Genomic DNA, 115,343 nt, shown 5'->3' on the forward strand with positions numbered 1-115,343 from the left:
AGGGAAATGCTGGAGTCCGATCCGGACATAGAGGTTGTCGGCACAGCAAGAGACGGTCAGGACGGGGTTACTAAAGCCCGTGCCCTAAAGCCGGATGTCATTACAATGGATATAAACATGCCTGTAATGGATGGTCTGACTGCTCTGTGCATCGTGATAGAGGAGAATATCTGCCCTGTCATAATGCTTAGCTCACTCACGCAGGAGGGTGCGTCAACAACTTTTGAGGCAATGGAGCTTGGGGCTTTTGACTATGTGGCAAAACCCGGCGGAACTGTTTCCATCAATATTGATGAAGTCAGGGAAGACCTTATTACAAAAGTTAAAGCGGCTGTAAAGGCAGGTAATTCCAAACTACGCAGAAAAACAGCGAAACCTGTAAAAAAGAAGCTTGTTGTTGAGCAGGAAGAGGAAGAACCGCTTGAGCTGGATGAATATCCCGCTGTCTGCATAGGAATATCCACCGGCGGACCGAAAACCATTTTCGATGTCCTGCCGGAGCTTGAAAAAAACTTTCCCGCTGCGGTTTTCATGGTCCAGCATATGCCGCCGTCATTCACTGCCACATATGCCAGAAGACTTAATGAATACTGCCGCATTCATGTAAAAGAAGCGGAGGCCGGAGAGGAAGTGCGTCCGGGTGTGTGCTACCTTGGTAAAGGCGGTTTCCACATGACACTATACAAAAAACCCGGCGGTAAGATAATTATAAGACTCACAAAAAAACCGGAGCATCATTTTGTACCCAGTGTGGACGTTATGATGGATTCTGTACAGAGCTGCTTCGGGGATAAAACAATCGGAGTTCTCATGACAGGCATGGGGGATGACGGCGCCAACAGTATGGTAAAAATACGCAAAGGCGGAGGCTTTACCATAGCTGAATCCGAAGAAAGCTGCATAGTATTCGGCATGCCGAAGGAAGCTATCGCAAGGGGCGGGGCAGATGTTGTTCTCTCCAGTACAAAAATAGCCGGAGAACTCAGCAGGGTTGTTAAAAGGGGGTGGTGAAATGGATATAAGACCACTGAAATCAAAGCTTAAGATCGTTTTTCCCGAAGAGTGTGAAAACTTTATGGCGGAAGAAGCTTTGAGCGTGCTTAAAGAGACAAATCTTGCGGCAAAACCTGCTGCGGAAATAGATCTTTCAGCAGTGCGGACAATGGACACAACTTTTGTAAATATTCTTGTCTCTCTCCTTAATACATTGAAGGAGAAGGGAATAAAATATGAAATAACAGGGAAAAGCAGTGAAGTCTCAAGGGTCATGGGACTTTATGGGCTGGGTATCTGACAGGGGGAAAACTTGAAAAGGATACTGATAGTTGACGATGCCATAACCATGAGGCAGCTTGTCGCCGCTACGCTGAAGTCGGCGGGCTATGAAGTAGTAGACGCCCGTGACGGCAAGGATGCGCTGACTAAGCTTGAGAATGATAGATTTAATCTGATCATTTCCGACCTTAATATGCCCAATATGGACGGCATAACGCTTATTAAAGAAGTAAAAAATATGGCTAAACACAAGTTTACGCCAATTATCATGCTTACCACTGAATCTCAGGCGGAGAAGAAAGAGGAAGGCAGAAAAGCTGGTGCTAAAGCGTGGATTGTTAAGCCGTTTAAACCGGCTGATCTTCTGGCTGTAGTTAAAAAGATAGTACCCTGACAATTTGATGTGAGCGCACGGAGAAGCAGATGGATATTCAGAGCATAAAGGCATCACTCCTGAATGAAGACGAAACTGAAAGACTGTATGCTGTTGAGGATATAATAACTCTGCGTTCAGAGGAACTTATACCCGAACTTATATCTGCTCTTGTAAGAGAGGACAGCCGCATGGTTAAGGAACTGATGGTGGAAGGGCTTAAACTTCTTGATACAACACCGCATTTCTCTTCAATTGCGAAATTTTTTGAGTCATCCGACGCATTTATAAGAAACTGTGCTATTGAGATCTTCGGCTCAAAAGGTGAGGATGCAGTACCGTTTCTCACATCAATTATGGATCACTCCGATAAAGAAGTGCGCAAGCTTATTCTTGACAGCCTTGTTGCCACAGGATCAAAATACTGTATTCCTGCTCTGAGAGCTGCTTTGAAGGATAAGGCGCCGAATGTGCAGATAACTGCTGTTGAATATCTGGGCAAAATAAACGATGAGGAATCTCTGGGTGATATTCTGGAGATTTTTGAGACTTCAAACGAACCCATGCTCCGTATATCCTGTCTGGAAACTTTTACTCATTTCGCCAGACAGGAAGTGGTTGATACTGTTCTGGATATACTCGGCGGTGTGAACATGGACAGCTTTTATAAGCCGTCTGTCTTCCGCATGGTTGCTGAGTGCGGCACAAGGGAGCATCTGCCGTTTTTGCTGACTTTTCTTAATAATAAAAACACATTGTTTTTCAATGAGATATCAGGTTCAATCCTGAAAATAATGATAAGAGATGATGTTGACGTTCTTCCGTTTGAGTATGAAAAATATGTAATCAACGGAGTGAAGGATCAAAACCTTGATTCGGATAACCGTATCACCTTTATGGGAATAGCTTTCAGGCTGTGCCTGAAGGACAAAGAAGACATCTTTGAAGAGTTTGTCGGAGAGGAAGACATGAATGTAATGCTTGCCGCTCTTGATAAGCTTGCGGTACTGAACAGGGAGAGAGCCATTAAAATAATTGAACGCAGACTTAAGGTTGCTGAAGACGATGTAAAAGAAGAGCTTCTCAGCCTGAAGGCACTGATAGCGGAGCAGTAAATGTTTGTTGTTACCCTTGAGGACTACAAAGATCTTACTGCTTTTATCTATAAAAAGTCAGGGATAAATTTTGAAGATAAAAAGCGCTATTTTATAAATAAGAGACTGGAAAAGCGTCTTTTTGCCCTTGGCATAGAATCCGCCCGTGACTACATCCGTTTTCTGAAGTTTAAAGACAGGGAAGGGGAAGAGTTTCAGGAGCTTATGAACCTTCTCACTGTCAACGAGACATATTTTTTCCGCGAATTTGCAACTCTGGAAGTATTTGCAGAGTTCTGCCTTCAGGAAATAGCTGAGAAAAAAGAAAAAGAAAAAGACGACACGATCCGTATCTGGTCCGCAGGATGCTCCACCGGCGAGGAGCCTTATACCCTTGCCATCATTGTGCGTGAACTGCTGGATAAGCATGAGGACTGGAATGTGGAGATTGTTGCTACGGATATTGATCTCTCTGCTCTGGAAAAAGCAAAGAACGCCCGCTATGACGACAGAAGTGTGAAAGATGTGCCCGAAGAGTATTATGAAAAATATTTTAACTATATTGACGGCTCCCATGTTCCTGTGAAAGCCATAAGGGATATGGTGCGGTTTGAACATATAAACCTGAATGACAAAATGCAGATGAGAAGGCAGAGAGGCTTTGACTTTATATTCTGCCGTAATGTACTCATCTATTTCGATGAAATTTCCAGAAAGCAGGTTGTGGATCACTATTACATAGCCCTTAACAGGGGCGGCTACATCTTCCTCGGTCACAGCGAGTCTGTGGGACGCATTACAACCGCTTTCTCAATTAAAAGGTTCGGCAGAAATGTCGTTTATTACAAGGGGTAAGACAATGGCGTTTAAAGTTCTTATAGTAGATGACTCGGACATGGTGAGGCATTTTCACGCCAATATCCTCAAATCCGCCGGCTTTGACACCGAACAGGCGATAGACGGCATGGACGCCCTGGAAAAGTCTGTAAAAAATTCTTTTTCCCTTATTCTGTGTGATCTTAACATGCCCAGAATGGACGGTATAACGTTTATAAAAGAACTCAGAAAAACAGGGAAGGAAACACCTGTTATTATAATTACCACTCAGGAAGAGGCGGAAAACCGCAGAAAAGGCTATATGTCCGGTGCTAATCTGTACATAACCAAGCCTGTGAAACCTGAGGAACTGATAATAAACATAAAAATGCTTCTTGGTATTTCCTGACGGGGTGGGGTATGGCTGAAATAGATATGGAAAAGTTCCGCAGGTCTTTCCTTGACGAAGCGTCGGAACTTCTTGAGCAGGTTAATGAAGATGTTCTCAAAATTGAAGCTGTTGATGACCCTGAACTTGTCAACTCGGTTTTTCGCTCCATCCACACTATAAAAGGTAGTGCGGCTGGGTTTGGTTTTGACCATATATCCGCTTTTACGCACCACCTTGAAACACTGCTGGACAAGCTTCGTAATAAAGAACTCAGCGTAACCAGCGAACTTGTGGACAGCATACTCAAAGCCGCTGACGGTATCTACGAAATGGTTTGTGCAGCGAAGGAAGGCAGAGAATATGTTGTGGATGAAGAAGGAATCAGGCGTGAGCTTGAAGGCTATCACCTTTCTTCCGGCGAAGAAGATTCAGCCGAGAAACCTGATGTTATCTCAGATGAAACTGATGAAGTATCTGCTTATGTATCCTGCCCTGAAATACGCTCCAAGCTGAAAACAGCAGGGAGAAAAGGCGGAAAACCCTACAGAGCTGATTTCCACTTTACTTCAGAAATGCTTGAAAACGGCTATGATCCGCTCCCTGTTTTGTCCAACCTTAAAATGAGTTCGGCGGAATATTTCTGCATCGCATATAAGACTTCTGTTCCTTCTATAGACAGCCTGAATCCTTTTGAAATATATCTTCAGCCGGAAGTCTACGGTATAAGCGATCTTGAGCCGGCTGATCTTGCTGATTTCGGGTTCGAGCCCGGTGTTATTTCAGTTTGTTCAGCATCTTTGGATGAGCCTGAAGCAAGTAAAGAGGAACCTTCTGTTACTGCAGCCAATGAGCAAAGCGCCCCTGCATCCGCACCTGCGGATTATATAACAATGGAGGGGATAGATGCTGAACTTCTGGGTGAACTTACTGCGAGCATAGATGATTATTTTGAATCAATAGAATCAGTCACATTAAAGCTTGAAAAAGACGGAAGCGGCGGTGGACCGGGTATTGATGACCTTTTCCGTGTTTTCCACACCATCAAAGGTGACTGCGGTTACGTTGGTTTCCGTTTTCTTGAGGAGTTTGCTCATCTTGTTGAAAGTGTTCTGGATGATATAAGAAGCGGCCGAATCATGTTTGATAAGAAGGCTGCGGATATTATTCTTTCTGTTGTCAGCGATATCAGGGATATGCTTACAGGGCTTACAAGAAATGGAATGACCCCTGTTCCCGACTCTTACCGTGTGCTTAAAAAGCTTACTTCAAACCTTGAGAATATGAAAAGCTCAATGACTGTTGTCAATGAGGAAGTGAAGATATTTATCAAGCAGCTTGAACAGTTTATAGAAATAATGAATATGGCGTCCGAAGGCGGGGAGCTTGATGTCAGGCAGGTTCTGAGAGGAGCCGGCGGTCTGAAAAACGCCGCCAAGTTTATAGGTTTTGACGATCTCTTCGGCATAGCGGAAGAACTTGAAAAATGTATAAAAGGGTCAAAGCCTTTTGATGCTCATATGGAGCGTATTCTTAAGTATCTTGAAGATCTTAAGTCTCCGCCTAAAATGCTTGGAGAGCTTCTTGTTCGTGACGGTAAGATAACAGAAGATGATATTCAGGATGCATTAAGCAAGCAGAAAAAACTCGGTGATATCCTTGTTGAAGAGGGTAAACTCGGTAAGGATGAACTTGATAAAGCTCTGAAAAAACAGGAAGTTATGAAAGCTGTTTCCGGAACAGCGAAGGAAGGCGCACCCGCCTCCGCAAAACAGCAGGCTGCGGGTGTTGTTCAACAGGAAGTCGGCTCTCAGACAATGAAGGTGGATCAGGAGAAGATAGACAAGTTTACCAACACTATAGGTGAGCTTGTGGTAGCAAAAAATGCTAATGAATACCTCATTCAGAAGATAGCCCGTGCGTATGCGCTTCCTTCATCTCTCGTGAAGGAGCTTAAGGATAATGCAAATCTTATTGCACGCATTTCACAGGATCTGCAAAGAGATATACTCTCACTGCGTATGATCCCGATAAAACAGGTATTTCAGAAGTTTCCCAGAGTTGTCAGAGATATATCAAGGAAACAAAATAAACAGATCGACCTGCGTATAATCGGGGAAGATACAGAAATTGATAAAAAAGTTGCTGACCTTCTCAGTGATCCTCTAGTGCATCTGCTTCGCAACTCATGCGATCACGGCATAGAAACAGCAGAGGAAAGGCAGGCATCCGGCAAAACACCTGTCGGCACAGTTATCCTTAAAGCTTATCAGGAAGGCAGCTTCGTTTATATTGAAGTAATAGATGACGGTAAGGGGATAAACACCGTTAAAGTAAGGGAAAAAGCTGTCTCTAACAAGCTTGTGTCCGCCGATGCGGAGTTAAGCGAGAAGGAGATCATGCAGCTTATCCTTGAACCCGGCTTTTCAACAGCCGAAAAGGTTACCGACATATCCGGCAGAGGGGTCGGAATGGATGTGGTCAAAACCAGTGTCGTCAATCTCGGCGGCTTTGTAGACATACAATCAACCATGGGAGAAGGCTCAAGATTTGTTCTGAAAATACCTGTGACTATAGGTGTTTCCACTGCACTTCTGGTTAAGCTCAGTTCTGTTGTTTATGCAATACCCATTGAAAATGTTGCCGAAACAATCAAGCTGCCCAAGGAAAAAATCAAAGATCTGCATTATGGTCTTGCTGTGCATTACAGGGGGATGGTGCTGCCTCTCTACAGCATGAAAGGGCTTCTGGATGAAGAGCCCGGAGAGCTGCCGGATGAGGTCTGCATAGTAATCACCAATACCGATATGGGGAAAGTCGGGCTTATGGTGGACGAACTTATAAACCGCATTGATATCGCAATAAAACCTGTACCTGAATACTTCTCACACCTTTCTTATGTCGGCGGGATAACTATTCTTGGGGATGGTCAGGCGGTTTTGGTTCTTAATACGAACAAACTCATATAGTGCTACGGAGTGCCTGATGAAAATATTTATTGTTGACGACAATGGCCTGCACCTGAAAATGTGCAATTTCATACTGACAAAGCTTGAACATGAAGTTTTTATTTTCGACTCTTTGAAAAAATTGGATAATTTTTCTCACGAAAATAACATAATTCCTGATATATTATTTATAGACTTCAGGCTTGGACCCACTGAAACAGGTCTTGATGTTCTTGAAAATGTAAAAAATAAATACAAATGGAAATCAGCTAAGTGTATCGCCTTTACTGCGGATGTCTCGGAAGCTTCGCAGCTCAGGACAAGTGGGTTTGACAATGTTATTCTCAAACCTGTAACCGAAAATATGCTGAAGGAAGTTGTGGGAAAATACTCCAGATGATTCATCTCAATGAGCTTAAAAATGAGCTTACAGAATATTTTACTGAAATAGTCGATATCATAAACAGGCTGATGGAGCTGCGTGGCAGCAGCTTTGAGAGCATGCTTGAGATTAACACATATCTTGAAAAATCAGCAAAAAGCTTTACGGACGATACTGCTGTCCTCATTGCTAAAATATCTGAAGACTTGAACAAAAAAGTTGTGAGAATAGATATAAAAACAATGAAGGATGATATCACTGACGCTTCGGAAACTTTCCTTAAAATTACTGATGACCTTGAGCTTTTGTCTTATAATACAATCTGCACCACCATGTCGCTCGGCGCTAAGGGTGCTACAATTGCCCATATAAGCAAGGAAATTAAGAAAAACTCAGCAGTTGCCAAAAATCTTCTTGAAAATATATCATCAACATTTACCCTTATTTATGACGATTTTAAAGAAATTAATACAACTTTCAGCGAAAACAGCTCAAAAGTGGAGCTTATGGCAGGCGGTGCTGATGAGCAAAGCGCACCGCTTGAAGTCAGCTCTGATATATCAAGGCTCATTGAGTGCAGCCAGTTTCATGATATTATAATTCAGGAAATAGATGCAATCAGCCACGCTATGATAGAATGCACAGATGATGACAGCTTTTGCCTCGGTAAAAGTTATGGCGTCCATGAACTGGCAATCTCAAAGATGGATGAAGTAAAAACGAAAATAACTGAGATTTTTGAAGAAATAAAAGAGGTTATAAAAGAATTTCTTTACCACATAAATACTGATATTCAGAATATTGTCAGCCGTGCCAATCTTGTTAAGATGGAGTTTGAGCAGGCAAAGGAATACAGCGATTCCATTGAGAAGATAGTGGGCGGGCTGATCAGCATGATCAGGCAGACAGAAAAAGAACTCAAAAACGCAGGAAACGGAATAATCACTTTAAAGAAATTCGGCAAGTCATTCAGAAATCTTGTTGTTATTACCGCTGTGGAAGTTGCCAGAATTGGCGACACTTCTTTGGAAAGTGTTGTCGTTTCCATGAGTGAAACTGAACGTATTCTTATGACACTTGTTGATAAGCTCGCTGTCAGTCTTAAACTCTGGGGAGAACTGAAGGGTGATTTTGTTTCTGTTTTGAATGAGGCAGACACAAATATTAACCGCCTTCGTGAACTGCACTCTGAAGATCATATAAACGATCTAATGAAAAAATCCGGTGATCTTGACGGTGAACTTGAACATTTCAGAAACAATTTTTCGGGTGATGAGTTTATACAGCATCTTAATACCGGACTTTTTAAGATAAATGATTCCTTTGATGAGATCGACAGGCTTTTCAGAAAAAGTTTTGAAGCTCTCAAACGCAAGATTCCTCAGTCATTATACTCTGACCCCGATTTTGAAGCCGGGCGTTCATCTGCTTCCATTGTGGATGTCATGGCTAATGAAGAACAACACTCATCAATTGATTTCTTTTAGTAAGCTGTTCAGCCTCCACAGGTTTTGCAGTCGGGATTCCTTTTGAGTTCAATGTGTTTTGTTCTATAGTCGCTCATGTCCATATAAAACATTTTGCTGCCGAGAGTTTCGCCGAAGCCGGTGATTATTTTTACTGCTTCAATGGCTGACAGGCAGCCTATAGTGCCGGATACTGCACCAAGAACGCCGAAGCCGAACTCTTCCCAGTCGTTGACGTCTTTTTCAACCATACAGTCAAGGCAGGCAGTTTTATGGGGATTAACCGTGAACATGTAGGCGGTCATTCCATCCATAGCCGCTTCAATCATTGGAATATTCTCCTGAACGCATGCACGGTTAAGATTTTTTCTTTCATAAAATGTTGGTCTGGCAGATACCGCAACCTGACAGCCTTTGATCAATTCTGCTGTATTTTCAGGAAGCAGTCTGACGTTGTGCATTTCCAGTTCCATATCCGGGTTCAGTTTTTTAAAAGCGTCAACGGCTATTTCCACCCTTGGTTCGCCGATACGCCCGCAATCCATAAGTATCTGGCGGTTCATGTTGGTTTCGGTCAGGTTGCCGGAGTGGGCTATCACCAGCTTGCCGATTCCTGCCATTGCCAGGTATGCCGCAGTTGTTCCGCCCAGACCGCCTATGCCGCCTATGAAAACAGAGGAATTTTTCAGCTTAAGCTGTGCTTCTTCACCAAAATTATCCATTATCATCTGTCTTTTATATCTTCTGAAATAGCTTTCCATATATCCTCCGAAAAAATGATCTTATTACAATAAAGCATTTAGAGCAACCCCGCAGAAACAGCATAAAATTGTCCGTATTTATGTTCGGAATTTCTAATATGGGTATAATGTCCGAATAAGTGGGTAATTTATTGATAATCATGATTAATTTAATTCAGGATGAAAAATAATGATAAAATATAAAAAAAATATTAAAATTCCGATTGAACTATTATAGAAGTGATCTATCTTATCAATATAAAGAGACTTTCACGCGGGTAAAACCGCATATTTCCCCTGTAGGTTATATTATGGAATAGCAGGCCGCAAGGCCTGCTTTTTCATTTTAAAACTGCTGTTAGTCTCTTATTTTTTTAGCCCTGAATTTTGTCCCCACAGGGGTGTCAAGAAGTTCTATGCCTTTTGCTGACAACTCTTTGCGTATTTCATCGGCACGTTCAAAATTCTTTTCTTTTCTTGAGTCCTGCCTTTCTTCTATGAGTGCTTCAAGTTCGCTTACAGGGATTTCGAGATTAGCCTTAAACCATTCTTCCGGGGTTTTTACTATTACGCCAAGAACATCATTTACGGCGCTGAAAACTTTTTCCGCAGATTTCCGGAGGGCTTCGAGAGTGTCCTTATTAGGTTTATCTGCGAGTATTTTATTTATTTTGCGTACCACTTCAAATATTGCTGCAAGTGCGACCGGAGTGTTAAAGTCATCATCCATTGCACGTTCAAATTCAGCCACAAATTCAGATGCCACATTTTCCGCCTCATTTATGACACTGACACCTTTTTTCCCTGCGGTGAATCCGTACAGCTCATCAAGCATGGTGTATATTCTGTTCAGAGAGCTTTCAGCATCTTTGAGCTTTTCATCACTAAAATCCAGAGCGCTTCTGTAGTGTGTGGTGAGGAGGAAAAAACGGACTATCTCCGGATCAAATTTTTCTGTTACGTCTCTGATTGTAAAGAAGTTTCCGAGGGATTTAGACATCTTTTCTTCGTTTATGTTCACAAATCCGTTATGCATCCAGTATCTCGCGAACTCACATCCGCATGCTGCTTCCGACTGTGCAATCTCATTTTCGTGATGTGGGAAAACAAGGTCTTTACCGCCGCCGTGTATATCAAAGGGAAGTCCGAGAATTTTCTCACTCATCACGCTGCATTCAATGTGCCAGCCGGGTCTGCCCGGTCCCCATGGGCTTTCCCATGAGGGTTCGTTAGGCTTTGAGCTTTTCCATAGAACGAAGTCATATGGGTTTTCTTTACGTTCGTTTACCTCAACCCTTGCCCCCGCCATCATTTCATCAAGGTGGCGGTGCGAGAGCTTTCCGTATTCAGAAAAGCTTTCCACTCTGTAATAGACATCACCATCAGAAACATAGGCGTGACCTTTTGCTATAAGGTTCTCGCACATTGCGATCATCTCACTTATAAAGTCAGTTGCCCTGGGGGTCTGATCGGGTCTTTTGACATTGAGGGAGTCCATATCCGCATCATGGGCTTCCATATATTTTTTGGTGAGATCACGCCAGTCAACGGAGGATTCATTGCTTCTTTTGATGATTTTATCGTCAATATCGGTAAAATTTTTCACAAATGTAACGTCATAGCCTCTGTAAAGAAAATAGCGGCGGATAACGTCAAACACTACTGCGCTTCTGGCGTGTCCTATATGACAGAGGTCATAAACCGTAACCCCGCAAACATACATGCCGACTTTATTATCATTAAGAGGTTTAAAATCTTCCTTCTCTTTTTTTAATGTATTAAAAACTTTGATCATTTATCTGTCTCCTTGATAATCAGCGGTAAACACAGGCTTCCAACAGCTTTTTGGTGTATTCCTCCCTAGGACTGTGGATTACTTGTTCGGCTGTTCCTCTTTCCACGATTTTTCCTTTGTGCATCACAATCACCTCATCACACAGGAATGATACCACGGCAAGGTCGTGGGATATGAGGACAAGAGTTATATTATTTTCTTTTGAAAGTTTTTTCAACAGGTTAAGTATCTGCGCCTGAACAGAAACATCCAAAGAACTGACAGGCTCATCCGCAATTATAATTTCAGGATCAAGACTGAGCGCTCTGGCTATTGAAACCCTTTGTCTCTGACCGCCGGAGAATTCATGCGGGAATCTGTCCAGATGCTCTTTCTCGAGCCCCACCATCTCCATAAGAGTTTCACATTTCTCTCTTATTTCCGTTTTGGTAAGGGACGAATGTGCAGCTATTCCATCATACATGGCAGAGAAAACAGTGAGCTTAGGGTTCAGGCTGGTGTAAGGATCCTGAAAAATCATCTGAACATTTTTGCGGTATTCAGCGTACCCTTTGCCGAGGGCTTTTATATTTCTGCCCTTGTAAAGTGCTTCACCGGAGTCCGGCTGAATGATATCACAGATAATCTTTGCAACAGTGGTCTTCCCGCTGCCGGATTCGCCGACTATACCGAGGTTTTTTCCCTGTTCAAGAGTGATACTTATATCATCGGCAGCTTTAAAGCTTGTACCTGAGCCCGCAAAGAGTCCTTCAAAAGCTGTGTAGATTTTGGTTGCGTTTATAAGTTCCAGAAGTTTCATTATGATATATTACACAAACATTCGCCGCTGGAAAAGGCATTTTCCCCTTTGCGAAAAATCAGTATTCATTTATTATGCACACAGGCGGAGGTAATGAACAAATGGAAAAAATAAACATCATCGCAGAACTGGAAGATTTGTGCAAAGCATCAGACACTGTAAGCAGGGGAAGTTCCTTCAGACCCTTTAGATATTACAAGAATGTGCAGGGAAGGAATATTCCTGTATTTTTTGTGGGTGTACCGGGGCTTACTGTTGCGGTCGCCATGTCACTTCTGCTTATTATTACGGTTTATCTTATTACATTGCCGTTCAATGTCTTTGTGTGGACTGCCTATCTGTTTCTTGCCGCAATAGTTATACGTTTCGCCATGAAAGTGGACAAGGCAAAGCAGATCCGCTATATGGTTTCCTGCCTTTGCAGACAGTCTCTTATGATGCTTGAAAAAGCCAATGAAGAGCTTCACCAGAAGGAGAAACTCGCCGGACAGGCGAAATATCTCCTTGAGCGTGCCCATAAATGGGTTGACGAACCTTCAATCCACAAACAGATAGAGGAACTGAAGGATTATAAAAGTGTGGTTTTTGAATAAGTTTTTTTACAGCAGCTTACGTTTGTAATAGTTTGAATATATAGCGGCAGCCGGATTATGTGCCAGCACTCTGTCCTTCACAATAAAGGTTGTGCAGGGAGCCTTGGAGTATTTTGAAAATAAAATATCATGCCCCACGCATAAACCGACTATAAGGTTAATATCCGTGCCGATGCTGTTAAGCACCTCTGCCTGTCCCGCAGGATTACAGGTTGCCTCGTATCTTTCCTTTTTCAGGTGTGGAATGCCGTAATCATCCTTGTTTATTCCTCCGTTTTTGCAGCACACGGAGTGTACTTCAAATTCCTTAGACAGAATCTTTGTCAGGATATCCGCCTCAGCAGAGAGCCCCACACATGACGCTATGCCGATTTTTCTGTATTCCATCAGGCGGCAGAACTCCATTATCTCTTCCAGACGGGTGTATTTCATATAATGTTCAACCTCAATTCTTCCCGCAACAGTGAGGATTTTATTGTCTTCCTCCTGTTCGTAAATATTACGTGCCTTTGTGGCAGCATCACTGAAGTCGTACCCTTTTGCGCAATCTTTTCCCTGATAACACACATTTGATTTACAGTTTGAGCAGTTGTACATTTCATACTCCTTGAAAATAAGTGAGCAGACCCCCGTCAGGGAGTCTGCTCTTCAGATATATCACCTTACGTCAGATGAATGCAATGTCAGATGAACTCAATACATGACAGCGGCTACCAAAGTCCGATAACCTTCCACCATGCAAGACCGACTGTGAAAGTGATAAGAACATTAATGCTTACAACGACGAAATTCAGTTTATAGAACCTCGGGCGCTCATAATACCCCTGAGCAAAATAGATAGGTCCGGGTCCTCCGCCGTATTCTGTAAGACCCCACATAAGGTTACCGAAGATACCAAAGCATATGGCCACCATTACAGACGGCGCACCCGCTGTTATTGCTGTGGCGAGGAACATGGGGTACATGGCGGCAACGTGTCCGCTGGCGGTGGCGAAGAAATAGTGAATATAGATATAAATCAGACCCAGAGCTATAAATGTCCAAATCCATGACCAGCCTGAGAATATGTGTCCGAAGTAGTTTGTCATCCATGATATGAACCCGAGATCTGAAAGACCTGTTGCAAGGCTGATAATTGCTCCGAACCATATGACTGTATCCCACGCTGCATAGTCACGGAGAACAGATTTCCACTCCACAACTCTGAAAATAAACAGCAGTGCGACAACGCATAAACCGACGGTTGTTGCGCTGAGTTTGGTTATCAGGCTTGTTGCCCAGCCGAGCAGAGCCAGAAGGAATATGATTGTGAGGGCTATTTCCTTTTTGCTCATTGAACCCAGAGAAGCAAGGGACTGCCTGCCCATCTCTTTTCCTTCCGGTGTGCGTTTCATTTCCGGATTAACAAGCTTGTAAATAACATAAGGAGTAACGGCAAAACACAGAAGCATAGGCACAATGGCCGCTGCTGCCCAGCCAGCCCAGGTTATCTCTATACCAAGCGTCTTTTCCGCAAGGCTTGTGGCAAGGGGGTTAGCCGCCATACCTGTCATGAATATCGCACCGGTTACAGGGGTGATCTGAAAGCAGGAGAGGATAAGGAAGTCGCCTATTTTCTTGCCTGTCGGACCCGGCTTGGAATCCAGAGCATCATTTATAGACTTTGCGATCGGGAGAATAACTCCGCCGGAACGTGCAGTCACAGAAGGTGTGGCGGGTGCTATAAACAGATCCGCTATGCCGAGGGCATAGGCTATACCGAGACTGCTTCCGCCGAACATTGAGAGCATTTTATATGCTATGCGTCTTCCGAGACCGGTTTCCACGAATCCCAGAGAAAGCACATATGCGCTGAAAATAAGCCATACTGTTCCGCTGGCAAAACCGGAAAGGGCTTTAGCCTGCGACAGAGTGGTTGTTACAATTGCAACGCAAAGACCGATAAGCATTATTGCGCCGGAGGGGAGCGGCTGTGTGAGTATCGCTATGATAACGGCGATGAATATGGCAAACATGTGCCATGCCTGAGCCGTAAGCCCTTCCGGAGCGGGAATTAACCATAATACAGCAAGAACCGCAAGCGGAACTGCCGCTGATAATAAACTTTTCAATTTACCTGACATATTGACCTCCCGGTCCGATTGTCGTTAAATGAATTAAAAGCCTTGCTTTTTTGAGTAAGCAAGAGTGTGTTCGATCATCTCGGAAGTTACACCGAGATAGTTTGCCGGATTAGTAAGTCCCTCTATTTCCTCACGGTTAAGGTGAGCAGTAACTTCAGGGATATGAGAAAGTGCTTCCGCGAGACTTCCCCCTCTCTCATTCACTGTTCTGCACGCCGCATAGACAATATCGTGTGCCTGCTGCCTGCCCGTGTAAGGAGCCAAACCCATCATAACAGCCTCAGCCACTATCAGCCCGTTTGTTATACCAAGGTTTTTTCTCATTCTGTCTTCATCAACAATCAGCCCGCCAAGCATAAATTTTGCCTGTTTAAGCGCTCCGGCAGTGAGAACAAAACTTTCAGGAATTGCTATCCATTCCGTGTGCCACGGACCTGTTGCTCTTTCAAAGTCCTGAATCATGGAGTCGAGCATAAGCCCTGCGTGCTGTCTTACCCCTTTGGCGCAGGCAAGCATCAATTCGCTTGAAATAGGGTTGCGTTTCTGGGGCATTGTGCTGCTGGCGCCTCTTCCTGTGACGAATGGCTCAAAGACCTCACCGAATTCATTGGATGCCAAGATCATCACATCATAGGCAATTTTCCCCATAGTGCCTGTTACCAGACCAAGAAAATTCAGCGCTTCGGCAAAACCGTCCCTTGCCACATGCCATGTTGACTGCGGCACACCCAGACCTAGCTCATCCATAAGCGCTTTCTGAACTTCAAGTCCTTTATTATCAAGAGATGCAAGTGTTCCTGCTGCTCCTGCGAACTCTCCGGTCAGAACTCTTGGGCGTAGCTGTTTTATCCTTTCTGCATGTCTGTCAAACATTGCAAGCCAGATTGATGTTTTATGACCGAAGGTGATGGGAAGCGCATGCTGAAGGTGTGTGCGTCCCGCCATGATCGTGTCTTTATAACGTTCTGTAAGTGAAATTAGTATTTTGCGCAGCTCGTTGATGTCACGCTCAATTACTTCAAGCCCGTCACGAACCTGAAGAACAACTGCCGTATCCATTATATCCTGCGTTGTGGCTCCCCAGTGTATGTATCTCCCCGCTTCACCGCACTGCTTCACAAGCTGATGAACCAGAGGGAGGATAGGATAACCGACTATGTCTGTTTCCTGACGCAGAAAGTCAAAATCAAGCTTTTCAATGTCGGCAAGTTCTGTGATTTTCTTTGCCGCATCAGCAGGTATTACCCCGCATTTTGCCTCTGCTCTGGCAAGTGCCGTTTCCACCTCCACATAACGCCTGATCAGTGATAAGTCGGAGAAGATATCTCTCATTTCCGAGGTTCCGAATGCGTCTCTGTAAAGGATAGAATCCATTACTGTTGTTGATTGATGTTTGTTGTCCATCATCAGATCTGCTCCTGTCTGGACTGCGCATGTCCATACAATAAAATTTGTACGTACATAATATATTATATTATGGCTGGACATTATGTCAAGTTACTTGTTATCTTATTTCTCAGAAACAAATGATAAGGTGAAAACATAATGAAAGAAGCACTTTACGTGCAGACCGCACGCATTCTTGCAGAAAGAATTGCCTCCGGTCATTATCCGAAAGACTCTCTTCTTCCCACTGAAATGGAGCTATGTAAAGAGTTTCAGGTGAGCCGTCACACAATCAGGGCGGCAATAAGGGAGCTTCAGGAGCTGGGGCTTGTATCCAGAAAGAAAAAAGCAGGAACCAAAATAGAAGAAGCCCCCACGTCCTCTAAATACAGCTATTCGCTGGCGTCACAGGAGGAGCTTTCCGACTTCGGCACAAAGCATAAGCGTTCTGTTCAGAAAATAGAAACTATTGTGGTTGATCAGGCACTCAGTAAAGAGCTTGCCTGTTCTCCCGGCGTGCGCAAGCTCCGCATATCAAGCTTGAGGCTTGATGAAGGCGACACCCCGCCTGTGGGATGGACTGATGTTTACGTTGACCCTTCATACACCGATCTGCCTGCTATTATGGAGGAGTCTCCCGAAATGCTTGTCAGCTCTCTGCTGGAAACAAGGTACGGAAGAAGGATTACAGGCATAAAGCAGGACATATACGCAGTGACTGTACCGGAACATCTTATTGATGTCCTTCAGACAGATGCCTCAACTCCGGCGCTTAAGATTATCAGATATTATTATGATTCGGCTAACAAGGCTGCGGAAGTGTCGGTAACGATACACCCGGCGGGCAGATTTGTTTTTTCAACCAGACTTTCAAAGAAATAAACAGATAAAAAAAGAAGCGGGCCGTTAAGCCCGCTTCGTATTCATTAAAGTGCAGGTCCGCCTTTTGTGATTTCGGGGTCCATTCCTTCTTCAAACTTTTTAAAGTTTTCTGCAAACTTGGCTGCGAGGCTTTTAAGGGTCTCGTCGTATGCCTGTTTGCTTGACCATCCGAATGATGGGTCAAGAACTTCTTCCGGTACTCCGGGGATATGCTGTGGTATGCCGAATCCAAAAACAGAGTCTGTTTTGAAATCGGTTTTATTAAGCTCTCCGGTGAGGATAGCCTTGATAATCGCCCTTGTGTACTTAATGGAGAAGCGTTTGCCCACTCCGTAAGGTCCGCCGGTGAGACCTGTGTTAACAAGCCAGCACTGAACGTTTTTCTCTTTGACTTTGTCACCGAGAAGTTTTGCGTAAACGGAAGGATGCCATACCATAAAGGGAGCGCCGAAGCATGTTGAGAAAACTGCTTTGGGTTCTGTAACCCCTTTTTCAGTTCCTGCAACTCTTGCTGTGTAGCCTGATATAAAGTGGTACATAGCCTGAGGAATGCTGAGTTTTGAAACGGGAGGCAGAACTCCGAACGCATCGTATGTGAGGAAAATAACGTTTTTGGGGTGTCCGCCTTTACCTGATTCAACAATTTTAGGAAGCTGAGTCAGAGGGTATGACGCCCTTGTATTTTCCGTAAGGCTGTTATCGTCAAGGTCGATAGCTCTTGAAGTCATATCAACAGCAACGTTCTCAAGGATAGTGCCGAATTGTCTGGTGCATTCGTATATGTCGGGCTCTGCTTCTTTGGAAAGGTTGATAACCTTGGCGTAGCAGCCGCCTTCTATGTTGAAAACCCCGTCACTGTTCCAGCCGTGTTCATCGTCTCCGATGAGGTATCTTTCGGGATCAGTGGAAAGGGTGGTTTTTCCTGTTCCTGAAAGACCGAAAAATACGGCTGTGTCCCCGTCTTCGCCTATGTTGGCGGAGCAGTGCATGCTCATCACGCTCTGTTTGGGGAGGAGGTAGTTCATAACGGTGAAGATAGACTTTTTGATCTCTCCCGCATAGCTTGTACCGCCTATCATGACGATTTTTCTTTTAAAGTTAACTATTATGAAGGTTTCAGAGTTTGTTCCGTCCTCTTCGGGAACCGCATGGAAGCGGGGGCAGTTTACCACTGTGAAATCGGGAGCGAAGTTTTTAAGAACTTCCTGATCCCTTTCAGTGATGAACATGTTCCTTGCAAAAAGGCTGTGCCAAGCTGTTTCGGTGATGACACGCACTTTAAGTCTGGTGTTAGCGTCAGCTCCGGCGTAGCATTCCTGAACGAAAACTTCTTTCGTTTGAAGGTAGGAAGCCATTTTACTGAAGAGTTTGTCAAACTGTTCTTCTGTGAATTTTTTGTTGTCTTTTGACCAATATACATCATTGGTCGTAGTGGGCTCATCAACCACAAATTTGTCGTTAGGCGAGCGTCCGGTGTGGTGTCCGGTTCTGGCTACTACTGGTCCGAGATGAGAGAGGATAGCTTCCTTTCTCATGATAATCTGCTCATAAAGGGCGGGCGTAGGCAGATTCCAGTTTATGCGGGCCAGGTTCCTGAAACCGTACTCCTCAAGTCCGGTGTTTTCGGTCTTCATAAACCCCTCCAAGGTTGTTTTATAGCTTTTTGAAAAAGGCAAACGGATTCTAACGGATTACTTGTTTCTGATCTATAGGAAATCGTAATGATTTTGCATTTTTTTGGCATTTTTTTATGTGCAATTCTTAAGTAGCTGGAAATCAAAGGGTTTACTGCCTTATATCCTGTGTAATTAAGGTGTTGATAATGTTAATCCTCTATTATATACTCATCGACTACGTAAGAAGGCGCATGCGTACCTATGTGCTTTCGCTTCACTCCTGAGATACATGATGGATATACACTTTTTTGATACAGCGGATGAAAAACACATCCGGAAAGAGAAAGAAAAAGCCCGTGAGCTGCGGCGCAAACAATGGTGGCGGGGCAAGGTTGACCAAGGCATATGCCACTACTGCGGAAGGCAGTTTCCGCCGGAAGAGATAACTATGGATCACATTGTTCCCATAGCCAGAGGCGGAACAAGCACAAAAGGAAATGTTGTGCCTGCCTGCAAGGAATGTAACAGCAAAAAGAAATATCTGCTCCCGATGGAATGGGAGGAGTATCTTAACGGATTCAAAGATAAGGAGAACATAGATGACAGGCAGCGAGATCAGAGCTAAGTTTCTTGAATACTTTAAGGAGAAAGGGCATGAAGTTGTGACTTCGTCCTCTCTCGTTCCCCATAATGACCCGACGCTTCTTTTCGCAAATGCAGGCATGAACCAGTTTAAGGACACTTTTTTGGGACTGGAGGAGCGCAGCTACTCCAGAGCGGCGACATGTCAGAAAGTTGTCCGTGCCGGCGGCAAGCATAACGACCTTGAAAACGTGGGCAGAACCTCACGCCACCATACCTTTTTTGAGATGCTGGGCAACTTCTCCTTCGGCGATTATTTCAAAGAAGATGCTATAAAGTTCGGCTGGGATTTCCTTGTGAATAAAATGGGACTGCCCGCTGACAGAATGTTTGTTTCGATATATCACGATGATGAGGAAGCTTTTAAAATCTGGCGAGATGTCATCGGAGTTAAAGAAGAGAATATAGAGCGCAGGGGCGAGAAGGATAACTTCTGGTCTATGGGCGACACAGGACCCTGTGGTCCCTGCTCGGAAATACATATAGATCAGGGCGAAGGCACAGGCTGCGGACGTCCGGAATGCGACCGTGACTGTGAATGCGACCGCCATCTTGAACTCTGGAACCTTGTTTTCATGCAGTTCAAGCGCGATGCTGACGGCAAGATGACGCCGCTTCCCAAACCCAGTATTGACACAGGTATGGGGCTTGAGCGTATCGCATCTGTTGTGCAGGGCGTCACCAGCAACTACGACACAGACCTTTTTCAGCCTATCATCCAGTTCACTGCTGAACTCGCCGGAATAAAATACGGTGCCGACAATGACAGCGATGTTTCTCTCCGTGTTATTGCAGACCATGCTCGCTCAACCACTTTTCTTATATCAGACGGTGTTCTCCCCTCAAATGAGGGCAGAGGCTATGTTCTCCGCAGAATCATGAGAAGAGCAATGCGCCACGGCAAGATGCTCGGCTTTGAAGGAACTTTCTTCTACAAGGTGTGCGGTTTCGTGGCTGATTTCATGAAGGGGCACTACATAGAGCTTGCAGATAAAAAAAGCTATGTGCAGAAGGTTGTTACAACCGAGGAAGAACAGTTCGGCAGAACACTCGCCATCGGCATGAAGCTTATTGATGAGCTGTTTGTAAAATACAAAGAACAGAAGCTTATTCCCGGAACAGAAATTTTCAAACTTTACGATACATACGGATTCCCCACGGATCTGCTTACGGATATTGCCGAGGATGCAGGCTTTGAGCTTGATATAACCGGCTTTAATGCAGAGATGGCAGCACAGCAGGACAGGGCGAAGAAGTCATGGGCTGGAAGCGGCGAAGAAAGCGTTTCCACTATATACAGAAAGCTTAGGTCAAAAATATCTTCCGAATTTGTGGGTTACGATGAACTCGAAATGGAAGAATCTGTAAGTGTAATCATTAAAAACGGCGATACATGTGATGCTCTCAGTGAAGGCGAAGAGGCGGAAATTGTCCTTGAGAAAACTCCTTTCTACCCGGAAGGCGGCGGTCAGACAGGTGATAAAGGCGTTATCAGAACAGCCACATCCCTTTTCCGTGTTTCTAATACCAAAAAATTCGGCGACGGTCTCATTGTCCATCAGGGCGTTATGGAAGTAGGTTCCATCAAAACCGGAGACAAGGTTCTCGCTGCTGTTGATGATGAGGCAAGACAGGCTACGGAGCGTAATCACACCGCTACGCATCTTCTTCATAAGGCTCTTCAGATGGTGCTTGGAGATCATGTGCGTCAGGCGGGTTCAATGGTTTCCCCTGACAGACTCAGGTTTGACTTCAGCCACTACACTCAGGTCAGCGCAGAAGAGATTGAAAGAATAGAAGAGATAGTTAACAGACGCATCATGGAAAACAGAGACGTGAGCGCATCCATAGAAACAAAAGAAGCGGCTATGAAAAAAGGCGCTATGGCTCTTTTCGGTGAAAAATACGGGGATACAGTGCGTGTTATTGAGGTTCCCGGATTTTCCACGGAGCTTTGCGGCGGCTGTCATGTTGACAGAACCGGAGACATCGGGCTTTTTAAAATAATTTCTGAAACATCTGTTGCATCGGGCGTTCGCAGAATTGAGGCGCTCACAGGTGCAGGCGCTGTGGAGCATGTGAGCCGCAGTGAAAGGGTACTTAAGAATGTATCCCTCACCCTCAAGGCAGGTGTGGAAGGCATAGAGGATAAAATCAGCGAACTCTACGCCACCATAAAGGAACAGGAAAAAGAGATCCGCAAGCTTGCAGATAAACTCAACTCCGCTAAAGCCGGTGACTTGATGAAAAATGTTGAGGAAGTTAAGGGCGTTAAGCTCCTTGTTTCCCGCATGGACGGTGCAGATGTTGAATCTCTCCGCAATTTTGTTGACACAGCAAGAGATAAAATGGGTTCAGGTGTTGTTGTTGCAGCTTCGGCGGACAGCGAAAAAGTTATGTTTCTCTGCGGGGTAACAAAAGACCTTACAAATAGAATAAAAGCAGGCAGCGTCATCAAAGAGGTTGCCGCAATAGCAGGCGGAAGCGGCGGCGGCAGACCCGATATGGCGCAGGCGGGCGGTAAAAACCCCGCTAAGACAGACGCTGCGCTCTCTGCGGTGAAAGGCATTGTTGAAGGAATGCTCGGCTGAGGATATAAGAGAGGCTCTGGCGGGGTATAAAAGGCGTACTCTGCCGGAAACTCCGGTGCAGGCGGCAGTTCTTATTCCTGTTATTACGGGGGGCTGCTGCTCGGAGATTCTCTTCACCAAACGTCCTGTAATGCTGAATGCCCACGGGGGCGAGGTTTCCTTTCCCGGCGGAGTTTATGAAAACGGAGATGCGAATCTTCAGGAAACGGCTCTGCGGGAGACACTTGAGGAAGTTGGGATAGAGAGCAAACGGATAGAGATAGCCGGTGTGCTGGACGACCAGCTCTCCAAAGCCGGTTTCCGTGTGACCCCTTACGTAGGGCTGATCAGCAAGCCTTTTAATATGACTGTCTCTCCCGATGAGGTGGACAGAATATACAAAGTTCCGGTGGATTATTTTTTTGATCACAGGACATCATGGACTGAGCAGTGGGTTCGTGAAGGCGAGGTCAGAACAGTTTTCTTTCACAGATATGATGATGATATAATCTGGGGTCTTACTGCGAAGTTTATAGATAACTTTCTTAGATGTATAAAAGCATTGGACATTTAACCTTTTTTGAATTAACTTAATTCAAAAGCTTACGGAGGGGGAACCGATGAAGGCGGAACTTGTAAATCCCTTTATATCTTCAACAATCAGTGTTTTTGATACAATGGTAGGACTTGAAGTTAAAAAAGGGGATCTTTACATAAAGTCTGATGAACGCCTGTATTACGACATTTCCGGCGCTATCGGCGTTGTGGGTGATTTTATCGGCTTTGTTTCCATCAGTTTTCCTGAAGACCTCGCCCTTGAGGTCACAAGCAAGTTCCTTGGTGAACCCCTCACCGAACTCAATAACGATGCAGGTGACGCAGTTGGCGAACTTATCAATATGATAGCCGGCAGCACAAAAAAACACTTCTCCGATAAGGCAAGAAGATTCAACATCTCTGTTCCCAATGTAATCGTCGGTAAAGGGCATACAATCCAGCGCCCGGCAAACCTTATCTGCATCGGGGTTAAATTCCACCTGAATAACAAAATCTTTGTTCTTGAAGTGGCTCTGAAAGAAAAAACACAGTAAAGCTGTCTCATAAACATGCAGATTTCCTGAATTCCCGGAGTTTGCATGTATCCTTGCGGCGGTGGTTCTGTCTCCGCCATATTATCTCTTTTCTTTTTTTCTTAAATCCTAAATCTTCCAGCCGCCTTCATTTTATTTTCTTTTGTGTTATAATTGCCAAAATTGCGGAGGTTCATTATGGAGCTTGAGAAATTTCTTTCGGAATTGGAAGAGTTCGGGAACAGAAATGATTCATCCCAGACTGACAGAACCCAAAAAATGCTTAATATCACAAAAGACACAGGTGAATTTCTCACTGTGTTCATCAAAGCTGCAAAATCCAGAAGCATTCTTGAGATAGGGACATCTAACGGTTATTCAACCATATGGCTCGCAGTGGGAGCAAAATACACAGGCGGCAGAATAACCACGATAGACTTTTCCGAAGCGAAGGCTGAAATGGCAAAAGATAACTTTGAAAAGGCGGAACTCACCGGGCTTATTGAGCAGGTTGTTGATGATGCAGGTAATTTTCTGGAAAATGCTCAGGCGGATGCCTACGACTTCATTTTTCTTGATTCACAGAGATCGGCATACATAAAGTGGTTCGCTGATATTAAACGAATTATGAAAAGAGGCGGAACTCTGATAGTTGACAATGCCTTATCCCACAAGGACGAGATGGATGCCTTTATGGCTCTTGTGGACTGCGATACTGATTTTACAACATGCCTTCTGTCAGTGGGCAACGGGCAGTATATCGCTGTAAGAGAGTAATCCGCCTGTAAAAAATTGTATTTTTTTATAATAACAAATGTAAATTCATTATTCAGTTTTCTTTCTTATTAATTTTTATCTGTAATTATGCCTTAATCTTCTTTTGTGGGGATGAGTTTACATGTTTTTTTCAGGCGTTATGAACCAAAATGGCTAACAAGGGTGCTGAAAACCTCTTAGGTGTTATACTGTTTTCAAAGTAATCTCCTTGTGTTAACATATGCTTAGTGTACATGCACAGATAGGGCGTTTATGCGTCTGTGTCTTATTAACTCGATGTAACGGGGTGTTTTATGAACAGTTTCTCAACTATTTCCTGCCTCACCAGAAATGACCTTTCGAAATATAAGGGAACGCAGTTTGACCAGCGGCACAAAAAGGTATTTGCCGAATACAAAGGTAAGCCTTTCTATGAATTCGCAAAAGTTCTCATGAACCATCTGCCGCAAAATTTCGTGGGCTTTCTGTCTGATGAGGATATGGTAGGGCTTTATAAACACCTCTACGCAAAGCTTGAGGGACGGAAGAAAAAGAAGATTTCCGTTTGCGCCGATCTAACAGAAGAACTGCCGTTTTTTATCGGGAATTTCTGCATTTTTTCCATCGCAACGGACGACAGACCATTCATTTTCGATTCGCTCTGGGAATATCTTCAGAATATAAGAGAACATAAGATATTTGTAATTCACCCTATTTTTGGAATAGAAAGAAGCCGTGCAGGCGAGATAACAAAAATTACCGAATCCCGTCTCGGTGTAAGTAATGAATCATTCGTTGTGATATTCCTTGAAGGGTTGGACAAAAGCGAAGTTTCGGACATTAAAAAAGAGATAACTTCAATATATGAGAATGTTGCTGCTGCGGTTGATGATTTCCCAAAAATCAAAGAGGTCATGAGTTCCCTTTTTATGGAATACCGTGAGCGTAACGGAGATGTAGCTAAGTTTATTCAGTGGCTGATGGATGAAAACTTTATTTGTCAGGGAACCCGCATTGTGGAAATAGACGAGGCAATGGGTGTTAATACATACTCTGACACAGGGGTTTTCTCCCTGATTGGACAGGACCCTAATTATTCTCTTCTCGCCAAGTCTGTAAAAGACGGACGGCTTAACACCGTGGACGGTTATCCGGTTATTGTGGATAAAGCCGTCGGTATAAGCAAGGTGAAGCGCCGCACAAACTTTGACAGGGTAATGTTCCTTGACAGGCAGGGAACAAAAATGCGCCTGATTTATCTTACAGGGCTTTTTTCCAGTAAGGCACACAAATGCCCGCCCCACGAAATAAGCATTCTAAGGGATAAAATTAAGGCAACTCTGGATTACTTTAATTTTGTCACAGGCTCCCACGACTATAAATGGGTGCGTGATATTCTTGACGATTACCCTAAAATTGAGATTTTTAACCTTTCCAGCCGTGCGCTGACAGAGGTTCTTGAACTTATACTCACAATGCAGGGCGCAAACCAGATCCGTATTTCATATCACGATTTCCGTCCTCTGAAAAACCTCATATTCTTTATGGCCATGCCGCTTTCCCGGTATTCCTCAGAATTTGTGATGGATATCAAAGATTTTCTCGAAGATTATTTCGGCGCAAATATGATGGATATCTCTGTCAGGGAAGATCAGCATAAACGCAGTTTTCTTCATTTTCACATGATGCTTCATGATACATCAGTGCTTGAAAATATTGATGAAAGAGAGCTTAAAAATAAAATAACCTCAATGCTCAAAGACTGGGATTCTGCACTCTATGAGGTTCTCCGTGATCGTCTGGGTGCCGAGTGTGACGAGGTTTTTGCCGGATTTGAGTCCTATTTCGGTGAGGCGTACAAAAGCAAAAACACACCCGAAGACGCTTATCTGGATATAGTGCGTATCCGCAGATATGACGAGATATCTTCTCTTCTGCATCACAGCTGCGGCAAGGCGGTTCTGCGAATATATTCCAAAAAGCGCCTTCTGCTCACAGAGCTTATGCCTATTATCGACAACCTCGGTCTTAATGTTTATGAACAGGATATTTTTGAACCCTCTGCGGACGGACACGGGCTTTACATAAATGTGGTGTACCTCACAAATATTGAAGATCCCGAAGAATTCGCTGAAACATACAAGGTTATTCTTCCTGAGCTTGTGACTGCTGTCATAGGAGGAAGAGCTGAAAACGACAGGCTCAACTCACTCTCTGTTACAAGAAAACTCACATGGCGGCAGACAGATATACTCCGAACTTTTGTATATTTCGCAAAGCAGATCGAAAGCAGTTTTCTTATCAAGTCTCTTATGTCTGCTCTTATAAGTAATGCCGAAATAGCGGAAAAGCTTGTAAACTTCTTTGAAATCAAGTTTGACCCTGACAATAAAAAGACTTCCACTGCTGAAATAGAGCAGGATCTCCTTAGCCTGATTGAAGGTGTTATCTCCGTGAGCGAAGATAAGGCGCTGCGCTATTTTATGCGTATTATTCAGGGAACTGTCCGCACAAACTACTTTATGCAGCCCATGAGAGATTATATCTCCATCAAGGTTAAGAGCCGTGAGATGCCCATTATAGCAGAGCCCAGACCTATGTTTGAGGTGTACGTCCACAGTGCTGAGATGGAAGGCGTCCATCTCAGGGGCGGTAAGGTTGCAAGGGGCGGAATACGCTTCAGTGACCGTAATGACGACTTCCGCACTGAAATTCTCGGTCTGGTGAAAACCCAGATGGTGAAAAACTCCGTTATTGTCCCTGTCGGGTCCAAGGGCGGCTTTATCGTCAAGAAACGCTTTAAAGACAGAGAGCAGGACAAGGCAAACACCATAAAACAGTACGGCACACTGATCAAAGGTCTGCTGGATATAACAGACAACTACAAAGGCAATAAAATCGTTCATCCGCAGAGAGTCAGGATGTATGACGAGAGTGACCCGTACCTTGTTGTTGCGGCGGATAAAGGAACTGCAACCTTCAGTGATATAGCTAACGGAATATCCGTCAGCTACGGCTTCTGGCTTGGGGATGCTTTTGCTTCGGGCGGCAGCGTGGGCTATGACCATAAAAAAGTGGGGATAACCGCACGGGGAGCCTGGGAAAGCGTTAAACGCCACTTCAAGGAACTCGGCAAGGATATTCAGAAGGAAGAGTTTACTGTCATAGGCATAGGCGATATGGCGGGTGATGTTTTCGGAAACGGAATGCTTCTTTCTCCCAAAATCAATCTTCTGGCTGCGTTTAACCATGTGCATATATTCCTTGATCCGGCTCCGGATGCTGAAAAGAGTTTTGCTGAAAGGCAGAGGCTTTTCAAAAACCCCTCTCTGTCGTGGAAGGATTACAATAAAGATCTTATATCAAAAGGCGGCGGAATTTTTGACAGAACAGCAAAGCGAATAGAACTTTCTCAGGAAGTCCGGATGATGCTCGGCTGTGCTGAAACCATCGTAACCGGAGCGGAGCTGATAAGGCTTATACTCAAGGCGGAGGCTGAACTTCTCTGGAACGGCGGTATAGGAACATATGTCAAGGCTTCCTCTGAAACAGACAGAGATGTGGGCGATTCCATGAATGATGATGTCCGTGTGAATGCCGGCGAACTTCGTGTAAAAGTTGCGGGGGAGGGCGGAAACCTCGGTTTCACACAGTCTGCCCGCATAGAGTTTGCTGAAAACGGCGGGCACATATACACCGATGCTCTGGACAACTCCGGCGGAGTTGACATGTCGGATCATGAGGTAAACCTCAAGATCATTTTCAATCACCTTGTGGAAACCAAAGTGATGAAAGATGTTAAGGAACGTAATGCTTACATTAAAAAACTCACTTCTGCGGTTACCGATCATGTGCTTGCCACAAACTACCGCCAGTCACAGGCTGTAAGCTGCGATTTGATACGCTTCGCATCCAGTCCCGTAACATTCAGAGAAGCTGCCAAGCATCTCCGTAATGAGGGTCTGCTTGATTTCCGCATAGAGAAGCTTGCATTCCCTAATAAGGATAAAAATGCAACAGCGCCGGAACTTGCAGTTCTTCTGGCTTATATGAAAATATACCTCTACAACAATGTGGAGGGCTCTCTCAACCTTGATAACCCCCTTGTCAGATCCGAATATATGGACTACTACCCAAAGGATACTGTTGCAAAATATGGTGAAAAACTGTTCGGGCATAAACTGATAAGAGAAATAGCCGCCACTGTCACAGTGAACAGGGCGCTGAACCAGACAGGAATATCATTTTTCTATGAGCTTATGAAAAGCACAAACAGACCTCTGAGCGAAATTCTTGAGTGCTACCTTCTGGCGGAGCAGATTGTCGGCTGCCGCAAGCTTCGGGACGATATCTGCGCTCTGGACGGCAAAGCAGATGCGCAGGAACAGTACAAAGCACTTATAGAACTTGATAAAACACTTAAGGTTGCTGTTGAGTGGCTTATAGATCCTAGAAATATGGCGCTTTATAAAAAGAAAGGCGATATGCTGAAAGAAGTATTTCCTCTTGTCACCAAATATATGACAAACGGAATGAAGGAAAAGTACACTGCTCTGGTCGAGGAGTTCAAAAATGCAGGTCTTCCTGCACCTCTGGCAGCGGCAGTATGCGCAGTGCGTTATTCCAAGCCTGCGTTTGATGTTTTTCGTATTATGGCCGAAACAGGGGCAGAAGCAAAAAGTGTTCTCAAGCGTTACTATGAAATCGGCGGCAGATTCGGCATAAACTTCCTTACGCTGAAGATGAAGCATATAAAAATAAGGGATGAGTGGGAACGCATCAACCGTGACGGTCTTCTGATGAAGCTTAAAAAAATACAGATGAACCTTGCATTCGCCTACAGCGGGGGTGACAAGGGCTGGCTGAAAAATCTCCTTGACACAGAAAAGAGGTTTGTAGAAAACTATGATAAGTTTATAGATTCGGCCGCTAAAGACGAAATAGATTCTCTTGTTCCGTTTAACGTAATGATAGAATCCTTTGCAAATGTGGCTGAAAAATACGGAGCTGGTGGATGAAGAAACTCTTCTTCTTACTGATAGTCTTGATAATTTCGGGGGTGCGGGTGTTTGCCGCTGTGGATACTGTAAGTTTTGAAAACGGCGTAAAGATGGTTTACAGAAATATTCCCTCAACGGGAGTTGTTTCGGTACATGTATGGATGAAAACCGGTTCTGTGAATGAAAACACGGAAAATAACGGTATTTCCCATTTCCTTGAGCATATGGTTTTTAAAGGGACAGAGTCCTACGCTCCCGGTGCTATAGATGAGGTTGTGGAAAGTGCAGGCGGAAGTATGAACGCCGCCACCAGTAAGGATTACACATTTTACCACATAACTCTGCCTTCATATAATGCCGAAACCGCATTCAAGGTTTTGAGCGAAATGCTTTTCGAGGCAAAGTTTATCCCAGATGAGATAGAGAAGGAAAAGCCTGTTGTAGTGCAGGAGATTAAGCGTAAGTTTGATAAGCCGACCTACGACATGTGGTCTTATCTCTATGAGGCTCTTTTCAGGGACTCACCATATGAAATGGAAGTAATCGGCACTGAAGACACTGTAAACTCCTTTACCCGTGAAACACTTGTGGATTATTACGGCAGATACTATCATCCTCAGAATATGACCCTTGTTATAGCGGGGGATATAGATAAGAAAACCGCAGAGTCTCTGGGACGTAAATATTTCAGCAAAACCAAAGACGGACAGGGCAAGCGGTATGACGGCAATGCTCAGAAAAAATATACTGAAAATTATCGTAAGGATTTTCATCGTCAGGTGGTACAGGAAACAGGGGTCATTGCATTCCCTGCCGATGCGCTGAACGAAAAGAATATTTTTGCCTATGAAGTTCTGGGTGAAATACTGTCCGGCGGCGAATATTCTGTATTAAGCACAATAATTAAAAACGAACTGCGTCTTGCAAGCTCCATAAACGCAGGTTATCTGGGCATGAAGCACGGCGGTTCGTTCATATTCACCTATACATGCCCTGTCGGCAACAGTGATAAAGTTAAGGATGCTGTGCTTAAGGTTATCGCATCCATTGATAAATTTGTGGATAAAAAGAGCCTGGAAAAGTGTGAAAACAGGCTGAAAAGCCAGATAGCATTCCAGAGAGAGCGTGCCTCAAGCGAGGCAAGAGACATAGGGTACTCCTATACTCTTGACATTCCTGCTTATTATCATAATTTTCTTAATAAGATGAGCGGAATGCAGCCGGAGGAAATCACCTCCCTCGCCGCTGAAATATTCTCCCGTCCCTACATTGATTTAAGGACACTTCTGGAGGACGGCGGGAAAAAAGAGGAATAATGCGGGATTTTGAACTGAAGGGCATGGACGGGTTTATAAGCCCATTCCGTGAGTTTTTTGCGCTTAATAAAAGCGGCGTTGTGCGTATAAAAGGGGAAGGCGGGTCAGGCAAAAGTGAAATATTGTCAGCTTTCAGGCTGATGCCGGAAATAGCTGATCCTGCTGTTGTCAGCGCTTCTCTTGATTTTTCCCTTCAGGTAAATACCGACTGTGAGCTTGGCTTACTCGCTCTACGCAATGAACTTATAAGACATTACAAAATAAATTTCAGCTTCTTTGATGTTGCCTACGCACTGTATCTGGTGCGCACTAATCCTAATAAAAAGCTAGATCGTGATCTTGATCTTTACACCAACAGCAAGATTCTTAATGAGGTGCTGGGTGTTGCGGGTGCAAAGGGTGATGAGCTTGTAAATAAACTCTATTTCACAGTGGAAAGGGGCAAACCCGCTGTGACCGAATGGTGGAAAAATGAAGGCGGGGCAGAGCTTAACAGGCTTATGGAAGAAACTCCGGAAGCTGTCCGTAAAAATCTCACCGCTCAGTGGACAAAAGATTTAAAGCTTGCCCTGCAAGGCAGAAAATGCGTTCTCATGATCGATTCCTTTGAAAACATCTACGGAGATGATGAATCAGGCAGAAAACAGAACGCTGACGGCTGGATCAGAGAGCTTATTTCTCTTCTGCCTGAGGTTTGCTTTATCCTTTCCGGCAGGCAGATGCCGGAAGCTGAGGAAGGCAAAGCACCTGAACACCTTCTTGAGCTTGAGACAAGTGTTCTCGATAGGAACGGTACAGCATATCTTCTGGAAAAACATGAACTTAAGAACAAAAAACTGTGTGATGCTGTTTTCGCCTCTGCCAGAGGGGATAAACTGCTTACCACGCTTCTTGTCGCAGGGCTTGCAGCAATTAAGAAGGAAACAGGGAAGGAACCTTCCGCAGAACAGGTTGAATACGGCGCAAAAGAGATAATGCTTTTTTATAACGCCTCCTCCGAAGGACGTGAGGGTGATATGGCTCGTCTTCTTTCGGTTTGCAGGTTTTTCACGAAGGAAGTGTTTGAATATCTCGTGTATGAATTCATACCCGAAGGGGTCAACTTCACTTTCAGCGACTACTGTATGCTGCCGTCAGTGAGCCCGAATATAGGTCAGGATTGCGCCTGCCTGAAGAAACCCTTCAGGGAAGAGCTTTATTCTTCGCTTAACAGTGACCAGAAGGATAATGTCCATTTCTCTCTTTTTAACTTTTATCTCAAAAAGATAGACAGAGAAAAAGGGTCATTCAAAACATACGGCTTTTACCTTAACTTCCGTGAATGCTTCCACCACGCTAAATCCGCTCTGGACGGAGAGGGCTTTGTGGACTGGTTCATGGATTCACATGCGAAATATTTCTCAAATGATAAAATGGGCTTCTGGATAGGGCTTCACAGCGAGGTTGTGGAGTATCTCAAGGGGCTTATGGGGCTTATTAATCCATACACTGCCCTGTGCATGGAAAGACTGGCTCAGATGTATGTGAACATAGAAGACTACTCAAAGGCGGAGCCTCTATTAAAGAGGATGGTTAACATCCGTGAAAAACTTGGCGGAATTGACAGTCAGGACACTGTGAGAAGCCGCAACAAGCTTGCCTCCATGTACACCGCAAAGGGCGACTTCGCATCCGCAATGGATATTGTGGAGAAAAATGCCGAGATAAAGTCACGCACTGACGGACCGGATCATCCGGATACACTGAAATATCTTCAGAAGCTTGCCCTGCTCGCCATGAAGAATAAAGACTTCAAGACCGCAGCGGATGTTGGAGAAAGATCCCTCCGCCTGCATATACAAAGACTGGGCAGGGAAAACGCCGATACTGTAAGGGCGATGAGCGAACTCGCCTCCATTCAGGAGGTGGCGGGAGACTTTGACCGTGCGTGTGAGCTGTTTAAGGAAGTGCTTGAAATCAGAGAGAAATCTCTCGGCGGAAACCATCCTGAAACTGCAAAAAGCATAAGCCAGCTTGCCTTCTATTTTTACAGAAGAGGGGAGTACGATTCCGCAGAGCCCCTTTTTTACAGGGCTCTGGAGGCAAAAGAGGAACAGCTTGGGCGTAATCATCCTTTGATAGCTTCATACTGCAATAACCTCGGCTACATCTATTACTGCCGTGAAAAATTTGACAGGGCTGAAGCTATGTATGAAAAAGCCCTGAAAATAAAAGAGAAAAATTTCGGTTCATCCCACCCTTCAACCCTCACAGGTGTTGCAAACCTTGCCGCTCTTAAGTTCAGAAAAGGCGAGGCGGAGGAGGCAGAAACTCTTTTCCGCAAGGTCCTGGAGCAGAGTATCAGCACTTATGGGGGTAAATCGTCCGAAACAGCAACGGATATGGCTAACCTTGCTTACGTTGTTTCAAGAAGGGGTGAATTCGGTGAAGCAGAGTCACTGTGCCGCAGTGCCCTTAGTATGCGTGATGAAGATGATCCTCAGGATATAGCTGTAAACCTTAACAATCTCGGCGAGGTTCTTTTCAGGAAAGGAGAGATAAACGAAGCTTCAGAAGCTCTGGAACAGGCATACAGCGCTGCTGAGTCAGCCTTTGGGGATGAACACCCTGTTTCAAAGCGAATTCGGGCTAACCTTGAAAAAGTAAGGGACAGGGTTCATTAAGTTTTAAATTTGCTGATGTAACTTTCCACATCGAATTTGCGTTTCAAACCTGCGAAGTTCATGTAGCGAACCTTGCCGAATATGGCACGTTCCTGCCAGGGTCTGTCATGTTTGCCGAAACACCATAAAACTCCGGCAAATCCGTTTGGATCACGCCCGTCAAGGCTGTATTTATCATTCAGACTTATCGCTGTTCTGTACGCTTCCTCCGGTGTTTCTGTCCATTCAATAATTTTTTTGCCCCAGTACATACGCATATAGCCGTGCATCTTTCCTGTTGATCGCATTTCTGTCTGGGCTGCATTCCACGCCTCGTCATGTGTTTCTGCATTTTCAAGCTCTTCGTATGTATAAATGTATGTCCTGACATCCTTTACGTGTTCATTAAGTGTGTTTGCCGCCCAAGGGTGCAGATGTTTCAGGCCGTCATACTCCGCATTGAAATTAACCATATTCAGTGCCAGTTCTCGTCTGACTATAAGCTCTTCAAGAAAAGCAGCTGAGGCAGGATGATCCTTTACAGCCAGAGCTGTTTCAAGGGGTGATATGTTTCCGAAGTGAATGTAAGGGCTTAATCCGCTTTGGGCATCCTTCGTTGGGTCGTTGCGGAGTTTGTCATAGTCATCCAGCTTTTCATCAATAAATATTCCAAGCAGTTTTACAGCCTCGTCCTCTCCGCCTGTGAAGGACTTTACAGGTGAAACGCTTCTGTCTATGTTCAGTTTAGTTATATCAGGCACACAGCTTTCAAGATCCGGCATGAAGTCTTTTGTTTTAAGCTCCCGCTGCTCCAGAGGAACAAGGAATTTGTCAAGATTCCTGTTTATTTTAGGGCGTATTGTGTAGGCAGCGAACTCTTCCTTGGTGCTTGCTGTTTCCACAGGAACAACGGCGTCACTCTCCACCTGAACCACAGTGCATGGGGCTGTTCTTCCGATCTCACGTCTCCACTGCTTCTGTACCCGCAGGTAGCCTCTGTCCATGACAATCATTTCCGCATTTTTCCCCAGACTCACCACCTCTTCCGGAGGGTTCCCATAGCGGAAAATCAGGTTAATTCCCCGCTGTTTGAGGTTAAGTTTGAGGTTTTCAAGCCCTTCAAGCATGAAAGTATAATGACGGAGGTTTGCGTTCGGGAATCCGTCAGTTATCACAAAACAGGCAAACAGAGGGAGCTTAAGGGCATTTGCCTGATTGACGGCAAACTCAAGGGCATGGTTATATCTGGTTCTCTGCGACTGCTGTATCCAGAGCAGAACATATTTTCCGTTTTCTGACGGCTTGTTAAGGATAACTACCCGTTCGTCATGTATCATCATGCACCTATAAACAGTTGCCGTATTTTGTTTTATAATGATACTATAGTTTCCTTTCAATTTAAAGTGCGTGCGTATGCCAAGGAGTAGTTATGTTCAGGAAATTCGCCTCGGAAAATATTGTTCTTTTTGATGGTGCAATGGGTACATCCATACAGAACTTTGAAATCGGCGAAGATATATGGCAGGGTAAAAGCGGTTGCAGCGAATGGCTTAACATCGCCGCTCCGCATATTATAGAATCCATTCACAAAAGCTATCTTGATGCCGGTGCAGATGTTGTGGAAACAAATACTTTCGGCGGAACAGAGCTTGTAATGCGTGAGTACGGACTTGAGGATATGGTGGATGAAATCAATCTCAAGGGCGCTCAGATAGCAGTTAAAACAGCAACGGAATACGGAAAGTTTGCAGCAGGCTCCATCGGTCCGGGTACACGTCTCCCCAGTCTGGGACAGATATCATTTGATGATATGCATGCGATGTACATGCGTCAGGCTAAAAGTCTCATCAAAGGCGGAGTGCATCTGCTTATTATAGAAACATGTCAGGATCTGCTTCAGGTCAAGGCGGCTCTTCTCGGAGTGTTTGACGCTATGAAAGAGGAAAACGCAGATCTTCCCGTAATGGTTTCAGTAACCGTGGAAAGCACAGGCAGTATGCTGATGGGTACTGACCTCTCCGCTGTATGCACTGTTTTAAGCGGTTATCCCATTCATTCTGTTGGGCTGAACTGCGCAACCGGACCGGACATGATGTTCGGACCGGTGAAAACCATCTCTGAAAACTGGAATGGTGATATTTCGTGCATACCGAACGCCGGTCTGCCGGAAAATATAGGCGGAAAAACTGTTTACAGCATGACTCCTGAAAAGCTTGCTACCATAGCCGGTGAGCTTATGGATAAATATCCCGTCAATATAACAGGCGGATGCTGCGGAACAACTCCGGCGCATATCAAAGCCCTCCGTGAGGTTATCGACACCAAGAAACGAAAAGAACCTGTAATAAAACCATACATCGGCGTATGTGCCAGTCTTTACACTTCCATGCCCCTGAGCCAGAACCCTGCACCTTCTCTCATTGGAGAAAGGGCAAACTCAAACGGAAGTAAAGCTTTCCGTGAGCTGCTCCTTGGGGGAGATTCAGATGGAATGCTCGCCGTAGCCAGAAATCAGGAAGGTGAAGGCGCTCACTTTATAGATGCATGCGTCGCTTACGCAGGCAGAAACGAAGAACAGGATATGGGCAGGTTCATCTTTGAGCTTAATAAAACACTCACCGTACCTGTTGTTATAGACTCCACAGAGCCCTCTGTTCTGGAAAAAGCCCTCAAACTCTGCGGCGGAAAACCTGTAATCAACTCCATAAACTTTGAAGACGGCGGAGAAAAACTGCACACAATCCTTAAAATGATAAAAAGATTCCCGTCGGCTTCCATTGCTCTCACCATAGATGAAAAAGGGATGGCAATGACAGCGGAGGAGAAATTCTCCATAGCCGAAAAGCTTTATAATGTCTGGAGCGGTGAATACGGTCTCCCGCCGGAGGATATTATAATAGATCCGCTGACCTTCTCCATCGGCAGCGGGGATGAAACTTTAAGAATGGCTGCTGTGGAAACACTGAACGCCATAAAGATGATAAAGGAAAGGCTTAAGGGTGCGAAAACTGTTCTGGGGCTCAGTAATGTGTCCTTCGGTCTGTCCGCACAGAGCAGGCCTGTTCTTAACTCTGTTTTCCTCCACGAAGCTGTTAAAGCGGGGCTTGACATGGCAATTGTCCATGCGGGCAAGATTCTTCCACCTGCTATGATAAACGATGAGGATATGAAGCTCAGTCTGGATCTGATTCATGGGAAAGAGGGTGCGCTTACCGCATTCATAAACCACTTTCAGGACAGAACGGCAATTAAGGATGAACAGGCGGATGCACAGCTTCCCCCTGCGGACAGAATAAAACGCATGATACTCCGTGGTGAGAAAAAAGGGCTGAAAGAGGTTCTTGATTCTCTTCAGTGTGAGCGTAAAGCTATTGATATAATTAATAATCTTATGCTTCCTGCAATGCAGGAGGTAGGTGAGCTTTTCGGCAGCGGCAAGATGCTTCTTCCTTTTGTTCTTCAGTCCGCTGAGGTGATGAAAGAGGGAGTGAAGATCCTTGAACCGTTCATGGAAAAAAATGAGACGGAATCAAAGGGTAAAATTGTTCTCGCTACTGTAAAGGGCGATGTTCATGATATAGGCAAAAACCTTGTGGATATCATACTCTCCAACAACGGCTTTACCGTTTACAATCTTGGGATCAAGGTTCCGGTTGAGGAAATGATCAAAAAAGCCATTGAAGTCGGTGCTGATGCCATAGGGATGAGCGGTCTTCTTGTGAAGTCCACAGTTATAATGAAAGAAAATATTGAGGAGCTTAAAAAGCACGGGCTTGAGAAAAAGGTTCTTCTCGGCGGAGCAGCGCTGACAGAAGGGTTTGTGGCAAACGAATGTGATACCATCATGCCCGGACATGTTTTCTACTGCCGTGACGCCTTCGATGCTCTTAAGGTTCTGGACGGAAGAACACAGGCTAAAAAAGAAACAAAACCTGCTAAAGTTAAAACGTCATACGATACAGTTGAGGAAAAAACAGAACCGATTACTTACGGGGATATCCCTGTTCCGCCTTTTTTCGGCAATAAAATTGTTTTTGATATTGACCCTGCTGAAGTGGAAAAATACTTAAATAAAACAACCCTTTTTACAAACAGATGGTCATATAAAAAGAAGGGGCTCACTGAAGAGGAGTTTGACCACCTGATAATGGAAACCGCATTTCCTGAATACAGGGAAATTTATAAAAATGCTCTGTCGAAAGGTCTTCTGAATCCCGCAGTTTCATATGGGTACTACCCCTGCAATACAGAGGGAGATTATCTGGTCATTTATGAGGCAGATAAAAAAACTGAGAAAACACGCTTTCTGTTCCCTCGCCAGTCAAAAGGTGCGCAGCTTTGCCTTGCTGACTATTTTCTGCCGAAAGAGCAGGGGTTTGATGTGGTTGGTTTAAGCCTTGTTACCATAGGTAAAAGACCGGAGGAGTTCTCCGCCAGGCTGTATGCGGCGGGCGATTATAAGAAGTATTTTATGTATCACGGGCTTTTCACGGAGTTCACCGAGGCTCTGGCGGAATACTGGCACAAGGTGATGAGAAAAGAGATGGGTATCGGCGGCTTGGACGCAAAAACGCCGGACGGTATAATCTCCATGAAATATCAGGGGCGCAGATACAGCTTCGGCTACCCTGCGTGCCCCGATCTGGACGGAAACGCAGTGATGGCGGATGTGCTTGAAGCTGACATGCTGGGAATTCATGTTACGGAGAACGGCGAGATGGTTCCTGAGTTTACCACCAGTGCGATTATTGTTCATAACCGCCATGCAAAATACTTTGTTATAAAATAGATAGAAAACAAGATAAAATAAGTATTAATATCTTGCAAAAATCTTAATTGCGGGATAGGATGTTCTTACTAAGTTTAAGTGATATACTTAACAAAGCATATAAATTAAAAGGAGGCAGCAAAATGGCAATAGGACAATTTGTTAAAAGCGCAGACTTCAAAAGCGAGAAACACGTTCCGGTTATCGAACTCCCCGCAGGTGTAAAAGCCGGCGAGCCTTTCGTTGTTACGGTTTCAGTGGGTAAAGAAATTCCCCACCCCAACACCACAGAGCATTTCATTAACTGGATAGCGCTGTACTTCAAACCCGAAGGTGAAGGTCCCGTTACCCAGCTTGCCAAATTTGAGTTTGTCGCTCACGGCGAATCAACCAAAGGCGCAAATCAGGGTTCGGCTTATACAGAGCCTTTCGGCACTGCAAAGGTTAAACTCAACGCTCCCGGAACACTTCTTGCAGTGAGCTACTGTAATATCCACGGCTTGTGGGAATCATCAGCAGAAGTTAAGTTTTAAGGATTTTTTTTAACTTGAAAATACAAAAGGCGGAGCTTAAAGCCCCGCCTTTTTTTATGCGGTCGAAGACAGAACACCACGCTTTTAAGCGTGGATGAATGAGCCTTTCGACGGTATACTTTTCTATGGAAATCATTAAGACCTCTCACAGTGCTTATTACTTGAAATATCATGTAGTTTGGGTTTGTAAATACCGTCGAAAGATCCTGAAGCCTGGTGTCTGTTCTTATATTCGTAAAACGTTGCCCAGTTTATTGAGAAGTATGCCTGGCGTTGAAATAGAAGCCATTGGCTTTGACTTAGATCATTTGCATATGGTTATAATTATTCCTTCCAAATATAGTATTTCAGATGTTATGGGTAGATTAAAAAGCCAATTGGCTTCCCGTATGCGAAAATTTTTTGATTGGTTAGAAAAAGTATACTGGAATGAAAATATAGTGTGGTCGCCAGGCTACTTCGTTAGCAGTATTGGTTTGAATGAAGACGTAATTAAAAATTACGTCGAAATGCAAGGGCAACAGGATTCAGGACAGCTCAAGATTGAGCTGTAAAAAACATGCGATAGCATGGCGAAAGCATAGAACCCCGGGTTTACCCGGGGGTATCTATTGCCGCACTCAGGCAGCTTATTTCATATCCTTTACCTGAACCCAAATAACAGCATCCTGGCTAAGTTCTTTGCCTTTATACTGGTCATCAGAACCGACACCAAGAGCAGCGAATCCCCACCATCCGGCTTTAGGAAGACCGAAAGTGAATTTTCCGTTCTGATCTGCTTTGATTCCCAGAGTCACGAAGCTGTCCTGAGGAGCCTTGACCTTTGCTTTGCCCATGGCATTTTTAGCCAGATCAACTTCATGGTTAAGGTACTCGACTTCTATTTCAGCAAAAGGAACAGGTTTTCCTTCACTCATTACTATGCCTGTGAAGGTTGAGCCTGTCCAGATGGAGTAGGGTTTTGTAAGAGGAACAATTTCTGCTTTAAGTCCGAGGTCAGCGTCCCAATCAGTTGGTGCGCCGGCAACATTCACAACAACTTTGGTTATCTGCTGAATGTATGCCTCTTCATTTGCTTCATAGTAAGGAGCAGGAACGATTACAAGCACATGGTCGCCCATGCTTCTTGCTTTATATTCAGATGCAAAGCCTTTGCCGGAGTTTTTGTTTCCTTTGAATTCAATGGGTTTGAGAGTGCTTTTAAGGTCTGTTTTTTTCTCTTTGTTCACCACAAAAAACTCTTCCACAGGGGCAAGGGTGTCGCTGTCATGCTGTTTACCCATGTCCATTGTGTGTTCATCTGCAAAGGGGTGAGTGAAAACATGTCTGAGCTGAATTGTTTCACCTTTGTCAAGGGCTGATTCAGGGGTGTAAAGCATCTGAAAATGTGCAGATGCGCTCATTGCAGTAAAAACCGTGAGCGCAAGGGTAAGCATAATCGCTTTTTTCATCATTGACTCCTTTCCTTAATTAAATTTGTGCTTATTTAAACAAAAGCCTGCTCCGCAGCAGGCTGTTTGTCAGTTTATATCCTTGCTCTGAACTACAACTTTGTGACCTGCGCCTGCATCAAGAACAGCCTGATAATCGCCTGCTGGTTTTTTGAAGTTGATTTCACTGTTTTCGTTGAACTTCCCTTCAAAAACTGTTTTTCCGCCTGCTTCAACACGAAATTTAGTGCCGCTTGCACTGCTTCCGTCACTGAATCCGCCTTCGCATGTAACTGTTCCGTCACCTTCATCAAAGCAAGCCATAAGTGCCGTGTGGGCAAACGCCATTGATGCTGAAAGTACAACAGCAAGAACAATAATTAACTTTTTCATAATTCCACCTCTTTATTTCTTTCGCCGTTTACGGCGTTATCGCTTTTACTGGTTTTTTTCAAGATACCCGCCTTTCCAGTTGATTGATTTTCCTTTGACAAAACCTAGTATTATGGCTGAGGCAAGCATGAACAGATAAAATGCAAGCATGGTCTGAACGCCTGTGAGACTGAACAGCATGCCTATGTTAAAGAATACCGAAGCCATAACCACACCCAGAAGCATGGGAAAGAAGATGGCAAAAACCATCCATTTGTATGAACCTGACTGCATGCGGACAACTATCATTGTCGCTATGCAGGGCGGTGTGAGTATCATGAATATGAGCATGGCAACTGCATGCAGAGGTGTGTAGAGACCGTCTTCTGATATGGCTTCCTCTGCTCTGGCATCAGTTTTGCCCGATTCATATATTGAGCCGATGGTGGCAACAGCGCTTTCCCTTGCGGCAAATGAGCTTAAGAAGGCAACGTTCACACGCCAGTCAAATCCTGCAAACTGAGTCACAGGTTCCAGCGATTTGCCGAACATGCCGAGGAAAGAGGTTTCAATCTTTTCGGATTTCAGTTTGTTAAGGATAGTCTGGCTTGTTCTGGCGAGCCCTCTTACTTCTCTGTTGATCTTTTTCTGATCCGCATCATCCGGAGAGATGAATCCGAAAAGTACAGGGTTAGCTTCTCTGAACGCCATATCAAGCTTTTCTGCGGCCTCCGGTGAGGAGGCGATCATTTTTTGAGCCCTGTAGGAGTTATACAGATTTACCAGTTTATACACATTTTCTTTATCTTTAAGAGTTTCATAATATTGGGTTTTCTTGGCAGCTTGATCAAACTTGACAAGCGCCGCATCGGCATCTGCCCTCATTTCACTTACAACTTCGTCAGAAGCTCCGGGAAACTGCAGGAGAACAAAAAGCACCACCGCAACGGCAAGGACTATACTGCCAACTTTTTTGATGTAAAGCCAAACCCTTTGGAATGAACGGAGAACAACCCCTTTGAGTGTAGGAAGGTGGTAAGGGGGAAGCTCCATTACGAACGGAGCGGTTTCTCTGTTTTTAAGGAAAGTAAGGGTGATGATTCTGGCAACACTGAGTGCAATAAATATTGTCACTGTTGATATAAAAAACATCATTGTTGTCATCTGCCCTTCAAAAAAAGCACCGAGTAGAAGAGCATAAAAAGGAACTTTTGCAAGGCAGTTCATATAAGGCACTGTCAGAATAGTGGCAAGCCTTGCCCTGTCATCGGCTATTCCTTTTGTTGCCATTATGCCGGGAACGGCGCAGCCTCCGATAAACGCTCCTCCGAGGACAAGGGGCAGGGTGGATTGGCCGTGCAGCCCGAAACGTTTGAACAGCCTATCCAGAATGAAAGCTATGCGGGGCATATAGCCTATATCTTCTATTATCGCAATTAGAGCGAACAGTATAAGGAATATGGGAACGTAGTTCAGCAGCGCAAGGGCACTGTTAGTCATCCAAATACCGAAATCAGTAAGCATAGGTACATCGATGAACTGCGGTTCAGGCAGAATTGAGATTATAAAATTTTTGACCATAGCAAGATAAGGCCATGTGTAGTTTGTCAGTTTGTAACCCAGAACTATTGAAAGCTGATAAACCAGATAAATTACACCGGCAAGAAAAGGAAACGCCAGCCAGCGGTTAAGGATTATTTTATCTGCCTTGGAGGTGAGTGTCTCCTTTTTTTCCGATGCTTCCTTAACTGATTTATGATACAGGTAGTCTGCGCTCTGGTATCTTATTGCGGCAAGGAAAGAGTCTATATCAATGTTATGCTCGGAGTGAATCTTCTTGTACTGCTCATCCATCTCCTCTTTGGGTATTCCGGCTTTGGCAAGAACCGTATCATCGGCCTCCAGTGCTTTTATGGCAAACCATCTGGGTGCGATTTCCGATTCAATGCTGATCTTTTCTGTGAAACGGGCTATGTAGGGCTCAAGTTCTTCGTAGTTTATTTCAAAACCTGTTGCCTTGTGGGAGTTGGCTTCCAGAATGGATGAAAGAATATCTTTTTTGCCGATATTCCTTGAACCGACAGCCTCTACCACTCTGACCTTGAGCATTTCGGAAAGCTTGCCTGCATCTATATCCAGTCCTCGTCTTTTTGCCACATCCATCATATTAAGGACTATGACGACCGGTCTGCCCAGCTCCAGAAGCTGAAAAGTGAGGTAAAGACTTCTCTTAATGTTAGAAGCGTCAATAATATTGAGGATTACATCAGGGTTTTCGTCAATCAGATAGTTTTTTGCCACTCTTTCTTCAAGGGAAAAAGAACTGAATGAATAGGTTCCGGGCAAATCCACAACCTCGATCTTTTCACCGCCGTGGCTGAGGTATGCTGTTTTTTTATCAACAGTAACGCCGGGGTAGTTGGCTATGTGCTGATTAACGCCGCTGAGCATTGTAAAAATAGTGGATTTACCGCAGTTTGGCTGTCCTGCCAGTGCAACTTTTATCATATTACTTCCACTTCGATTATTTTTGCTTCGTCTTTTCTGATTGTCACAAAATAGTTCTGAATCATAACTTCTATGGGATCCATTAAAGGCGCTGTCCGCACCATGAGGATCTCAGAGCCCGGAATAAAGCCCATATTATACAGCTTCTGTTTCAGAAGCCCCTGAACGGAATATGTTCTGATTCGACCTTTCTGGTTGGTCTGCATCTCAGAGAGAGGCAGAATTTTCTTTTCGGACATACGCCACCTGATTTCAAATTATTGTATTAGACATGCTTAATAAACTTAGCTTTTAATACATTAGTTTTTTTTATGCAATGATTTTTTTGTTTTTTTACTTATTAAACGAGCTAACATTTTTATATAGACCGAAAAATGAAAACATATTAAGAACGGTGGTTAGAAAATAGATATGAGATTAACTATCAATTAAATATTCCCTATTGACATGCTAGGAACATAGTTATATATCGCTAATTAATTTTAGATTGCATAATATATATAGGTACTCTAAGTAAAATTGGAGGAGGTTAATTTGGAAGTCTTATTAAGAAATATGAAGGTTAACCAGAAAGGCAAGGTTACCAAAATAAACTGTGAAGGCGAAGTCTGCCGCCGCATACGTGACATAGGTATTTCCGTGGGTGCTGAAATATTTGTTACAGGCAGAGCGCCTCTTTATGATCCGGTTGCTCTCAAAGTTAACGACACGGTTGTTACCCTGCGAAACAGCGAAGCAGACAACATATATGTTGAAGTGAAGGGGTGATGATATGTCAGCATTAAAAGCAGTTTTGGCGGGCAACCCCAACAGCGGCAAGACAACCCTTTTCAACCTTATCGCCGGTACTCATTACAAAGTGGCAAACTACCCCGGAGTTACGGTTGAGAAGAAAGAGGCTAAAGTTCACTACGACGGCAACGAAATAATACTCACCGACCTTCCCGGAACTTACTCGCTTACTGCTTATTCACTGGAAGAGGTAGTGGCGAGAGATTTCATAACAACTACAAACCCCGATATCATAGTTGACGTTGTTGATGCTTCCAACCTTGAGCGTAACCTGTATCTTGCTGTTCAGCTCATGGAGCTTGATAAACCCCTTGTGTTGGCTCTCAACATGATCGACATGGCAGAGAAGAGAAATATCCGTGTTAACGCTGAACTTCTCTCTGAAAAACTCGGTGTTCCTGTTGTCAAAACTATAGCCAGAGACGGTGTCGGCAAAAAAGAGCTTCTTGAAGGTATACTGAAATTCAAAGCTCAAGGCAGAAAATTCAGAATCTCTTACGGAAGCGATCTTGATCCGGCTCTTGAGGAGATGGAAGAGATTATTACCGAAAATGCATTTCTCACAGAGAGCTACCCCGCAAGGTGGACCGCTCTTAAATATCTTGAGAATGATGCTGAGGTTATGAAAAAAGGCGAAGCCTTTACAGATGTTCACAGCAGGCTTTCTGCCATAGTTGAAAGAGTTGAAAAACACCTGAAAAGAACTCTTGATACATATCCGGAAACAATTATTGCAGACTACAGATACGGCTATTTGAAATCTGTTCTCAAAGATGTAGTAAAAAAAGAGAACGAAACCGAAAGGCTGTATCTTTCCGATAAAGCCGATAGACTCCTTACTAACAGAGTTCTTGGTCCTGTTATCATGATCGCTGTTCTTTACGGTCTTTATGAATTTACCTTCTGGGCGAGTGAAACACCCGTGGGCTGGCTTGAAAGCTTTTTCGGCTGGCTGGGCGGAGTGGCTGATGCTGCGCTTCCTGAAGGTCTTTTAAAATCCCTTGTGATTTCAGGCATCATTGACGGTGTGGGCGGAGTTCTTGGTTTTGCACCCCTTATTCTGTTTATGTTCTTCATAATTGCGATCCTTGAAGACACCGGCTATATGACAAGGATAGCGTATATGCTTGACCGTGTATTCCGTGCTTTCGGTCTTCAGGGAAGCTCGGTTGTGCCTTACATAGTCGCAGGCGGTATAGCAGGCGGATGTGCAATCCCCGGCGTTATGGCTGCGAGAACTATCAAAGGTACAAAAGAAAGACTCCTTACCATACTTACTGCTCCCTTCATGGCTTGCGGAGCGAAGCTCCCTGTTTATGCCCTTCTTATCGCCGCTTTCTGGCCGGGAAGCAAAGGCGGACTTATGCTTGGTATCACTCTGGCTAGCTGGCTTCTTGCTCTTATAATGGCGAAACTGCTCGGCATGACCATAGTTAAGGGTGACAATTCTGTATTTATTATGGAACTTCCCCCTTACAGAATTCCCACGCTTAAAGGTCTTCTGTTCCACGCATGGGAGAAAACATGGATGTACGTAAGAAAAGCAGGTACGTTTATCCTTGCTGTTTCTGTAATTCTCTGGGCACTTATGACATTCCCCGGCATGGGCGAAGAAAGAGCAGCCTACTATGAAGATCTGATAGCTCAGGTTGAAAGCACTGTTACTGATGAGGATGCTCAGGCAGAAGCAATTGCTGAAATTGAAAACCTTGCTGCCGCAGAAGAACTTAGAGGCTCATATGCAGGCATGATCGGTACTTCAATGGAACCTGTCAGCAAGCTTGCAGGGTTTGACTGGAGAACAAATATTGCCGTCATAGCCGGTATTGCCGCTAAAGAGGTTGTGGTTTCAACTCTGGGAACAGCCTACTCACTCGGCGAAGTGGATGTGGAGGAGTTTGCTCCCCTTTCAGAAAGGCTGGCAAACGATCCTGACTGGTCAAAAGCCACGGCGCTTGCTCTCATAGTTTTCACTATGATGTATGCTCCCTGCTTTGTTACTATGGTTGTTATAGTAAAGGAAACAGGCAGCAGAAAATGGGGTGCATTTACCCTGTTCGGTTACACAATAATAGCATTCATAGCGGCTGCGATAACCTACAACATTGCAAGCCTCATGTAAGAATATACTGAAAAGTCCCCGGAAACCCGGGGACTTTTTTCTATTTAATTCCTTCAAGTTCCAGCATTCCTTCAATGCCCGGTTCACGTCCGATAAAGTCTCTGTATAATTCCATTGCTTTGCGGCTTCCGCCATTTTTCAGGATAATGTTAAAGTATCTTTCCGCAAGCTCCTGATTGAAAATACCCTGTTTTTTGAACTCCATGAAAGCGTCAGCGCTCATTCGTTCTGCCCATTTATAGCTGTAGTACCCTGCTGCATATCCGCCGGAGAAAATATGGCTGAATCCGTTCTGGAATCTGTTGTAAGCCGGAGGCTTTATCAGGGACGTTTTTTCCCTGACTTTATCAAGAATCTCCTGGACATCGGCTTCTGTGCAGAGTTTCTGATGTATCAGCATATCAAACGTTGCAAACTCAACCTGCCTGATTATGGTAAGTGCTGCATGATAGCTGCGCACCTCTTTGAGTTTGTCCACCATTTCGGCTGGAATCGTCTCTCCTGTGCGGAAATGGCGGGCGAATATGGAAAGCACATCTTCCTCATATGCGAAAAGTTCAAGGAACTGCGAGGGAAACTCCACCGCGTCCCACTCCACTCCGTTGATACCGCTTACATCTGCTTCATCAACTTCACTGCACAGGTGGTGCAGAGCGTGCCCCATCTCATGAAACAGGGTTACCACATCTCTGTGTCTGAGGAGTGAAGGGTGACCGTCCTTTGATGCAGGAAAGTTGGCGGCTATTATAGCCGTTGCAGGTACAACCGTTCCGTCTTCAGTGTGCCTTGTTATCCAGTCATTCATCCAGGCGCCGTCACGCTTCTCTTTGCGGGCTTCCAGATCCATGTATATGCGGGCGAATTCTTTCCCGTTTCTGGATATATCGTACACAGCCACACTTTCGTGCCAAGCCGGTTCGTCTTTCTTTACAAATTCAAGGGAAAACATGCGCTCAAGGAATCGTATCATTCCGTCTGTAACGTTATTTTTTTCAAAATAGGGTCTGTAAAGCTCTTCATCAAAGCCGAAAAGGTGTTTTTTGTACTGCTCTGAGGCGAACATAAAGTCATGGGCTTCAAGCTCCTGACCAAAGAAGTTTTTGAGTTCTTCAATCTCTTTTTCAGCATGACCTTTAACTCTCTCAAGAAGGGTATTCAGCAGATTCAGCACATCCGCCGGACTATCGGCATCTTTTGATGCCAGCGAGTATTCTGCGTAGTTATTAAAGCCTGTAAGCTGTGCCAGCTCATGGCGCAGGCGCATGGTATTTTCGATAACCTGACCGTTTTCAGGCGCTCTTGTGCAGTATGCTTTGTAGAGCTTCTCTCTGATCTCTCTGTTTCTGCCGTGTGTCATATAGGCTATGTAGACGGGCATCTGGAGAGTAAGCTTCCAGCCTTTTTCTGTTTTGATTCCCGCAAGATCGCTCTCAGGCATTCCTTCAACATCGGCAGGATCGGTTATCTCAAGTTCAAAAGCGGCTGTGGCATTAAGAAGATTCTGAAAGAATGCGTTGCCAAGCTCACTTAATGCGAGTGATATTTCCTTTACACGCTGTTTTTTTTCTTCAGGAAGATCAACGCCTCCCAGTCTGAAACTGCGGAGAGTGTCTTCAACAGATTTACGCCTTGAAGGAGTGAGGTCTTCTCTCTCTGCTATTTTTTTCACAGCTTTCATAATTTCAGCATTCTGGCTGAACCATGTTGAATAGTCGCTCAGTATTGGAATGCAGGCAGCGTATAAATCTTGTGTTTCTTTACTGTTGCAGACGCTGTTTAAATGACCCACGGGGAAAAAAAGCTTTGATATTTCTGCTCCCGCTTTTTCCAGAGGCTTCATAAAACTGTCGTAATCAGGACTTTCCAGACGGCAGAGTTCGTTTGCAAGCTTCTTAGTGTTTTCAATGGCTTCTTTTATCTCATTTTCTTTGTTCTTCAGGATATCAACGGAGTATTGAGCGAACATCATAACCTCTTTAACTTATTTTGAATTACTGATAATATATCATCCCTGAAATCAGATACAAGGGGTCAGGTTTTAAAAAGATGAAAAGGATAAACTGCTACAAGTGCGAAGGCTACTATGTGACATGGGAAGAGAATATGCCCCACGGATGCAGAATACTGGGGTTTAAGTCGAAACTTATGCCGTCTCTTTCGGTGTTCCGCTCCTCCGGTATGCCCTGCCAGTATTTCACGGAAAAGTCTAATAAGGGTGGCAAGACTCCCTGAGATAGAGGTTGTCGCCTTTTATTTTGATATGCCCTTCAAGGTTAAGTATTTTCATACATTTGGTGACAGATTCTCTGGATGCTCCGATCATTGAACTTATTTCCTGATGAGTAAGCTTTTTTATTCTTGTATAGTTTCCGTTTTTGTCGCCGTTTTCCTTTGCTATGTCAAAAAGCTGTTTCAGTATCCTTTCTTTGACATTAAGAAATGCCAGTGATTCTATAAGTTCGTCCGATTTTCTGAGCCTTCCCACAAGTATCTGGAGCATTGTGATGGCAACTTCCGGTTCTTCTCTCATAAGTCGGAGAAAGGGTTCTCTTCCTATTTTGCAGAGGCTTGATTCCTCGTCTGCTATGATTGTTCCCGCACGTTCTTTCTGGTCGATGAGGCTGAATTCTCCGAAAATGTCATATTTTCCGAAACGGTGCAGAAGGATCTCGTCTCCGTCTTCATCAATGAGGACTGCACGGAAAGAACCGGAGAGAACAATGCAGAGTTCTGTGCCTGCGTCGCCTCTGTGGAGAACAGTTTCTTCCTTTTCAAACTTTTTGGTTTTCATTGTCTGCGAAATTTTTTCAAGTCTTGATATCTCCACCCTCGAAAAAAGTTCAACATTTTTCAGTTCCTCTGCAAGACTCATGACGCTCCTCCATGCCTTTTCCCACCATATAATTTTTAGCAGTGGTTTTCAACAGCCTTTACAAATTATTTGCACATAACCCTTTTAAAAGCTCTTGTGTTATTTTTAACGAATGATCGTAAATTATTCTTAAAGATCAGGATTATGATCGCCGATTGGATCGATCCTGGAAGGTGATTTCGGCGCAACCTTCCCTTCCGGGATATTTCAGGACAGTATTTAGAGGTGAAAAATGGACATACGGCTGAATCAGGCTGTGAAAGGTCTGAATCAGGACAAGCAGGGTAATGCTCCGCAAAAAGAAACTAAAGCGGAAGGTCTTGATTTTGAAGAGATACTGCTGGAAAAAGCAGGGAGCGGGCTTAAAGAGGCTCAGAATGCTGTTATTGCAGGAGCCGCAAGGCTCTTTGATGAAATGGCGGAAACGTGGTTTGCTTATGAGGATCTGCTTTCCGGCGGAAATGACAGCTATTTTGAAGATGAATATGGCTTTGGCGGTAATAATGAAGAGCTTGAACGGCTTGAGGACCTTGTTCGGGGCAGAGGCTACTACAGTGTAGATTCTGTAGCCGGAAGGCTGGTTGCCATGGTGAAGGACGCCTCAGGAGGCGGAAACGTTTCACCGCTTGCAGACGCCCTTGCATCAGCTCTAAAAGAAACGGAGAAAAATTCCGGTGAACTGCCGGAGGCTCTCTATGAGGCTCTGGAAGCAGCTTCTTACAGGCTCCGCAGGGGTTAAAAGCTTTTAAGAGTATTGTTTTCAAGAAGAGCAGGCGCTGGTTTATCGATAAAATAGCCCTGAGCATAATCCACGCCCAGCTCCTTGAGAGAGTTCAGAACTTCACCATTTTCAACAAATTCCGCCACTGTACGGATTTTCAGCTCGGCGGCAAGGGTCAGCGCACTTTTAACGAATGCCTTGTCCACATCATCATTGATTATATTTCGGATGAAGTCGCCTTCTATCTTGATGAAATCAATGGGGAAACTCTTGATGTACTGAAAGGAAGAGAAGCCTGAACCGAAATCATCTATGGCGAAAAGGAATCCTTCTTCCTTGAGTTTTGTTATAAAATGGGCAAGGAGGGAGATATTCTTAACCGTTTCTCTTTCCGTTATTTCAAATACGATGCGGGTTTTATCCACTCCATATTTCTCTACAAGCCCAAGGATTTGTGATGCGAACTCCTCCATCATCAATGATTTCGGGGAGAGGTTGACGAAAAGCCACCCCTCATAGCCTGCCTGCTTAATTTCTGCAAAAGCTTTCTCCATAAGCATAAGATCCATTCTGTGCATAACACCCATTAACTCGGCATCATCAATAAATTCCGCAGCAGGCATTATCCTGCCGTTCACAGGTATGCGCATAAGGAGTTCATGCACGGCGACTTTATTGTCAGAAAGAGACATGATCGGCTGAAAATAGGGGATAAGGCTTTTGTTTTCTATGGCGTTGAGTATTATCTGGTTTTTTACACCTATCTCTTTAAGACTGTTGATAATATCCTCACCTGTGGGAGCGCATATACGGTTTTTGCCTTCTCTTTTCGCCTTGTACATCATGTTGCTGGCGACAAGGAAAAGTTTTTTGTCCTCATCAGCGTGAAATGGATAGCTGGCTATGCCTATTGATGTGGTTGCTTTTATGTTTTTTCCGTCCGGTGCAAGTACGTTTACTGCATCCAGACTCGTTTTGATGCGCTGGACAACTGCGTATGCGTTTTCCTCGTCCGCTTCCGGCAGAATTATTGTAAATTCATCCCCGCCGTAGCGTGCCACTATGTCTTCTTCCCGCCCGGTGGTTTTCAGTTTTTCAGCGAATCTCTGCAGCAGTTTGTCGCCGAATGCGTGACCGTAGACGTCGTTTATAAGCTTGAAGTTGTCAAAGTCCAGCACCACCAGAGAGAACCATGATTTGTGCCTTTCCGCTCTTTTTGTTTCAGCCTTAAGCAGATCCCAAAACATGCGTTGGTTGTGCAGGTTTGTGAGAGGATCTCTGGTTGCAAAAAACTCAACATCCTTGGTGTAAAGGTGGATTGCTTTAACCGAACCAACAACATTCATCAGCGTGGTCAGGATGCTGTCCACAACTATTGACTGTGACCTGTCCTCGTTAAACGGTGTCTGAATGCCTATTCCGGTGATGTTTCCGATACGTCTTTCCGGAAAGGTTATATTTTTAAGCTGCGCTTCGATCTCTTCCTTGCGCATTTTCACCAGATCTTTGCCCACTTCCGCCACGTAGTGCTTTATTGAGGGTGGGCTGTCGTTGAAGATGCTTTTGAGCATGGGTATGTCAAAAACTGCTTCCTCAAAAGCCATCTTTGTTTCGGTATCTGGATTATGGTTCCAGAAGATAAACAGCTCATAGGTATTATCTGTTTTAAAAACAGCAAACAATGCCTGACAGTAAACAACGGAGTTTACGCTGCGAAGAAGCTTTTTGGTGTAGTCCACCCAGTCTGTTATGGCTTCAGCGGTTATTACAAGACGTTCCATGAGTCTTATCTGAAACTGAAGGGTATCATTGTCTGTGGCTATGCTTCGCAGTCTTCCCGCAAGTTCTTCAATTTCTTCGTTTATTGCCGCAACCTCTGTGAGATGAAAATCACTTCTCTGCATGCTCATGGAGCTTAGATCTTCAACCGAGTTTATGTTGCTTATGCTTGTATGGAGCTTATCCAGCATCTGTTTGAGTCTGCGTGAGACAAAAAAGGATATTACAACACCTATAAGAAGGGGGACAGGAAGGATAACAGTGAGAAGAAGGCGGATGTTCCGTGCAGTTTTATCCTGAAGGAAGAAAAAGTTCTGTGTTGTTCTTATTACTCCCATGATATCGCCTTCAATGACGTTGTCATGGCATTCGAGACAGGGTTTTTCCGCTATAACAGGCATCACTTCTGTAAGCGAATCGCTGGAATGCACAGTGTGCATGCTGCCTGTGCGGAAAGCCTCCTTAACAAGATCGTCCGGCTCGTGTTCTCTGATATATCCGAACATTTCGCTTACGGCGTAGCCTCTGTAAAGCTCTATGGACATATCACTGTTGCCAAATGATTTTGTGATATTTTCCATTATGTATTCAAGCTCTTCTCTGGATGCACCCCGTTCCATAGCGATGTAGAGGGTGTCAAACGCTTGTTCAAGCATTATGCGTGCTGTTTTATCCGCATAACCCAGAAGAAGCTTATTATAGGAATATGAGCTGATTGTATAAACGCCTGCGAAAACCAGAAACGCAGTCAGAAGTGTTGAGGCGAGTATGTAATGTTTTATACTTTTCATAAATGTCTTTCAGCCATATCCTGTCTGTTAATTAATAATATTATAACTATATATAATTATTTTTATGAGAAAAAGCAAAGAACGCTTAAGAGATATGCAAATAAACGGCAAGAACCTCTCGGTAAAATATATTGCTTCTGCTCAATGGTTATGTCGGGATAATGAATCTCAACAAACTATTTTACACCGTCTTCACGCAAAATGCTAAGAAGTTCGGGTAAAAGATTTTTTTCATCAACTTTTTTTACAATTTCTCCTTTTTTAAAAAGAAGTCCCTGTCCTCTGCCTCCGGCTATGCCGTAATCGGCTTCTCTGGCTTCACCCGGACCATTGACCGGACAGCCCATAACAGCTATGTGCAGAGGAGTTGTAAATGCGGCGAGGGCTTTTTCAGTTTCCTCCGCCAGATTTATGAGATCAATTTCTGCTCTGCCGCAGGTCGGGCAGGATATAACCTGAACTCCTCTCTGCCTGAGTTCAAGTGATTTCAGTATTTCCCAAGCCACTCTGACTTCCTGAACCGGATCCCCCGTGAGAGAAACACGGATTGTATCTCCTATCCCTCTGGAAAGAACGGCTCCAATGCCTGCTGCGGATTTTACCGTTCCGGTAAAAACCGTTCCTGCCTCTGTTATACCCACATGCAGCGGGTAGGGGAACTCTTCCGCAAAGCGGGTGTAGGCTGCTATGGAGAGATTAACGCTGCTTGCTTTAAGCGAAACTTTGAAATCAGTGAATGAATGTTTCTCAAAGAGTCTTACGTGTCCGGCTGCGGAGCGAACAATAGCTTCCGCACTGACACCGTACTGTTTTTTGATTTCTTTTTCAATTGAACCGGAGTTCACCCCGATGCGTATGGATTTTCCATTGGCTTTCGCAGCGTGGATCACCCTGACACATTTATCTTCCCCGCCAATATTTCCGGGGTTGATTCTTATGCAGTCTGCTCCGTTTTCAAAGCTTGCCAAAGCGAGCCTGTGGTCAAAATGTATATCTGCTATGAGCGGTATTTTTATCTGTTTTTTAATTGTTTTGATGGCGTCCGCCGCCTGAGCGTCCACCACGGCGACACGGACGATCTCACAGCCGGCTTCCTCCAGACGCTTTATTTGGGCGACAGTCGCTTCGATATCTCTGGTGTCTGTATTTGTCATGGATTGAACGGAGACAGGCGCACCGCCGCCTATTTTTATACTGCCGACAGAAATCTGTTTTGTATCAGTTCTATAAAACAATTTTCATCCCCGTAATTTTCTCCAGCAGAAGAATATAGCTCTCCATGGCTTCTTTGTCCAGTGCTTCAAAGCGTAAAACCACAGCCGGTTGAGTGTTGCTTGCACGCAACAATGCCCAGCCTTTTTCAAATGTTATTCTAACGCCGTCTATGCTGTTTATATCTTTAATTAAGTCGGACTTTTTACGCATATTCTCAAATTCTCTTTTGACTTTTTCCACAAAAGAAAATTTTTCAGCATCTGAAAAATCCAGCCGTATTTCAGGAGTATTAATATATTCAGGAAAGTTTTCCACCAGTCCGTCAGCGTTTTTTATTTCACCTGCCAGAAGCCTGTCCGTATATATCTCAAAGAAGCGAAGGGAAGCGTAAATACCGTCATCAAAGCCGAAAAAACGGTCATTGAAGAAAATATGTGCGCTGGTTTCCCCTGCAAGCGGAGCATTCAGTTCAAGCATTCTGTCTTTTATCATAGAGTGCCCCGCCTTCCACATGACAGCTTCTGCGCCGCACTTTTCCAGAATATCATAAAGCGCCTGCGATGCTTTTACATCACCGATAACCACAGGGTTTTTCTCACGTCGGCATAAATCTTCAGCGAAAACGGCAAGGAGCATATCGCCCCTGATTATATGTCCTGAGCATGTTACGGCTACTATTCTGTCTGCATCGCCATCATAGGCTGCTGCGAAATCCGCTCCATGTTCACTTATTGCGTCTATTGCATCTTTAAGGTTTTTGTCCACTGTGGGGTCGGGGTGATGGTTGGGGAATGTGCCGTCTTCTTCACAGAAAAGGGGAATTACTTCCGCTTCGAGCTTTTCAAAAAGCAGAGGAGCAATCCGTGATGCCACGCCGTTTCCGCAGTCGATTACAATTTTCGGTTTTTTGGGCAGGCGGCTGATTTTTTCCTTCAGCGTGATAAAGTGATTCAGTGTCCACTCAATATATTCAGCAGTCATATCTTTTGATGAAAATGAGCCCTTTGCGTCTTTATCGATATAACCCCGTTCAAGTATGCTGCGGTATATTTCCTGAATCATGTGAGAATGATAAACCTTTACATCGCTTCCGAACTTCATTCCGTTATATTCCGGCGGGTTGTGGCTGCCTGTGATCATTATATATCCGTCGGCGTCAGTTGTTTTGGAGGTGAAATAAAGTACAGGTGACGGGCATATCCCTGCGTCCAGAACATCTGCTCCGGCGTCAATGAGCCCCTGAACGGTGTGTCGGAATAGTTCTTCCGATGAAGGGCGGACATCTCTGCCCACTGCAACTTTACATTTTCGTCCCTTTTCTTTAAAAAGTTTTCCGGCAAACGCATTTGCCACCAGTGCCGCTGCATCGTATGAAAGTTTATCAGGCACTGTGCCCCTGACATCATAATCCCTGAAAATTGAAGCTTCGATCAAGGCATGCTCCGTTATGCTTTGTAACTATTATTGTATTTATTTTTGAAAAAACTGTGCTATAATCTTTTCATGAAGAAAATAGCCTGTTTTATCAATGATGACAGTTTCTTAGAGCGGCTTATGGATTTTTGTGCGGCCGAACGGTTCACCCTCGTTAATTTTAATGAGGAAAAATGCGAACTTGATGTTTCTGTCATTGTATTCATAACGGATTGTTTCGAGACGGTAAAGGCTTTTCGTGAGGATATTCCGCTCTGTTTTATTGGTAAAAGAGGCGATCTTCCCGAAGGTGTTTTAGCCGTTGATGAATGCTTTGACCATGTTCAGCTTAGGTATCTTGTTGATGCTGTTTGCCATAACGGAAATATGGAAAACAGTATTGCATCAGTCCGCCCGGTTTCGGTTGAAAAAACCTTCACAGTCGCCAACGATATTTTTAATGTCGAGCGTATTGTATATATACTGACAAAAGAATTTATCTACTTCCTTGATTTTAGCTCTCTGGAGAAAATCCGCATAGGTCTTGCCGAAATGATAACCAATGCCATTGAACACGGCAATCTTTCAATTTCCGGTGACCAGAAACTGGAAGCAACAGAAAACGGAACCTATTACTCTCTTATTGAAGAAAGACTCAAGGATGAAAAATACAAGGACAAAAGGGTAACTTTCACTTACTTTATTGACAGTTCCGAAGTAAGAATTTCAATTGAGGATCAGGGCAGGGGGTTCAAAGTTGATGATATCCCCGATCCAACCATGCAGGAAGGGCTTTTCAAGCTCCATGGTCGTGGTATACTTATTACAAGAATGTATTTTGACGATGTCCTTTATAATGACATCGGGAACAGGGTTGAACTTGTAAAGAGGTTCTAATGATTCGCTTTCTCGGAACTCGAGGTACTATTTCTGTATCAGGTGCTGATTTTGCCAAATACGGCGGCAACACTGCCTGCCTGATGGTTCCTGTGGACGACAAAAGATGTATCGTGCTGGACGGCGGCACAGGTATATATAACCTCAACAACATGGGAAACTTTGAAGAATATCACATTTTCCTTACACACCTTCACTGGGATCACATATGCGGTCTGCCGCTCTTCAGACCATTTTACACGCCCGGCAAACATATATTTCTGTATCTTGAGGATAAAAGCTCTCTTACATCTAAAGATTTTCTGAAAGTTCTGTTTAATCCGCCTTTTTTCCCAATTCCCCGGACAATGCTGAAGTCAAATATTCGTTTTAACCTAATCAGAGGCGGTCAGCATTTTGTCTTCGGTGCTATTACTGTTTTTGCTGCGGAGGGCAACCATCCCGACGGCGCTCTGATGTACAAAATTCAGGATGGAAACACCACAACCCTTTTCGCAACAGATTTTGAACACGGAACAGAGCGTGATGACTTCCTGATAGAGTTCGGGCACGGGTGTGATTACCTTGTTTTTGATACCACGTATACTCCCGAAGAGTATGAAGGAAAAAACGGACGCACACCCAAGATCGGGTGGGGACACTCAACATATGAAAAAGGCGCAGAGCTGGCGCTTAAGGGGAATATGAAAAACCTTGTTCTGTATCATCATAATCCAGACTATACGGACAAGGATCTTGATGCTATGTTTGAAGCGGCAAAAAAAGTGTTTCCATCCACAATATCTGCCTATGACGGCTTTGAGATAAAATAAGCTAGCCGATTACCCTGTTTTTACCGAACCGCTTTCCGTTATACAAGTTCTTGTCAGCACGCTCAAGGAGCGACTCCACGCTTTCGCCTTCCATATATTGAGCCACACCTATAGTTACTGTTATCACAAAGCTTTTTTCCTTCAGGGTGAAGTTTGTTGTCTCCACCTTTGCTCTTATCTGTTCGGCTATGCGGACGGCATTTTCAATGTCGGTATTAAGGAGAAGCACAAGGAACTCCTCTCCGCCGTATCTGAATGAAAAATCTGATTTACGTACATGAAATCTGACAACCTCGGCAAGATGCTTGATGACCTGATCACCAACTATATGTCCGTAAATGTCGTTGATATTTTTGAAATTATCTATATCCATAAGGAGAATGCAGAAAGGCTGCCCGTGTCTTCCGAACCGGACTATCTCCTCAGCCAGTTTAATGTCCATATATTTTCTGTTGTTGAGTCCGGTGAGGTGGTCTGTGATTGTTTCCTGACGGTATTTGCGTATATTTTCATTAAGCTGGGCGACTTCCTTTTTGTATTCCGTAAGTTCGCTCTCTATTTTGGAGTAGCTTTCGGTCATGCTGCCCAGCCTGTCTTTTTTGCCGGCAATTTTTGAGTCAAAGGCTTCCATAAACTTATTAAAAGGCTTACCCGGGAAAACTATTCCTTCCTCACGGAGTATCTGTTCAATCTCCTCTGCGTTGCCCATCAGTTCCTGATCCTGACTAATATCCTCTTCAACAAAACGGATGTTGTCTTCAAGGTTGTCGGACATTTTGTCCTGTGTTGTGAGGACTTTTTTAAAGAGAGACTCCACAAACTCAGTAAGGGTCGAGAGGCGTTTATCGCTTTTAATAAGCTGTCCTGACACTGCACTCAGAATGGTATCTATTACATCTTCAAGATCGGAGCCGTTGTTAATCATTAAGAATACTTCTGCCAGATCCTTGTCACTTACATAGCCTTTGAGCATATCAATATATGGAAGTATTCTGTTTGTTACTGATGTTTTGTAAACGGGAGTGCATGTCGCCTGAAAAAGCCTGTTAAAGTCCTCATCCGCTGTGAGAGCTTCGTTCAGTGATTTATCAGTGAGGTTGATTTTTTTTTCAGACATTTTTTTCAGTATGCCGCGTATGATCGGACTTAAACTTTCGGAATAATATTCAATGGTTTTGTCTGCCATCATCCACCCTTATGAAATAATGATTTATTATAATGCATAATGATGTATTAATAAAGCTGATTTAGTGCAGCAGAAAAACTGACTGCTTGATTTAAAATGTTAAAAAGTGTAAAAACATTTTCATAAAGGCGCATGTGTTGCATGTGTGTAAAATGAGGGCAGAACGCTGTATTAATGCGTAATAAATTGTATTGACAAGGGAAACAAGTTTTGATAACTTCCTTCCTGACTGTACACTGTATACAGTTCTGAATGTACTGCGTTCCGCTTCATACAAAGGTTTTAGCCAAACTTAAACCGGTTTTGGCCGGCTGTTTTACCGGTCAGACATGTTAGTTATGACGCCCTTACGGGGTTTCCGTTAAAGGACTGCCATTTTTTGGCTGTCTGTTATTTTGAAACTCCGGAGGAATCGTAACGCAGCAGTCTTTAATCACAAGCAGAGGTCATTAATGGTATACGTTGACTTTACTATCGCTATTCAGATCATTCAGTTTCTCCTTATCATCTTTATCAGCAAAAAACTGATTCTTGACCCGACGCTCAAAACCATGCAGGCGAGAGATTCCCGTATCAAGTCCCTTACGGACGAGGCGGAAGGCTTACGCGCAGAGGTAGAGGCGGGCAGAAAAAGTTACGAAGAAAAGATGAACGCAATGAGAGCCGAAATGGCTGAGTATCAGAGAAAAATCAGAGAGGAAGCCTCTAAGGAAGCAGCAGTTAAGGTTGCTCAGTCCAAAGCAGAGGTGGACGCAAAGGTTGAAGCAGCGCTGCTTAAACTCGAAAATGAGAAAGAAGTGGCAGCTAAAAACATGGACGCAATGGTCGGCGAACTTTCCGATCTGATAGTTCAGAAAATTCTTAAGTCTGCGTAGGGGGAGTGGCAGTGAAAAAACTTGTTTTAACATTGATCCTTGCGGCAGTTTCTGTCAGCGCTTTCGCAGCCGGTGACGGTCACGGAACAGTTGACATGGGCGCTATGCTCAAAAACTTTGGCTACAGGGTACTTGTTTTCGTTCTTTTTGTAATCATTCTCTTCAAGCTTCTTAAAAAGCCCCTTCTTGAGTTCCTTGACAAAAGAGCTAAGGATATTGAAAAGTCAATCCAGACGGCTAAAGAAGCCAATGAAACAGCTAAGACAGAGATCGAAAGCTACAAACTGAAAATGAAAGGATTCGAGAAAGACCTCGAAACCATGAAACAGAGAGCCCTTGAAGCTGCTGAAAATGAGAAAAAAGCGATCATTGAAGACGCCGAAAAGCAGATCGAAAAACTCGGTCGTCTCGCTGAAAGCAGAATTCAGGCTGATTACAAAAAAGCCTCCGAAGAACTCAAAAAACATGCTGTTGCTTCCGCTCTTGAGGCGGCTCAGGCTAAACTGGGGCAGGAACTTACTCCTGAAAAACAGAATGAGATCCTCGGCAATTACATAAAGAAATTAGGAGTGATCAGGTGAGAACACAGGTAGCAGCGAGACGCTACGCCACAGCCCTTTATGAAGAGGCAAGGGCGGCAGGCAGCCTTTCATCCGTTATTGAAAAGCTGGATTCTGTTGCAGCACTGGCAGATACTTCAAAGGACTTCGGCGTTTTTGTCAAAAACCCCGTTATCTCAAAGGAAGACAAAGCGGCTGTTATCAGCAGCCTTAACGATAAAGGCATGCTGGACGGCTTTACCTCTTCTTTCCTTGTAATGCTTGCCATGAAAAACAGGCTTGAGCTTCTTGACGAAATTACAGGTTATCTTAAAACACTCGCTATGGAAGAAAAAGGCGAAGCAGTGGCTGAAGTTACCTCTGCTTCTGAACTCAGTGCGGATGCAGTTAAGAAACTTGAGGAAGCACTCAGTGGCATCACCGGAAAGAAAATCACAGTGGTTGTAACTGTTGATAAAAATATTCTTGGCGGTGTTGTGGCGAAAGTTGGCAGCACACTTTATGATGCCAGCATTCAGGGACAGATTAATAAAATCAGAGATCGTCTGATCTCATAAGAATACAAGAACAATAATAAGGAGTTTGGCTGATGCAGATCAAAGCTGAAGAGATAAGCCAGATCATCAGAGACCAGATTAAAAACTTTGACCAGAAAGTAGAAATGCAGGAGGTCGGTACTGTAATCACCGCAGGTGACGGTATCGCAAAAGTTTACGGTCTTGATAAGGCTATGGCGGGAGAGCTTGTTGAGTTTCCCGGCGGAGTATACGGTATTGTTTTCAACCTTGAGGAAGACAATGTCGGTATCGTTATCATGGGTGAATACTCACACATCCGTGAAGGAGATACAGTTAAGAGAACAGGACAGATCGCATCTGTTCCTGTGGGCAGAGCCCTTGTAGGTAGGGTTGTTAACCCCCTTGGTCAGCCCATTGACGGCAAAGGTCCCATCGAAACAACTGAGATGGACGTTATCGAAAAGATTGCCCCCGGTATCGTTGACAGACAGTCTGTTCACGAACCCCTTCAGACAGGTATCAAGGCTATCGACGCCATGATCCCCATCGGACGCGGACAGAGAGAGCTTATCATCGGTGACCGCCAGACAGGTAAAACTGCGGTTGCTATAGATACTATCATCAACCAGAAAGGTCAGAACGTTATCTGTGTTTACGTTGCAATCGGTCAGAAACGTTCAACTGTTGCAAGAGTTGTTGACACCCTTGAAAAACACGGCGCTATGGATTACACCATAGTTGTTGCTGCAACAGCTTCAGACCCCGCTCCTCTTCAGTACATCGCTCCTCTTGCAGGAACAACAATGGGCGAATACTTCAGAGACAGAGGCGAGCATGCGCTTCTTATATATGATGACCTGTCAAAACAGGCAACAGCCTACAGACAGATGTCACTTCTTCTCAGACGTCCTCCCGGACGTGAGGCTTACCCCGGTGACGTTTTCTACCTTCACTCAAGACTTCTTGAAAGGGCAGCAAAATTCAGTGCGGAAAAAGGCGCAGGTTCTCTTACAGCTCTTCCCATAATTGAAACTCAGGCGGGTGACGTTTCAGCGTACATCCCCACTAACGTTATTTCAATTACGGACGGACAGATATACCTTGAAACAAACCTCTTCTACTCAGGTATCAGACCTGCTGTTAACGTTGGTCTTTCAGTTTCAAGGGTTGGCGGTTCAGCGCAGATTAAGGCTATGAAACAGGTTGCAGGACGCCTCAGACTTGATCTTGCACAGTTCCGTGAGCTTGCTGCTTTCGCTCAGTTCGGCTCAGACCTTGATGCAGCCACTCAGGCTCAGCTTAAAAGAGGTGAAAAGCTTGTTGAAATCCTTAAACAGGCTCAGTATGTACCCTTTCCCGTTGAGGAACAGGTTGCAGTCATCTTCTGCGGTGTTAACGGTCTGCTTGACGATGTACCTACTGCCGCTCTCGGCAAATTTGAGAAAGAGTTCATCTCTTACCTCAAAAACAGCAAAGGCGACATACTTAACAGCATAAGAACAGAAAAGGCTCTTTCAAATGAGCTTACTGATAAACTTAAAGGCGCAGTTGAAGAATTTAAAAAGATGTTCGCCGCTGGCTAAGGAGCTTTTAGATGGCCGGAACCAGTGATATAAAACGTAAAATTGCATCCGTAAAGAACACGCAGAAAATTACGAAAGCCATGAAAATGGTTTCCGCTGCGAAAATGCGCCGTGCACAGGACGCTATGGCTGCCGCCAGACCATTCGCCCACAAGATTACGGAGATGGTTCATGATGTAGCTCAGAGAGCTAACCCTGAACTTCACCCTTTTCTTTCAGGCAATGAGAACACCGACACCATAGGTCTTGTAGTTGTTACGAGTGACAGAGGGCTTTGCGGAGCTTTCAACAACAACATTCTGAAAGCTGTGTCCAGATTTGCTTCCGAGCATCAGGGCAAAAAGGTTAAGCTTGTCTGCATCGGCAAGAAAGCCTATGAGTTTTTCAGAAAGAGAGACTATGAAATAATTGAAAAATATGCCGATTTCGCAGGCAAAGTGCTTTTCAGCGATGCTGTAGGCATAGCCGATGTTGTTGTGGAGCAGTTTCTTAATAACGGAATAGGCGATGTTTATGTTCTCTATAATGAGTTCAAATCCACCGCCTCACAAACTCCTGTTACAGAAAAGATTCTTCCTCTTAAGGTTGAAGATGCAGGTGAGCAGCTTGTGGAATATATCTATGAGCCCAAACCTGAAATGCTCCTCAATGAGCTTATGCCCAGATACATCCGCTACAAAATTTTTCAGGCACTGCTTGAATCAACAGCGGGTGAGCATGGTGCAAGGATGATGGCTATGGATAATGCATCCAGAAACGCATCCGACATGATCGGTAAGCTCACTCTGACTTACAACAAAGTTCGTCAGGCTGCTATTACCAACGAGATTCTTGACATCGTAAACGGTGCCGAGGCTCTTAACGGATAATAACTACAGCCGTGTGCAGGACGTTGTTTTTGCGTCGGTAGTAAAAAAATAGGGCTGTCAAAGGCTCATAAATATTTTGGGGTGAATCAACAATGGCAAATAATGTTGGTAAAATAGTTCAGGTAATCGGCCCTGTTGTGGACGTGAAGTTTGCCCCCGGCAATCTTCCCGAAATCTACAACGCCATCGAGATTACCGATCAAAACGGCAGAGTGATCATCTGCGAGGTTGAACAGCACCTCGGAGAGGACACAGTCCGCAGTGTTGCCATGACATCCACCGAAGGTCTTACAAGAGGCACTGACGTGGTAAATACCGGAAAAGCAATTGCTGCTCCGGTTGGTAAAGGCGCACTTGGACGTATCCTTAACGTTACGGGACAGCCCGTTGACGAAAAAGGACCCGTGGAGGCTGATGACTACTGGCCCATCCACAGACCCGCTCCCACAATGGACGAGCAGGATACAAACTATGAAATCCTTGAAACAGGGATTAAGGTTATTGATCTTCTTGAGCCCTATACTAAGGGTGGTAAAACCGGTCTCTTCGGCGGTGCGGGCGTTGGTAAAACAGTTCTTATCATGGAACTTATCAACAACATCGCTAAACAGCACGGCGGTTACTCTGTTTTCGCCGGTGTTGGTGAGAGAACAAGGGAAGGTAACGACCTTTACGCTGAAATGAACGAATCCGGCGTTATTGATAAAGTTGCGTTGGTGTACGGCCAGATGAACGAGCCCCCTGGAGCAAGGATGAGGGTTGCGCTTACTGGACTTACAATCGCTGAATATTTCCGTGATGTACAGGGGCAGGACGTTCTTCTGTTCGTGGATAACATTTTCCGTTTCTCACAGGCAGGTTCTGAAGTGTCTGCACTTCTCGGACGTATGCCTTCAGCGGTTGGTTACCAGCCTACACTGGGTACGGAAATGGGTGAACTTCAGGAGAGGATTACCTCTACTAAGAAGGGTTCAATTACATCTGTTCAGGCGGTTTATGTTCCTGCGGATGACCTTACTGACCCCGCACCCGCTACTACGTTTGCACACCTTGATGCAACTACGGTTCTTTCACGTCAGATTGCAGAACTTGGTATATACCCTGCGGTTGACCCCCTTGACTCAACATCAAGGATTCTTGATCCCAACATAGTTGGCGATGAACACTACCAGACAGCAAGGGCTGTACAGGCTGTTCTTCAGAGATATAAAGAGCTTCAGGATATTATTGCGATCCTCGGTATGGAAGAACTTACAGAGCAGGATAAACTCACAGTTGCAAGGGCAAGAAAGATACAGAAGTTCCTTTCACAGCCTTTCCACGTTGCTGAGCAGTTCACTGGTCTTGCGGGTAAATATGTTCCTCTTAGCGAGACTATCGAAAGCTTTAAAAAGATACTTGCAGGCGACTGCGATGATCTTCCTGAGCAGGCTTTCTACCTTGTAGGAAACCTTGATGAGGTTTACGAGAAGGCGGAGAAACTTAAGAAGGGTGCATAATCATGGCTGATATGATAAAGCTTGAGCTGGTTACTCCTGAGCGTCTGCTTCTCAGCGAAGATGTGGAAGAAGTTATAGTTCCGGGAGTTGAGGGCGACCTCGGCGTGCTTCCCGGTCACACTCCGCTTCTTTCTGCTTTGCGTGTGGGCGAAATGACGTACAGGAAAGGCGGCAAAAACGAATATGTCGCTATTGAAGGAGGCGGTCTCATTGAGATCAGCTCCGACAAGGTTATTGTTCTCGCCGATGCCGCTGAGCTTGGTCGTGAAATTAACCTTCAGGAAGCCATCGAACGCAAGCTTCAGGCTGAAAGCGTTCTTAAAAATGAACGCCAGCAGGATGCACAGAATTTCAGAAACATGGAAGCGAGACTCAAGGTCGAGCTTACTAAAATTAATATTGCTGAAAAATATAAGTAATATAAATTTCTATGAAACAGAAAGGGCAGGTTTTTCACCTGCCCTTTTTTGTTTTCAGGCTTACATAATTATGTTCACTGTTTTCAGGATTTGCTTTACAATAAATTATGAATAAAACCTATGATTCCATTGTCCGTAAGGACATTGTTATATGCCAGCCGGAGGAGGGGTTTCGCTTTTCAGTGGATGCAGTTATGCTGGCTGACTTTGTGAAACCTTCTGCAAAATCAAAAACCATAGATATAGGCAGCGGCAGCGGTGTTATAGCTGCATTAATTGCAAAACTTAAAGGTTATCAGGATATAGATGCTCTTGAGTTACAGGAAAACATGTTTTCCTGCCTGACAGAAACAGTAAAAATTAACGGTCTTGAGGATATGGTGAAACCTGTTCTCGGAGACCTGCGAACATACAGACCGGATTTTCATTACGATGCAGCAGTCAGTAATCCGCCTTACAGAAAAGAAAGCTCAGGCAAAATTCCGCCGACGCTGACAGAAAGGACAGCGAGGTTCAATGAAACCATGAACCTTGATGATCTTTTCGGGTTTTGTAAAAGCTTTCTTAAGTCAGGAGGCAGCCTGTCAATTTGTATCGACAGTGATCTGCTTGCGGATGTCTTTGTAATTGCAAGAAAAAACAGACTAGAACCGAAGAGGATGCGTCTTGTGCATCCTGATGCGGGAACAGCGGCACGAACGGCGCTTATTGAATTCAGACGTGACGGTAAAGCGGAACTGCTGATTGAACCACCACTTATAATGCGACTGAACGGCGAATATACAGAAGAGATGAGGAGAATAACAGGTGCGCTTTGAAACAGAAATAAGAGACACAGCATACGGCGGGTACGGAGTAGGGACTTTCACGGACGGAAGAACCGCTTTTATTCCTTTTACAGTTGAAGGGGATAAAGTTATCGCCGAAATGACTGAAGATAAAAAAAGCTTTATTTACGCAGACCTTGTGGAAGTGGTGAAACCTTCTGAAAAGAGAGGGGAGAAATACTGTCCGCTTATAGGTGTATGCGGAGGATGCTCTTTCGGGCATATAAATTACGAAGCACAGAAAGAGATTAAAGTCAAAATAGTACGTCAGGCATTCAGAAACATAAAATTTGAAGTGCCTTCGGAAGTGGTATCAGCAGAATCTCTGCGCTACAGGAACAGAGCAACGTTTAAGGTTAAAGAAGGGAAACTAGGTTTTTATGCATTTAAAAGCCGTGACTTTATCGAAATTGCAGACTGTCCGCTCATAAGCGAAACACTCATTGAAAAATGCAGGGCGTTTGCTGTTGAGAACATTTCAGATGAAATCTACGAGCTTTACGCCGTGGAAAACGGTAAAGGCGGGTTTCTGGCTTCAGTGAAAGGGCTGGATGCGAACGATATAAAATTTGTAGCATTTGACGGAATTGCAGGAAAGGACTTTGTTCTCGGTGAAGAGGATATGGAACTTGATACTCCTCTGGGGGCTATGCTCATCAGCGGAGACAGCTTTTTGCAGAGTAACAGATTTCTCATGGGCGAACTCCAGCAGCGTGCTGTAACTGCATCAGGCGTTAATGCCCTTGAGTTATACTGCGGCAGCGGCTTTTTTACACTTGGTCTGGCTGAAAAATTCCGTTCAGTAACCGCTGTGGAGATATCCAAAGAAGCAGTGAGACTGGGGCGGAAGCTTGAACTTGGCAATGTAAGATGGGTTGCCGGAGATGTGGCAAAATTTCTGAAGAGCGATAAGGGCAGATTCGATCATCTATTTGTTGACCCACCCCGTACCGGTCTTGAAAAAAGTGTGATTAATTTTATAAAAGATAAGAAGCCGTCTTCTGTAACTTATGTTTCTTGCAATCCTACAACTCTTGCGAGGGATATAACCAGACTGGAAAGCATTTACGCTGTTAAGTCACTCACTATTATGGATATGTTCCCCGGAACTCATCATGTTGAATGCGTGGCAGTTCTTGGATTTAAGTAACAAAATTTCCGGCATGAAAATAAAAAATTGAGAGCATGCGGGAAACTGACGATATAATAAAAAAAGATAGATCAACTGATGCTTATTTCATAAAGTGTTTGCGGATTAAAATAGGGTATTTTAAGGGATAGTTATTGTACTTATGCTTTTAAAGAGTTAAGATGCTCTATTTACAGGGTTTGTTAGTTAAAACCCTGAAGGAAGATATGAATGAAAATTAGCCAGAAGCTGTCATTAATCATTTTTCTGATTGTGTTTTTCGGAATGAGTGCGCTTTTTTACGGAAGCTACGTTAAACAGAAGAATGACTGGATCAATTTTGAAGTTTCAAAAGCCAGAGCGCTTGTGCTTGAAGCAGAGGCTGTCCGTGAAGCTATTTCAGAAGCCGGCAGGGCTGGTGTCTATGACTATGATGCCGCTAAAACCAGCATTGAGAAGTTTCTTCATACCGTGCCCATAGCCGTTGCTATGAATGTTCTTAAAGCAAAAGCTGATGAAATAGGCGTTCAGATGAAAGTTCCGAAGGTGTCGCCCAGGAATCCTGTTAATCAGCCTGATAAAACAGATCTTGAAATTCTAGATATGTTTACCCGCATTGACAAAGGTTCGGGAAGCACTCCTGAGCATTTTATTATTGATGCTGAAAAAGACAGAATCCGCTATTATAAGGCTGTGCGCCTTACGGAAGAATGCGAGCATTGCCATGGGGATCCTGCAACTTCTCTGGAATTGTGGGGTAACGATCAGGGGCTTGATCCCACCGGCGTTAAGATGGAAAACTGGCGTGCTGGTGAGATACACGGCGCTTTTGAAATTATGATACCGCTTTCACCCATAATTCAAGGGGCAAGACTTGATGCTTTCCGCAATTACCTTGCCCTGATTGTGGTAATAGGAATACTTCTTGTTCTTGTGATAATGGTGAACAGGCTTTTGATATTCCTTCCGCTTAAGGATGTTAACAGGCGTCTTACAGTAATCGCCGCTGGAGATTTCAGCAGCATGCCTGAAACCAAACGCAAAGATGAAATAGGCGAAGTTTATACTTCGCTCAATAAAATGACAAATTCCGTGCGGAATATCCTCGATACGGTAATGGAATCTGTCAATAATCTCGCTTCCACATCCGCCGAGCTTTCAAGCACTTCCGAGCATATTGCTCAGGGTGCGCTTTTGCAGGCTGAGGAGGCGGCAGCCACTGCTTCTGCTGTGGAAGAAGTGAATGCCACTGTTCTTGAGGTTTCCCAGAACACTAAAAATGTTGCCGGAAGTGCCGAAAATGCCAGACACTCTGTTGAAGAAAGTCATAAAATAGTCCGCCAGACAAAAATTATGATGGAAAAAATAGCTGAAGCTGTTATGCAGACAGAGGCGACAGTGAGAGAGCTTGGCAACTCCAGCGAGCAGATCGGGCTTATAGTTCAGGTAATTGATGAAATTGCCGACCAGACAAACCTTCTTGCTCTTAACGCTGCTATTGAAGCTGCCAGAGCTGGTGAACACGGAAGAGGCTTTGCGGTTGTTGCTGATGAAGTTCGTAAGCTTGCTGAAAAGACCACAACAGCCACCAAGCAGATTGCAGAAATGATTCAGCATATCCAGGCGGACACCGGCGGTGCTGTGGCTGGAATGAGAGAAGGTGTTGAAAAGGTTGAGGAAGGCAAGGAAAAAGCTGAAAAGGCTTCCGAATCACTTGATAAGACCCTCCATGAAGTCGAGAATGTTTCTAACGAGGTTAAACTCATAGCCCGTGCGACAGACGAACAGGCTACTGCAATGGATATGATGACTCAGAGTATTGAGAATATTTCCAATGTTACTAAGGATAACTCCGTTGCCGCTTCCGAATCGGCAGAGGCTGTGGAACAGCTCAGTCGTCTTGCGGCTGACTTGCAGTCGCTGGTTAATAAATTCAGAGTGTAATAATCATGCGGGGGCTTAAACGCCCCCGTTTTCTATTTTAGTTTACTGTTTCTTTCTGATTAAGAAAAATCCCTGCCCAGCTGTTTATGTTATCCATGATTTTTGTCAGCTCAAATCCCTGTTCGGTGAGTGAATACTCAACAGAAGGCGGAACTGTGGGGAAAACAGTGCGGTTGATTATGCCGCTCTGCTCAAAAGCCTTGAGATTATCCGTCAGAACCTTAGAACTTACTCCGTTCAGCTCTTTTTTCAGCTCTGAAAACCGCTTGGGATTCTGACTTAACGACAGGATAATTCCCGTTCTCCATTTGCCTTTGATTATTTCCGTAAAACAGTTGAAAGGGCATTCAAACTCTTTGAAATTAAATATAAACATCAGGCTGTACCTCTTTATCTGTTCATATAAAAATTATGATATTTAAACACTGCAAGTCAACAGCCAATGTAAAAGTTACTTTTATGTAACCAGATAACAAAAATGTGCGGTCTTTTATTCTTATTAACTGTGCATATATTGATTAAAAAGATGAGGAGGATGCCATATGAAAATTGCAATAATAGGCGCAGCCGGCAAAGCCGGTTCAAAGATCGCCGCTGAAGCCCACGGAAGAGGTCATGAAGTTACGGCTGTTGTACGTAATAAGGCAAAGCTGGGGGACAAACCGTATGACATTATTGAAAAAGACCTGTTTAACCTTACCGCAGAAGAGGTGGGCAGTTTTGATGCCGTTGTCAATGCGTTTGCTGATTTTGTAACGGAGGAGAATCTTTTCCTTAAATCTGCGGAGTATCTGATTGAAAAAGCAAAACTCAGCGGAAAATTACCCTATGTTTTCTTTGTGGGCGGCGCAGGTACTCTATATGTGAACGGGCAGGAGATTTACACCATGCCGGATTTTCCTGCTGCATATTATCCTGTTGCGGCAAAAATGGCGAAGGCACTGGAATATATCAGAACAGTTGATGACGTGAACTGGATTTTCCTCAGCCCTTCAGCGGAATTTATAGACGGTGAAAAGAAAGGCGGTTTCAGACTTGGGCTTGAAGAACTTCTTGTGGACAAGGACGGAAACAGCAGCATAACCACAGGCGACTATGCTGTTGCCGTTCTTGATGAACTTGAAAATCCGAAACATCTCAGAAAACGTTTCACTGTCGGCTATTAGATAATCACTCAAGGCAGACGAAGTGCGTCTGCCTTTTTTCATTCAGGAACGCAGACTTTTCCTTCAACTGCTGCGGTTATGGTTTTATATATAACCATGAGTATCACCGCAGATGTCATGCTTAGAAATATCACAGACAATCCCTTGAACAGAACGTATCCGGTTAGTTTATACATAAGAAGCGTTGAAATTGTTAAAGCATCCATAGGAAAAGTATATGCCCACCAAGATACAAAAAACGGCACTTTCCTGAAATGTCTGAACATGCTGAACAGCATGAAGGCTGTAAAAAGTCCGAAGTAATAGAGAACACGGGCAAACGAATCAAGCCCTCCGGTGAGTTTAACATATGCAAGGAATCCTATTGCAGGCGGAGCTATAAGTATGAACAGAGTCGGAAGAAACTTTGCCATAAGCTGCTCGTGGAAAATGAGTCTGTAGAACACTATGGCAAAAAGAACAATCCATAAAATTATTCCGACAGAGAAGAAAAACCAGCTTATTTCAGCGTTTGCGTGTGTTACTCCCGCCACAGGAACCAGAATGTTCCCGACAACGGGAATAAACCATGCGGGGTTTTTTGTCTGGACCTTAAAGTCGTTAAAAAACCAGATATTCAGTATAACGAAAGTGAAACTTATGTGAACAAGAGAGCCGATGTGCCACAATGCAGAGGAGAGGGGCTGGTAGATACCGTCATAGCCGATGCTTAAAAGAAGCATAGAGATTGAGATCGTCGGGAAGAAATTTATTCTCACAGGATGGCGGAATTCCTCTTTAACCTCTTCAGGGTAGCGGACCAGTTTGTTTAAATATAAAAAAAGAATAAAAAAGAACCAAGCTGTCACTCCGAAAAGGATAAACTGACCTGCGTATGTGTGAGTATGCATAATATGGTCAAAGCGCATAAAGGCTATGGAAAGACCGGTAAGCCCCATAACTGTGGCAAAAAGGGTTATAGGTAGGTATTTCAGCCTGCTGCCTGAAACTGCATGAACTGCTTCTGACATTTCTATCTCCATGAAACTATATATTCAGAAAATAGAATATAGGCCCTATGTCTTAAAATGTCACTTTAAATTTTATCCGGAATTAAAGATTAATGTATTATCTTAGAACGTCTATTACATTTAAGTTTTGTATTATAAGCAATTATGTGTATTATTTATAATCAGACTTTTTTGAGGTTTGCATATGCCCTTTGAGAGGCTTTCGGCTTTTTCCGGTGAAATTTTTTATGAAACCGACCTTCAGCGCCGTATTTTGAAGGTTACGGGCGGAACAGAACGTGTTTTGGAATATTCCGCAGATGAACTCATCGGCAGAAATATTGACAGCATATACAAGTATCCGGCGGCAAGAACCGCAGTGGAGGATTCCCTGCTGCGCGAAGGTTTGGCGGAGGATATCTCCGTAACTCTTGTTTCTAAAAAAGGGCTTGAGGTCAATGCAACGGAGAGTGTTTTCATTATAAGGGATTCTCTTGGCAAAGTATCCGGCTTTGAAGGGATTATAAGCAAGGTGAACTGCCCTGACTACACCTCTTTTTCAGGCGGAAGCGGCTATCAGAAGGTTCTTCAGAATGTTATTGACAGTCTTCCCGCAGCAGTGTGCTGGAAAGATAAAGACCTCCGCTACACAGGATGCAACCGCAGCTTCCTTGACCTTGCCGGAGTTCTTGGCAGCGAAATGATAATCGGCAGAACGGACGAGCATCTTTTCAGGGATGAGGAGCTTGACAGATTCTCCAAAGGCGACCGTGAGATAGCCGCAGGCAGATGCTCCAGCTATAACTATGTTGAAACAGTATATGTGAAGAATACCGGCGAGTTTCGCTGGTTTGATATCACAAAAACAGTTGTAAGAAACGATAAGGGCTTTTTTGCAGGAGTTGTCTCGATACATGATGACATTACCACATGGGTAAATGCAGAGCTTGGCATTCAGAACCGGCTTTGGTTTGAGCAGCAGATAATGGAGATTTCCGCCGGATTTATCAATCTTTCAGCGGAAGAGGTTGATTCCGGTATAAACAGCGCCCTTGAAAAAATAGGCACTTTTGTTGATGCTGAAAGGTGCTGTGTTTTCAGCACTGATAAAGATAATATGAGAGCCTCTATAACCCATGAATGGACTGCGGCAGGTGTTCCAAGCCTTATGAAAAGGATGAGGTCTGTCTCGATGCTTGAAATGTCCCTTTTAAGGGATAAGCTCGCAGGAAGAGAGATCATTAATATAACCTCTTTAAGCGGCTACAGAAAATGTTCCGAATGCGAACGTGATCTGCTTAACTCGCTTGGCGTTAAGTCTCTCATTCTCATACCCATGATAAAAGAGGGAAAATCAATAGGCTTTATGTCATTCTCTTCATTGGGAAGTGAGCGTGAGTGGGATGACGATATAGTTTCCCTGCTCACAATCGTCAGCGAGATTCTGGTGAATGTGCTGGACAGAAAATACATGCAGGAAGAGTTAATGGAACTTTATGCACTGATGGAGGACAAGGTCAGGCATGAGGTTGAAAGGAATATGGAGAACAAAAAACTGCTTATTCAGCAGTCAAAACTTGCTGCCATGGGCGAGATGCTCGGCAACATAGCCCACCAGTGGCGTCAGCCTCTTAATGCGCTTAATCTGTCATTCTTTGAGCTGAAATACATAAAAGACTCCGGTGAGCTTACTGATGATAAGCTCAAGGATATTCTGGACAGAGTGAATGCCCTGATACAGCAAATGTCAGCCACTGTCGATGATTTCCGTAACTTTTTTAAGGAGAACAAAGAGCAGACAGAGTTTCTGCTTTCTGACTGTGTAAAAAAAGCCCTGTATCTTGTGCAGGCTTTTTTTGAGGAACACAGAATAAAGGTTGATCTTCGGGTGGACAGCGAACTGATAGTTATGGGGTATCCCAATGAATTGGCTCAGGTTTTCCTCAATATTCTCAATAATGCAAAAGATGCACTGAGCGAACAGAACACCGCTGAACCGAGGGTCACGGTGCATATATTTTATGAAAACGGGAAAGCTGTGGCAGAGGTTGAAGATAACGCCGGCGGCATAAAAGAAGATCTTCTTGAGAGGATATTTGAACCCTACTTCACAACAAAACCGGAAGGAAAAGGCACGGGAATAGGTCTCTACATGTCTAAAATGATAGTGGAAAACAGCATGACCGGCAAACTCACTGTAAGAAATACGGACAAAGGTGCATGCTTCCGTATTGAACTGCCGAGTATTCAGCAGTAATTATTGAACGAAGGGAAGAAATGGCGGATACGATACTGATTTGCTCTGAACGAAAGATTTTAAACTATTACAGCTCAATGCTTGAGATACTCGGGGTTGAACACGAGGCTTTCTCCCTTTTTACCCGTGGTTTTCGCAGACTCCTTGAAACAAGGGGTTTCCGCAATGTTTTTATAGTTCTTCTTGATAAAAACGAGTTCATAAGCTTCTCAAAACTTCAGGATCACATAAAGGATTCCACCCAGAGTATCTTCATGATTCTTGCAGATAAAGAGCTTGATAAATACTTCATGCATAAAAACTATGAGATTATTTACCATAATCAGGTCATGCGTCCGTTTGAACAGATTCTTGTTGCCGGTAAGGTGTGCAAGCCCATTGAGGCCGCAGCGTCACAGAAGAATAAGGAAGGAATCTTTGACTATATCAAAAGGATTCTGGACAAGGGTGATGTTATCCTCCCGATGAAAAAAGACGTGGCTTTTCAGATGCTGCCCGTTCTTGAATCGGATGATGTTTCCATTCAGGAAATTGCAATAATGTCCAGGACAGATCCGGGAATACACGCTGGTTTGATTAAACTTGCCAATTCAGTACATTACAGCGGTCTTTTTACTGATATCAAAGATATAGAAAGCGCTATAGTCCGAATAGGCACAATGAATATAAAAATGTTTCTTATCAATTATATAAATGCTGCTTTGGCTTCAAATAAAGAGCTTATTTTTCATAAAGATATAAGTGAAGCGGTGGAGGAGAGCATAAGAGTGGGATGTATCGCACATGTTCTTGCGGATGTCCTTAAATTCTCAGGTAAAAAGATAGTTTTTTCCATAGGAATGATCCACCGCATAGGTTATATCTTTCTTCTTGCTGTTTTGTCTGATTATCTGGAAGGAGAGAATCTTGAACCCAAGGACAGTGAGAATTACAAACGCCTTGCGGAGCATAATTCCATTAATGCAGGTATTGCTCTTCTTATGAAATGGAAGTTTAAACCTGAATTTTATATGCCTGTTCAGTTTCAGGATGAGCCCTTTAAATGCAAGTTTCAGAACGAAGCGAAGATTCTGAAGATGTCAAAAATTCTCTATAATTATTTCCGCATAGGGGATGCCGGCGCTGCTTCGGCTTACCTTATGAAGAACAGAATAAACCTGACAAAGAACCAGCTTGACAAGATCAGAGACGGTGCCGATGATTTTTACTTACAGACAAAAATGATCTTTGATTAATTTTTTTTTAAACCTTGTTTATCCCTGTACTGCCTGCTTTGTCCTTTCATTTTAAAACACATGGTATTGTTTTGTTTATTTTCAAGTATTTGGTAATAAATGTTAAAATTCTGATTGTAATAAACCTGACAATGGTTTTGCGTGTTTAGATAACTTTATAATTGTTTTTAAATATTATTTTAACATCTCTTATGGGTGTTTAACCTTTGTTTCTAATTATTGACATCTCTTTTATCTCATATTATAAGTTCTATTGACGGTAAAACACGAAGGGGAGATTTACCGCATTTTCCAAAGCGGATCTCATCCGCAGCGATACATAAAAACGCAGTTTATTAGGGGCAACGCTTTACATAGCAGAACCCTGAAAAAACAGGAAAACCTCTCTTTCGGAAAATTGTTCCGGAGCAGTTACAGTTCCCGAAATTCTTCCGCTGCCTCCGTTCGTCGGTTAGTTATTTATTTTTATAAGGCTGAACGGTCATTTTAACTTAGAATGCAATGCAAGTTGCTTTCATACAGGAGGCAGGATATGTGCAGAATAGGCGCAATAAAATCCACAGACTACTTCCACCCTTCTAAAGCCTTGCTCCTTATGCGTTCCCAGCAGAAGGGGCATGATAATTCAGGTTTTGCAATGATTATGCAGGATTTGGGCGGCAGATTCGCAGATTATAAAGATCTTCCGGTTCTTTCTATGGCGTGTACTGATAAGGGTATGGCGATAGCGGAAGACATTCTTCATAAGGAAGGCTTTGTAAGGGTTATGCAGTGGTCGCCGGAGATAAACTTCCGTGACGAGCTGGATATACAGCCGATGCCTAACTATGTTTTTCAGGTTTTTCAATATCCAAGAAGTTTTAAATATGCTCCGCAGGAGGAAAAAGAGGAACTCCTTGTGGATATGCGTCTTAAACTCAGGAAAATACTTGAGGAAAAAGACGACGGCTATGTATATTCCTTCTGGCCGGATGTTATTACTCTGAAAGAGATAGGCGACCCTACTGATATAGGCACATATTTCGGTCTGTGGCATGAAGACAGAGACTTCATGGCAAAAGTGATTACTGCACAATGTCGTCAGAATACAAACTACGACATTGTGCGTTATGCAGCTCACCCCTTTTTCCTTCAGGGGTACACAGCACTCGCCAACGGCGAAAACACTTTTTATGAAAAAAACAAAAACTTCCAGAAAGGGCTTTACAAAGGCTATATAGGCTTTGAGTCCGATTCACAGTGCTTTCTGTACACACTTCACTACATACATAAAATCCTTAAATGGCCTCTGGAATACTATAAACACACCATAACTCCGCTCCCTTTTGATGAAATGGCTAAAAGAGATGACGGACAGGCGCTTAACTACATGCGTTCCTCACTTTCAAACCTTGAGATCAACGGACCGAACACTATCATCGGTGTTCTGCCCGACGGAACACTGTTCAACACATGTGATGCTAAGAAGCTCCGTCCCACTGTGATAGGCAAACATAATGGAACTGTGGTTATAACTTCAGAGGTTTCCGGCATAAATGAGGTTCTTCCCGATAGAAACTGGGAAGAGGATATATATACCAATGAAAGAGAGACAGTTGTTATCACAAACAACCTTGAGGTGCAGAGATGGCAACAATGAGAGTAAACGAAATATCAAGGGATGACCTCGACTGGCAGATAAATTACTCCAGCGACAGATGCACAATGTGCGGAAGCTGTGTTGCGGCGTGTCCGTTTGAGGCTATAGAAGCCGGAATGGAGAAACGCAGAAAAGTTGTGAGCGATTATCTTACCCCTGAACCGAAGGTTGAGTTTAAGGCCGTACCTGTGATCAAGCAGAAGGTAGACGTTTATAAATTCTGCCGAGGCTGCGGAGTATGCGAGAGGGTTTGCCCCAATACGGCGATCAAACCCGTGCGCAATGAAGACAGCAGATTCACCATAAAATACAGAGGCACTCTGGCAGACCCTTACAAAAGAGGCGGCAGGGCAAACCTTTCCACAGGTGTTCGCACTCTGGATAAAATAAGGGTAGGGCGTATCAGCCAGATGACTGACCCCTCACTGGACGCATCCAGACACACCTTCGACATGCTTGCTCCGTTCGGCAGGGTTCTGCCCGCTGAGGAGCTGCCTTTCATGCTCGAAAACGGCAGGCTGAAAATAGATTCCGGCGCTCTGCCTCCTATGAACTGGATTTATCCTGTCATCATAGGGGATATGTCCATAGGTGCTCTTTCATGGAGAATGTGGGAGGCTATGGCGATTGCCACGGCTTATCTCAATGAGGAATGCGGACTTCCCGTGCGTATGTGCAGCGGTGAAGGCGGCGTGCCGATCAGGCTTCTTAAGTCCAGATTCCTGAAATATACCATATTGCAGATTGCTTCCGGTCACTTCGGCTGGAACAGAATAATAAATTCCATGCCCTATATGCAGGAGCTTCCCGGCGGAATTCTGATCAAGATCGGTCAGGGTGCAAAACCCGGTGACGGCGGTCTGCTTCAGGCCAAGAAAGTGGCAAGCCACATTCAGGAGATCAGAGGCGTTCCGAAAACGGATCTTCTCAGTCCTCCCAACCATCAGGGGCTTTACTCCATTGAAGAGAGCGTGCAGAAAATGTTTCTCACGTTCAACTCCGCATTCAAGTTCAAGGTTCCTGTGGCAATAAAGGTTGCGGCAAGCTCCACAAGTGTATCGGTTTATAACAACCTTCTGCGTGACCCTTACAACATAGTGGGCGGTTTTTTCCTTGACGGTATCCTCGGCGGAACAGGAGCAGCCAACGAAGTGTCCCTTGACCATACCGGACACCCCATAGTCTCCAAGCTTCGTGACTGTTATCTTGCTGCCACTCATCAGGGCAAACAGTCCCAGATACCTCTCTGGGGAGCAGGCGGTCTGGGGCAGACGGGAAACCTCGCAGCGGACGCTTTCAAGATGATAGCCCTCGGCGCAAACGGGGTTTTCACAGGAAAGCTTATGCTTCAGATTGCAGGCTGTGTGGGCAATGACCACGGAAAATGCAACGCCTGCAATACAGGACTCTGCCCTGTGGGAATCACAACTCAGAACCCGACACTCGTAAAGAGGCTGGATATAGATAAAGTCGCCGAGAACATCGTCAACTACTTCCTCTCTGTTGACAGTGAGCTTAAAAAGCTTCTCGCTCCCATCGGCAACAGTTCGCTCCCCGTGGGCAGGTCAGACTGCCTGATCAGCGAGGACAAGGCTGTGGCGGACAGACTTCAGATCCAGTACGCATGCTAGGGGGTGGAAAAATGAGCGGAAAAGCGCATATCAAAGGCGTAATAAACGACAAGAGGGTCTCAACCCAGAGCCTTCTTAAAGAAATATATAAAGACCTTGACGCAGGCGTTCGTGAGTTTGAGGTTGACGCATCCGGTCAGCACAACATAGGCGGCGCTTTATGGTCTGACAACGGCGAACATCTCACTTTTAAGGTCAAGAACCCCGGTCAGAGGGTCGGTTCAATGGGTATGCCCGGAACCACTGTGGTTGTGGAAGGCTCTGCCCCTGCTGATGTGGGCTGGCTCAACGCCGGAGCGGAAATTATTGTAAAGGGTGACGGCGGTGACACCACTGCTCACTGCGCCGCATCCGGGAAAATATACGTTGCGGGCAAAACCGGAACACGTTCCGGCGCACTTATGAAATATGACCCCCGCTACACTGCTCCTGAGTTCTGGGTGCTGAAAAGGGTAGGCTCTTTCAGCTTCGAGTTTATGGGCGGCGGTTTTGCCATAATCTGCGGATACGGTGTTACCGAAGGGGAATCTGTCCTTGGGGACAGAAGCTGTGTAGGCATGGTGGGCGGAACTGTTTATGTGAGAGGTTATGTAGGCGGTCTGTCTGATGAAGTCTGGATGCTTGAGCTTGATGAGTCAGATAAAGAGTTCCTCACACATGGGCTTGGTGTCTTCCTTGAAAAAATAGAGAAACCGGAGCTTTACAGAGAGCTTTCCGATATGGGGCAATGGCATAAAATAGTCGCAAAAACACACGAGGAAAGACACGTTGCAAAATACATGTCTGCAAGGGATTTCCGCCTGAAAAAATGGGTGGAAGGCGGAATCTTCGGTGATCTTGTACAGGAAGATTTCAAAGTGACCGACTATGTTGAAACAGGCGCAAGCAGACTCCGTATTCCCGAATGGATGAATGCAAAATACTCTGCCCCCTGCGAATATAACTGTCCTGTTTTTATACCGACCCAGAAGAGGATTGCTCTTCTCCGCCAGAATAAGGTTAAGGAAGCCCTTGAGCTTGTGCTTGAGCATAGTCCTTTTCCCGCTTCCGTATGCGGTCAGGTTTGCCCCAATCTCTGTCAGGATGAATGCAGCAGGCTTCATGTGGATGTACCTGTGAAAATAAAAGAGATGGGTATGCTCAGTAAGGATGTAACACTTCCTGCTCCCGCTGCTGACAACGGCTGTAAAGTTGCCGTGATAGGTGCTGGGGCTGCCGGTCTCACTGCGGGTTTCCACCTGAAAAGGATGGGATACGCAGTGGATATTCTTGAGGCAGACAGTGTAATCGGCGGTAAGCTGATGCAGGTTATCCCTGAAGACAGGCTGGCAAGGGATGTTCTCAACGCTGAAATAAAGAGAATACTGGATACAGGAGTAAACGTAAAAACGGATACCCTTGTTGATAAGGATATATTTGCCGAACTCTGCAAAAAATATGATGCAGTAGTAGTTGCCGTGGGCGCACATAACCCTGTTGTTATCCCGTTTGAAGGGCATGAAAGGCTTGTTAAAGGTCTTGATTTCCTCAAGGCTGTCAACAGGGGCGAGAAACCCGCAGTAGGCAAAAAAGTTGTGGTTATAGGTGCGGGCAACGCCGCTATGGATGTTGTTATAGGCGCTTATCAGATGGGTGCTGAGGAAGTTACCGCAGTGGATATTCAGAAACCCGCCGCATTTGAAAAAGAGATCGAACACGCTGAGAAACTCGGCGCAAAAATCCTTTGGCCTGTGTTCACAGAAAAAGTGACTGAAAAAGGGGTTCACTTCAAGGACGGCTCATTCATAGAGGCGGACACTGTAATAATCTCCATCGGTGACAGACCTGATGTATCGTTCCTCGGCAGGGAATACCTGAACGAAAGGGGCATGACCCTTGTGAATGAGTTTATGCAGTCTCCTGTTAATGAAAAGGTTTTCATCACCGGAGACACTATAAAGCAGGGGCTTTTCACTCACGCTCTGGGTGACGGACGCAAGGCGGCAATCAATATCGACAGACTGCTGAAAGGCAGACCTCTGGATGCTTTCAAGAAAGCTCCGATGATTCCGCAGGATAAGGTTAAGGATGAATTTTATCATCCGATGAACTCCGCAAAACTTGAGGAGATGCCGGCGGAAGATGAAACAAAACGCTGCATGAGCTGCGGTTTCTGCCGTGACTGCGGTTTCTGCCGTGATATTTGCCCCCAGCAGGCGATAACAAGGGTGGAGACTGACGGTAAGTTTGAGTATGTGTCAAACGCTTCCAAGTGTATCGGCTGCGGTATCTGCGCAGGTGTATGCCCTTGCGGTGTATGGACAATGACTGATAACTTAATCAAATTTATGGAAAGCTGACATATAGTTGCACTTTCTTATCAATTTATGTCGCAGAGGCGGGGTTTAATACCCCGCCTTTTTTAATATATAGGTTTAACTTTTTTCTGACATTTCCGTAATCAGAACCTCTTATGTCGCAGAGGCGGGGTTTAATACCCCGCCTTTTTTAATATATAGGTTTAACTTTTTTCTGACATTTCCGTAATCAGAACCTCACAAAAATGATTTTTTATATACCTGACTTCAAGAAGTCATTTTTCGGAGGTAGGAAATGAAAAGAACTATGAAGCTCATCGCAGTTGCCCTTCTTATGACGGCTCTTACTGCGGGTTTCGCTTTCGCACGCGATCAGATCAGAATTGTAGGCTCTTCCACAGTATTCCCTTTTTCAAGCTATGTTGCTGAAGAATTCGGAGCAACCACAAAGAACCCCACTCCCGTTGTTGAATCTGTTGGTTCAGGCGGCGGTCACAAACTTTTCGCTGCCGGAGTAGGCACTGACACTCCCGACATCACAAACTCTTCACGCAGAATTAAGAAAAGTGAGCTTGAAGCAGATTTCGCAGCAGGTATCAAACAGGTAATTGAAATTAAAATCGGTTACGACGGAATCGCCATAGCCCATAACAAAAACTCTGCTGATTTCAACCTTACCCTCGCACAGCTTACACTTGCTGTTGCTGATGAGATTCCCGTTGACGGCAAGCTTGTTAAAAACACTTACAAAAAATGGTCTGACATAGACAAAAGCCTCCCCAACGCTGATATCCTTGTGTATGGTCCTCCCACATCTTCCGGTACTCGTGACGCTTTTGAAGAACTTGTAATGGAAAAAGCTGCGGGCAAAATTGCAGGTTATCCCAAAGGATACAAGAAAATCCGTCAGGACGGCGTATATGTTCCCTCAGGCGAGAACGACAACCTTATCGTTCAGAGACTTGTTAAGGACAAAAACGCTATAGGTATATTCGGTTACAGCTTCCTTCAGGAAAATGCAGACAGAATCAAAGGCGTGAGCATAGAAAATGTTCTTCCCTCTCCCGAACATGTTCTCAACGGCTCATACCCCATATCAAGAAGCCTTTTCTTTTATGTAAAAGGCGACCACCTCAGCACAATCAAAGGTCTTGAGCAGTATGTTGACCTCTTCCTTACCGACAAAATGATCGGTGAAGGCGGTTTCCTCACTGAAATAGGTCTTATACCTCTTTCAAAAGCAGAAAGAGAAAAAGTAAGAGCAGACTGGAAAGCCCGCAAAGCTCTCACGCTTAACGACGTGAAATAATAGATATTTAACATGGCAGATAAAGCGGGTCGGAATACAAGCCGATCCGCTTTGCTGTGTAATAACATAATGTACATCGGAGCGCATTGCTGATGCTGATTACAATAATTATAATACTTGCGGTGCTGTCTGGTTTATCTTTTTCATACGGAGCTTACAGAGCGAAAGTATGGGAAGATACTAAACAGCGGCTTAGTTCAAGACCCGGTCACTACGCATGGTATGCTGTGATAAAGTTTACCCTGCCTGCATGGCTGCTTTTCGTTGCGGCACTCTTATTGAAAACAACAAAGATTGGAACAGTTCCGCCTGTTTTCCTGCTTGTATGCTGTTTCATTCTCGTTACAGCGGGTTTTATAATTTCTTCCAAAAAGTTTTCGCCTTTTTTAAATGCCAGAGTTGTGGTGGAGAAACACATCAGATATCTGCTGATAACCGCTTCTCTCGTTTCAATTCTCACAACTGTGGGCATAGTATTTTCAATCCTTTTTGAGGCACTCTTCTTTTTTAAGCATGTAAATATAATAGACTTCCTCACCGGAACCTCATGGAACCCTGATACGGCCTTCCTTGAAGGAGCGGGAAGAAGCACTGAGCATGCGGCAAAGCCCGAATTCGGTTCAGCTCCCATATTTGCCGGAACATTCATGATAACAATCATCGCTCTGTCTGTTTCTGTACCTGTGGGGCTGTTCGCCGCCATATTCCTTTCTGAATACGCTTCAAACAGATTCAGAAAGATTTTCAAACCTGTTTTGGAAATTCTCGCCGGTATTCCTACTGTTGTTTACGGTTTCTTCGCCGCACTGACAGTAAGCCCTTTTGTGGTCAAGCTTGCCGGTTTTTTCGGTCTGAATGCAGACTATACAAATGCACTGGCTCCGGGGCTTGTTATGGGGATCATGATTATCCCCTTCATATCGTCCCTGTCCGATGACGTTATCAATGCCGTTCCCCAGAGTTTGAGGGAAGGCGGTCTGGCTCTCGGAACAACAAAGTCCGAGACGATAAAACAGATAATACTTCCCGCTGCTATGCCGGGGATAGTTTCAGCCATACTCCTTGCCGTGTCCCGTGCGGTGGGTGAGACAATGATAGTGGTGATGGCGGCTGGTCTGCGCCCGAACCTTACGTGGAACCCGCTTGAAGGTATGACAACGGTTACGGTGCAGATTGTGGACGCACTCACCGGAGATCAGGCTTTCGATAGTCTGGCGACTCTTTCTGCATTCGGACTGGGGCTTGTTCTTCTTATATTCACGCTGATTATAAATCTTGTCTCCACGTACATAATCCGCAGATACCGCAAGATATACGAATAGGGAGGCGCTGATGGCTTATTCAAAAGAACACGACAGAAAATTAAGGAAAAGATACGCCGCAGAAAAGCGCTTTCAGCTCTACGGCAAGATGGCTCTTCTGCTTGCTACGGCGTTTCTTGTATTTTTCTTTTACGATATTATCAAAACAGGCTACACAGCCTTCAGCCAGGCAGAAGTAAGGGCAGAGGTCACTTTCAGTGAGGAAACCCTTCAGATGCCCAGTAAAGCAGTGTCCAGAGAAAACAGAGATGTTATATCAAGGGGTTTCCTCCGTATTCTTCCGCAGGTTGTGGAACAGCACCCCGAATTCATGAACACCACACAGACTATGTGGGTTGTGGCGAAGGGTGATGTTGACCAGTATCTGAAAAACAAACCCAACAGGCTTAATGAACGTGAGACAGAGTATGTGGAAAAGCTGAAAAAGGCTGATAACATACGTCTTGCGTTCAACAGTGGATTCTTTACTCTGGGTGATTCAAAAATGCCCGAAATAGCAGGGATATTTTCTGCAGCTATAGGAACGCTGTATGTACTGATTATTACGATGGTGCTGAGTGTTCCCCTTGGCGTAATGACTGCAATTTACCTTGAGGAGTTTGCGCCGGATAACAAGTTTACCCAGCTTATTGAAGTAAACATCAACAACCTTGCGGCGATTCCGTCGATTATCTTCGGTCTTCTGGGGCTTGCCATATTTATAAATTTCTTCAATGTTCCCCGCTCCTCGGCTCTTGTGGGAGGGTTTACTCTGGCGCTTATGACTTTGCCTGTGATCATAATAAGCACAAGGGCAGCCCTGCGTGCTGTTCCTGAATCAATACGCCACGGTGCTTACGGAGTGGGCGCCTCCCCGTGGCAGGTGGTCTGGCATCATGTTCTGCCTGTTTCCATGCCCGGAATCCTCACCGGTTCAATCATCGGACTTGCGCAGGCAATGGGAGAGACAGCTCCGCTTCTCATTGTGGGTATGATGGCTTACATCCCTGATGCACCCACAGGTATCACAAGTGCCACAACTGTTCTGCCGGCGCAGATCTACACATGGTCGGCAACAAGTCTCCGCCCCTATGTGGAAAGAACTGCGGCGGGCATCATTGTGCTGCTGACTGTTCTGCTTGCGCTGAACTTCACTGCTATATGGCTTAGAAACAAATATGAACGTAAATGGTAATTCCGGAGGTTTAACCCTATGAGCATACAGGCGGCTCCCGCTGAAAAAATCAAACAGATGAAAGACCTTAAAATGAAAATGTCCGTGCGTGATCTTGATTTTTATTACGGTGATTTCCACGCACTTAAAAACATTAATATCGATTTTCCCGAAAAGCATGTTGTGGCTATGATAGGGCCTTCCGGATGCGGCAAATCAACTCTTCTGCGCTGTCTGAACCGTATGAACGATCTTGTTCCGGCGATCAGGGTTGACGGACAGATACTTCTTGATGATACAGATATTTACAGCAGTGCAATAGATGTTGTTGATATACGCACAAAGGTTGGTATGGTTTTTCAGAAGCCTAATCCGTTTCCAAAAAGCATTTATGACAATATAGCCTATGCTCCCAAGATACATGGCAGAGTAAGAAAAGGGCGTGACATGGACGACCTTGTGGAGAACGCCCTCAGAAAAGCAGGGCTCTGGAATGAGGTTTCCGACCGTTTGGAAAATATGGCAACAACTCTTTCCGGAGGGCAGCAGCAGAGGCTCTGCATCGCCAGAGCAATAGCTATGGAGCCTGATGTTCTTCTCATGGATGAGCCCGCATCAGCCCTTGACCCCATAGCCACAGCAAAAATAGAAGAGCTAATCTTCGAGCTTAAGGAAAAATACACCATAATCATCGTTACTCACAGCATGCAGCAGGCTGCGAGGATCTCCGAATACACATCATTTTTCTACATGGGAGAGATGGTGGAGTACAACACCACTGAAAAGATATTTACCAACCCTGACAAACAGCAGACTCAGGATTACGTAACCGGAAGATTCGGTTAAGGAGGATGCGGAATGAATAACGCTGAAATTCAGTACATTGCCCTGAAAGATAACTTAAGCAGGCTGACAAAGCTTGTTTCAGGTATAGTTGAGGATGTGAGCGTTCTTTTAAACGGATATGACGAGGAGCTGGCACAGAAAATTGTTACAGACGGCAAATCAGCATTGAGGCTGGAAGGAGAAACAAGCAAGGTATGCATATCTCTGCTTGGTTTATTTGAGCCCAAGGCTAATGATCTGCGGTATGTAATTTCCTCTCTGAACATAGTCGGTGAGCTGGAGTCAATAGCCGGTTACAGCACAGATATAGCAAAAGAGGTTATGCGTGCAGGCGGACCATTGTATGAGTTTGATCTCAAGCGCTTTCCCAAGATGGTAAAGGAAACGGCAACTATGATCAAGGACAGCATAGATGCCTTTTACAAATGTGATTCCGAGCTTGCTCTCCAAATAATTGAGAGGGATGACAGGGTTGACAGACTCCACAGGAAAATACTTAAAAAAGCCGTTGAAAACATGGCTGTTTTCGGTGACAGGGCTGACAAAACAGTATCTTTCATTTTCATCACCAGATGTCTGGAAAGAGCAGCAGACCATGCTGTAAGCATTGCAGAGCATTCGTATTACTGCGCTACGGGCAAAGTTATCAGAAACGTGCCCGACGGCGAAATTAAATCAGATAAATAACACACCCGTACTCCCCCCCCGACAATATAGTAAGGCGGTGCAGAAATGCCCGCCTTTCTTTTTTTTATTGAATACTAAATATATCTTAATTATCAATATTTTGCATTTATATGACATTTCTCTGATATGTTTCGATCCCGTCTATAACATTGTAATAACAAATGCTTTTACGGGAAGGAATATACATGAAAAATGGGATAATCAGAAACCTGAGTCTGAAGGTTAAAATCAGTGCTATGCTTGTCTGCTCTCTTTTGCTGATTACATTTGTTTCATCTGCCGTGCTGATTCAGAAGGGGAAACGGGAGCTTACAAACAGCAGGATGGAACAATCCGAGATTCTTAAAAAAGTTATGTCTGAGCGTTTTACAAATTATCTCGGTTCTGTGGAAGGATTCCTGACAGGATTTGTTAAAAACGGATACGCCACAGAAGGTTTTTACAGTGTGGCATCAGCGTATTATAAGCTTTCCAGACGTCCATCCCTAGATACTGAGGTGATGGCGTCCGGTCTGCGTTCATTTTATGAAAAAACACACGACAGCCTTATGCTGAACTGGATGAACAAGGCAGGCTTCTCAAATAAAGATGATTTCAGGCAGCTTGTTCTGCAGTACACAAACATAGCCGGACTGAACGAAATGGAGAAGGCTCAGTTTCCCGTTGAGTTTAATTTCGTTCATTCTATGTATTATGACAGTTTCAGGCTTCTCACAGAGCCTTATCATATTTACTCAATGTACATAGTTGACAGCGAAGGTGTTATTGTATTTTCAACAGATAAAAACCGTGCGTTTGCCACAAACCTTATCAGCGGAGTTCATAAAAACAGTTTTTTAGCAAAGACCTTCCGGAAAACCCTTGAAACCCCTGTGACTGAAACCATTCTCACCGACTTTGAACAGTCTGAAATTGACGGCGGTAAGCCTGTGGCGTATATGGCGAGGCATATAAACGCTGATGATATACGCACAGGTGTTGTGATTGTGACATTAAGCAGGGATACGGTAATGTCCCTCCTGCCGGAGAAAATAGACGAGCATACGTACCTTCGTCTCATTGATAAGTCAGGTCTTGTCATGAATATGCCTGCGGGGAGCGGTGATCCGGATTCTGTTAAGTTTGCATCCCGTCCTGAAGATTCGGCCACGGATGAGATAACAGGCATAGGCAGAAACGGGTTTATCTTTTCCAAAGAGCGCACGGACTTTCTGGGAAAAAGCTTTGATGTGGTTATCAAGATGGACAGAAGCCAGATGCTTGCGCAGATTCACAGTCTCATCGGCGGTGTGCTGTTTTATGCGGGGTTGACATTTATCGTTATCCTCACTGCTCTGTACCTTATGTTTGACCGCATAGCATTTAAGCGGCTGAATTTTATAGGAAAAGAGATCAACTCCATAGGCAGTGACCTCTCCAAGAGGATTCCTGTTTTCTATAAAGATGAGATTGCTAATATCTCAAACCATATGAACAGTTTTCTGGAAAGGCTGGATGAACTTGTGAAGAAAATATACGAGATATCCGTACATACAGAAGAGGATTTCAGACAGTTTGACCGTAAGAAGACAGAGCTTATAGGTGTTCTGGAAAGGCAGGAGGATAACCTTTCGCTTTTGCTTAAAGAGATGGACAGAGTAAAAACCGCAGGGCTTGAAATGCATGAGAACCTTGACAGAACAAGAAAAGTTACGCAGGAAACGGAGAGCAGGACATCCAGCGGACGTGAGAATATGAATATACTTTCAAGCCAGATGGAAGGAATCGGCAGTTCTGTTGAGCATCTGGGCGGAAAACTGCTGCGCTTCGGCGAATCATCCAGAGAGGTGGGGAGCATTCTAAGCGTTATTGATGACATTACGGATCAGATAAACCTTCTGGCGCTCAATGCGGCAATAGAAGCAGCAAGGGCAGGGGAACACGGCAGAGGCTTTGCAGTTGTTGCTGATGAGGTGCGCAAGCTTGCAGAAAAAACAAGGAACGCAACAAAAAATATAGGAGATATTATCGGAGGCTTCAACGCAGACATCACCGGAATTCTGGGTGATATGCGAACCACCGAGGACAAAGTGGCGGAAGGAGCCGAGATAATGTCGAAAACAAGGGAAGTTTTTGAAGGAATAGTGAAGTCAGGCGAGTCTCTCAATGTAACATTTCTTGCTATGCAGCAGACACTTAATGAAAGAGACAGGGCTATCGGAGGAGTGAACGAAATGGTCCAAAGCTCCGGTGCAATGGTCAGCCAGAGTACCGCCACTGTGAATGATCTTCTTTCTATTTTTACTGAAATGAAAACCTCAATGGACAGGCTCCATGAGTCGGTGGAAGTATTTATCAGGAAATAAGTGCTTACCGGAGGAGACTTTTCTTCATTTTAAACGGAGAGTTTCCTCTGTATCCCGTTTTCTACCAGAAATAATGCAGAACCCAGTCAAGCCTGCCACGTTTGATGTGCCAGATACCGCTGAATTTCATTACTTCACGTATTTTTTGGCGCATTTCAGGCTTGTAGCAGTGGATTTTACAGTCTTTGCACTTGGGCTTAGGGTCAAGGGGGCATTTTTCATTGCGTCTCATTGCATAAGCAAGCAGTTCAGCACATGCGGGGCAAAGCTGATTCGTGCTTCCGTGGTTTTCACGGCAGAAAATCCATATGAAACGCCGTAATATTTTTTCATCCTTGATTATCCGCTTTTCTTTCTTCATATCCGGATGATACTACATTTCCATACAAAAGAACATTGAGCAGAATCAATTTTTTAAACTGTTATTTTTAATTGTCCATTAATATTTTCCCCGTTTTCAAAATGAACCTCTCCTGATATAATACGCTTATGACAATACCTTATATTCTCGACATGATAGGGACAGTAGCCTTCGCCGTCAGTGGTGCGCTGGTGGGAGTGCGTAAAGAAATGGACTTTTACGGGGTTACATTCCTTGCTCTTATGACCGCCGTGGGCGGCGGAACAACCCGTGATATAATGGTGGGAAAGATCCCGCCCATTATCTTTGCTGATTATAATTATCTGATAGTTTCTGTGATAGTTTCATTTGCAGTGTTTTTTTACCACAGGCATTTTGAAAGCAAGATGCACCTCTTTCTCACTATGGATGCTCTGGGGCTCGGCGTGTTCACTGTTACGGGAGCTTCGGTGGGGCTTGCTTATGATGTGGGCTGGGCGGGAGCAGTTATGCTTGCTGTGATTACAGGCACTTTTGGCGGCATGTTCCGTGATATACTGGCAAAGGAGATACCTCTTGTTCTTCAAAAGGAAATATACGCCAGCGCAGCCATGTTGGGCGGAATAATATACTGCCTCTGCCACTACGCAGAAGTTAATAAAAGCGTTAACTTTATTCTGGTTACATCATTTGTCTTCAGCCTGAGAATGATTTCTCTGCGGAGAAAATGGGGATTGCCTGTTGTAAAGATTAAACAATAAGTTTTATGTTATAATATCCAATGGATATTAAAATCAATTCACCAAAGGAGAGGTCATGAGTTCTGTTTACGTCTGGAAAATCGGCGGTCCCGCCGGATTCGGCATTATGACCACCGGACCTATGTTCGCCAAGGTTCTTAAGGCGAGCGGATACCATGTTCATGGTTATCCTGAGTACCCTTCACTGGTTAGAGGCGGCTACAACTGTTACCAGATCGCCTTCGGCGACACTGAAGTTACCGCACCTTACAAAAAGATTGACATGTACGTCGCGCTTTCCGAAGAATGTTTTAACCGAGAAAAATTTGAGGAAGGTACTTATGTTATAGGCGATTTCGCCAATCTGAAAAACGCCGGAGACATCAAGGCCAAAAAGATAGATGTTCCTTTCATGGACATCGTAAAGGAGCTTGACGGACCTGACATCATGAGAAACTCTGTTGCTCTTGGTGCTGCCGCTGCCCTTTTAGGGCTTGATTTTGCTCTTCTTGAGAAGAACCTCATGGCAGCGTACAAGGAAAAGATTGCAAAAATCAATGTTGATGCAGCTAAAAAAGGCTACGACTCTGTTAAGGAACGCTACGCTGTGGTCTGTAAGCCCTCACCCGACAAATGCGCTCCTGCTCTTTATGTTACTGGAAACGAAGCAACCGCAATCGGCGCCATCGCAGGGGGATTAACCTTTTTCAGCACATACCCCATGACACCCGCTTCATCCATCCTGCATTACCTTGCAAAAAGCACAAGGGAACAAGGACTTGTGGTTAAACACACCGAAGATGAGATCGCAGGCATCAATATGGCGGTAGGGGCTTCCTTTGCCGGCGCAAGAGCAATGACAGGAACTGCCGGCGGCGGTTTCAGCCTTATGAACGAAGGACTTGGGCTTGCGGCTATCACGGAAGTTCCCATAGTTCTGGCTGTTTCACAGAGACCCGGTCCCGCTACGGGCATGGCGACATGGACTGAGCAGGGCGACCTTAAATATGTAGTTAATGCGTCTCAGGGCGAATTTATAAGAGCAGTATATTCTCCGGGCAGTGTTGAGGAGTGCTATAAGTTTACATTTGATGCTCTCAACCTTGCCGATAAATATCATATTCCTGTTTTCGTACTTCTGGATAAATTCCTTTCGGAATCTCATTTCATGGCTGAAAAAATGCCTGAAACCGGCGAGGTCAACAGAGGATATATCTTTGAAGGCAATGAAGAAGAGCCTATGGCTTACTTCAACCGTTTTGCAGAGAAAAAAGACGGTGTGGGAGTCAGGGTAATCCCCGGCACTAAGGGCGGGCTTTACATAGCAAGCAGTAATGAACACACTGACGAAGGCTTTGTCAGCGACAAGGCGGATGTTCGCAAATATCAGGTTGAAAGGCGTTATAAAAAGCTGAAACCCCTCATCGAAGATATGCCGCATCCCGAACTCATCGGCAAGAAGGACGCTCCGCTGACATTTGTATGTTTCGGTTCCGTAAAAATGATGCTGCTTGAGGCTATGAAACACACGGACAAGTTTAATGTCATTTACTTCCCTGCCGTAAATCCTCTTAACTGGGACAAGGTTAAAGAAATGCTTAAGGGTAAAAACCTCTGTGTTGTTGAAAACAACTACACAGCTCAGCTCAGAGGCATAATAGCCGAGAATACAGGCATAGTTATTGAAAAAACATTCCTCAAGTATGACGGCAGACCGTTTTTCAATGAAGAGATTGTCAGTTTTGCAGAGGAGGCGGCGAAATGAAAGCACTTGACTACAACACAGGACAAAAACCGGTATGGTGTCCGGGCTGCGGAAACTTCGCCATCTGGAACTCAATAAAAAAAGCCCTCGCAGAAGCAGGGGTGGAGCCGCATAAACTCGCTCTTATTTCCGGAATAGGCTGTTCTGGTAAAATGATAAACCATATACGTGCATACGGCTTCCATGGACTGCACGGAAGGACAATGCCCGTGGCAACAGGGATCAGGCTTGCCAATCCTGATATGAAGGTGGTTGTAAACGGTGGTGACGGCGATGGCTACGGAATGGGTGTCGGGCACTTTGTCCATGCGATGCGCCGTAATGTTGATCTCACGTATATTGTTCATAATAACAAAGTTTACGGGCTTACCACAGGTCAGGCATCACCTACGAATGATATAGGTTCACCCAGCAAGTCCACCCCTTTCGGTGTTGTAGATGAACCTCTGAACCCCATAGCTGTTGCTATTGAAGCAGGTGCCACTTATATCGCAAGGGGGTTTTCAGGAGATTCTGAGCAGCTTGCAGAGCTTATTCTTGGAGCTTTGAACCACAACGGATTTGCCCTGATAGATGTTTTTCAGCCCTGTGTTACTTTCGGCGGAAAATATCAGTATGAATATTATCAGGAAAGGGTCTTCAGGATAGAAAACCACGATGTTTCGGATGCAGATGCTGCTCTCAAACTTTCCAAAATGAAGGATAAACTTCCTATCGGGCTGTTCTACAAAACAGAAGGACGTCCGGCTTATAATGAAATGCACCCCGAAATCGAAAAAGCGCAGGTGCGTAAAAGAGATGTAAGCAAGCTCCTTGAAGAGCTTGTATAAAAAAATAACATATTGGCGGAGCTTTCGGGCTCCGCCTTTTTTAATTGTTGACACACCAAAAATGGAATAGTATAGTTCTCTTCCCATTAACTTAATGGGACTGAATAATCGGGGAATAGCGCAGTTTGGTAGCGTACCTGTCTTGGGCACAGGGGGTCGCAGGTTCAAATCCTGTTTCCCCGATTTTTTTTACCCTTATTTATCAATTAGTTATGACGGTCATTTTTAATTTGGCACACTTTTGGCACACTTTCAGAGAAGATTACGCCTTTTCGTGTCCCATCTTGACGATTGATTTTGTTGCCATAACGTTTAAAAATCATTGACAGTGTTCTGTGCCCAAGCATGGATTTTATCCAGTTCAAATTCTCTCCTGCATCGATCATCATACATGCGAAGCTATGCCTCATTTGGTAAATCGTTCTATATCGAAATCCAAGAGCTTTTAAGCAAGGGGTAAAGTAGAGCCTATTAATATTCTCTGTCTTCATAAATGGCTGGTTATATAAAGTCGTTAAAACCCAATCTGATTTAAGAAAAGTGTATTGCTTATGGTTTTTTAAATATGCTTCAAGCGCCGGAATAATATCTATTGTTCTTGATTTTTCTGTTTTAGTGCTTTCTTTTATACGATTCTTAGTGATGGTTCTTTGTACAGTAATAGTATATTTTGAAAAATCAATATCACTCCATTTAAGCGCAAGCAATTCACCTGTTCTCATGCCGGTGTAAAAGCCAAGCGCAAAAAATATAGTCATCTGTGGATGGTGTTCCTGCATCCAATTAATTATTGACTCTGCTTCATTTATATTAAAGGGGTCGACTTCACTTGTTTCGACTCTTGGTTTTTTAATTACTTTTGCAGGATTTTTGCTTAACAGTTCATCGTTGTAAGCATTATCAAGGATTTGATGTAATACGCCTATAATATTTGAAATAGATTTTGGGCTAAGATTACATTGTTTTATGAACATTTGGATATGAGTTGGCCTTATCTTCCTTAACTCAACATTTCCAAAATATTGACACAATTTCGATACATCAGAAGAATAAGTCTTATGAGTTGAGTAAGCGATGGAGTCTTCTATTAAATCAAGCCATTGATTGGCATATGTTGAAAACCCTACATTTGCAGATGTATCAGCAAGCTTTAAATCGTTTAAGCTTTTCAAAGCTTTTGATTCTGGAAAAAAATCTCCATACTTAAATATACCTTCTGCGATTTTTCGTTCAATTTCCGAAAGTAAAGCCAGAGCAGAGCGACATTGGCGACACTTGCAATTGTTTTTGCCAGTTTCACAATAGTAATCTGTATTCTCAAATCTGCGAATACTTCTGTAAACGAAAGCAACCCTTATCCGGCGTTTTTTGCCTCTTATTTGTATAGTGCCCATTCCCACAGTATTACTCAGTAAAGCGCGCTGGAGCAAGCATTTCCTTTACTGCTGGATAATAAAATCTGAGAAAACGCTTACTCTCTTTAGTAAAATGTACTTCTTCTTTCAGTGTCCCTGTGCGAACCATTTTATCTATGTATTCCGGTGAACAACAAAGTTCTTCCGCAAGCCTTTCTTTTGTCATAAAGTCTGGCTTATTTGCGTGATAGTGTTTATGTATGATGATAGTTTCTGTTTCCATATTAGTTCCATGGAGCTCTTTTTTTAACATTTTTTTAACTCCTAAAAACCTTTGACTTGTTCTCTGACACTGTAATGCCCTGTTCCTTCATGATTGGCCACGTTTATGATAGAGAGTAGGCTTTAGCCCATATGGCAAATAGAGGATGTGTTTAGGTTCCCCTGTATTTGTTACTCCTAGGCACGATAGCTGAGGAAGCAACCTCTTTATTGCCTCTGATCTATTGTTATGTGCTCCATGATTACCCCATTTAGCGATTACGAGATGAGATTCAGGGGTAGAGCATATTTTTTCCAACCAGAAGTCATTATCTATGCCGACAGGATCCGGTTCAGCTTTCATCAACTTAGGGTTGGTTGATCTGAATGCAAAAATATTCAGCATAAACATTCCTGAGAATCCCCAGTTTTTGGCGTAAGCAATGCAGCGCCTTACTGTCGGGTCATCTATTTTCTCGTCCGCAGTAGAGGGGTTCAGTCCGATAAAAACTACACGTTTTTTCTCAACCCCCCAGTTTCGCCATAGTACATAACGGTATTTTCTGCACTGAGAAAAGATGGCGCCGGCAGGTGTCAGAAAATTGAATTTAAGAAAAGCTGTACGCATCAGACAGCAACCTTATATCTTTTTTATATTCGCAGCTCTCCCAATGGAATGAGAGATCGCCGGCAGCCATATCTATGAGATACCACTTCCCGTTTGCAGACTTCAGCATATCCACACTCCAGTACCCCTTAAAAACAGGCCCTATGCTCGCGAGGATATTGTCTATTTGTTTTTTGTCGTTCTCGTTTATCTCGCAAAGAGATTCATATACTGCGTCAAAGGTTGATGAGATCGCCGTCATTCCCTGTTTGATAGCCTCACTCGGCCAGTACGGGTGCACACATTGAACTGCGCCGTCTCGGATGAAAGCTCTTACTTCTTTCGATATAGGGAGATTACCGTACCGCTCTGCTACAAAATAACGAGTAACCGGCAGAACTTCTCTTACCGCCCATACATTTGTAGGGAGCCCGAATCCCGCACACATTGACATTTCGGTGATCTCAAGGACGTGCTTCAGCAAATCATCGGAAGTTTCCAGATAACATGTGTTGCGCCAGTTATGTTTGCCGGAAAAATGGCCGGTTTTAAGAAAAACAGGATATCCAATCCTGTTGCAGGCTCTCAGCAGCTTCCCGTAAAAATCAGTTGCCAGGAGTTCATCTTTTCTGTTGTAGTGTTCAACAAACTCTTCAAGATTAAGTTGCGTCCTGATAATCAAGGTCTCAGGCGTTGGAACAAGCCCTGCAACTTTCGGATACCAGTATGAAAGACAGTTATTCTCAAGCATCGTGAAATCCTCCTTTTGTTAAGGAAATCCTAGAATGAATCTCCGGACAAAAGTGTGTCTTTTTTTAAATTCCCGAAAAAAATGAAGCAATGATGGCGGAGACTCGAAAAGATGTATTGAGTTCCTTTCATGTCCTTCATTTTTTTGCTTAGAAGATCATAGAGGAAAAAATGAATGTAAAACGTGTCTTTTTTGATAATTGAGCTTTAAATCAGGATAAGATACTTTATCAGTTCCTCCTCCTGTAATCCCACGGCTTTGCCGGTGCTGCATTTTGCCATAATCCAAGTTTCTTCTTCCGGGCAACATACTGAGAGCGCATATATTCAAAAACAGTACACCTGTCATATGCCCAAGCGAGACCGTTTCTTACCATCTCAAGGTTAATGTTTTTCTTTTTCAGGCCGTCTATGGGCTCATAGATTACGCCAACAATTCGACCGTACTGATCTTTATCCTTCAGCTCCAAAGTAAACTCTTTATTCAGTGTCAAGTGCGTGAGTAATGCTTTAGACTCTTGGCCATACTCCTGATTGATTTCAGGTGCATCAATGCAATAGAGCCTGACCTTAAAAACAATATCGTCATACTGCATTGTGACGGTATCGCCATCAGTGACCTTAATTACTTTGGCAACAACATATTCTGCATAAGCCGTGTTGCAGAAAACAGACAGCAATAAAAGGATTGTACATATTGTTCTCATTTCGCACCCTCCAGAGCTCTTTTTCCCGGTTGTCCCTGTGTTTTTTCTAATTCAGCCGAATATCGAATGTAATATTGAGAGTTATATGAGAGGCTTCTTCGTGCGTCCTCATTAAACAAGCTGTCTGCGTCCTCTTTACAAAGTACCAGCTCATAATAATAAAGCAGATTCTCAAGAGCGATTGACTGCTCAAAATAACCGAATTCAGGAGAATCTGTGGAATGTCTAGGATTTGCCTTATTGAGTAATTCCTCTATTCTTTCAATCTGCTGAGAAGAAAAATACTCAATTTCGCCCTTTTTTGCACGATTGAGAATGTTCTCAAAGAAATTAAAGAGTTCATATGTCAGGACATGCTCATACGATCTCATGAACCTGATTTGAGCCTCCAGTAAAACAATCCTTTCTTTCATGCCACGTTCTTTCTTCCTGTAAAAAATATCTTTCAATCTTTTCATCATCTTCATAACAGCCTCTCTAATCTTCTTCTGAAAACTCGTTAATTTTTTCGGGCAGCACCATAATGCACTTCTCAATAAATTTTCCCGAAGGGCTCGTGATTGAGCAAATTGATTTATTACCGAATTTGCCTACACAGCCTGAGTCATGTAAGCTATTCACATAACCATATATAATTGTTTGCAGGTTTTCTGAATCAGTGTCAAAGAGCCCTGTAATGTTTGCGATTTCAATGAAACCATCAGGAATTACAACAGCGATATAACTGAGCTTGTGGATAGCAAAAGGGAAGATATTTTCGACCTTTCTGCCTGACTCAATAGTGAGATTTAGTGCTTTAAGGAATACCTGATATTTTTTTACATCATGGCCGCTTTTAAACGCTTCGAGCCGTTCGTAATATGAAAGCAGGTAGTTTTCTGCTTTTATATCATCTGGTGCATGGCATGTTTCTGGATGTATTGGAACGGGTTGATTTGTATCTTCAGTAGCCACTGCGTCATTATTTTCAGTTGTTTCATCCTGTTCAGATTCTACATCTTGATTGGCGCAACTGGTTTCATTATCTTGCGGCTGTTCAATTTGTTCTGCTGTAGGGGCAATCTGTTCTTTTATATGACTGAGTGTCTGCTTTTCTGTTTCTTCTTTTTCCGGGTCTTGTTGTGTCTGAGTGCTCATATCAACATTTGTCAGACTGATTTCACCTTTAAAATTATCTGGTTTTACAAGATATAAATATTTGTTTTTCACCGCGACGACACTAAGCTTGTTATCGCTGTCATCGTCATCTGAGTATTTGAGCCTTGCTTCAAGGAAATTACGTTTATCCGTAGTCTCCATTAAATACCCTGCTTTTGCGAGCACTGCCACAAGGTTGATACGGGTTGTCTTCATGTTGTAATTTTTAATCATTGTCTCAATGACTTTATTGAGCGTAGCGGGTGAGAGGAATAGCGTATGTGAATCCATGACAAAGATGTCAGCACCCTTGATGTTCATGGTAAAGCCTTGCTTATGGAATATATCGCTGAATGCTTTTTCAAAAGCCGTTACCAGTTTCTCTTCATCGTTTGGCTCGTGGATATTCATACTTTTGGCGAGATACTCGGTTGTGCTTTTTATGTCGGCGGATTTCACAAGATTTGATTCCTGAATAATATCCATACATGCTTTGAGCGTTTCTTTTGGATTATACTCCATAAAGTAGTCAACCATGATAAGGAGGTTTTCCTGCCCGATAAATGCTCTGTCTGCGTCTGACACCACGTCCATAAAGACCATGAAATTACGTCGGATGTGCGCATTATGGCGGTTCTTCTTCCATGTTATTTTGTATCCGGGGTTCTGTATGGCAAAATCAAGCAAATTATTATTAATAATGTCAAATTCAAGATTATTGCATGTGATTTTAACATCAAAGATTTTCCCGGCATCGTGTAGCAGTGCCTGAATTGCTGTCCGGAATAATATCCGTGCTTTATTCCTGATGTTGTACTGGCTGTCGAGATTACCGTTTACATCAAGCTTCAGGTCTAAGCGCTTATGCTGCTCATACAGAGATCCGGCGACGGTTTCGAGTGAATGGATAAAAAGACCGAACCTCTCTTTATGGTGGTGCTTCTCCGAAGCAGGAATATCCCAGACTTTTCGCAGATAACGCCGGATAACCATTTTAAAAAGCTTCCAACTCAAGTCATGAGTGGACGGCAATAGATTATCTATCCTGATCAGATGTTCTCTATATTCAGCAAGAACCTTATCTATCTCCTGTTCAGCCAGATGATCATTTGTTGTTTCATCTTGAGTCTTAAACAGTTTTCGGAGCTTCTGAAAAATAGTCATTACTGCACTCCTTCGTACCATGGCAAACGGACACTGAAAAAGCCGGCTTTTGTTTTAACTAGAGCCACCCCCCAGTCTTTGGCCTGACGAAGCAGCTCCTTGTCGTAAAGATTAAAAACTCTGCGCGCAACATCATAATCAGCTTCATTGGTTGTGAGTATTACCTGCATGTAAATGTTGCGGAGAAATTCGTCAGGCAGGTGCGCCGGAGATTGGACGGCGATGATTGTTCCGAGTCCGTATTTTCGTGATTCGGTTACGATCCTGTTTAGATAGCTGAAGGGGTTATTTTTCTCTTTTCCGCTGGGGATAATGAGCTTACCCTCATCGACTATCACGTATGTATCTGTTCTGGTCCCTGAAGGCTTATTGGCGAGCTTAGAGTATTCACCGCGCGCTTTGCACATACGAAAAACCTTGTTAATCAGGATATCAGACATAAACATCTGGATATCATGGCGGAGTCCTGAGATATTTATACGGTTTAACCCGCTTGTAAAAGGAGGCGTTTCTGAGTGAAAAACCTTACTCTCTATGAGATTCTCTATGTAAAATTGCAGGCTTTTAATACTCCTCATACTATCTTTTGAGAAGTATTTTGCAGGATCAATGTTATTGGAAACAAATAAATCAGATTTCCTTACACATGGAACCTCCTTGCCTTTTATGAATAAGCCGCTATTCCCTTCATGTCCGCCTTCATCCGGAGATCTGTATATTGCGTTGATATTCGCAACGCTTATAGGGGTGCTGCCCAGTGAATTGGATATGATTGCGAAGGCGTTTTCAACCTCAATAATTAAATCTCTCAAATCCTCGACACTCGGTAACGCATTTATCCAGGTTCGGTAATCGTCGTGAACAATTCCCTTCAGCTTGTATGTGTCAAGCAAAAGGGCCTTGAGTAATGATTCCTGTTTAGCTCCCATATTCTGTATAAAGTTCTTTTTAAAGATATCTATAATTTCCCGGATCTGCACAATGGGGCCCGAATTCTTGAGCGCTCTTTCCTGTTCATCCGAGAGCATAAAGAAGTTGCCTGAGCTCTCAGATTGAATTAATCCGAGCAGAGTGGTGTCGCTCACTCCTTTATCGAACTCAAACGGATTAATCCCGTATTTAGCGTCCCATGCTGTAAATTCAATATGGTTTTCATCAGGTAATTCAAGATCACCGTGCAGATCGATCAAATAGACATCTTTTCCTTTATTCTGAAGATATCTGACGAACTGCTTGAGCAGCGTTGTTTTCCCTGCGCCGGATAAACCGCAAATAAGGGCATGCGGATTCATTGTTTCAATCCTGTCAGGGTTCCATGTATAGATTTTATTTGGAGTTGTATGACCGTGCCCGAAGAGAAAGTCATCAGACAATACCTGGCTCTCTTTTGTAATTTTCAACTGAGTCGTAAAGCTCATACTATTTTCTCCTCTGTTTGCTACTGCCTTTTTCAGGAAAGGATAATCCCCAATATCCTTTATCGTTTTTCGCGACGACTACGGCAGCGGTAAACTTTTTTTGTTTTTTGCTTGAATACAGCTCAAACTGATAACCTGACTTTTTAGAAAGAACCTTTTTCAGAGCATCGCTGCGTTCATCGTCATCCAGATTTAAGCCAAAATTGGAAAAGAAACTGTCAACGGATTTGTCTGTCAGAAAGAGGCAGTTACGTGTACTGCAATGATAAAAGCGCCCTTTATCATTAGAAGTGGTCAGAATTTTGCCTCCCTTGCATATTGAACACCTGCACAATGCTTCTTTTTTCTGAGTTTCAGTGCTTACGGGAGGCACATACCCTTTCTCTGCTGCCAATTTATTTATGAGCTCCGTGTACTCGGCGATTTCTTTATCACAGTTCCTTATCTCACCTTTTTCAATCGCCTCTAACAAATCTTCAAAGTCTTTAGCCCGTTCAGCATCCACCATCCAAGGTGCGTGTTCTTCAATCCACTGATCTATTGCAAACCCAAGCTCGGTAGGTTTAAGCATCTGCTTGTTGATAAGGCTTACGCATCCTGTTTTTACAAGTTTTTCGTATATGAGGGCGAACGTTGAGGGTTTACCTATTCCCATGTGTTCAAGAGTTGTTATAAACCGCCCGATTCCATATCTAGGCGGACGGCGGGTATAACCGTCAATGACTTTTATGTCCACTACATTTAATTGCTCACCTATGTGCAGCCGCGGAATGACAATCTCTTTATCTTTCCAGTCTTCATCAGCTTCTCTTTCTGCTGTTTTTATGTAACTTCCCCGGAGCTTTTCCCAGCCCAATATTTTTTCGTCCCGCTCAAGCATGGGGTTGTACTCAAAGGCATGGGAATGAGCTTTTTCATGGAGAGTATTCTGGCCGCAGCGTATAGTAAGCTCTGAAACGTCATAAACTGAATCAACCATCTGTGTGGACAGTGTAATATACCAGATATACTCGTAGAGCCGCCTATGTTCTTCAGTGAGCTCTGCATCAAGGAATAGCTGGTGTTTCCTTATTCTTTCAGGGTTGAATTCGTCTTGGAAATATGTGGGGCGTATAGCTTCGTGTGCGGCTGAAGCTTCTCCTGCGTTTTTAGCTTTAAAGATCCTCTTTTTCTGCAAAACATCTTTTTCCGGGTAATAGGAGTTCAGCAGCCTGATCATCTCAATGACGGCATCGTTATCTATGTTGTAGCTGCTAGTACGATGGTATGTGATGAGACCTGCTTCAAAGAGATTCTGAGCCAGTTTCATTGTTTTATCGGGCTCATACCCCATCAGATAAAAGCCTCCTCTCTGCATACGGCTTGTTATCAGGGGAGGGAAGGGGGCTTCTTCTTTGGTGGACGGCTTATAAATCTCGACTATGTGAGGGTTATTCTTATTGCCCAGATAAGCAAGAAGAGAGTTCATTTCCTCTCTGGTATCATCTTTAAAAACAGTCTTGTGAAATATCTGAAACTGAACCCCGTCTTTGATGTAATCAATCGCAAGGCGGTATGTTTTTTCGCGTATAAAGTCTTCAATTTCCCGCTCTCTCACAGTAAGTAGGTGGAGTGCAGGGGATACCACCCTTCCGACACCGACGCCTCTTAAATCCTCAGAGTTCTTCTGAAAATCTTTTTTAATAATAGAGGATACCTTGTACCCGATTTCCCTATCAATGAGGCGGCGTGCGACCTGTGCGGCAACAATCTGTTCATCGATGAGCCGGGCATTTGCAATACCTTCTTTAATGGCTTTTTCAGTTATTGCAGGGAAAACAACCCGATAATACTGTTTCAGATTGATTTGTTTTACGATATCATCTGCTATTCTTTCGCCCTCACGGTCATTGTCTGTTGCTACATACACATTACTTGCCGTTGCTGCCAGTTTTCTCAAGTCCGCGATGAGGTCTTTCTTCCCGTCTTTAAAGACCCATTTGCCGTGATATTTTCCCTGAACAACTTCGACACCATGCTCATGCACCGGTAAATCCAGTATGTGCCCCTTAGTGGCGCGAACAAACCATTTCTGATTGCCCTTCGCAATGATTTTGCTGATTGTGGCCGCTTTATGAGGGGATTCGACTATCATTAAATTGAAGCTCATTTGAGAACTCCATCAATAGTTTCCTTGATCGTTTCAATGGCGTGCATTGCTATGGATTTTACGGTTTCAAGGGCTTCAGAGGGTTTTATACTCAGGAGAGCATCAATGTAGCCGTGCTCGGACATCCAGTAATAAGTTGTTATTAAACCGATAAACATAAATAATCTTCTCATCACACACCTCTATATTTTTCTAAATGGGAAATTTGCGACAATTTTTTGAGTCAACACAAACGCTACAATTCCAAAACTGTACAGTATGATGTAGGGGTTTACTGGCAGCGGAGAGAAAAGGTATGTAACGGATATTATCAAATAGAAGACTACGCAGCTTCTGTATGCGAAGTGAAAGAGCAGAGAACTCTTTAGTGTAAAGAATTCTATTTTTTTGTAATGCTCAACATACCCTTCGGTCGCGCCAAGTATTACTCCGAGCAATACACACGGGAGTGAAAACAGAAGAGTCAGCGTTCTCACCGTTGCGATCGTTACCGGAGCAACAATCACGTCCAGCATTTTATCAAAAAGCTTTTCATTGAATGAAAACTGATAAAAAAAATGCTGAATTTTTGCAACAAGCTCATAAATGATTTCAATGTTCTCCGCACCGACAAGTAGAGAAAAATTTCTCAGCTCAGCACTAACAATTTTTGAGCTGAAATCAGGAATGGTTTTTGTCATGTATTGAATCATTATTACTTCAACAGCAAGAATCAGTATCGAAAATAAAACAATAGAAAAAAACTTTGTTTTCATATAACTCTCCTTGCTTTATCAGAGGTAACGTTTTCCATGAAAGGACGTTTGACTACATCTTCAATGATCGGAAAACGCAGCTTATACGGCATGCGCCCTTTGACATATACAAACGCATGGCCCGTAGGGAGGCCTGTTATATATTCAGGGTTGAGGAGAGGTACTTCCTTGGGCATCTGACGGGTTCCTGATGATGTGGTAAATACGCTTTCGCCTTTAACATCAGCCGTCGCAGAGTCCGTGCTCATTTTCTGCTGAATAGTTGTTTTGCCGTATAAACTACAACAAAGTTCAGCTATCTCCGGCTCAGGTATTCGCTGGAATATTTTGATGTTTGTATTGGCGAGAATCTGCGCTGCTTTGGCCGCAGACTGAGTAACAGATTCAATGTCTTTTGATGTCTGCATAAAAAGTGAAGCACGCACCCCGGCTCCTCTTGATTTATTAAGCAGATCCACGTAGCCATCAAACATGACGTTGTAGAACTCATCAACAAACAGGTTGATAGGCGTTCGATCTCCTGACCCTTGGAAAGCATAGATAGTGCCGGCATAGTAAAGAAAATCCTGTAGAGCCATTCTGCCGACGTTTTGCGCCACTGTTGCGTCTAGCATTGAGCCGAGATACATGTAAACGACTTTATTTTTGTGGACAACATTTTCCCATGTTATATCCGAGGGGGTTTCTGATAAGAGCGAACCGACTTCGCCAATTGTCAGCGCGCGAAGAACGGGCATAAGGTTTGATCGCACTTTCTGAAAAAACTCATCGGGTTGTTTTGTGTAATATTCAAGGTTCTTGAGTGCCTCATTGATCATGCTTGATTCTTCTTTTGAAGGGTCCTGCTTCTCAAGAGCTTTTACTTCTGCGTAGAGAGTCTTTATGTCACCAAGAGCATATTTCTCAATTTTTTTCAAGGTGACAGACTGTTTCAGCACAATGAGCCCGTCTACCGCTGCGAGCACCAAGCCCCAGATGAAATTGTTGTAGAAACTGTCTCCGGAGTTATCCATGATAGATTTGATTCTGGATGCTATATCAGATCCTTTACTGAAATTACTTAGAGGGTTGTAGCTTACAGAGTGTTTCGGGTGTACAAGTGAAAAGAACTGCCAATCATTTTCTCGATTGCATGAGCAGCACGTGTCATAAAGGCGGTCCACTAATTCATTGTCTCCCTTGGGGTCAATGATAATAACCGGCTCTTCCCTTTTGACTGCCTGAACAGCAAAAGACTCAAGGGTGCGTGTTTTACCTGAACCGGTTCCGCCAATAATTGCTGACTGGAGGTTTAGATCGCCAGTGCTGATATATATATTTTCTTCATCTCTTTGACCAACACCGTGTATAAGAGGGTTTCCGTCACTCTCCTGTGATTTGCAATATGTCTCAATTTCTTTTACCTGGCTTAAATCAGACATTGCCTGTACATGCTTGTTTTGCCACAGGAAGCCTCTGCCGAGCATAACTTTCTTTTTATCTGCGTTTATATCATCGAGTTTGACTGTCAGTTTGCGCGAAAACGCCAAGGCATTAATATCGGTGATTTTTGATAGCATTTTGTAAAGACGGTGTGCGGCCAGAGCCAGCACACCTATGCCAAGTCCTAAAGCTACGTTCCCATGTATAAAGAGGTACTCGCCTTTTAAAAGGATAAATAGGGCAAGGATGAACTCAATAATAAACGGGATGACGTAATAGTTCTTCAGGAACATAACCCACCTACTTCACAGCTTTCTGGATGAGCTGGGTAATCATGTCTTTCTGGTAACCGCTGACAGGACTGCCATTTATAATTACGTGCGGTGTCCCCTGAATGCCTAGCTTTGTTGCCTGTGCTATATGCCTGTCGATTTTCCCGTTGATTTCAGGATCATTGATCAGTTTTCTGAAAGCAGGTACATCCTTCGGATTAAGCTTCTGTTCGAATAACTTTGTGAGAGATTCACTGTTCATTCCACCGTAATTTTCAGCGTACATGTTCCATGTATAGCCGAGCTTCTTCCCTGCTTCATAGAACACAGAAAGTTGTCTGGAATTAGGCTGGTATGGGAGATGTTTGTAATAGATTGCGATATTCTTCTCATGCTGTTTAAAGAACGGCTGAAGCTCTGTCATGAGTTTGACGCAGAAAGAGCAGTTGTAATCTGAGAAAATAACCACCTTGGCTTTCCCATTAGGATTACCGAAGTAAAGTTCATCAGGCGAGGTTTCCACGCTGACTTTTCTGGCGGTTGTTTCGTAATAAAGGGCAACGTTCTGTCCCGTTTCAAGATCAACGAGAGCGTTTGTGATATACCGCCCGTTTGTCACAAATGAAATCTCTTTGGATTCCTGCCCGATTGCGAAGTCCAGCAAGATAAACTTGAAATCAGTTCCGGGAATGACTGTTTCACTGATTACATTGATGCGCGCCTGTCCTTCTGACTTCTTCTGAAGGATACTGATGAGCTGCTTGGCTGTTTCCGATGGTGCTGCCATAACATTGCCGGCGAATACTCCGAAAGCGACGATGGCAACAAGAATTACTGCGATAAATTTTTTCATATCTGCCTCCTATGTGATGAAGTCAGCATAGGAGATATTCGGGAACAAAAACGTGTCTTTTTTTGTATTTGAGGATTTTGTGTCTGATTTGTTTTCAGATCTTAATCAATATGAAGGGACATATCAGTCTTTTGATGAGCTGCTTGAAAGCGGGGAAATTAAAAGATTATTTCCAAGCTTGGGGAATGCGAATATTTGTTCCGGGGATATTGTTAGGTAACAGACACTGTTGAAGCACACTCTCTCTGACGGGTTTCTTAAAATGCGCATGATGAATCAATTCTTGTGAAAAATGATGTTTGTGCGGATTGATCACACCAATCAACTTTTTCCGCTCACATTTTACAATTTCTAATGCTCCTGCAAGATCGCTGTCATTGGATATTAATACAGCACACTCATAAAGGTCTTTCCAAGCATCGTTAATCATGTGAATAGCGAGGTTAACATCTGAACCTTTTTCCTCTGTTTTTATGACACGGGCATACTTCATACTTCCATTTGGAGTTTCTAGCGGCATGGTTACAGGGTGAGAAAGAAATTTCCCTTCAAAGACTTCAATATTCGGGAGAAAGGATTTTAAAGCACGTATATAAGATTTTTGTCTCAATGGTTGGTCGGGGTCTTTTCTTCCGCTTACGATCGCAGTAAAATATTTAATCTTTACAATGTTATGTTTTGGCAGGAGCATTTGGCACATTTTATTTAAATCAAGCCATTTGTATTTAGTGTCTTTAACCGCTCCATAGTAAAAATTAAACCCATCAATATAGACATATGTATCCATGAATAACTCATAAAACAACTAGAGCCTACCGAAGTAGGCTCTGTACCCAAGGTCGAAACCATTGGGGGGATAACTTATTAATTGCTCTTGTGTGTACACTAGTCTGTAGTTCGTGATATGTCAATACCTTTTGCAACTACTCCACTGCATACCTTTTCATTACCTCTCTATCTATCCGGTCTTAATCAATATGAAGGGATCAGTCTTTTGATGAGCTGGTTGAAAAAGAGAAACCACAGCGCAAGAGGGCAAGAAAATGAACCCAATTTTCTTAATGTAACCTTCCATAAAATAGAGCCAGAAATACACCAAAGCCTTCAGCTTCTGTAATTTATTATCCTTGCTCCAGATATTTCGTATACCTCTTTTATTTTCTCTCCGTCCCATTTATATTTGAGGTATTTAGATTCGTTGCAGTTGCTTATGACTCCTTTAGGCCTGAAGACAGCTACGTTTATTCCTCCTGTATATCTAACACTGAAATAAACTATGCCGTATTCCCCTGCATCTTTTTGAGAACGTCCAAATACCTGAGATTCAGCATATGAGTTCAAAGAATAGTAGCCCATGTATTTGTCTGTATCTCTTATATCAACAAAGTTTCCTGATATTTCTACTGTATAAACGCGCATTTCAAGCTCACACGGCGGTTCGCTGACTGATTTATAATATGTTGCTCTGTGAAATGCTGTTTCATATATAGCGCATTCAAGCGAGTCCGCGGCATAGAAAGCTCCGAAGGTTCCGTCTGTGAATCTGTCACCTTCCTGTTTAACATGAGTAAATGCTGCCATAATGGGCGTTGACCCTTCCCCAAGTACCCATTCTTCTTTTGGAAGCAGAGCCATATCGCCTACATCAGACAATCTTGGATTTGTTAAAGACTCAAGCGCATATAATGCTTCAAAGTCCTCCGGCTCTGCGACATCTTCAAAAAGAGATATGGATGGGTAGCATGATGGTATAATTCGATATCCTGGCTTGAGAGTTATCAGCGAACGTTTTACCATCCTCTTTGTCCATCGAAGAATTGTCTGACACGGTATAAATCCATAACCCTGCCGTTAAGCATTATATCCAGAGGAGATCTCCCTTGAAAGAAACCATTTTGGATATTGCGTGTGACGACATTATACACAGAATCGTTACGGTGCAGTATCCTAAGGCTTTTATGTATCCCAAGGATATATGAGATACGCTCAAGTTTATCTTTGTCCAATTTGACATTCCCTTCCTTTTTCCATTTATGAAAGGTAGATTCGGGAACATCGCCAAGGAGCGTTCTCTGTTGTTGAACGCTGAGCCCCCATTTTTCAGTAATATTCAGAAATGCTTTAAAACCAGCATTTGCCATATCTGCTTCGGTGAATGTGCTGTGTTTTGCGAGATTAGCGGTCGCCATATCAGCCTCCATATATAGAGCATATTATAATAATATAGCAAAAGTAGAGCTTAGCAATATCTTTTTCGATTATTGTTTTATACTTAATCACATAAACAATTTATTTACCTAAATTGCTGTTTATCTATTTAGATAAATTGCTAAGATATTGACTGACTCCAAAAAAGTAGTTGCTCTGCAAACGAACTGCTTTAATGTAGGTAAGTAAAGCTCATTATAGCAACCTATATAGGCAACATAGAACGCTTTGCGTTTCATCTGGGAAGAAAAAAATACAAATTACCCAAGGAAGAACTATATGCGCGACAAATATGACTTAATTGAACTGTTTCCTGTAGCAGGTGAAATTTATCTGGATAACGAAGGGAATCCATGTTCACACCCTATAAATAAGCAAAAATTTGAATTATCTCTTGATGATTATCTTCAGGCTATGATGGAAAAAGGATCTTGTAACCGAAGGCTTGTTGAAGACAAGCTCCGAAGATGTCATGTTTATAATGCCATGAAGTTTTCTTTGTCTAATTCAGAAGCAATGAAAAATTATGTGCTTAACCACAAGCACTATAACGACAATACTGAGTTATCAAAATCAGCCGATGTTGTAATAAAAGAGGGTATCCGGAAAAGTTGATTGATTTCTCAGTCTTTCGCGTCGTTCTCCAGCATCCGAACCAGATCCGGAATGAAGGCGCCGTAATTCTTTTCGCTTGGCTCTTGATCGGGAGGAAGTCCGTAGCCAGCATCCAGACTCATACCAATGTGCACGTTTCGTCCTTTTGACACGACGCGGTGCGAAGGCTTGACGATCCGATGCGTTCCTTCGGTGTAAAGCACTTTGGCCCGTAGCGCATCAAAGCTATATCCGCGCCCGTTCCTGTTGATTACCCGGATCAGGCTGTTTAAGGATTCCGTATAGGCATTGGTAATCGGGTGATCAAAGTAAGCGAAAATTTCATCATGCCAGTTCTCGAAGGCGGTCAAGATCGGCTGGAAATGCGCCTCAACTTCGGGCGTGATTTTCACCTTCCATGCATCAAAAAGCACTTCCGCATCTTGACGCGTACTGGCGTTCTCCCATACCCCAAAAAAACCTTCCTTGAGTTCGTAAGCCAAACCCAGTGTTGGGAAGGCTTCGAACCATGGCCCCATCAAGTCACGTTCTTCCGTTGAAATCTCACTTGGCCGCTTCAACAGGATAAAACGGTCCCGCATGAGCTTGACCCGTTGCCGGCTGTTCAAGGTGCGCCGAATGGATTTCCGGTGCATTTCCAGCGCGACATTGCCCATACGGACGACGTGAAACTTGTCGACAACAATTTTTGCGTGTGGGATGTTTTCTTTGATGGCCAGCTTGTACGGACGCCACATATCCATCGCGACATATCGCACCGCCGACTTCTGTGTGCCAAGGTTCTTCAAATAGGCTGTGAGCGCCTGTTTTTCCCGATTCGGCAGCATATCAACCACGGTGTTGTGTTCAACATTGGTAATCACGCACCGGGGCTTCTTGATGATGTGGATTTCGTCGATTCCCATCCATTGAGGCAATTCGAAACGAACAGTCTTGTCCAGTTGCTCCGCGCATCGTTTGAAAATACTGCGAATGGTTTTTTCATCCACCCCGGTATCCGCCGCAACACTGGCGAATGTTCGACGCATGGACTCATGCTCAATGTAGCGAACCAGCCGAACCGTGGCGCGGCGGTGTTCGTGCATCGTGGCCAGTGGCTCATAAAACGTCACACCACAAGATTTGCACTTGTAACGTCTTCGGTTCACCGTGATGCCTACTCGCTTTCCGTGGATCGGCAGATCGTTGTAAAGCTGCGCCCGCTTTCCAAAGCCGACAATCTCTTTGCCTTGACATGAGATGCATGCCCCTGGGGCGTGCGCAGACTCCGCCGTGACATGGTAATCATGATCGGTTTCCTCAACCGAAAGAACGGTAAACAACGGAAGATTGATGAAATTTGGGACCGTCATTGAGGCTGCGCCTGCAAACTCGCTTTAACAACACCCAAGTAGTCTAGGTAGTCCTCAATCTTCTTTCGGTAGATGTTTTTGGCGTATTGCTCCATGTAGTCAAAATCAGGGCGTCCATTTCCATCAACAGGGAGCATGATTTTTTGACGCTTTAACCTCGCAGTCCCCATTTTGTATCCGTAATTGTATTTCCCCCGTTGAGCAGAAATTTGATTTGCCAGAAAAAACCCAGCGAAGTGAGTTCCTTCGGATAACGTCAGCTTTCTACAGTCATTTGAAAAAAGCCCGTTGTAGGGATGGTAAAAAGAGTAGCCAACGGAGCCATTTCTATTTACGGATATGCACCCAGAAGCAAGCGTCGTGTTTTTATTGTTTACGAAGTACCCAATTCCGTTGTTTCTGGCCGTTGACGATATATACGGCGTATTGCCAGCAATGCGCTCCGCATCATAAATATCCATGCCAGAACAAATCGCGCAAATATCCTCGATAAAAAAATCCGACCACTTTTTATCAGCAAGCAACGGCACTTCCTTGTACTCAACCTCGTCAAGCACCTCTCTTACGTAGTCTTCGTATTCGGAGATTTTTCTGGCCATCAATTGCTTTCCGTAAGCTTCCATGAAAGCATAGTCTGGTTCGCCGGAAAGGGTAACGGGGAGCATGATTTTTGTTTTTTTCAACCGAGACATGGAGACACCATATCCCCATGAATATTTTTTAATAGAATTTCTCATTGCACGAACAAGAAATAATCCATTAAATTTATTTAATAATTGATGACGAAAAATGAGAAAATTTTGAGCTGTATAGAAATTGAACGGCTGATAAAAAGTTGCTTGTGTTTTGAGAGTCATTGTAATGCAGTTTCCAATTTCAATCGGCTTGTTTTGATCTGCCACAATGTCAAGAACACCATTAGACATGTAGGTCTGACTTAAATACGGATGTTGCTTAATGCCAGACTTAATGTCGGCTTTGTCAAACCATGCTGACGATGATTTCATTGACTCAAAAACATCAGTAATAAAAATAGGTTTCCATTCCCTGTCTTCAAGCCTGAGCATCGTTTTCCCCTTCAAACAGATAGCGCCGACCTTGCATGATCATGGAGAACTCAAACGACAAATAATCACCGATGGCTTTTTCAAATTCCGCCTCTGTCGGGATTTCGTCATTGAAGTAATAGAAACTGTGCAGCCATTCGTCGTCAGCTTCAACCGTTGTTTTGACACAAAACTTGCTGTCCGCATCCATCCGATCAAACCAGACATCCAGGAGGTGCTGCTTCTTGTCTTTGGCTTGTTCGGTCTCGATGAGTCCGATATGCGGGCTGACTTTGTAGCCGTCATTTCTGAAATCAATGAACTTGCATTCCTTGTCGTCGGTGTGAGGTTCGCCTGCCGTAAAGATGGCAATGCAAGGCATTGTTCCTACGCCATAGAACGTATCCTTGTTCAAGGTGATTACGCCTTCAAGCGTGTGTTTCTTGAGAATATTGGCCTTGATGGCTTTTTCTTCGTTCGTTTTCCCGGTGACAGAGGACTGCGGAATAATGACAATCACCCTGCCACCGCTACTCATCGAGTCCAGCAAGTGCTCGGTGAATGACATTTCATACAAAGAAGGGTTGGCTTTGGAGCCCTGCGAGTACGGCGGGTTCATCATGCCAACCGTAGCTTGCTTTAACTGAAGCTTGCTTGGGTTTTCTTTCAGAAAATCACCATTGATTAAATTGCTTTTTCCGTCACCCCGCAAAATCATGTTGGTGGTGGCAATGGTGAACATGTATTCCTGGTCTTCAATGCCGTGCAACCGTTCCTGGCGGATTTTTTTCTTTTCGTTTTCGTTTTCCGTTTGCGAAAGCATGTGATGCATTGCCGCAACCAGAAAGCCTGCGGTGCCCGTACAGGGGTCCAGAACCACGTCATCTGGCTTGATTGCCACCAGGTCACAAAACAAATCGGTAATGTGCTTTGGGGTAAGAACAATACCCAGCGTCTGACCATCGCCGCCAGAATACGACATGAACTCCCCATAGAAGCGCCCAAGGTAATCTTCGGAGGATTTTGTGTACTTGATGCTTCTGTAAATTTTGGAATTCAAAAACTCTGTGAAATGTCTCAACGGCGTTTTCGCAAGCGTTGCATGAACCTCATTGAGTCGAACCGAATTCTTGAACAACGAGAACTGACTCAATATTTTGTCTTTTTTGACTTCTGGCGCGACTCGGGAGCGTGTCAGGTTGGCTTGAATGGCATTGAAAATCTTTTGCCCATCCGTGACTACGACATCGCCCGTCAGATCGTCAATGGAGAAGTTTTTTGACTCCACTTCACGCAATGCAAGCAATATCCCGGAAACGATAAGTGGTTTATCGATGTCTTTCAGGTTGCCATAATTTCTCAAGTCTTCATGAAGCGCTGCGGCATCCCTCAAAATCTCCGCCAACTCCTTTTCGGTATCGGTTTCTTCTTTGAGAACTTCTCGAACATAGTATTCGTCGATGTTCTCCGCTGAAAACGAAATAAAGGACTCGACATCGGGGAGTTCCCGGTAATACTCGGTTTCGTCGATGTACACCGGGCTGATTCGGTGTTTTTTTGAATCGCCCGAAATGCCAAAAACAAGAACCTTTTTGTAGGACGTGTTTTTAGCCAAATGTTTTCCGTAAAACACGGCGCCATTGATGGCGTAATTTTTGACATCGACAGGATCAAGGCTCACCACCCCGTTCTCATCCACTTTTACGTGGCGTGAGATGTCAGCCTTGTTTTCAATGACCAAAAGAAAGTCTTTCACGACACCAACGTATTCAGGAAAGCCAACCTTTCCGAAGCCGCTTTTTGACGCCGTTTTGAGTGCTTTGTCAATCTCAAGGATCGTACTGCCCTGGGGGTCAAGATGGATATTTGCTTCTTGCAGCAACCCATGAACCCACAAATCCGTTACCGCTTCTTTTTTGGCCATGTGGCACCTCTATGAAATTTGTATAGCGTTCAGCCTACACAAAAAGAGGTGTTACGTCAATCAAAAATGCCGCTTTTGAATAAATTGTCACAAGATATAACAATCCGACTCGCCGGAATTTGCATGCAATGTTACGTGGCTCTGGATTGCCGGTATCAATCAGGAAATCCGGATACCCATAAAAGATAAGGGTAGGGTGCTAGCGCCGGGGCAGATAGTTTTTCACGGGGGCGAGGATTTCCGCGGAGAGTTTCTTGACACAGACAGGATACTTTCAACAAGTTTTGTGCCTGATGTGGCTTATTGGCATGCTGGGCGCACTCCTATGAACTGCAAGCATCAGAAAGAGCCTTATGATACAGAATGCGATGAGTGTGGAAACCCACCAATAGGCAGCAAAGGCGCGATTTGGTGTTTGACGGTCAGTGAGAGTATGGCAGCGCCAGCATTGATTATTGGCCATGAAGATGGAAACCCGAATGAAGCGGAGTTGGCAATTGCTTCAGGAGTTCGGATAAAGTTTGAAAAGCGTATTAAAAAAGAAAACTGGAAATTCCCCTTGATATACGCAACCTTCAAATGCAAATAGCCCAAGGTTTATTATGGATGTTATAGTAGACGCTCTAAAGAATAAAACTCAACCTTAGATTGCAAATAGCCGAAATTTAAAAAAAGCGGGCAGAGTGTCCAGCTCCGCCCGCCAGAGGGTGAATTGCGTCCAGAGTTTAAGGAACGCAAACTTATTTCTTTTCCGCCAGACATTTTTTCAGTGCTTCTGTGCTGATGCTGTATTTCTTGGCCAGCAAGCCCACTCTTTCAGATACAATTATTCCCTTCTTTTCCAGTCTACTCACAACCTTTCTCAACATCGTTTCCGATTTGAAGGGAAACTCCTTAAACCAGTCGGCATATGTTGTTGTGATGCTCTGCGTTTTGTTTTCCACAAGCATTGTCCGGAGATGCCACAGCAGGATTGCATCATAAACACCCAGAGCGATAATGAGCTCCTTTAAAATATCATAAAATTCGCCCATATGTTCAGTAGTTATTTTTGCCGGCGCAGAGGGAGAGGCGGGGGGATTCCTTACTGGTATCCAGTCAAGAAGGTCGGGCATATCCATAAGACAGGAGTTTTCTATATCTCTCAGGCGTGCCAGTACATCGATTTCCTTCAGGCCTGTCAAAACTGCTATCTCGTTTATTGTCAGATCCTTCTGTTTATACCTAACAATCTTTTTCAGAATCTTGAGATCTTCTTTTGATTTTACCCCATAGATCGCTTTTTGATATGCCCTGATTGTGGTTCTTTTAAGCTCCTTGTTCTTCCTCTCCTGAAGCTCATCGAGGACGGGTTTTATCTGAGCGAAGAAGTCCAGCTTAACCTTTTCCTCTGTTGCCATGATGCCGGCGAAGTATATTCCTTCATCCCTTGTGTAAACATTACCGTCGATGGTTACAAAAAATCCTTTCAGGAAGCTTATCATCATAACCATATCGGAGAGCATGGAGAGCGAAAGTTTTTTCTCCGTGTTGATAGCGTTTATTATCGCCTCAAGAGAGAGCCAGAAGAAACCGTCTCTCTCTATAAATAAGTCGGCGGTGATCGGCTGCCTTATAATCAACACAGGGGCCGGAGCAGGAACAGGAGGGACACTTGCGCTACCATACTGACCTGTCTTGCGGATTGACGGCAGTACCTCGGAAGTGACCCATTTTTTAAAAATCTTCGCTTCCGGTTTGCTGCTCCGAAGGATAAGGGAATACAATCCAGACTCGTTTATGAGGGTATAATTATTTGATAACTCTGGGATATACCTAATAAGTATATCCTCATCGTCAACGTTGTCTTTGATGGTTCTGGCATTGTTGCCATAATCAAGAGCTTTCGTTATCTCTTGTGCAAAGAACCACGGCTCGCCATCTTCTTTGATAAGTGTCCTTACTTGTCCAAACTTCTCATGCTGAAAAGCTTGTACTGCCTGAGCCTCTTTTGGGCTTTCTGTTGAATTGCCCACAGGGTATTCCGGTGCTGCTTCTCCGGCTCTTTCGTGAATTGCTGTCTTGCGGATAGACGGCAGGACCTCGGAGGTGACCCAATCTTGAAATGCCTCGGCTTGCGGCAGCTTGGAACGGAGAATCAGGCGGTAAAGATCAGATTCAGGGATGATTTTAGTCAGCTGATTTCCGCCTTTTGAAGGGGTGAACGTCTCGTTCACCCCTTTACAATGGTCTCGTATAGCCTTCTGTGGATTAGTATATCCCAGAGCAACGGCAACCTCTTTTGCTACAAACCACGGCTCGCCCTTTTCATCCTTCATTGTCCGGATCTCTCCGAACTTCTCATGCTGAAATGTAGATAATGCTGTCGTTTCCATTTTATCTCTCCGGTATTCTTTTTCTCTTATTACAGCTAATTCAGATTGAAAAGTGTGTCTTTTTAACGAACCAGCGGTATAAGCTCAGATTTATGAGCTTCGATACTGTCCCTCATAAAGGCAAATACTGTTTCAAGCTCATACAAGGGTTCACTGGACAGTTTACCGGGTTCCTGCAAATAGGCCGCCGGAGGCAGTGCTTTACTCAGGCTGCCTTTTGCCAGCTCAAAATCGAGTGCACTGCGCATTCTGTCCATAAGGAGTTTCACATCCTGCTTTTTGTAGAGCTTACGCGGCTTTTTCTCTCCCTTCAGGGCCGGCCTGATATAGGCAATACCTTCGACTGTGCGTTTCCCCGGAGAAGCTTCATCGGGTGTTGATTTCTTCATGGAGGGCAGATCAACGACGGTTAAGAGCTCGTCTTCATCCTCCATCTCGTATTCCCACGGATCGATGATGACTTCTTTTGCCCATCCTGCGAACTCTCTGGCTCTCTCCGTGTCGATAAGAGAGCTGAGAAGGATAACCCCTTCCCGTGTCCAGAAAGTCTGCTTAGAACTCAAATTTGTGACTTGTCCTTTGGAATCTTTGACGTTGTTGAAGAGTTTGACGAAGTGGACTCCTTCAGCGAATTTGCTTTTGTTGGAGTTTTTCGTGTTTCTGATGGTATGAGGTGAGCAGTCAAAGCCCCGTGCAGCTTCCTTTGTAGATATGAGAAAGCCGTATTCGTCTGACGGGGCTATGTCAAGGTATAGGTCAGACATAGCTGTGCCTCCGTTGTGATATTCCGGAGGCTTCTCATTTTGCAGACAAAAAGCCCCGGTGTTGCAAATGGCTTCACAACGGAAGAGCCACCTCGGTCCTTACGGATTCGAGACACCGGGGGTCTATAACCATGACAGAAAATACGACTGTTAATCGTAAATTCGTCATAGTGATTTTGGCAGAGCTGAATGCCGTTCAGAACAGGAACAGCTACCGCCGTTGTGAGATTTCTTTGCAAGGTTAAAATAGTATCGGGGTGGAGGTTTTGTCAAGAGGGAAGAAGAGGGGAAAAATATTCATTGAAATGGGTGTAAATGGGTGTATAAATAGGTGTATGATCAAAGTCGATAGTCTTGAAATAAGCCAAGAGATACTTGGACTAATTGTTGAAATCGATGAATTTAAAGGTGCTTGGAGGGCTTTAGGCACACTTGCACCTGAACGTTTGCTGAGTCTCCGAAAAGTTGCCACCATTGAAAGTATTGGCTCTTCAACACGCATTGAAGGTAGCAAGCTTTCCGACAGAGAGATCGAAACTCTTTTATCCCACTTACAAATAAAATCCTTTCAAACCCGTGATGAACAGGAGATCGCTGGATATGCTGAAGTCATGGAATTGATCTTTCAGTCATGGGTAGACATTCCCATTACAGAAAATCACATAAAACAGTTGCATAGGGATTTACTGAAGTATAGTACAAAAGACGAACGCCACCGTGGACAATATAAAACCAGCTCCAACAGTGTTGCCGCATTTGATGAACACGGTCGTCAAATAGGTGTGGTCTTTGAAACGGCAAAACCGTTTGACACTCCACACCTGATGGCTGAGATTGTAGGCTTTATCAATAACACAAAAATCCATCCTCTTCTTGCAATAAGTATATTCATTGTCGTTTTCCTTGAAATTCATCCATTTCAGGACGGTAATGGACGTTTGAGCCGTATCCTTACAACTTTACTACTGCTTCGCAAAGGCTATGCCTATGTTCCTTACAGTTCGCTTGAAAGCATCATCGAGCAAAGTAAAGAAGCGTATTATCTTGCACTGCGCCAAACACAAGGCACAATCAGAACAAATAATCCTGATTGGCAGCCGTGGATATTATTTTTTCTTCGATCTTTACAAAAACAAAAGAGAATTCTTGAGCGTAAAATCGAACGGGAAAGGCTGATTGTTTCAGTAATGTCTGAGCTTTCCCTGCAAATTATTGAATATGCGAAGGAACACGGAAGAGTGACGGCAGGTGATATTATTAAGCTCACGGGGATAAGCAGAAATACGATTAAAGAGCATTTTCGCCAGCTTCAGGAAAAGGGTTATTTGCAGCTCAACGGAAAAGGTCGTGGGGCATGGTATTCGCTTCGTCAGATATTATAGTTTTCTGGGACTACCGCAAAAATCTCCGTAGTGCGCTGAATCATACCGTTTTTTACAAGAAATAGAGTATTTATCCAAAATATCAAACATATAGAACACGCGCCGTTTTAAATTTATTTCAACAAGGAGGTAGTTTCCTACTCTCTTGCCCCTTTCTCTTTCAGCCAATTATCGATCAGCATTCTGACCGTGTCGGAGATATTATAAAACGTTTCTGCTTAGCCATAACTCCATAAAAGGATCGACAACTTTTTTGCTATCGTCCAATACGCTTTCATCAATTAATTCTTTTTGTAGCTGGCTTCTATAAGACGGGTTCATGTCTTTTAATGTTGTTTCATCAATTTTAATGCCGATAATCTGCTTTAATAGTAGTCCTTTGTATTTTTTATTATTAATGTTATTCCACTCATTCTCAAAATATGAATTGTTATCGTCCAGAATTTTATCTACGCCGGAATTAATATGTGATTCGGAAACGGCTTCAGCTTTTTCTATCACAGCGAAAACAAAGCTTTCCTGAATAAGCTTCATCATATAGAAAGGATGTCCTTTTGTTATTTCTGTTATCTGTGCCGAAGCTTCTTGAGTAAACTTAACATCCTGAATCACAAGTTGTTCAATGAATTCTTTTACTTTATTCAGAGGAAGTTTCCCTAGTTTCATAATTGCCGCAAAATTAAAGAAAGCATTATCTTTTTGCAAAAAGATATTGTTCATTACACTCGATTGAGAGCCGGCAAAAATGTAAATTACTTCTGAATGTTGCTGGAAGTATGATCGGAGTTTTTTGATCAAATCATTTCCAAACCGATGAATATCACCGAATTCATCGAAGAATACGACCATTTTTTTCTTGTGTTTCTTCGCAAAAGTTTCAGTAAGAGAAAATGCTTTATTAATCATTTCATTTTCATCTTGTTCTTTGAGGATGTCATAACCGATCTTGACATCTTCCAACTCAAGCTTAAAGCGTGATAAAATGTCAAAAATGTTTTCTTTAGCATCTTTAATAAAACCCGTAACTCCTATACTGTGGTAGACTGCGTCTATAAGGAGATTACAAAGTTCCCGCACGGAAGATGCACTGAAAATATCGATTTTAACGATAAGATAATCCTTCTCTAGTGCAGAGAGGACATTGTTGACGAGAGTGGTTTTACCATAACG

The 115,343-nt window shown here is 43.9% G+C and carries 99 protein-coding genes and 1 tRNA gene (2 of these 100 cut by a window edge); 57 read left to right on the top strand and 43 right to left on the bottom strand.

Features of this window, described 5'->3' with window-relative positions:
- The 9 genes in view from ACYRYY_RS13180 to ACYRYY_RS13220 are tightly spaced (at most 29 nt apart) and all read left to right on the top strand, a layout consistent with a single transcriptional unit that may run on beyond the window.
- Positions 1 to 1,011, top strand: the 3' portion of a protein-coding gene (locus ACYRYY_RS13180) for a protein-glutamate methylesterase/protein-glutamine glutaminase (RefSeq protein WP_460216057.1). The gene continues 51 nt to the left of window position 1, outside the view; 1,011 of the gene's 1,062 nt are visible here — the last part of the coding sequence; its start codon lies off the left edge, out of view; the stop codon is at positions 1,009 to 1,011.
- Position 1,012: 1 nt separating this feature from the next.
- A complete protein-coding gene (locus ACYRYY_RS13185; RefSeq protein ID WP_460216058.1) occupies positions 1,013 to 1,294 on the top strand; it encodes an STAS domain-containing protein in 282 nt (93 codons plus the stop codon).
- A 12-nt stretch (positions 1,295 to 1,306) separates the two neighbouring features.
- Complete coding sequence (locus ACYRYY_RS13190; RefSeq protein WP_460216059.1) at positions 1,307 to 1,669, top strand: response regulator; 363 nt, start codon at positions 1,307 to 1,309, stop codon at positions 1,667 to 1,669.
- A 29-nt stretch (positions 1,670 to 1,698) separates the two neighbouring features.
- A complete protein-coding gene (locus ACYRYY_RS13195; RefSeq protein WP_460216060.1) occupies positions 1,699 to 2,763 on the top strand; it encodes a HEAT repeat domain-containing protein in 1,065 nt (354 codons plus the stop codon).
- Positions 2,764 to 3,597, top strand: coding sequence for a CheR family methyltransferase (locus ACYRYY_RS13200; protein WP_460216061.1), 834 nt, complete (start codon positions 2,764 to 2,766; stop codon positions 3,595 to 3,597).
- 4 nt (positions 3,598 to 3,601) lie between these two features.
- Complete coding sequence (locus ACYRYY_RS13205) at positions 3,602 to 3,967, top strand: response regulator (RefSeq protein WP_460216062.1); 366 nt, start codon at positions 3,602 to 3,604, stop codon at positions 3,965 to 3,967.
- A gap of 11 nt (positions 3,968 to 3,978) precedes the next feature.
- Positions 3,979 to 6,915 (top strand): Hpt domain-containing protein, encoded by a 2,937-nt coding sequence (locus tag ACYRYY_RS13210; RefSeq protein WP_460216063.1) that lies wholly within the window; start codon positions 3,979 to 3,981, stop codon positions 6,913 to 6,915.
- A 16-nt stretch (positions 6,916 to 6,931) separates the two neighbouring features.
- The gene (locus ACYRYY_RS13215; protein WP_460216064.1) at positions 6,932 to 7,294 is read left to right on the top strand and encodes a response regulator; all 363 of its coding nucleotides are present in this window, start codon (positions 6,932 to 6,934) and stop codon (positions 7,292 to 7,294) included.
- A complete protein-coding gene (locus tag ACYRYY_RS13220; RefSeq protein ID WP_460216065.1) occupies positions 7,291 to 8,763 on the top strand; it encodes a hypothetical protein in 1,473 nt (490 codons plus the stop codon). The genes ACYRYY_RS13215 and ACYRYY_RS13220 overlap by 4 nt, the downstream gene beginning before the upstream one ends.
- 8 nt (positions 8,764 to 8,771) lie before the next feature.
- Here the strand turns inward: ACYRYY_RS13220 and ACYRYY_RS13225 are convergent, their stop codons facing one another.
- The 3 genes from ACYRYY_RS13225 to ACYRYY_RS13235 all read right to left on the bottom strand — a co-directional run bounded on the left by ACYRYY_RS13225 (position 8,772) and on the right by ACYRYY_RS13235 (position 12,076).
- The gene (locus ACYRYY_RS13225; protein WP_460216066.1) at positions 8,772 to 9,503 is read right to left on the bottom strand and encodes a HesA/MoeB/ThiF family protein; all 732 of its coding nucleotides are present in this window, start codon (positions 9,501 to 9,503) and stop codon (positions 8,772 to 8,774) included.
- A gap of 337 nt (positions 9,504 to 9,840) precedes the next feature.
- The gene (gene cysS / locus ACYRYY_RS13230; RefSeq protein WP_460216067.1) at positions 9,841 to 11,277 is read right to left on the bottom strand and encodes a cysteine--tRNA ligase; all 1,437 of its coding nucleotides are present in this window, start codon (positions 11,275 to 11,277) and stop codon (positions 9,841 to 9,843) included.
- Positions 11,278 to 11,296: 19 nt separating this feature from the next.
- Entirely contained in the window at positions 11,297 to 12,076 is a 780-nt protein-coding gene (locus tag ACYRYY_RS13235; protein WP_460216068.1) for an ABC transporter ATP-binding protein, read from the bottom strand.
- Between the two features lie 101 nt (positions 12,077 to 12,177).
- Here ACYRYY_RS13235 and ACYRYY_RS13240 point away from each other — a divergent pair, with 101 nt between their 5' ends.
- The gene (locus tag ACYRYY_RS13240) at positions 12,178 to 12,669 is read left to right on the top strand and encodes a hypothetical protein (protein WP_460216069.1); all 492 of its coding nucleotides are present in this window, start codon (positions 12,178 to 12,180) and stop codon (positions 12,667 to 12,669) included.
- 6 nt (positions 12,670 to 12,675) lie between these two features.
- Here the strand turns inward: ACYRYY_RS13240 and ACYRYY_RS13245 are convergent, their stop codons facing one another.
- From ACYRYY_RS13245 to ACYRYY_RS13255, 3 genes are all read right to left on the bottom strand, one after another.
- On the bottom strand, positions 12,676 to 13,266 hold the full coding sequence (locus tag ACYRYY_RS13245; protein ID WP_460216070.1) for a DUF1847 domain-containing protein: 591 nt from the start codon (positions 13,264 to 13,266) through the stop codon (positions 12,676 to 12,678).
- A gap of 113 nt (positions 13,267 to 13,379) precedes the next feature.
- Positions 13,380 to 14,792: a DASS family sodium-coupled anion symporter gene (locus tag ACYRYY_RS13250; protein ID WP_460216071.1), complete on the bottom strand. Its 1,413-nt coding sequence runs from the start codon at positions 14,790 to 14,792 to the stop codon at positions 13,380 to 13,382.
- A 33-nt stretch (positions 14,793 to 14,825) separates the two neighbouring features.
- On the bottom strand, positions 14,826 to 16,196 hold the full coding sequence (locus ACYRYY_RS13255) for a class-II fumarase/aspartase family protein (protein WP_460216499.1): 1,371 nt from the start codon (positions 16,194 to 16,196) through the stop codon (positions 14,826 to 14,828).
- Between the two features lie 141 nt (positions 16,197 to 16,337).
- Between ACYRYY_RS13255 and ACYRYY_RS13260 the strand changes: the two genes are divergently transcribed.
- On the top strand, positions 16,338 to 17,060 hold the full coding sequence (locus ACYRYY_RS13260) for a GntR family transcriptional regulator (RefSeq protein ID WP_460216072.1): 723 nt from the start codon (positions 16,338 to 16,340) through the stop codon (positions 17,058 to 17,060).
- Positions 17,061 to 17,104: 44 nt separating this feature from the next.
- Here ACYRYY_RS13260 and pckA read toward each other — a convergent pair whose 3' ends face one another.
- Positions 17,105 to 18,694, bottom strand: coding sequence for a phosphoenolpyruvate carboxykinase (ATP) (gene pckA, locus ACYRYY_RS13265; RefSeq protein ID WP_460216073.1), 1,590 nt, complete (start codon positions 18,692 to 18,694; stop codon positions 17,105 to 17,107).
- Between the two features lie 274 nt (positions 18,695 to 18,968).
- Between pckA and ACYRYY_RS13270 the strand changes: the two genes are divergently transcribed.
- From ACYRYY_RS13270 to ACYRYY_RS13305, 8 genes are all read left to right on the top strand, one after another.
- On the top strand, positions 18,969 to 19,301 hold the full coding sequence (locus tag ACYRYY_RS13270; RefSeq protein WP_460216500.1) for an HNH endonuclease: 333 nt from the start codon (positions 18,969 to 18,971) through the stop codon (positions 19,299 to 19,301).
- Positions 19,276 to 21,909 (top strand): alanine--tRNA ligase, encoded by a 2,634-nt coding sequence (gene alaS / locus ACYRYY_RS13275; RefSeq protein ID WP_460216074.1) that lies wholly within the window; start codon positions 19,276 to 19,278, stop codon positions 21,907 to 21,909. The genes ACYRYY_RS13270 and alaS overlap by 26 nt, the downstream gene beginning before the upstream one ends.
- Complete coding sequence (locus ACYRYY_RS13280) at positions 21,890 to 22,462, top strand: NUDIX hydrolase (RefSeq protein ID WP_460216075.1); 573 nt, start codon at positions 21,890 to 21,892, stop codon at positions 22,460 to 22,462. Before alaS ends, ACYRYY_RS13280 begins: the two co-directional genes overlap by 20 nt.
- A gap of 46 nt (positions 22,463 to 22,508) precedes the next feature.
- Positions 22,509 to 22,979 (top strand): chemotaxis protein CheX, encoded by a 471-nt coding sequence (locus tag ACYRYY_RS13285; RefSeq protein WP_460216076.1) that lies wholly within the window; start codon positions 22,509 to 22,511, stop codon positions 22,977 to 22,979.
- A 177-nt stretch (positions 22,980 to 23,156) separates the two neighbouring features.
- Positions 23,157 to 23,735, top strand: a complete 579-nt coding sequence (locus ACYRYY_RS13290) for an O-methyltransferase (protein WP_460216077.1) — start codon at positions 23,157 to 23,159, stop codon at positions 23,733 to 23,735.
- A 293-nt stretch (positions 23,736 to 24,028) separates the two neighbouring features.
- Positions 24,029 to 28,732 (top strand): NAD-glutamate dehydrogenase domain-containing protein, encoded by a 4,704-nt coding sequence (locus ACYRYY_RS13295; protein WP_460216078.1) that lies wholly within the window; start codon positions 24,029 to 24,031, stop codon positions 28,730 to 28,732.
- Positions 28,729 to 30,030 (top strand): M16 family metallopeptidase, encoded by a 1,302-nt coding sequence (locus ACYRYY_RS13300; RefSeq protein WP_460216079.1) that lies wholly within the window; start codon positions 28,729 to 28,731, stop codon positions 30,028 to 30,030. The genes ACYRYY_RS13295 and ACYRYY_RS13300 overlap by 4 nt, the downstream gene beginning before the upstream one ends.
- Entirely contained in the window at positions 30,030 to 32,693 is a 2,664-nt protein-coding gene (locus ACYRYY_RS13305) for a tetratricopeptide repeat protein (protein ID WP_460216080.1), read from the top strand. Before ACYRYY_RS13300 ends, ACYRYY_RS13305 begins: the two co-directional genes overlap by 1 nt.
- Here ACYRYY_RS13305 and ACYRYY_RS13310 read toward each other — a convergent pair.
- Complete coding sequence (locus ACYRYY_RS13310) at positions 32,690 to 34,012, bottom strand: deoxyribodipyrimidine photo-lyase (RefSeq protein WP_460216081.1); 1,323 nt, start codon at positions 34,010 to 34,012, stop codon at positions 32,690 to 32,692. The genes ACYRYY_RS13305 and ACYRYY_RS13310 overlap by 4 nt on opposite strands.
- Positions 34,013 to 34,101: 89 nt before the next feature.
- Between ACYRYY_RS13310 and ACYRYY_RS13315 the strand changes: the two genes are divergently transcribed.
- From ACYRYY_RS13315 to tnpA, 3 genes are all read left to right on the top strand, one after another.
- Positions 34,102 to 37,461, top strand: coding sequence for a methionine synthase (locus ACYRYY_RS13315; RefSeq protein WP_460216082.1), 3,360 nt, complete (start codon positions 34,102 to 34,104; stop codon positions 37,459 to 37,461).
- Positions 37,462 to 37,583: 122 nt separating this feature from the next.
- Positions 37,584 to 37,973, top strand: a complete 390-nt coding sequence (locus ACYRYY_RS13320; RefSeq protein WP_460216083.1) for a class II SORL domain-containing protein — start codon at positions 37,584 to 37,586, stop codon at positions 37,971 to 37,973.
- A 125-nt stretch (positions 37,974 to 38,098) separates the two neighbouring features.
- Entirely contained in the window at positions 38,099 to 38,527 is a 429-nt protein-coding gene (gene tnpA, locus ACYRYY_RS13325) for an IS200/IS605 family transposase (protein WP_460215563.1), read from the top strand.
- A 75-nt stretch (positions 38,528 to 38,602) separates the two neighbouring features.
- Here the strand turns inward: tnpA and ACYRYY_RS13330 are convergent, their stop codons facing one another.
- The 4 genes from ACYRYY_RS13330 to ACYRYY_RS13345 form a co-directional block, all read right to left on the bottom strand.
- The gene (locus ACYRYY_RS13330) at positions 38,603 to 39,424 is read right to left on the bottom strand and encodes a DUF4198 domain-containing protein (RefSeq protein ID WP_460216084.1); all 822 of its coding nucleotides are present in this window, start codon (positions 39,422 to 39,424) and stop codon (positions 38,603 to 38,605) included.
- Positions 39,425 to 39,493: 69 nt separating this feature from the next.
- Positions 39,494 to 39,796 carry a hypothetical protein gene (locus ACYRYY_RS13335; RefSeq protein ID WP_460216085.1) on the bottom strand — a complete coding sequence of 101 codons (303 nt, stop codon included), beginning with the start codon at positions 39,794 to 39,796 and terminating at the stop codon, positions 39,494 to 39,496.
- A 45-nt stretch (positions 39,797 to 39,841) separates the two neighbouring features.
- Positions 39,842 to 42,283, bottom strand: coding sequence for a ferrous iron transport protein B (gene feoB / locus ACYRYY_RS13340; protein WP_460216086.1), 2,442 nt, complete (start codon positions 42,281 to 42,283; stop codon positions 39,842 to 39,844).
- Positions 42,280 to 42,522: a FeoA family protein gene (locus ACYRYY_RS13345; protein ID WP_460216087.1), complete on the bottom strand. Its 243-nt coding sequence runs from the start codon at positions 42,520 to 42,522 to the stop codon at positions 42,280 to 42,282. The genes feoB (ACYRYY_RS13340) and ACYRYY_RS13345 overlap by 4 nt, the downstream gene beginning before the upstream one ends.
- Before the next feature lie 295 nt (positions 42,523 to 42,817).
- Between ACYRYY_RS13345 and ACYRYY_RS13350 the strand changes: the two genes are divergently transcribed.
- Positions 42,818 to 43,051: a FeoA family protein gene (locus ACYRYY_RS13350; RefSeq protein ID WP_460216088.1), complete on the top strand. Its 234-nt coding sequence runs from the start codon at positions 42,818 to 42,820 to the stop codon at positions 43,049 to 43,051.
- Between the two features lie 4 nt (positions 43,052 to 43,055).
- Entirely contained in the window at positions 43,056 to 45,197 is a 2,142-nt protein-coding gene (feoB, locus tag ACYRYY_RS13355) for a ferrous iron transport protein B (protein WP_460216089.1), read from the top strand.
- Between the two features lie 40 nt (positions 45,198 to 45,237).
- On the opposite strand, the gene ACYRYY_RS13360 is transcribed toward feoB (ACYRYY_RS13355), so the two are convergent.
- Positions 45,238 to 47,163 (bottom strand): M3 family metallopeptidase, encoded by a 1,926-nt coding sequence (locus ACYRYY_RS13360; protein WP_460216501.1) that lies wholly within the window; start codon positions 47,161 to 47,163, stop codon positions 45,238 to 45,240.
- An 80-nt stretch (positions 47,164 to 47,243) separates the two neighbouring features.
- On the opposite strand from ACYRYY_RS13360, the gene ACYRYY_RS13365 reads away from it, so the two are divergent.
- Positions 47,244 to 47,429 carry a uracil-DNA glycosylase gene (locus ACYRYY_RS13365; protein ID WP_460216090.1) on the top strand — a complete coding sequence of 62 codons (186 nt, stop codon included), beginning with the start codon at positions 47,244 to 47,246 and terminating at the stop codon, positions 47,427 to 47,429.
- Here ACYRYY_RS13365 and ACYRYY_RS13370 read toward each other — a convergent pair.
- Positions 47,404 to 48,069: a Crp/Fnr family transcriptional regulator gene (locus ACYRYY_RS13370; RefSeq protein WP_460216091.1), complete on the bottom strand. Its 666-nt coding sequence runs from the start codon at positions 48,067 to 48,069 to the stop codon at positions 47,404 to 47,406. The genes ACYRYY_RS13365 and ACYRYY_RS13370 overlap by 26 nt on opposite strands.
- Before the next feature lie 232 nt (positions 48,070 to 48,301).
- Between ACYRYY_RS13370 and ACYRYY_RS13375 the strand changes: the two genes are divergently transcribed.
- Entirely contained in the window at positions 48,302 to 48,808 is a 507-nt protein-coding gene (locus tag ACYRYY_RS13375; RefSeq protein WP_460216092.1) for a hypothetical protein, read from the top strand.
- On the opposite strand, the gene ACYRYY_RS13380 is transcribed toward ACYRYY_RS13375, so the two are convergent.
- The 3 genes from ACYRYY_RS13380 to ACYRYY_RS13390 form a co-directional block, all read right to left on the bottom strand.
- Entirely contained in the window at positions 48,805 to 51,360 is a 2,556-nt protein-coding gene (locus ACYRYY_RS13380; RefSeq protein WP_460216093.1) for a putative bifunctional diguanylate cyclase/phosphodiesterase, read from the bottom strand. The genes ACYRYY_RS13375 and ACYRYY_RS13380 overlap by 4 nt on opposite strands.
- Positions 51,361 to 51,536: 176 nt before the next feature.
- A complete protein-coding gene (gene ispG, locus ACYRYY_RS13385) occupies positions 51,537 to 52,595 on the bottom strand; it encodes a flavodoxin-dependent (E)-4-hydroxy-3-methylbut-2-enyl-diphosphate synthase (RefSeq protein WP_460216094.1) in 1,059 nt (352 codons plus the stop codon).
- Positions 52,585 to 54,009 (bottom strand): phosphomannomutase/phosphoglucomutase, encoded by a 1,425-nt coding sequence (locus ACYRYY_RS13390; RefSeq protein WP_460216095.1) that lies wholly within the window; start codon positions 54,007 to 54,009, stop codon positions 52,585 to 52,587. The genes ispG and ACYRYY_RS13390 overlap by 11 nt, the downstream gene beginning before the upstream one ends.
- 120 nt (positions 54,010 to 54,129) lie before the next feature.
- On the opposite strand from ACYRYY_RS13390, the gene ACYRYY_RS13395 reads away from it, so the two are divergent.
- Together ACYRYY_RS13395 and ACYRYY_RS13400 are read left to right on the top strand one after the other, a co-directional pair.
- On the top strand, positions 54,130 to 54,885 hold the full coding sequence (locus ACYRYY_RS13395) for an ATP-binding protein (protein WP_460216096.1): 756 nt from the start codon (positions 54,130 to 54,132) through the stop codon (positions 54,883 to 54,885).
- Positions 54,885 to 55,697: an MBL fold metallo-hydrolase gene (locus tag ACYRYY_RS13400; RefSeq protein ID WP_460216097.1), complete on the top strand. Its 813-nt coding sequence runs from the start codon at positions 54,885 to 54,887 to the stop codon at positions 55,695 to 55,697. Before ACYRYY_RS13395 ends, ACYRYY_RS13400 begins: the two co-directional genes overlap by 1 nt.
- Before the next feature lies 1 nt (position 55,698).
- Here ACYRYY_RS13400 and ACYRYY_RS13405 read toward each other — a convergent pair whose 3' ends face one another.
- Positions 55,699 to 56,886 carry a GGDEF domain-containing protein gene (locus tag ACYRYY_RS13405; RefSeq protein ID WP_460216098.1) on the bottom strand — a complete coding sequence of 396 codons (1,188 nt, stop codon included), beginning with the start codon at positions 56,884 to 56,886 and terminating at the stop codon, positions 55,699 to 55,701.
- Between the two features lie 449 nt (positions 56,887 to 57,335).
- Here ACYRYY_RS13405 and ACYRYY_RS13410 point away from each other — a divergent pair, with 449 nt between their 5' ends.
- The 10 genes from ACYRYY_RS13410 to ACYRYY_RS13455 all read left to right on the top strand — a co-directional run bounded on the left by ACYRYY_RS13410 (position 57,336) and on the right by ACYRYY_RS13455 (position 67,106).
- Entirely contained in the window at positions 57,336 to 57,758 is a 423-nt protein-coding gene (locus ACYRYY_RS13410) for a F0F1 ATP synthase subunit B family protein (protein WP_460216099.1), read from the top strand.
- A gap of 11 nt (positions 57,759 to 57,769) precedes the next feature.
- Complete coding sequence (locus tag ACYRYY_RS13415; RefSeq protein ID WP_460216100.1) at positions 57,770 to 58,339, top strand: F0F1 ATP synthase subunit B family protein; 570 nt, start codon at positions 57,770 to 57,772, stop codon at positions 58,337 to 58,339.
- On the top strand, positions 58,336 to 58,875 hold the full coding sequence (atpH, locus tag ACYRYY_RS13420) for an ATP synthase F1 subunit delta (RefSeq protein WP_460216101.1): 540 nt from the start codon (positions 58,336 to 58,338) through the stop codon (positions 58,873 to 58,875). The genes ACYRYY_RS13415 and atpH overlap by 4 nt, the downstream gene beginning before the upstream one ends.
- Positions 58,876 to 58,907: 32 nt before the next feature.
- Positions 58,908 to 60,419 (top strand): F0F1 ATP synthase subunit alpha, encoded by a 1,512-nt coding sequence (gene atpA / locus ACYRYY_RS13425; RefSeq protein ID WP_460216102.1) that lies wholly within the window; start codon positions 58,908 to 58,910, stop codon positions 60,417 to 60,419.
- 11 nt (positions 60,420 to 60,430) lie between these two features.
- A complete protein-coding gene (gene atpG, locus ACYRYY_RS13430; RefSeq protein ID WP_460216103.1) occupies positions 60,431 to 61,288 on the top strand; it encodes an ATP synthase F1 subunit gamma in 858 nt (285 codons plus the stop codon).
- Between the two features lie 92 nt (positions 61,289 to 61,380).
- Positions 61,381 to 62,787, top strand: a complete 1,407-nt coding sequence (gene atpD, locus ACYRYY_RS13435; RefSeq protein WP_460216104.1) for a F0F1 ATP synthase subunit beta — start codon at positions 61,381 to 61,383, stop codon at positions 62,785 to 62,787.
- A 2-nt stretch (positions 62,788 to 62,789) separates the two neighbouring features.
- Complete coding sequence (locus ACYRYY_RS13440) at positions 62,790 to 63,206, top strand: F0F1 ATP synthase subunit epsilon (protein WP_460216105.1); 417 nt, start codon at positions 62,790 to 62,792, stop codon at positions 63,204 to 63,206.
- 107 nt (positions 63,207 to 63,313) lie between these two features.
- Positions 63,314 to 64,024: a tRNA1(Val) (adenine(37)-N6)-methyltransferase gene (locus tag ACYRYY_RS13445; protein ID WP_460216106.1), complete on the top strand. Its 711-nt coding sequence runs from the start codon at positions 63,314 to 63,316 to the stop codon at positions 64,022 to 64,024.
- Positions 64,014 to 65,183: a class I SAM-dependent RNA methyltransferase gene (locus ACYRYY_RS13450; protein ID WP_460216107.1), complete on the top strand. Its 1,170-nt coding sequence runs from the start codon at positions 64,014 to 64,016 to the stop codon at positions 65,181 to 65,183. Before ACYRYY_RS13445 ends, ACYRYY_RS13450 begins: the two co-directional genes overlap by 11 nt.
- Positions 65,184 to 65,393: 210 nt before the next feature.
- Positions 65,394 to 67,106 carry a methyl-accepting chemotaxis protein gene (locus ACYRYY_RS13455; protein ID WP_460216108.1) on the top strand — a complete coding sequence of 571 codons (1,713 nt, stop codon included), beginning with the start codon at positions 65,394 to 65,396 and terminating at the stop codon, positions 67,104 to 67,106.
- Between the two features lie 37 nt (positions 67,107 to 67,143).
- On the opposite strand, the gene ACYRYY_RS13460 is transcribed toward ACYRYY_RS13455, so the two are convergent.
- On the bottom strand, positions 67,144 to 67,482 hold the full coding sequence (locus tag ACYRYY_RS13460; protein WP_460216109.1) for a winged helix-turn-helix transcriptional regulator: 339 nt from the start codon (positions 67,480 to 67,482) through the stop codon (positions 67,144 to 67,146).
- Between the two features lie 166 nt (positions 67,483 to 67,648).
- Here ACYRYY_RS13460 and ACYRYY_RS13465 point away from each other — a divergent pair, with 166 nt between their 5' ends.
- Positions 67,649 to 68,272, top strand: a complete 624-nt coding sequence (locus ACYRYY_RS13465) for an NAD(P)-dependent oxidoreductase (protein ID WP_460216110.1) — start codon at positions 67,649 to 67,651, stop codon at positions 68,270 to 68,272.
- Positions 68,273 to 68,310: 38 nt separating this feature from the next.
- On the opposite strand, the gene ACYRYY_RS13470 is transcribed toward ACYRYY_RS13465, so the two are convergent.
- Positions 68,311 to 69,282 (bottom strand): SLAC1 anion channel family protein, encoded by a 972-nt coding sequence (locus tag ACYRYY_RS13470; protein WP_460216111.1) that lies wholly within the window; start codon positions 69,280 to 69,282, stop codon positions 68,311 to 68,313.
- A 184-nt stretch (positions 69,283 to 69,466) separates the two neighbouring features.
- On the opposite strand from ACYRYY_RS13470, the gene ACYRYY_RS13475 reads away from it, so the two are divergent.
- From ACYRYY_RS13475 to ACYRYY_RS13525, 11 genes are all read left to right on the top strand, one after another.
- Complete coding sequence (locus ACYRYY_RS13475; protein ID WP_460216112.1) at positions 69,467 to 71,518, top strand: ATP-binding protein; 2,052 nt, start codon at positions 69,467 to 69,469, stop codon at positions 71,516 to 71,518.
- Between the two features lie 20 nt (positions 71,519 to 71,538).
- Positions 71,539 to 72,753 (top strand): HDOD domain-containing protein, encoded by a 1,215-nt coding sequence (locus tag ACYRYY_RS13480; RefSeq protein WP_460216113.1) that lies wholly within the window; start codon positions 71,539 to 71,541, stop codon positions 72,751 to 72,753.
- A gap of 532 nt (positions 72,754 to 73,285) precedes the next feature.
- Positions 73,286 to 74,392 (top strand): class II glutamine amidotransferase domain-containing protein, encoded by a 1,107-nt coding sequence (locus ACYRYY_RS13485; protein ID WP_460216114.1) that lies wholly within the window; start codon positions 73,286 to 73,288, stop codon positions 74,390 to 74,392.
- Positions 74,380 to 76,023: a glutamate synthase-related protein gene (locus ACYRYY_RS13490; protein WP_460216115.1), complete on the top strand. Its 1,644-nt coding sequence runs from the start codon at positions 74,380 to 74,382 to the stop codon at positions 76,021 to 76,023. Before ACYRYY_RS13485 ends, ACYRYY_RS13490 begins: the two co-directional genes overlap by 13 nt.
- An 11-nt stretch (positions 76,024 to 76,034) precedes the next feature.
- Complete coding sequence (locus ACYRYY_RS13495; protein ID WP_460216116.1) at positions 76,035 to 78,362, top strand: FAD-dependent oxidoreductase; 2,328 nt, start codon at positions 76,035 to 76,037, stop codon at positions 78,360 to 78,362.
- Positions 78,363 to 78,615: 253 nt separating this feature from the next.
- Positions 78,616 to 79,629 (top strand): PstS family phosphate ABC transporter substrate-binding protein, encoded by a 1,014-nt coding sequence (locus ACYRYY_RS13500; RefSeq protein WP_460216117.1) that lies wholly within the window; start codon positions 78,616 to 78,618, stop codon positions 79,627 to 79,629.
- Between the two features lie 92 nt (positions 79,630 to 79,721).
- A complete protein-coding gene (gene pstC / locus ACYRYY_RS13505) occupies positions 79,722 to 80,951 on the top strand; it encodes a phosphate ABC transporter permease subunit PstC (protein WP_460216118.1) in 1,230 nt (409 codons plus the stop codon).
- Between the two features lie 10 nt (positions 80,952 to 80,961).
- Positions 80,962 to 82,125, top strand: coding sequence for a phosphate ABC transporter permease PstA (pstA, locus tag ACYRYY_RS13510; protein WP_460216119.1), 1,164 nt, complete (start codon positions 80,962 to 80,964; stop codon positions 82,123 to 82,125).
- 57 nt (positions 82,126 to 82,182) lie between these two features.
- Positions 82,183 to 82,950 carry a phosphate ABC transporter ATP-binding protein PstB gene (gene pstB, locus ACYRYY_RS13515; RefSeq protein WP_460216502.1) on the top strand — a complete coding sequence of 256 codons (768 nt, stop codon included), beginning with the start codon at positions 82,183 to 82,185 and terminating at the stop codon, positions 82,948 to 82,950.
- 12 nt (positions 82,951 to 82,962) lie between these two features.
- Positions 82,963 to 83,637 carry a phosphate signaling complex protein PhoU gene (gene phoU, locus ACYRYY_RS13520; protein ID WP_460216120.1) on the top strand — a complete coding sequence of 225 codons (675 nt, stop codon included), beginning with the start codon at positions 82,963 to 82,965 and terminating at the stop codon, positions 83,635 to 83,637.
- A gap of 185 nt (positions 83,638 to 83,822) precedes the next feature.
- Positions 83,823 to 85,982 (top strand): methyl-accepting chemotaxis protein, encoded by a 2,160-nt coding sequence (locus tag ACYRYY_RS13525; RefSeq protein ID WP_460216121.1) that lies wholly within the window; start codon positions 83,823 to 83,825, stop codon positions 85,980 to 85,982.
- Positions 85,983 to 86,043: 61 nt separating this feature from the next.
- On the opposite strand, the gene ACYRYY_RS13530 is transcribed toward ACYRYY_RS13525, so the two are convergent.
- On the bottom strand, positions 86,044 to 86,343 hold the full coding sequence (locus ACYRYY_RS13530) for a nitrous oxide-stimulated promoter family protein (protein WP_460216122.1): 300 nt from the start codon (positions 86,341 to 86,343) through the stop codon (positions 86,044 to 86,046).
- Positions 86,344 to 86,471: 128 nt separating this feature from the next.
- Here ACYRYY_RS13530 and ACYRYY_RS13535 point away from each other — a divergent pair, with 128 nt between their 5' ends.
- The 4 genes from ACYRYY_RS13535 (at position 86,472) to ACYRYY_RS13550 (ending at position 89,840) form a co-directional block, all read left to right on the top strand.
- Entirely contained in the window at positions 86,472 to 87,083 is a 612-nt protein-coding gene (locus tag ACYRYY_RS13535) for a trimeric intracellular cation channel family protein (RefSeq protein ID WP_460216123.1), read from the top strand.
- Positions 87,084 to 87,138: 55 nt separating this feature from the next.
- Positions 87,139 to 88,827, top strand: a complete 1,689-nt coding sequence (locus ACYRYY_RS13540) for a 2-oxoacid:acceptor oxidoreductase subunit alpha (protein WP_460216124.1) — start codon at positions 87,139 to 87,141, stop codon at positions 88,825 to 88,827.
- On the top strand, positions 88,824 to 89,657 hold the full coding sequence (locus ACYRYY_RS13545) for a thiamine pyrophosphate-dependent enzyme (RefSeq protein ID WP_460216125.1): 834 nt from the start codon (positions 88,824 to 88,826) through the stop codon (positions 89,655 to 89,657). The genes ACYRYY_RS13540 and ACYRYY_RS13545 overlap by 4 nt, the downstream gene beginning before the upstream one ends.
- A gap of 109 nt (positions 89,658 to 89,766) precedes the next feature.
- Positions 89,767 to 89,840 (top strand) — tRNA-Pro (locus ACYRYY_RS13550).
- Positions 89,841 to 89,863: 23 nt separating this feature from the next.
- Here ACYRYY_RS13550 and ACYRYY_RS13555 read toward each other — a convergent pair.
- The 16 genes from ACYRYY_RS13555 to ACYRYY_RS13630 form a co-directional block, all read right to left on the bottom strand.
- The gene (locus tag ACYRYY_RS13555) at positions 89,864 to 91,051 is read right to left on the bottom strand and encodes a tyrosine-type recombinase/integrase (RefSeq protein WP_460216503.1); all 1,188 of its coding nucleotides are present in this window, start codon (positions 91,049 to 91,051) and stop codon (positions 89,864 to 89,866) included.
- A gap of 10 nt (positions 91,052 to 91,061) precedes the next feature.
- Positions 91,062 to 91,325 (bottom strand): hypothetical protein, encoded by a 264-nt coding sequence (locus ACYRYY_RS13560; RefSeq protein WP_460216126.1) that lies wholly within the window; start codon positions 91,323 to 91,325, stop codon positions 91,062 to 91,064.
- 57 nt (positions 91,326 to 91,382) lie between these two features.
- Complete coding sequence (locus ACYRYY_RS13565; RefSeq protein ID WP_460216127.1) at positions 91,383 to 91,901, bottom strand: DUF1643 domain-containing protein; 519 nt, start codon at positions 91,899 to 91,901, stop codon at positions 91,383 to 91,385.
- Entirely contained in the window at positions 91,882 to 92,631 is a 750-nt protein-coding gene (locus ACYRYY_RS13570) for a hypothetical protein (RefSeq protein WP_460216128.1), read from the bottom strand. The genes ACYRYY_RS13565 and ACYRYY_RS13570 overlap by 20 nt, the downstream gene beginning before the upstream one ends.
- A gap of 229 nt (positions 92,632 to 92,860) precedes the next feature.
- Positions 92,861 to 93,337 (bottom strand): thermonuclease family protein, encoded by a 477-nt coding sequence (locus ACYRYY_RS13575; protein WP_460216129.1) that lies wholly within the window; start codon positions 93,335 to 93,337, stop codon positions 92,861 to 92,863.
- On the bottom strand, positions 93,334 to 93,804 hold the full coding sequence (locus ACYRYY_RS13580) for a hypothetical protein (protein ID WP_460216130.1): 471 nt from the start codon (positions 93,802 to 93,804) through the stop codon (positions 93,334 to 93,336). Before ACYRYY_RS13580 ends, ACYRYY_RS13575 begins: the two co-directional genes overlap by 4 nt.
- A 10-nt stretch (positions 93,805 to 93,814) precedes the next feature.
- Positions 93,815 to 95,638 (bottom strand): TraI domain-containing protein, encoded by a 1,824-nt coding sequence (locus ACYRYY_RS13585; protein WP_460216131.1) that lies wholly within the window; start codon positions 95,636 to 95,638, stop codon positions 93,815 to 93,817.
- Positions 95,638 to 97,056 carry an ATP-binding protein gene (locus tag ACYRYY_RS13590; protein ID WP_460216132.1) on the bottom strand — a complete coding sequence of 473 codons (1,419 nt, stop codon included), beginning with the start codon at positions 97,054 to 97,056 and terminating at the stop codon, positions 95,638 to 95,640. Before ACYRYY_RS13590 ends, ACYRYY_RS13585 begins: the two co-directional genes overlap by 1 nt.
- 1 nt (position 97,057) lies before the next feature.
- Positions 97,058 to 99,205, bottom strand: coding sequence for a type IA DNA topoisomerase (locus ACYRYY_RS13595; RefSeq protein ID WP_460216133.1), 2,148 nt, complete (start codon positions 99,203 to 99,205; stop codon positions 97,058 to 97,060).
- Positions 99,202 to 99,378, bottom strand: a complete 177-nt coding sequence (locus tag ACYRYY_RS13600) for a hypothetical protein (RefSeq protein ID WP_460216134.1) — start codon at positions 99,376 to 99,378, stop codon at positions 99,202 to 99,204. The genes ACYRYY_RS13595 and ACYRYY_RS13600 overlap by 4 nt, the downstream gene beginning before the upstream one ends.
- Positions 99,379 to 99,387: 9 nt before the next feature.
- Positions 99,388 to 99,960 (bottom strand): DUF4400 domain-containing protein, encoded by a 573-nt coding sequence (locus ACYRYY_RS13605; RefSeq protein ID WP_460216135.1) that lies wholly within the window; start codon positions 99,958 to 99,960, stop codon positions 99,388 to 99,390.
- On the bottom strand, positions 99,957 to 101,675 hold the full coding sequence (locus ACYRYY_RS13610; RefSeq protein WP_460216136.1) for a type IV secretory system conjugative DNA transfer family protein: 1,719 nt from the start codon (positions 101,673 to 101,675) through the stop codon (positions 99,957 to 99,959). Before ACYRYY_RS13610 ends, ACYRYY_RS13605 begins: the two co-directional genes overlap by 4 nt.
- Positions 101,676 to 101,682: 7 nt before the next feature.
- Positions 101,683 to 102,507 (bottom strand): DsbA family protein, encoded by an 825-nt coding sequence (locus ACYRYY_RS13615; protein ID WP_460216137.1) that lies wholly within the window; start codon positions 102,505 to 102,507, stop codon positions 101,683 to 101,685.
- A gap of 166 nt (positions 102,508 to 102,673) precedes the next feature.
- Positions 102,674 to 103,294, bottom strand: coding sequence for an NYN domain-containing protein (locus ACYRYY_RS13620; RefSeq protein WP_460216138.1), 621 nt, complete (start codon positions 103,292 to 103,294; stop codon positions 102,674 to 102,676).
- 317 nt (positions 103,295 to 103,611) lie between these two features.
- Positions 103,612 to 104,304, bottom strand: a complete 693-nt coding sequence (locus tag ACYRYY_RS13625; protein WP_460216139.1) for an RES family NAD+ phosphorylase — start codon at positions 104,302 to 104,304, stop codon at positions 103,612 to 103,614.
- A complete protein-coding gene (locus ACYRYY_RS13630; protein WP_460216140.1) occupies positions 104,298 to 104,696 on the bottom strand; it encodes an antitoxin Xre-like helix-turn-helix domain-containing protein in 399 nt (132 codons plus the stop codon). Before ACYRYY_RS13630 ends, ACYRYY_RS13625 begins: the two co-directional genes overlap by 7 nt.
- 298 nt (positions 104,697 to 104,994) lie before the next feature.
- Between ACYRYY_RS13630 and ACYRYY_RS13635 the strand changes: the two genes are divergently transcribed.
- On the top strand, positions 104,995 to 105,330 hold the full coding sequence (locus ACYRYY_RS13635) for a hypothetical protein (protein ID WP_460216141.1): 336 nt from the start codon (positions 104,995 to 104,997) through the stop codon (positions 105,328 to 105,330).
- Between the two features lie 8 nt (positions 105,331 to 105,338).
- Here ACYRYY_RS13635 and ACYRYY_RS13640 read toward each other — a convergent pair whose 3' ends face one another.
- From ACYRYY_RS13640 to ACYRYY_RS13650, 3 genes are read right to left on the bottom strand one after another with little or no spacing between them, the layout of a single operon-like run.
- Positions 105,339 to 106,682, bottom strand: a complete 1,344-nt coding sequence (locus tag ACYRYY_RS13640; RefSeq protein ID WP_460216142.1) for an ISL3 family transposase — start codon at positions 106,680 to 106,682, stop codon at positions 105,339 to 105,341.
- Entirely contained in the window at positions 106,679 to 107,749 is a 1,071-nt protein-coding gene (locus ACYRYY_RS13645; protein ID WP_460216143.1) for a restriction endonuclease subunit S, read from the bottom strand. The genes ACYRYY_RS13640 and ACYRYY_RS13645 overlap by 4 nt, the downstream gene beginning before the upstream one ends.
- The gene (locus tag ACYRYY_RS13650; RefSeq protein ID WP_460216144.1) at positions 107,736 to 109,652 is read right to left on the bottom strand and encodes an HsdM family class I SAM-dependent methyltransferase; all 1,917 of its coding nucleotides are present in this window, start codon (positions 109,650 to 109,652) and stop codon (positions 107,736 to 107,738) included. The genes ACYRYY_RS13645 and ACYRYY_RS13650 overlap by 14 nt, the downstream gene beginning before the upstream one ends.
- A gap of 325 nt (positions 109,653 to 109,977) precedes the next feature.
- Here ACYRYY_RS13650 and ACYRYY_RS13655 point away from each other — a divergent pair, with 325 nt between their 5' ends.
- The gene (locus tag ACYRYY_RS13655; protein WP_460216145.1) at positions 109,978 to 110,241 is read left to right on the top strand and encodes a hypothetical protein; all 264 of its coding nucleotides are present in this window, start codon (positions 109,978 to 109,980) and stop codon (positions 110,239 to 110,241) included.
- A 151-nt stretch (positions 110,242 to 110,392) separates the two neighbouring features.
- Here the strand turns inward: ACYRYY_RS13655 and ACYRYY_RS13660 are convergent, their stop codons facing one another.
- Together ACYRYY_RS13660 and ACYRYY_RS13665 are read right to left on the bottom strand one after the other, a co-directional pair.
- Positions 110,393 to 112,027, bottom strand: coding sequence for a BRO-N domain-containing protein (locus tag ACYRYY_RS13660; protein ID WP_460216146.1), 1,635 nt, complete (start codon positions 112,025 to 112,027; stop codon positions 110,393 to 110,395).
- Between the two features lie 62 nt (positions 112,028 to 112,089).
- Positions 112,090 to 112,791 carry a hypothetical protein gene (locus ACYRYY_RS13665; protein WP_460216147.1) on the bottom strand — a complete coding sequence of 234 codons (702 nt, stop codon included), beginning with the start codon at positions 112,789 to 112,791 and terminating at the stop codon, positions 112,090 to 112,092.
- Between the two features lie 335 nt (positions 112,792 to 113,126).
- Between ACYRYY_RS13665 and ACYRYY_RS13670 the strand changes: the two genes are divergently transcribed.
- Positions 113,127 to 114,173 carry a Fic family protein gene (locus ACYRYY_RS13670; protein WP_460216148.1) on the top strand — a complete coding sequence of 349 codons (1,047 nt, stop codon included), beginning with the start codon at positions 113,127 to 113,129 and terminating at the stop codon, positions 114,171 to 114,173.
- Positions 114,174 to 114,374: 201 nt separating this feature from the next.
- Here ACYRYY_RS13670 and ACYRYY_RS13675 read toward each other — a convergent pair whose 3' ends face one another.
- Positions 114,375 to 115,343: the 3' portion of an AAA family ATPase gene (locus ACYRYY_RS13675; protein ID WP_460216149.1), read on the bottom strand. Its footprint extends 114 nt past the window's final position; 969 of the gene's 1,083 nt are visible here — the last part of the coding sequence; the start codon falls outside the window, past its right edge; the stop codon is at positions 114,375 to 114,377.

Source organism: Geovibrio sp. ADMFC3 (genome assembly GCF_054687035.1).

Bases quoted from the DNA above. Each gene is read 5' to 3' on its own strand.
- ACYRYY_RS13185 (WP_460216058.1), top strand. From the start codon at position 1,013: ATGGATATAAGACCACTGAAATCAAAGCTTAAGATCGTTTTTCCCGAA.
- ACYRYY_RS13195 (WP_460216060.1), top strand. From the start codon at position 1,699: ATGGATATTCAGAGCATAAAGGCATCACTCCTGAATGAAGACGAAACT.
- ACYRYY_RS13200 (WP_460216061.1), top strand. From the start codon at position 2,764: ATGTTTGTTGTTACCCTTGAGGACTACAAAGATCTTACTGCTTTTATC.
- ACYRYY_RS13205 (WP_460216062.1), top strand. From the start codon at position 3,602: ATGGCGTTTAAAGTTCTTATAGTAGATGACTCGGACATGGTGAGGCAT.
- ACYRYY_RS13210 (WP_460216063.1), top strand. From the start codon at position 3,979: ATGGCTGAAATAGATATGGAAAAGTTCCGCAGGTCTTTCCTTGACGAA.
- ACYRYY_RS13215 (WP_460216064.1), top strand. From the start codon at position 6,932: ATGAAAATATTTATTGTTGACGACAATGGCCTGCACCTGAAAATGTGC.
- ACYRYY_RS13220 (WP_460216065.1), top strand. From the start codon at position 7,291: ATGATTCATCTCAATGAGCTTAAAAATGAGCTTACAGAATATTTTACT.
- ACYRYY_RS13225 (WP_460216066.1), bottom strand. From the start codon at position 9,503: ATGGAAAGCTATTTCAGAAGATATAAAAGACAGATGATAATGGATAAT.
- cysS (WP_460216067.1), bottom strand. From the start codon at position 11,277: ATGATCAAAGTTTTTAATACATTAAAAAAAGAGAAGGAAGATTTTAAA.
- ACYRYY_RS13235 (WP_460216068.1), bottom strand. From the start codon at position 12,076: ATGAAACTTCTGGAACTTATAAACGCAACCAAAATCTACACAGCTTTT.
- ACYRYY_RS13240 (WP_460216069.1), top strand. From the start codon at position 12,178: ATGGAAAAAATAAACATCATCGCAGAACTGGAAGATTTGTGCAAAGCA.
- ACYRYY_RS13245 (WP_460216070.1), bottom strand. From the start codon at position 13,266: ATGTACAACTGCTCAAACTGTAAATCAAATGTGTGTTATCAGGGAAAA.
- ACYRYY_RS13250 (WP_460216071.1), bottom strand. From the start codon at position 14,792: ATGTCAGGTAAATTGAAAAGTTTATTATCAGCGGCAGTTCCGCTTGCG.
- ACYRYY_RS13255 (WP_460216499.1), bottom strand. From the start codon at position 16,196: ATGGACAACAAACATCAATCAACAACAGTAATGGATTCTATCCTTTAC.
- ACYRYY_RS13260 (WP_460216072.1), top strand. From the start codon at position 16,338: ATGAAAGAAGCACTTTACGTGCAGACCGCACGCATTCTTGCAGAAAGA.
- pckA (WP_460216073.1), bottom strand. From the start codon at position 18,694: ATGAAGACCGAAAACACCGGACTTGAGGAGTACGGTTTCAGGAACCTG.
- ACYRYY_RS13270 (WP_460216500.1), top strand. From the start codon at position 18,969: ATGGATATACACTTTTTTGATACAGCGGATGAAAAACACATCCGGAAA.
- alaS (WP_460216074.1), top strand. From the start codon at position 19,276: ATGACAGGCAGCGAGATCAGAGCTAAGTTTCTTGAATACTTTAAGGAG.
- ACYRYY_RS13285 (WP_460216076.1), top strand. From the start codon at position 22,509: ATGAAGGCGGAACTTGTAAATCCCTTTATATCTTCAACAATCAGTGTT.
- ACYRYY_RS13290 (WP_460216077.1), top strand. From the start codon at position 23,157: ATGGAGCTTGAGAAATTTCTTTCGGAATTGGAAGAGTTCGGGAACAGA.
- ACYRYY_RS13295 (WP_460216078.1), top strand. From the start codon at position 24,029: ATGAACAGTTTCTCAACTATTTCCTGCCTCACCAGAAATGACCTTTCG.
- ACYRYY_RS13300 (WP_460216079.1), top strand. From the start codon at position 28,729: ATGAAGAAACTCTTCTTCTTACTGATAGTCTTGATAATTTCGGGGGTG.
- ACYRYY_RS13305 (WP_460216080.1), top strand. From the start codon at position 30,030: ATGCGGGATTTTGAACTGAAGGGCATGGACGGGTTTATAAGCCCATTC.
- ACYRYY_RS13310 (WP_460216081.1), bottom strand. From the start codon at position 34,012: ATGATGATACATGACGAACGGGTAGTTATCCTTAACAAGCCGTCAGAA.
- ACYRYY_RS13315 (WP_460216082.1), top strand. From the start codon at position 34,102: ATGTTCAGGAAATTCGCCTCGGAAAATATTGTTCTTTTTGATGGTGCA.
- ACYRYY_RS13320 (WP_460216083.1), top strand. From the start codon at position 37,584: ATGGCAATAGGACAATTTGTTAAAAGCGCAGACTTCAAAAGCGAGAAA.
- tnpA (WP_460215563.1), top strand. From the start codon at position 38,099: ATGGAAATCATTAAGACCTCTCACAGTGCTTATTACTTGAAATATCAT.
- ACYRYY_RS13330 (WP_460216084.1), bottom strand. From the start codon at position 39,424: ATGAAAAAAGCGATTATGCTTACCCTTGCGCTCACGGTTTTTACTGCA.
- ACYRYY_RS13335 (WP_460216085.1), bottom strand. From the start codon at position 39,796: ATGAAAAAGTTAATTATTGTTCTTGCTGTTGTACTTTCAGCATCAATG.
- feoB (WP_460216086.1), bottom strand. From the start codon at position 42,283: ATGATAAAAGTTGCACTGGCAGGACAGCCAAACTGCGGTAAATCCACT.
- ACYRYY_RS13345 (WP_460216087.1), bottom strand. From the start codon at position 42,522: ATGTCCGAAAAGAAAATTCTGCCTCTCTCTGAGATGCAGACCAACCAG.
- feoB (WP_460216089.1), top strand. From the start codon at position 43,056: ATGTCAGCATTAAAAGCAGTTTTGGCGGGCAACCCCAACAGCGGCAAG.
- ACYRYY_RS13360 (WP_460216501.1), bottom strand. From the start codon at position 47,163: ATGTTCGCTCAATACTCCGTTGATATCCTGAAGAACAAAGAAAATGAG.
- ACYRYY_RS13365 (WP_460216090.1), top strand. From the start codon at position 47,244: ATGAAAAGGATAAACTGCTACAAGTGCGAAGGCTACTATGTGACATGG.
- ACYRYY_RS13370 (WP_460216091.1), bottom strand. From the start codon at position 48,069: ATGAGTCTTGCAGAGGAACTGAAAAATGTTGAACTTTTTTCGAGGGTG.
- ACYRYY_RS13375 (WP_460216092.1), top strand. From the start codon at position 48,302: ATGGACATACGGCTGAATCAGGCTGTGAAAGGTCTGAATCAGGACAAG.
- ACYRYY_RS13380 (WP_460216093.1), bottom strand. From the start codon at position 51,360: ATGAAAAGTATAAAACATTACATACTCGCCTCAACACTTCTGACTGCG.
- ACYRYY_RS13395 (WP_460216096.1), top strand. From the start codon at position 54,130: ATGGATTTTTGTGCGGCCGAACGGTTCACCCTCGTTAATTTTAATGAG.
- ACYRYY_RS13400 (WP_460216097.1), top strand. From the start codon at position 54,885: ATGATTCGCTTTCTCGGAACTCGAGGTACTATTTCTGTATCAGGTGCT.
- ACYRYY_RS13405 (WP_460216098.1), bottom strand. From the start codon at position 56,886: ATGATGGCAGACAAAACCATTGAATATTATTCCGAAAGTTTAAGTCCG.
- ACYRYY_RS13410 (WP_460216099.1), top strand. From the start codon at position 57,336: ATGGTATACGTTGACTTTACTATCGCTATTCAGATCATTCAGTTTCTC.
- atpA (WP_460216102.1), top strand. From the start codon at position 58,908: ATGCAGATCAAAGCTGAAGAGATAAGCCAGATCATCAGAGACCAGATT.
- atpG (WP_460216103.1), top strand. From the start codon at position 60,431: ATGGCCGGAACCAGTGATATAAAACGTAAAATTGCATCCGTAAAGAAC.
- atpD (WP_460216104.1), top strand. From the start codon at position 61,381: ATGGCAAATAATGTTGGTAAAATAGTTCAGGTAATCGGCCCTGTTGTG.
- ACYRYY_RS13440 (WP_460216105.1), top strand. From the start codon at position 62,790: ATGGCTGATATGATAAAGCTTGAGCTGGTTACTCCTGAGCGTCTGCTT.
- ACYRYY_RS13445 (WP_460216106.1), top strand. From the start codon at position 63,314: ATGAATAAAACCTATGATTCCATTGTCCGTAAGGACATTGTTATATGC.
- ACYRYY_RS13455 (WP_460216108.1), top strand. From the start codon at position 65,394: ATGAAAATTAGCCAGAAGCTGTCATTAATCATTTTTCTGATTGTGTTT.
- ACYRYY_RS13460 (WP_460216109.1), bottom strand. From the start codon at position 67,482: ATGTTTATATTTAATTTCAAAGAGTTTGAATGCCCTTTCAACTGTTTT.
- ACYRYY_RS13465 (WP_460216110.1), top strand. From the start codon at position 67,649: ATGAAAATTGCAATAATAGGCGCAGCCGGCAAAGCCGGTTCAAAGATC.
- ACYRYY_RS13470 (WP_460216111.1), bottom strand. From the start codon at position 69,282: ATGTCAGAAGCAGTTCATGCAGTTTCAGGCAGCAGGCTGAAATACCTA.
- ACYRYY_RS13475 (WP_460216112.1), top strand. From the start codon at position 69,467: ATGCCCTTTGAGAGGCTTTCGGCTTTTTCCGGTGAAATTTTTTATGAA.
- ACYRYY_RS13480 (WP_460216113.1), top strand. From the start codon at position 71,539: ATGGCGGATACGATACTGATTTGCTCTGAACGAAAGATTTTAAACTAT.
- ACYRYY_RS13485 (WP_460216114.1), top strand. From the start codon at position 73,286: ATGTGCAGAATAGGCGCAATAAAATCCACAGACTACTTCCACCCTTCT.
- ACYRYY_RS13490 (WP_460216115.1), top strand. From the start codon at position 74,380: ATGGCAACAATGAGAGTAAACGAAATATCAAGGGATGACCTCGACTGG.
- ACYRYY_RS13495 (WP_460216116.1), top strand. From the start codon at position 76,035: ATGAGCGGAAAAGCGCATATCAAAGGCGTAATAAACGACAAGAGGGTC.
- ACYRYY_RS13500 (WP_460216117.1), top strand. From the start codon at position 78,616: ATGAAAAGAACTATGAAGCTCATCGCAGTTGCCCTTCTTATGACGGCT.
- pstC (WP_460216118.1), top strand. From the start codon at position 79,722: ATGCTGATTACAATAATTATAATACTTGCGGTGCTGTCTGGTTTATCT.
- pstA (WP_460216119.1), top strand. From the start codon at position 80,962: ATGGCTTATTCAAAAGAACACGACAGAAAATTAAGGAAAAGATACGCC.
- pstB (WP_460216502.1), top strand. From the start codon at position 82,183: ATGAAAGACCTTAAAATGAAAATGTCCGTGCGTGATCTTGATTTTTAT.
- phoU (WP_460216120.1), top strand. From the start codon at position 82,963: ATGAATAACGCTGAAATTCAGTACATTGCCCTGAAAGATAACTTAAGC.
- ACYRYY_RS13525 (WP_460216121.1), top strand. From the start codon at position 83,823: ATGAAAAATGGGATAATCAGAAACCTGAGTCTGAAGGTTAAAATCAGT.
- ACYRYY_RS13530 (WP_460216122.1), bottom strand. From the start codon at position 86,343: ATGAAGAAAGAAAAGCGGATAATCAAGGATGAAAAAATATTACGGCGT.
- ACYRYY_RS13535 (WP_460216123.1), top strand. From the start codon at position 86,472: ATGACAATACCTTATATTCTCGACATGATAGGGACAGTAGCCTTCGCC.
- ACYRYY_RS13540 (WP_460216124.1), top strand. From the start codon at position 87,139: ATGAGTTCTGTTTACGTCTGGAAAATCGGCGGTCCCGCCGGATTCGGC.
- ACYRYY_RS13545 (WP_460216125.1), top strand. From the start codon at position 88,824: ATGAAAGCACTTGACTACAACACAGGACAAAAACCGGTATGGTGTCCG.
- ACYRYY_RS13555 (WP_460216503.1), bottom strand. From the start codon at position 91,051: ATGGGCACTATACAAATAAGAGGCAAAAAACGCCGGATAAGGGTTGCT.
- ACYRYY_RS13560 (WP_460216126.1), bottom strand. From the start codon at position 91,325: ATGTTAAAAAAAGAGCTCCATGGAACTAATATGGAAACAGAAACTATC.
- ACYRYY_RS13565 (WP_460216127.1), bottom strand. From the start codon at position 91,901: ATGCGTACAGCTTTTCTTAAATTCAATTTTCTGACACCTGCCGGCGCC.
- ACYRYY_RS13570 (WP_460216128.1), bottom strand. From the start codon at position 92,631: ATGCTTGAGAATAACTGTCTTTCATACTGGTATCCGAAAGTTGCAGGG.
- ACYRYY_RS13575 (WP_460216129.1), bottom strand. From the start codon at position 93,337: ATGAGAACAATATGTACAATCCTTTTATTGCTGTCTGTTTTCTGCAAC.
- ACYRYY_RS13580 (WP_460216130.1), bottom strand. From the start codon at position 93,804: ATGAAGATGATGAAAAGATTGAAAGATATTTTTTACAGGAAGAAAGAA.
- ACYRYY_RS13585 (WP_460216131.1), bottom strand. From the start codon at position 95,638: ATGACTATTTTTCAGAAGCTCCGAAAACTGTTTAAGACTCAAGATGAA.
- ACYRYY_RS13590 (WP_460216132.1), bottom strand. From the start codon at position 97,056: ATGAGCTTTACGACTCAGTTGAAAATTACAAAAGAGAGCCAGGTATTG.
- ACYRYY_RS13595 (WP_460216133.1), bottom strand. From the start codon at position 99,205: ATGAGCTTCAATTTAATGATAGTCGAATCCCCTCATAAAGCGGCCACA.
- ACYRYY_RS13600 (WP_460216134.1), bottom strand. From the start codon at position 99,378: ATGAGAAGATTATTTATGTTTATCGGTTTAATAACAACTTATTACTGG.
- ACYRYY_RS13605 (WP_460216135.1), bottom strand. From the start codon at position 99,960: ATGAAAACAAAGTTTTTTTCTATTGTTTTATTTTCGATACTGATTCTT.
- ACYRYY_RS13610 (WP_460216136.1), bottom strand. From the start codon at position 101,675: ATGTTCCTGAAGAACTATTACGTCATCCCGTTTATTATTGAGTTCATC.
- ACYRYY_RS13615 (WP_460216137.1), bottom strand. From the start codon at position 102,507: ATGAAAAAATTTATCGCAGTAATTCTTGTTGCCATCGTCGCTTTCGGA.
- ACYRYY_RS13620 (WP_460216138.1), bottom strand. From the start codon at position 103,294: ATGGATACATATGTCTATATTGATGGGTTTAATTTTTACTATGGAGCG.
- ACYRYY_RS13625 (WP_460216139.1), bottom strand. From the start codon at position 104,304: ATGGTAAAACGTTCGCTGATAACTCTCAAGCCAGGATATCGAATTATA.
- ACYRYY_RS13630 (WP_460216140.1), bottom strand. From the start codon at position 104,696: ATGGCGACCGCTAATCTCGCAAAACACAGCACATTCACCGAAGCAGAT.
- ACYRYY_RS13635 (WP_460216141.1), top strand. From the start codon at position 104,995: ATGCGCGACAAATATGACTTAATTGAACTGTTTCCTGTAGCAGGTGAA.
- ACYRYY_RS13640 (WP_460216142.1), bottom strand. From the start codon at position 106,682: ATGACGGTCCCAAATTTCATCAATCTTCCGTTGTTTACCGTTCTTTCG.
- ACYRYY_RS13645 (WP_460216143.1), bottom strand. From the start codon at position 107,749: ATGCTCAGGCTTGAAGACAGGGAATGGAAACCTATTTTTATTACTGAT.
- ACYRYY_RS13650 (WP_460216144.1), bottom strand. From the start codon at position 109,652: ATGGCCAAAAAAGAAGCGGTAACGGATTTGTGGGTTCATGGGTTGCTG.
- ACYRYY_RS13655 (WP_460216145.1), top strand. From the start codon at position 109,978: ATGAACTGCAAGCATCAGAAAGAGCCTTATGATACAGAATGCGATGAG.
- ACYRYY_RS13660 (WP_460216146.1), bottom strand. From the start codon at position 112,027: ATGGAAACGACAGCATTATCTACATTTCAGCATGAGAAGTTCGGAGAG.
- ACYRYY_RS13665 (WP_460216147.1), bottom strand. From the start codon at position 112,791: ATGTCTGACCTATACCTTGACATAGCCCCGTCAGACGAATACGGCTTT.
- ACYRYY_RS13670 (WP_460216148.1), top strand. From the start codon at position 113,127: ATGATCAAAGTCGATAGTCTTGAAATAAGCCAAGAGATACTTGGACTA.